Source organism: Chryseobacterium sp. WLY505 (genome assembly GCF_030846215.1).
Taxonomy (GTDB): Bacteria; Bacteroidota; Bacteroidia; order Flavobacteriales; family Weeksellaceae; genus Chryseobacterium.
Genome location: NZ_JAVCWI010000012.1, coordinates 1 through 115343 on the forward strand (window position 1 = coordinate 1; position 115343 = coordinate 115343).

At 37.1% G+C, this 115343-nt stretch carries 90 protein-coding genes and 1 riboswitch (1 of these 91 running past the window's edge); of the genes, 36 read left to right on the forward strand and 54 right to left on the reverse strand.

What is annotated here, in order from left to right; genetic code table 11:
* Positions 1–150: 150 nt before the first annotated feature.
* Positions 151–1335, reverse strand: coding sequence for a DUF1501 domain-containing protein (locus tag RAH34_RS19100; RefSeq protein WP_306597170.1), 1185 nt, complete (start codon positions 1333–1335; stop codon positions 151–153).
* A gap of 169 nt (positions 1336–1504) precedes the next feature.
* A complete protein-coding gene (locus tag RAH34_RS19105; protein ID WP_306597171.1) occupies positions 1505–2887 on the reverse strand; it encodes a DUF1800 family protein in 1383 nt (460 codons plus the stop codon).
* 386 nt (positions 2888–3273) lie between these two features.
* Here RAH34_RS19105 and RAH34_RS19110 point away from each other — a divergent pair, with 386 nt between their 5' ends.
* From RAH34_RS19110 to RAH34_RS19135, 6 genes are all read left to right on the forward strand, one after another.
* Positions 3274–3837, forward strand: a complete 564-nt coding sequence (locus RAH34_RS19110; protein ID WP_114821238.1) for a hypothetical protein — start codon at positions 3274–3276, stop codon at positions 3835–3837.
* A 116-nt stretch (positions 3838–3953) separates the two neighbouring features.
* Positions 3954–5003 (forward strand): glucokinase, encoded by a 1050-nt coding sequence (locus RAH34_RS19115; protein ID WP_306597172.1) that lies wholly within the window; start codon positions 3954–3956, stop codon positions 5001–5003.
* 143 nt (positions 5004–5146) lie between these two features.
* Positions 5147–5713, forward strand: coding sequence for a YceI family protein (locus RAH34_RS19120; RefSeq protein ID WP_306597173.1), 567 nt, complete (start codon positions 5147–5149; stop codon positions 5711–5713).
* Between the two features lie 78 nt (positions 5714–5791).
* Complete coding sequence (locus tag RAH34_RS19125) at positions 5792–6418, forward strand: YceI family protein (RefSeq protein WP_114821236.1); 627 nt, start codon at positions 5792–5794, stop codon at positions 6416–6418.
* 118 nt (positions 6419–6536) lie between these two features.
* Positions 6537–7184 (forward strand): alpha/beta hydrolase, encoded by a 648-nt coding sequence (locus RAH34_RS19130; RefSeq protein ID WP_306597174.1) that lies wholly within the window; start codon positions 6537–6539, stop codon positions 7182–7184.
* Between the two features lie 102 nt (positions 7185–7286).
* Positions 7287–8630, forward strand: a complete 1344-nt coding sequence (locus RAH34_RS19135) for an ammonium transporter (protein WP_306597175.1) — start codon at positions 7287–7289, stop codon at positions 8628–8630.
* 190 nt (positions 8631–8820) lie between these two features.
* On the opposite strand, the gene RAH34_RS19140 is transcribed toward RAH34_RS19135, so the two are convergent.
* Both RAH34_RS19140 and RAH34_RS19145 read right to left on the reverse strand, forming a co-directional pair.
* Entirely contained in the window at positions 8821–9444 is a 624-nt protein-coding gene (locus RAH34_RS19140; protein WP_306597176.1) for an FMN-dependent NADH-azoreductase, read from the reverse strand.
* Between the two features lie 60 nt (positions 9445–9504).
* Complete coding sequence (locus RAH34_RS19145) at positions 9505–10083, reverse strand: Crp/Fnr family transcriptional regulator (RefSeq protein ID WP_306597177.1); 579 nt, start codon at positions 10081–10083, stop codon at positions 9505–9507.
* A gap of 181 nt (positions 10084–10264) precedes the next feature.
* Between RAH34_RS19145 and RAH34_RS19150 the strand changes: the two genes are divergently transcribed.
* Positions 10265–11683 (forward strand): L-serine ammonia-lyase, encoded by a 1419-nt coding sequence (locus RAH34_RS19150; protein WP_114821232.1) that lies wholly within the window; start codon positions 10265–10267, stop codon positions 11681–11683.
* 109 nt (positions 11684–11792) lie between these two features.
* On the opposite strand, the gene RAH34_RS19155 is transcribed toward RAH34_RS19150, so the two are convergent.
* The 7 genes from RAH34_RS19155 to RAH34_RS19185 all read right to left on the reverse strand — a co-directional run bounded on the left by RAH34_RS19155 (position 11793) and on the right by RAH34_RS19185 (position 20185).
* Positions 11793–12635 (reverse strand): prephenate dehydrogenase, encoded by an 843-nt coding sequence (locus RAH34_RS19155; protein WP_306597178.1) that lies wholly within the window; start codon positions 12633–12635, stop codon positions 11793–11795.
* A gap of 239 nt (positions 12636–12874) precedes the next feature.
* On the reverse strand, positions 12875–13408 hold the full coding sequence (locus RAH34_RS19160) for a hypothetical protein (RefSeq protein WP_306597179.1): 534 nt from the start codon (positions 13406–13408) through the stop codon (positions 12875–12877).
* 13 nt (positions 13409–13421) lie between these two features.
* Positions 13422–14219 (reverse strand): SH3 domain-containing protein, encoded by a 798-nt coding sequence (locus RAH34_RS19165; protein WP_306597180.1) that lies wholly within the window; start codon positions 14217–14219, stop codon positions 13422–13424.
* Positions 14220–14281: 62 nt separating this feature from the next.
* Entirely contained in the window at positions 14282–15616 is a 1335-nt protein-coding gene (locus tag RAH34_RS19170; RefSeq protein WP_114821229.1) for a tol-pal system YbgF family protein, read from the reverse strand.
* On the reverse strand, positions 15613–18306 hold the full coding sequence (locus RAH34_RS19175) for a hypothetical protein (protein ID WP_306597181.1): 2694 nt from the start codon (positions 18304–18306) through the stop codon (positions 15613–15615). The genes RAH34_RS19170 and RAH34_RS19175 overlap by 4 nt, the downstream gene beginning before the upstream one ends.
* Positions 18307–18309: 3 nt before the next feature.
* Positions 18310–19161 (reverse strand): DUF4280 domain-containing protein, encoded by an 852-nt coding sequence (locus RAH34_RS19180; protein ID WP_306597182.1) that lies wholly within the window; start codon positions 19159–19161, stop codon positions 18310–18312.
* 1 nt (position 19162) lies between these two features.
* Positions 19163–20185 carry a LysM peptidoglycan-binding domain-containing protein gene (locus RAH34_RS19185; RefSeq protein ID WP_306597183.1) on the reverse strand — a complete coding sequence of 341 codons (1023 nt, stop codon included), beginning with the start codon at positions 20183–20185 and terminating at the stop codon, positions 19163–19165.
* A gap of 457 nt (positions 20186–20642) precedes the next feature.
* Here RAH34_RS19185 and RAH34_RS19190 point away from each other — a divergent pair, with 457 nt between their 5' ends.
* Positions 20643–21290, forward strand: coding sequence for a hypothetical protein (locus RAH34_RS19190; RefSeq protein ID WP_306597184.1), 648 nt, complete (start codon positions 20643–20645; stop codon positions 21288–21290).
* 6 nt (positions 21291–21296) lie between these two features.
* Here the strand turns inward: RAH34_RS19190 and RAH34_RS19195 are convergent, their stop codons facing one another.
* From RAH34_RS19195 to tsaE, 9 genes are all read right to left on the reverse strand, one after another.
* Positions 21297–21839, reverse strand: a complete 543-nt coding sequence (locus tag RAH34_RS19195; protein WP_306597185.1) for a hypothetical protein — start codon at positions 21837–21839, stop codon at positions 21297–21299.
* Positions 21840–21866: 27 nt separating this feature from the next.
* The gene (locus RAH34_RS19200) at positions 21867–22358 is read right to left on the reverse strand and encodes a hypothetical protein (RefSeq protein WP_306597186.1); all 492 of its coding nucleotides are present in this window, start codon (positions 22356–22358) and stop codon (positions 21867–21869) included.
* 102 nt (positions 22359–22460) lie between these two features.
* The gene (locus RAH34_RS19205; protein WP_228411993.1) at positions 22461–24740 is read right to left on the reverse strand and encodes a cation:proton antiporter; all 2280 of its coding nucleotides are present in this window, start codon (positions 24738–24740) and stop codon (positions 22461–22463) included.
* Between the two features lie 96 nt (positions 24741–24836).
* Positions 24837–25226 (reverse strand): hypothetical protein, encoded by a 390-nt coding sequence (locus tag RAH34_RS19210; protein ID WP_306597187.1) that lies wholly within the window; start codon positions 25224–25226, stop codon positions 24837–24839.
* A gap of 110 nt (positions 25227–25336) precedes the next feature.
* Positions 25337–26047 (reverse strand): LytTR family DNA-binding domain-containing protein, encoded by a 711-nt coding sequence (locus RAH34_RS19215; RefSeq protein ID WP_114821222.1) that lies wholly within the window; start codon positions 26045–26047, stop codon positions 25337–25339.
* Positions 26022–26795: a histidine kinase gene (locus RAH34_RS19220; RefSeq protein ID WP_306597188.1), complete on the reverse strand. Its 774-nt coding sequence runs from the start codon at positions 26793–26795 to the stop codon at positions 26022–26024. The genes RAH34_RS19215 and RAH34_RS19220 overlap by 26 nt, the downstream gene beginning before the upstream one ends.
* Before the next feature lie 16 nt (positions 26796–26811).
* Positions 26812–27183, reverse strand: coding sequence for a hypothetical protein (locus RAH34_RS19225; protein ID WP_306597189.1), 372 nt, complete (start codon positions 27181–27183; stop codon positions 26812–26814).
* Positions 27183–28373 (reverse strand): alanine dehydrogenase, encoded by a 1191-nt coding sequence (locus RAH34_RS19230; protein WP_114821220.1) that lies wholly within the window; start codon positions 28371–28373, stop codon positions 27183–27185. Before RAH34_RS19230 ends, RAH34_RS19225 begins: the two co-directional genes overlap by 1 nt.
* Positions 28374–28440: 67 nt before the next feature.
* Positions 28441–28848: a tRNA (adenosine(37)-N6)-threonylcarbamoyltransferase complex ATPase subunit type 1 TsaE gene (gene tsaE / locus RAH34_RS19235; protein WP_306597190.1), complete on the reverse strand. Its 408-nt coding sequence runs from the start codon at positions 28846–28848 to the stop codon at positions 28441–28443.
* A gap of 407 nt (positions 28849–29255) precedes the next feature.
* Between tsaE and dnaG the strand changes: the two genes are divergently transcribed.
* Positions 29256–31241 (forward strand): DNA primase, encoded by a 1986-nt coding sequence (gene dnaG / locus RAH34_RS19240; RefSeq protein WP_306597191.1) that lies wholly within the window; start codon positions 29256–29258, stop codon positions 31239–31241.
* 111 nt (positions 31242–31352) lie between these two features.
* On the forward strand, positions 31353–32039 hold the full coding sequence (gene clpP / locus RAH34_RS19245) for an ATP-dependent Clp endopeptidase proteolytic subunit ClpP (RefSeq protein WP_027373257.1): 687 nt from the start codon (positions 31353–31355) through the stop codon (positions 32037–32039).
* Positions 32040–32362: 323 nt separating this feature from the next.
* On the opposite strand, the gene RAH34_RS19250 is transcribed toward clpP, so the two are convergent.
* The gene (locus tag RAH34_RS19250; RefSeq protein ID WP_306597192.1) at positions 32363–33466 is read right to left on the reverse strand and encodes a T9SS type A sorting domain-containing protein; all 1104 of its coding nucleotides are present in this window, start codon (positions 33464–33466) and stop codon (positions 32363–32365) included.
* Between the two features lie 62 nt (positions 33467–33528).
* Positions 33529–33721: riboswitch (cobalamin riboswitch) on the reverse strand.
* A gap of 223 nt (positions 33722–33944) precedes the next feature.
* Here RAH34_RS19250 and RAH34_RS19255 point away from each other — a divergent pair.
* The gene (locus tag RAH34_RS19255; RefSeq protein WP_306597193.1) at positions 33945–35213 is read left to right on the forward strand and encodes an esterase-like activity of phytase family protein; all 1269 of its coding nucleotides are present in this window, start codon (positions 33945–33947) and stop codon (positions 35211–35213) included.
* A 77-nt stretch (positions 35214–35290) separates the two neighbouring features.
* Here RAH34_RS19255 and tpiA read toward each other — a convergent pair whose 3' ends face one another.
* The 6 genes from tpiA to RAH34_RS19285 all read right to left on the reverse strand — a co-directional run bounded on the left by tpiA (position 35291) and on the right by RAH34_RS19285 (position 40679).
* A complete protein-coding gene (gene tpiA, locus RAH34_RS19260) occupies positions 35291–36049 on the reverse strand; it encodes a triose-phosphate isomerase (protein WP_062671267.1) in 759 nt (252 codons plus the stop codon).
* 118 nt (positions 36050–36167) lie between these two features.
* Entirely contained in the window at positions 36168–36323 is a 156-nt protein-coding gene (locus RAH34_RS19265) for a GxxExxY protein (protein WP_306597194.1), read from the reverse strand.
* A 40-nt stretch (positions 36324–36363) separates the two neighbouring features.
* Positions 36364–38490 carry a S9 family peptidase gene (locus tag RAH34_RS19270; RefSeq protein ID WP_306597195.1) on the reverse strand — a complete coding sequence of 709 codons (2127 nt, stop codon included), beginning with the start codon at positions 38488–38490 and terminating at the stop codon, positions 36364–36366.
* A 30-nt stretch (positions 38491–38520) separates the two neighbouring features.
* Positions 38521–38868: a TerB family tellurite resistance protein gene (locus tag RAH34_RS19275; RefSeq protein WP_114821213.1), complete on the reverse strand. Its 348-nt coding sequence runs from the start codon at positions 38866–38868 to the stop codon at positions 38521–38523.
* 133 nt (positions 38869–39001) lie between these two features.
* Positions 39002–40111 (reverse strand): BT_3928 family protein, encoded by a 1110-nt coding sequence (locus tag RAH34_RS19280; RefSeq protein ID WP_306597196.1) that lies wholly within the window; start codon positions 40109–40111, stop codon positions 39002–39004.
* Between the two features lies 1 nt (position 40112).
* Positions 40113–40679, reverse strand: a complete 567-nt coding sequence (locus RAH34_RS19285; protein ID WP_110009240.1) for a DUF1599 domain-containing protein — start codon at positions 40677–40679, stop codon at positions 40113–40115.
* A gap of 484 nt (positions 40680–41163) precedes the next feature.
* Here RAH34_RS19285 and folP point away from each other — a divergent pair, with 484 nt between their 5' ends.
* The 7 genes from folP to ilvA all read left to right on the forward strand — a co-directional run bounded on the left by folP (position 41164) and on the right by ilvA (position 49424).
* The gene (gene folP / locus RAH34_RS19290) at positions 41164–41934 is read left to right on the forward strand and encodes a dihydropteroate synthase (RefSeq protein WP_306597197.1); all 771 of its coding nucleotides are present in this window, start codon (positions 41164–41166) and stop codon (positions 41932–41934) included.
* A gap of 370 nt (positions 41935–42304) precedes the next feature.
* Positions 42305–43177 carry a branched-chain-amino-acid transaminase gene (ilvE, locus tag RAH34_RS19295; RefSeq protein ID WP_306597198.1) on the forward strand — a complete coding sequence of 291 codons (873 nt, stop codon included), beginning with the start codon at positions 42305–42307 and terminating at the stop codon, positions 43175–43177.
* 180 nt (positions 43178–43357) lie between these two features.
* Positions 43358–45040, forward strand: coding sequence for a dihydroxy-acid dehydratase (gene ilvD, locus RAH34_RS19300; protein ID WP_306597199.1), 1683 nt, complete (start codon positions 43358–43360; stop codon positions 45038–45040).
* Between the two features lie 4 nt (positions 45041–45044).
* Positions 45045–46769, forward strand: a complete 1725-nt coding sequence (gene ilvB, locus RAH34_RS19305; RefSeq protein WP_306597200.1) for a biosynthetic-type acetolactate synthase large subunit — start codon at positions 45045–45047, stop codon at positions 46767–46769.
* A gap of 11 nt (positions 46770–46780) precedes the next feature.
* On the forward strand, positions 46781–47062 hold the full coding sequence (locus RAH34_RS19310; RefSeq protein WP_062671248.1) for a hypothetical protein: 282 nt from the start codon (positions 46781–46783) through the stop codon (positions 47060–47062).
* 41 nt (positions 47063–47103) lie between these two features.
* Positions 47104–48150 (forward strand): ketol-acid reductoisomerase, encoded by a 1047-nt coding sequence (ilvC, locus tag RAH34_RS19315; protein ID WP_114821206.1) that lies wholly within the window; start codon positions 47104–47106, stop codon positions 48148–48150.
* 11 nt (positions 48151–48161) lie between these two features.
* Positions 48162–49424 (forward strand): threonine ammonia-lyase, encoded by a 1263-nt coding sequence (gene ilvA / locus RAH34_RS19320; RefSeq protein WP_306597201.1) that lies wholly within the window; start codon positions 48162–48164, stop codon positions 49422–49424.
* A gap of 1051 nt (positions 49425–50475) precedes the next feature.
* Here the strand turns inward: ilvA and RAH34_RS19325 are convergent.
* The 6 genes from RAH34_RS19325 to alaS all read right to left on the reverse strand — a co-directional run bounded on the left by RAH34_RS19325 (position 50476) and on the right by alaS (position 62625).
* Entirely contained in the window at positions 50476–51945 is a 1470-nt protein-coding gene (locus RAH34_RS19325; protein WP_306597202.1) for a M20/M25/M40 family metallo-hydrolase, read from the reverse strand.
* Positions 51946–51953: 8 nt separating this feature from the next.
* On the reverse strand, positions 51954–52190 hold the full coding sequence (locus RAH34_RS19330) for a hypothetical protein (protein ID WP_034697514.1): 237 nt from the start codon (positions 52188–52190) through the stop codon (positions 51954–51956).
* A gap of 75 nt (positions 52191–52265) precedes the next feature.
* Positions 52266–54593 carry a hypothetical protein gene (locus RAH34_RS19335; protein WP_306597203.1) on the reverse strand — a complete coding sequence of 776 codons (2328 nt, stop codon included), beginning with the start codon at positions 54591–54593 and terminating at the stop codon, positions 52266–52268.
* 306 nt (positions 54594–54899) lie between these two features.
* Complete coding sequence (locus RAH34_RS19340; RefSeq protein WP_306597204.1) at positions 54900–56714, reverse strand: cytochrome-c peroxidase; 1815 nt, start codon at positions 56712–56714, stop codon at positions 54900–54902.
* A 65-nt stretch (positions 56715–56779) separates the two neighbouring features.
* The gene (locus tag RAH34_RS19345; RefSeq protein ID WP_306597205.1) at positions 56780–58258 is read right to left on the reverse strand and encodes an alkaline phosphatase PhoX; all 1479 of its coding nucleotides are present in this window, start codon (positions 58256–58258) and stop codon (positions 56780–56782) included.
* Between the two features lie 1763 nt (positions 58259–60021).
* Complete coding sequence (alaS, locus tag RAH34_RS19350) at positions 60022–62625, reverse strand: alanine--tRNA ligase (RefSeq protein ID WP_306597206.1); 2604 nt, start codon at positions 62623–62625, stop codon at positions 60022–60024.
* A 271-nt stretch (positions 62626–62896) separates the two neighbouring features.
* Here alaS and RAH34_RS19355 point away from each other — a divergent pair, with 271 nt between their 5' ends.
* The 4 genes from RAH34_RS19355 to msrB all read left to right on the forward strand — a co-directional run bounded on the left by RAH34_RS19355 (position 62897) and on the right by msrB (position 65365).
* Positions 62897–63451: a sigma-70 family RNA polymerase sigma factor gene (locus RAH34_RS19355; protein ID WP_306597207.1), complete on the forward strand. Its 555-nt coding sequence runs from the start codon at positions 62897–62899 to the stop codon at positions 63449–63451.
* Positions 63452–63456: 5 nt separating this feature from the next.
* Positions 63457–63726 carry a hypothetical protein gene (locus RAH34_RS19360; protein ID WP_306597208.1) on the forward strand — a complete coding sequence of 90 codons (270 nt, stop codon included), beginning with the start codon at positions 63457–63459 and terminating at the stop codon, positions 63724–63726.
* An 80-nt stretch (positions 63727–63806) separates the two neighbouring features.
* Complete coding sequence (locus tag RAH34_RS19365; RefSeq protein WP_114821198.1) at positions 63807–64250, forward strand: DUF417 family protein; 444 nt, start codon at positions 63807–63809, stop codon at positions 64248–64250.
* Between the two features lie 17 nt (positions 64251–64267).
* Positions 64268–65365, forward strand: coding sequence for a peptide-methionine (R)-S-oxide reductase MsrB (gene msrB / locus RAH34_RS19370; protein WP_306597209.1), 1098 nt, complete (start codon positions 64268–64270; stop codon positions 65363–65365).
* Between the two features lie 169 nt (positions 65366–65534).
* On the opposite strand, the gene RAH34_RS19375 is transcribed toward msrB, so the two are convergent.
* Positions 65535–66380, reverse strand: a complete 846-nt coding sequence (locus RAH34_RS19375; RefSeq protein WP_306597210.1) for an ABC transporter permease — start codon at positions 66378–66380, stop codon at positions 65535–65537.
* Between the two features lie 2 nt (positions 66381–66382).
* A complete protein-coding gene (locus RAH34_RS19380) occupies positions 66383–67285 on the reverse strand; it encodes an ABC transporter ATP-binding protein (RefSeq protein WP_306597211.1) in 903 nt (300 codons plus the stop codon).
* 116 nt (positions 67286–67401) lie between these two features.
* Here RAH34_RS19380 and RAH34_RS19385 point away from each other — a divergent pair, with 116 nt between their 5' ends.
* The 6 genes from RAH34_RS19385 (at position 67402) to RAH34_RS19410 (ending at position 72912) form a co-directional block, all read left to right on the forward strand.
* The gene (locus RAH34_RS19385; RefSeq protein WP_114821195.1) at positions 67402–68754 is read left to right on the forward strand and encodes an AAA family ATPase; all 1353 of its coding nucleotides are present in this window, start codon (positions 67402–67404) and stop codon (positions 68752–68754) included.
* Positions 68755–68838: 84 nt separating this feature from the next.
* Entirely contained in the window at positions 68839–69942 is a 1104-nt protein-coding gene (locus tag RAH34_RS19390) for an FAD-binding oxidoreductase (RefSeq protein WP_306597212.1), read from the forward strand.
* A gap of 17 nt (positions 69943–69959) precedes the next feature.
* Positions 69960–70451, forward strand: coding sequence for a hypothetical protein (locus RAH34_RS19395; protein WP_306597213.1), 492 nt, complete (start codon positions 69960–69962; stop codon positions 70449–70451).
* Positions 70452–70595: 144 nt separating this feature from the next.
* The gene (gene prfB, locus RAH34_RS19400) at positions 70596–71708 is read left to right on the forward strand and encodes a peptide chain release factor 2 (protein ID WP_114821192.1); all 1113 of its coding nucleotides are present in this window, start codon (positions 70596–70598) and stop codon (positions 71706–71708) included.
* An 87-nt stretch (positions 71709–71795) separates the two neighbouring features.
* The gene (locus RAH34_RS19405) at positions 71796–72491 is read left to right on the forward strand and encodes a DedA family protein (RefSeq protein WP_110009261.1); all 696 of its coding nucleotides are present in this window, start codon (positions 71796–71798) and stop codon (positions 72489–72491) included.
* A 184-nt stretch (positions 72492–72675) separates the two neighbouring features.
* Positions 72676–72912, forward strand: coding sequence for a hypothetical protein (locus RAH34_RS19410; protein WP_306597214.1), 237 nt, complete (start codon positions 72676–72678; stop codon positions 72910–72912).
* 330 nt (positions 72913–73242) lie between these two features.
* Here the strand turns inward: RAH34_RS19410 and RAH34_RS19415 are convergent, their stop codons facing one another.
* Genes RAH34_RS19415 through RAH34_RS19425 form a run of 3 tightly spaced genes read right to left on the reverse strand, consistent with a single transcriptional unit; the run spans position 73243 to position 76066 of the window.
* Positions 73243–74112, reverse strand: a complete 870-nt coding sequence (locus RAH34_RS19415) for an alpha/beta hydrolase (RefSeq protein WP_306597215.1) — start codon at positions 74110–74112, stop codon at positions 73243–73245.
* A 51-nt stretch (positions 74113–74163) separates the two neighbouring features.
* The gene (locus RAH34_RS19420; protein WP_306597216.1) at positions 74164–75555 is read right to left on the reverse strand and encodes a serine hydrolase; all 1392 of its coding nucleotides are present in this window, start codon (positions 75553–75555) and stop codon (positions 74164–74166) included.
* A 28-nt stretch (positions 75556–75583) separates the two neighbouring features.
* Positions 75584–76066: a tetratricopeptide repeat protein gene (locus RAH34_RS19425; RefSeq protein WP_306597217.1), complete on the reverse strand. Its 483-nt coding sequence runs from the start codon at positions 76064–76066 to the stop codon at positions 75584–75586.
* 155 nt (positions 76067–76221) lie between these two features.
* Here RAH34_RS19425 and RAH34_RS19430 point away from each other — a divergent pair, with 155 nt between their 5' ends.
* Positions 76222–77106, forward strand: a complete 885-nt coding sequence (locus tag RAH34_RS19430) for a DUF808 family protein (protein ID WP_306597218.1) — start codon at positions 76222–76224, stop codon at positions 77104–77106.
* Positions 77107–77243: 137 nt separating this feature from the next.
* Here RAH34_RS19430 and dnaJ read toward each other — a convergent pair whose 3' ends face one another.
* The 5 genes from dnaJ to proS all read right to left on the reverse strand — a co-directional run bounded on the left by dnaJ (position 77244) and on the right by proS (position 83592).
* Positions 77244–78362 carry a molecular chaperone DnaJ gene (dnaJ, locus tag RAH34_RS19435; RefSeq protein WP_306597219.1) on the reverse strand — a complete coding sequence of 373 codons (1119 nt, stop codon included), beginning with the start codon at positions 78360–78362 and terminating at the stop codon, positions 77244–77246.
* Between the two features lie 98 nt (positions 78363–78460).
* On the reverse strand, positions 78461–79000 hold the full coding sequence (locus tag RAH34_RS19440) for a nucleotide exchange factor GrpE (RefSeq protein WP_373427995.1): 540 nt from the start codon (positions 78998–79000) through the stop codon (positions 78461–78463).
* Positions 79001–79224: 224 nt separating this feature from the next.
* Positions 79225–80559: an Nramp family divalent metal transporter gene (locus RAH34_RS19445; RefSeq protein WP_114821186.1), complete on the reverse strand. Its 1335-nt coding sequence runs from the start codon at positions 80557–80559 to the stop codon at positions 79225–79227.
* Between the two features lie 113 nt (positions 80560–80672).
* Positions 80673–81998, reverse strand: coding sequence for an OmpA family protein (locus RAH34_RS19450; RefSeq protein WP_306597221.1), 1326 nt, complete (start codon positions 81996–81998; stop codon positions 80673–80675).
* 118 nt (positions 81999–82116) lie between these two features.
* Positions 82117–83592 carry a proline--tRNA ligase gene (proS, locus tag RAH34_RS19455; RefSeq protein ID WP_114821184.1) on the reverse strand — a complete coding sequence of 492 codons (1476 nt, stop codon included), beginning with the start codon at positions 83590–83592 and terminating at the stop codon, positions 82117–82119.
* Positions 83593–83736: 144 nt separating this feature from the next.
* On the opposite strand from proS, the gene RAH34_RS19460 reads away from it, so the two are divergent.
* Positions 83737–84837, forward strand: coding sequence for a prolyl-tRNA synthetase (locus RAH34_RS19460; RefSeq protein WP_185144347.1), 1101 nt, complete (start codon positions 83737–83739; stop codon positions 84835–84837).
* A 54-nt stretch (positions 84838–84891) separates the two neighbouring features.
* Positions 84892–86277, forward strand: coding sequence for an OmpP1/FadL family transporter (locus tag RAH34_RS19465; protein WP_228411990.1), 1386 nt, complete (start codon positions 84892–84894; stop codon positions 86275–86277).
* A 119-nt stretch (positions 86278–86396) separates the two neighbouring features.
* On the opposite strand, the gene RAH34_RS19470 is transcribed toward RAH34_RS19465, so the two are convergent.
* From RAH34_RS19470 to RAH34_RS19485, 4 genes are all read right to left on the reverse strand, one after another.
* Positions 86397–88049, reverse strand: a complete 1653-nt coding sequence (locus RAH34_RS19470) for a RagB/SusD family nutrient uptake outer membrane protein (protein WP_306597222.1) — start codon at positions 88047–88049, stop codon at positions 86397–86399.
* A gap of 10 nt (positions 88050–88059) precedes the next feature.
* Complete coding sequence (locus RAH34_RS19475) at positions 88060–90801, reverse strand: SusC/RagA family TonB-linked outer membrane protein (RefSeq protein ID WP_306597223.1); 2742 nt, start codon at positions 90799–90801, stop codon at positions 88060–88062.
* Positions 90802–91081: 280 nt separating this feature from the next.
* On the reverse strand, positions 91082–91810 hold the full coding sequence (locus RAH34_RS19480) for a ZIP family metal transporter (RefSeq protein WP_306597224.1): 729 nt from the start codon (positions 91808–91810) through the stop codon (positions 91082–91084).
* The gene (locus tag RAH34_RS19485; RefSeq protein ID WP_306597225.1) at positions 91810–92535 is read right to left on the reverse strand and encodes a class I SAM-dependent methyltransferase; all 726 of its coding nucleotides are present in this window, start codon (positions 92533–92535) and stop codon (positions 91810–91812) included. Before RAH34_RS19485 ends, RAH34_RS19480 begins: the two co-directional genes overlap by 1 nt.
* A 137-nt stretch (positions 92536–92672) precedes the next feature.
* Between RAH34_RS19485 and RAH34_RS19490 the strand changes: the two genes are divergently transcribed.
* A complete protein-coding gene (locus RAH34_RS19490) occupies positions 92673–93839 on the forward strand; it encodes a class I SAM-dependent RNA methyltransferase (RefSeq protein WP_306597226.1) in 1167 nt (388 codons plus the stop codon).
* A 769-nt stretch (positions 93840–94608) separates the two neighbouring features.
* Here the strand turns inward: RAH34_RS19490 and RAH34_RS19495 are convergent.
* Both RAH34_RS19495 and RAH34_RS19500 read right to left on the reverse strand, forming a co-directional pair.
* Complete coding sequence (locus RAH34_RS19495; RefSeq protein ID WP_306597227.1) at positions 94609–95415, reverse strand: AraC family transcriptional regulator; 807 nt, start codon at positions 95413–95415, stop codon at positions 94609–94611.
* Between the two features lie 193 nt (positions 95416–95608).
* Complete coding sequence (locus RAH34_RS19500) at positions 95609–96622, reverse strand: SDR family NAD(P)-dependent oxidoreductase (protein ID WP_306597228.1); 1014 nt, start codon at positions 96620–96622, stop codon at positions 95609–95611.
* 208 nt (positions 96623–96830) lie between these two features.
* Here RAH34_RS19500 and RAH34_RS19505 point away from each other — a divergent pair, with 208 nt between their 5' ends.
* Positions 96831–97835 carry a glycosyltransferase family 2 protein gene (locus tag RAH34_RS19505; RefSeq protein WP_306597229.1) on the forward strand — a complete coding sequence of 335 codons (1005 nt, stop codon included), beginning with the start codon at positions 96831–96833 and terminating at the stop codon, positions 97833–97835.
* Between the two features lie 185 nt (positions 97836–98020).
* On the opposite strand, the gene RAH34_RS19510 is transcribed toward RAH34_RS19505, so the two are convergent.
* Positions 98021–99250, reverse strand: coding sequence for an aminotransferase class I/II-fold pyridoxal phosphate-dependent enzyme (locus tag RAH34_RS19510; protein ID WP_306597230.1), 1230 nt, complete (start codon positions 99248–99250; stop codon positions 98021–98023).
* Positions 99251–99407: 157 nt separating this feature from the next.
* Between RAH34_RS19510 and RAH34_RS19515 the strand changes: the two genes are divergently transcribed.
* The gene (locus RAH34_RS19515; RefSeq protein ID WP_034695278.1) at positions 99408–99866 is read left to right on the forward strand and encodes an Lrp/AsnC family transcriptional regulator; all 459 of its coding nucleotides are present in this window, start codon (positions 99408–99410) and stop codon (positions 99864–99866) included.
* Positions 99867–99883: 17 nt separating this feature from the next.
* On the opposite strand, the gene RAH34_RS19520 is transcribed toward RAH34_RS19515, so the two are convergent.
* The 4 genes from RAH34_RS19520 to RAH34_RS19535 form a co-directional block, all read right to left on the reverse strand.
* Positions 99884–100969: a serine hydrolase gene (locus RAH34_RS19520; protein ID WP_306597231.1), complete on the reverse strand. Its 1086-nt coding sequence runs from the start codon at positions 100967–100969 to the stop codon at positions 99884–99886.
* A 187-nt stretch (positions 100970–101156) separates the two neighbouring features.
* A complete protein-coding gene (locus RAH34_RS19525; protein ID WP_114821171.1) occupies positions 101157–102188 on the reverse strand; it encodes a bestrophin family protein in 1032 nt (343 codons plus the stop codon).
* 207 nt (positions 102189–102395) lie between these two features.
* Complete coding sequence (locus RAH34_RS19530; RefSeq protein WP_306597232.1) at positions 102396–104468, reverse strand: thiamine pyrophosphate-dependent enzyme; 2073 nt, start codon at positions 104466–104468, stop codon at positions 102396–102398.
* A gap of 75 nt (positions 104469–104543) precedes the next feature.
* Positions 104544–106658 carry a S8 family peptidase gene (locus RAH34_RS19535; protein ID WP_306597233.1) on the reverse strand — a complete coding sequence of 705 codons (2115 nt, stop codon included), beginning with the start codon at positions 106656–106658 and terminating at the stop codon, positions 104544–104546.
* Between the two features lie 419 nt (positions 106659–107077).
* On the opposite strand from RAH34_RS19535, the gene dnaE reads away from it, so the two are divergent.
* Both dnaE and RAH34_RS19545 read left to right on the forward strand, forming a co-directional pair.
* Entirely contained in the window at positions 107078–111745 is a 4668-nt protein-coding gene (gene dnaE, locus RAH34_RS19540) for a DNA polymerase III subunit alpha (protein WP_114821168.1), read from the forward strand.
* A gap of 345 nt (positions 111746–112090) precedes the next feature.
* Positions 112091–115343, forward strand: the 5' portion of a protein-coding gene (locus RAH34_RS19545; protein WP_306597234.1) for a fibronectin type III domain-containing protein. Its footprint extends 29 nt past the window's final position; 3253 of the gene's 3282 nt are visible here — the first part of the coding sequence; its start codon is at positions 112091–112093; the stop codon falls past the right edge of the window.

The window sequence follows — 115343 nt, forward strand, 5'->3', positions numbered from 1 at the left end:
ATTTAAGTCTTTTGATGAAAAAGCATTTAGTTCTTTATCGGAATGTGAATCATATTCTAAGGAATCTATAGTGTAACTAAATGCTTTGCTATTTTATAAATCTACTCATTTATTTCATAGACAAATCTAAAGGTAGGAATCTCGGTTTCCCTACACAAAATCATAAACGCCATCTTTCCAGCCCAATACTTTGGAAGAATCCGCTTTAAGCCAGTTTTTCAGGATTGTTGCATATACTTTTCTGAAATCTTCCTTATAAATAAGATCGCCATCATTCAGATTCTGCAGATCAGGAAGTGCATTTAACAGTCCTTTTTTCTTAAGATTTCCGCTGATAAAGAACATCTGGTTGGCTGTTCCGTGATCGGTTCCGTTGCTGGCATTCTGTGCCACACGACGGCCAAACTCTGAGAATGTCATCAACAGTATATTTTTGAAAAGTCCACTGCTCTTCATGTCTGCTACAAATGATTGTACCGCGTCATTGATATCGTTGAATAACTTTTTCTGCCTTTCATTCTGGTTGACATGGGTATCGAAACTTCCCACAGAAAGGTAATACACCTGAGTGTTGATGTCAGACTTTATCAAAGAAGCTACCGTCTTGAAATCTTTTCCCAGCTGAGAATTGGGATAGATCTGCTCTGTCTTTTTAGCTTTACTTTTTTCAAAAATATAATCGGCATTGTTGATGGTAGAGCGTAAGGTCTGATAGAGATAAGACACCGTTTCATCATCGTGATGATGGTCGTAGAGAGATTTAAAATATTTTTCCTGGCTGGTTTGATAAAGCCTTTTAGGATCTTTAAAGGCAAAAGCTTTATTATTTTCCCCTTTTAAAGCAAGGCTTAGCATATCATCTACTTCTAGTGCCTGTGTGGGATGCTCACAACGATAGCATTCTTCATCCAGAAAACGCCCCAGCCAGCCTGTTTCCAGAAACTGATCACTTCTGCTTGCCGACTGCCAGATATCCATGCTTCGGAAATGAGATTTGTCCGGATTCGGATAACCTACATTATTCATTACAGACAGTTCGCCGTTATCAAAAAGTTCTTTAAAATAGGAGAGTGACGGATTGATTCCTGCCTCATCAGTAAGCGGTATAGAGTCATGAATAGCCAATGTTTTCCTTTCTCTGAAATAAATATCATTTTTAGCAGGAATAATGGTATTCAAACCATCATTTCCACCTGTAAACTGAAGAACTACCAGAATGTTCTGGTTAGGATTCAGTGCTTCATCCAGAGTCATAGCTTTAAGGAAATTAGGCATCAGCATAGAAGCGGTAGCCAAGGAACTTATTTTGAGGAATTCTCTTCTTTTGATTAGCATAATTTTGTTTTTAGGGGTTAAGGTGGCAGATGATAGGTAGCGGGTAGTAGGTTGTAAAGTTATAGCACCGGGCTGCATTTTATTTTTATAGCAGTAAAAAATAAATAAATGATAGTCAAGTTATACTGCGACAGCTATTACCTGCTGCCTGCAACCTAAAACCTCCTACCTAACATAACTGATATTCCGGAGTAGACATCAGATTGATGACATTCATTTTTATACTCTTGTCAGAAAAATTCCGTACAGAATTCATATCGAGACTTTGGGTATTCTGCAGAAGATAATCTTCACAGTTTTTATTAGCAAAAAGCTTTTCAATACGATCCCAGTCGATGGTGATATTTGGGTTTTTAAAGCTCTTGTTTAAAGTTGTTTCACGGGATTTCATTCCCATATCAATATCGTCATCCTGCCGCGGGCTGTATTCCAAAGGACGAAGTCCGGACCAGATCTGTGGAACCTGAAGTCTAAGCATCAGAGTAGAACTGTCAATCCATGATTTTCCATTCGGCCATCCCGCTACATTGGGAGGATAAAGGAGCATTTGTCCTAATAGTTTCTGGTACACGATGAGGTTTTCAGGATTCTGAATATGCATAGGAAGGATTCTCATCATTCCTGCCATCAGTTCTACAGGCGATTTTATACGGTTTCCGATATTCTTCTGATCATAAAACCATGTGCTTGAAAAGATTTCAGTCATTAGCTTTTTGATATCATATCCTGAGTGATAGAAATTGGCGCTGAGCTGATTAATAATCTCCTGATCTGGTTTTTCATTGACAAAGAATTTATAAATCTTTGTTGTGATAAACTGTGCCGTAGCTTTTTGTTCCAGAATAATATTGAGAACATCATTTCCGTCAAAGTTTCCGGTTTTTCCTAAAAAGGTTTTGCTGCCTTCATCATGAAGATTTTTCCTTTCTTTAAAATTGCCTTCCTTATCATAGCTCCATCCTGTAAAAGCTCTGGCTCCTTCTCTTATATCTTTTTCAGTGTAGTTGCCTCTTCCCATGGTAAATAGTTCCATCACTTCACGGGCAAAATTTTCATTAGGATGATCTTTTTTATTCTGCTGATTATTCAGAAAGTTAAGCATGGCAGGCGATTGGCTTACTTCAAAAAGCAGATCTTTGAAATTGCCCAGTGCATTTTTCCTGATCGTATTCAAAAGCTGTTTGTTGAACCTTGGATTTTGTACTCTTGATGCAAAATGTCCATGCCAGAAAAACGCCATTTTTTCTCTCATCTGTTCCTTGCTGTTAACGATGGAGTTCAGAAAACTCAGGTTCAGTTCGTTATTTTGTTCCCTGTTGATCCGCTGCATTTCTTTTTTCTTTTCTGCAGGAGCGGTACTGTTCATATAATCTGCCACAGAAACCGGATCAGGAGTGTCATAAGTGATTTCACTGAAGCTTTCTTCTTTAAATAATTCATTCATTAACGTTTTAATGTTTTTATTTTTCAAATCATCAATTTGATTAATACCAACACCAAAACCCGCTCGCCAAAGAAGATGCTTGTTTTTTAATAATGAATCAGCCATCATAGAGAATTTATTTTTTGATGTATTTTGAAGAAAAAGGTTAAAATAACAACGGTTAAGGATTGTTAATAGTATTGTATAAGGCTTGAATCTTGAGGCTAGAGGTATGAAGTTTGAGGTTGGAAGTTTTGGATATTCGAAATAGAGTTGAGTTGATTTAATGGAGCTATATTTCTTCCGGCATCCGGCTTCCTTTCTTTTATTCTTTAATTCACTTTTTAGGACCCCTTTTTTGATAAATTTTGTTAAACAATTATTTAAATTTTGTTAAAATTAATTTGTTGATAGTCATTATTTTATGAATTTAATCAATGTTAAAAGCAGAGGAAAATCCTTGCTTGGCATGATTTTTACATCTTCTTGTTTAGTAAAATTAAAAAATTAGAGTTATGAAAATGTTTAAACAAGCAATAGTACTGGCTGGTATTTTAACAGCAGGTATCGCAAGCGCCCAAAGTGCTCAAATGAACAATATGATCAAGGTAGGTGCAAATGTTGGTTTAGCAGTTCCCGCAGATAATCTTTCCGCTGCAGTAGGAGTGGATGTAGCATACCAGAATCTGATCACACCTGGATTCGGACTTGGTATCGCATCAGGATATACGCACTATTTTGGAAAAGAGAACAACGGATATAAAAACAATGATGTAGGAGTAGTTCCTGTAGCAGCTTTAATCCGAATTTATCCGAAACAAACCGGTTTTTATTTCGGAACTGACTTAGGATACGGATTCCTGGTTGGAGATAAAGCAGTGGCGTCAAACACTAATACTGAAAGAGCAAGCGGAGGTTTCTACCTTAAACCGGAGATTGGATATCACAACAGAGACTGGAATTTCTTCGTACAATACCAAAAGGTTTTCGTAGGAACTAAAGGAGATTTGCCAGGTCAGGACTATAATGTGGGGAATATCGGAGTAGGATTCGGTTACAATATTCCATTAGGAAAGTAGTTAGATTTAATATATAAACAATTATTAACCAAAACCTTTTCACGAAAGTGGAAAGGTTTTTTCGTTCTGTGCAGGATTTACAAAAACAATTATTATATTTGGTAAAATTTGAGGTTATGATTCTGAATCCAAAATTTCCACTTTATTTACCAGGAGTAGAGAACAGTAATAATGATAGTGTTTCTATCATTGGAGCAAGTCTCCGTGAAGATATAACAATCTTAGGCTATTTTGTATCCGGGAACGGAGGTCTTGAGATAAAAGTAGAAAATACATATGCAACCAAAGAATATTCTTCTTTTTCAGACATTTTAAAGAAGTTTATTCAGGATAATCAGCTTGAAAACGTAAAACGTCTGGGAATGGCAGTGCCAGGTCCCGTATTGGATGGTAAAAGCAGCCCTGCAAGATTGGGATGGCATCTGGATATTGCGGAATACGCACGTGATTTCGGGTTTGAAAAAGTAGAAATGCTGAACGACCTGGAAGCTTCAGCCTACGGGATGGCTCTTCTTGAAGATAATCACCTTGAAGCTATTTATACAAGCGGACATCTTGAAAAAGGAAATGTAGCGGTTCTTGCTCCCGGAAACGGATTAGGAGAAGCCGGATATTTCTTTGACGGAAAATACCTGAGACCTTTCGCCACAGAAGGAGGACACTCAGAGTTTTCACCAAGAACCAACGTAGAAGTTGAATTTTACCAGTTCTTAAATAATATCTATGGTATTGTAAGCTGGGAAAATGTACTTTCAAAGTCAGGTTTATTCAATATCTACAGATTCTTAAGAGACGTGAAAAGACACCCTGAACCTGAATGGTTAGGAGAACGTCTTGCGCAGGGGAATTTTGTGGAAGAACTTTATAAAGCGGCTATTGAGGAGAATGTACTGATCTGCAGAATCGCTTTGGATACTTTCCTTGAGTTTCTGGCAAGAGAGGCCAATAACTTAACATTGAAATTAAAGGCTACCGGAGGTTTACTGATTGCCGGAGATATTCCGCAGATGATTGCAGACTATATTGATAAGGCGAAATTCTACGAGAAATTCAAGATTAGTGATAAAATGGAGGAAATGCTGAAAAATACTCCCATCTATCTGGTTAAGCAAAACCACACTGCATTAAATGGTATAGCGCTTTACACCGCTTACTATCAGCTATAAAATAAAACTCCGAAGAAATTCGGAGTTTTTTTATGGGATGATATTATTCATGAAAATAATAATTTTTATTGATATACATCAATGAAATCTATTGAATAAGATACCTACCTTTGTACTGTTAAATAAGTAAATAACTCTATTCAATGAAAAAAATATTTTTATTAGCAGTTTTAGCTGGTGGTTTAGCTTTCGGACAGTCAAAAAAAGTAGTAGCGTCTGATGTACACTGGTGGGGATACAAAGTAGCAAAATCTGAGGCTAGCTCTCACGACGGTACTGTAAAAGTAAAGTCTGGAGATATGGTGATGAAAGGAAACCAATTGGTAGGCGGAAGCTTCGTATTGGATATGACTTCAATCAGCTCTACTGACCTTACAGGAGAATATCAGCAGAAATTAAACGGACACCTTAAAAACGGTGACTTCTTTGAAGTGGAAAAATTCCCAACTGCTAGCTTCAAAATTACAGGAGTAAAGAAAAACAACGATAAAATTTATAATTCTCTTGTAACCGGAAACCTTACTGTAAAAGGAAAAACAAGCCCAATCTCTTTCCCTGCAAAGATTTCTTACAGCAAAGGAGTAGTAAGTTTAGTATCAAACAAATTCTCTTTCGACAGACAAAAATTTGACGTAGCTTACAAGTCTACAATGCAGGATGTTTTTGTGAAGGATGATATTGATATGGTTGTAAAGGTAACTGCTCAATAAATTAATCAAAAAAAGATTATTAAAAGTGTAGAAGTTCTACACTTTTTTTTATTTTTGTTGAATTGTAAATAAAAAAGAATGAAAAGATTACTATTGTTTGCTATGGTGTGCGCAAGCATGTCATTTGTTTCTGCCCAGAAGAAATTTGATAAGGTTGCAAAAGTGACTTCATCAGAGATCAGATGGTGGGGGTATAAGGTGGTGAAAACTGAAGAAACTTCCCACTCAGGAACAATAAAGCTAAAAAGCGGAAAATTCAACTTTGACCATACGGTGCTTGTTGACGGAGAGTTTGTAATAGATATGAGAAGTATGATGGCAGGTGATGTTTCTGATGAAGATCAGATCAAGCTTACCAACGACCTGAAAAGTACAAACTTCTTTGAAGTGAAAAAATTCCCTATTGCAAAATTCCATTTGACTAAAATTATTCCTTTAGCAAACAGTGAATACAATTCTACAGTGTACGGTGATCTTACCCTTAAAGGAGTGAGAAAAACAATCTCTTTCCCTGCGAATGTTTATGTTACTCAGTTTACAACTTCGATTGAGTCTGCAAAGTTCTCTCTGAACAGAAGAGACTTTAAAGTATTCTATCAGTCTTCATTGAAAGATTATTTCATCAAGAACGAAATGGACATTCAGTTCAAAGTTTCTACAGAAATGCTGGATAACGAAAACAGAATTCCAAAGAAGAAAAAATAAGAGATATTTTATTAATACGGAAGAGCAGTTCGTGAGGACTGCTCTTTTTTTATTCTTCATCCCATAAAGATGGGGTGCTGCCTTTCACTTGTTTCTGTATTTTTCATAAATTAGTGGTATGAAAATTTATATCGTAAGCGGTCTGGGAGCAGACTTCAAGGTCCTTGAAAGAATAGAGTTTCCCAAACACTGTGAATTGATTTTTATAGACTGGCTTATTCCTGAAAAAAATGAGCCTTTCGATGCCTATGTTAAAAGAATGGCAGAGAAAGTAGATGATGCAGAACCATTTTATCTGCTAGGTTATTCTTTCGGTGGAATTATTGTGCAGGAGATCAATCAATTGAAACCTGCAGAAAAAGTTGTGATCCTGGGAAGTATAAAATCTGATAAGGAAAAATCCAGATTCATCAGGACAGGTGAGGTTACCAGGATTCCAAGAATTCTTCCTGTAGGATTGTTCAACGATAAAGCAGCCAACGTGTATGCAGTTATCCGAAAGCTTTTTGATCCTAAAAATCCTAAACTTCTTCAATATTTTAAAGTAAGAGACCCTTATTATCTGAAATGGTCTGTGGAAAAAGTTTCTGAATGGAAGTTTGATGAAAACCCGAATGTTATTCAGATATTAGGTGATAAAGACATTGTTTTTCCCATCCGTTATTCGAATCCGGATTACGTGATAAAAGGAGGAACCCATCTTTTTCCCGCTACAAAATCCAAAGAAGTTTCGAAAATACTAAAGGAAGTGTTTTGTGAAAATTAAAAATATTATTCGTGTAATGGTATTTTTATAGGGGTGTGCTATTCAAAATTATAGTTTTTATGAAAATTATGTTTAAATTTGATAGGGTTAAATATAAATTTTATGAAAGTTGGCTTAAAATGGATTGTTTCATTCTCTGTTATCGCGCTTGTAGCCATCGGAGGGTTATTCTGGAATCCGGCTGCAGATATTCCTGATACGGGAGCGTTTTTAAGTGAAGATAAAATTGTAGGTGCGGATGTAGCCTGGATTTTGGCTGCGGCAGGGCTTGTTCTTTTGATGACACCGGGACTTTCCTTCTTTTATGGTGGAATGGTTGGGAAGAAAAATGTCATTTCTACAATGCTGCAGAGCTTTATTGCTTTAGGAGTGATCTCTATGGTCTGGGTTGTTGTAGGTTTTTCTTTATCCTTCGGAGAATCTCTGGGCATTACGATTGCCGGAAAACATTATGGCATCATTGGAAATCCTTTAAGTTATTCCTTTTTTAATGGAGTCGGAAATTTGCCTCATAAACTGATGGCACCAACGATACCATTTATCCTGTTTGCTCTGTTTCAGATGAAGTTTGCGGTTATTACTCCGGCTATTATTACGGGATCATTCGCAGAAAGGGTTCGCTTTATTTCCTATTTATTATTCATCGTTCTTTTCAGTATCTTTATTTATACGCCTCTTTGTCATATGGTATGGCATCCGGAAGGCCTTTTGAATAAATACTTTGGAGTAAAGGATTTTGCTGGTGGAACCGTGGTGCATATGAGTGCAGGCTTTGCAGCCCTTGCCGGCGCTATGGTGGTAGGAAACCGAAAAAATCCGCATCATGAACCTTCGAATATCCCGTATGTACTTCTGGGAACAGGAATGCTGTGGTTCGGATGGTTTGGTTTCAATGCCGGATCTGCGCTGAGTGCTTCTGCGTCTGCGGCTACTGCTTTTGGAACAACTACCATTGCTTCTGCTTCAGCGATGATGACCTGGATCTTTTTTGACAGAATTAACGGGAGAAGTGTTTCTGCTTTGGGAGCCTGCATAGGAGCAGTGGTAGGTTTGGTGGCCATTACTCCGGGATGTGGTTTTGTAAGTATTCAGGAAAGCCTTTTTATAGGGTTTATTACAGCAATCGTTTCTAATATAATGGTCAACTGGAAAGGGTTAAAGAAAATAGATGATACACTGGATGTTTTTGCGTGCCATGGAGTAGGGGGAATTATGGGAATGATTCTTACAGCCATCTTTGCTCATGGTGAAAAAGCCAGTCTGCTTCATGGTGGGATTGAAGTATTTCTTCATCATATGGCCGCATTGGTGTTGGTTTCCGCTTTTACATTCTTCGGCTCACTGCTTTTATATAAGATTACCAATTCTATTATTACCCTCAGAGTTTCTGAAGAGTCCGAAAATAAAGGTCTTGATCTTTCTCAACATGAGGAAAGTTTTAACTGATAAAAATAGAGGACTTTCCCAAAAGTGTCATTCTGAAAGAAATGAAATGTAGTGAAGAATCTCATCCGTACGGTTATTTATAAGATTCTCCCTTCGTCAGAAATCAAAGATTCGACGTAGTCAATGACAAGTGCCCAATAATTGGGCTTTTGAGATAGCCTGCTGATTGTTATATTAAATCAAAAATAATTTATTGAATGGATTCAATGGCTTCGAAGATTTTATTTTTAGAATTTTCAAAGACCTCACCTCCGAATTCTTCATTATCTAAGGAATGAATGGTAACATCATGTACACCCATAATTCCGAAAATATGCTTCAGATAAGTCGTTTGGAAATTGATATGTCCGTTCTTTTCATTTTCTCCGTATCCGGTATCACCACGGGTTGAGAGGATAAAAAGCTTTTTGTTTTCAAGAAGTCCTACATAGTCACCATCCGGAACTCCGGATCGGAATTTCCATGTTTCATTGATTCGCATGACCTGATCAATATATGCTTTTAATCCGGACGGAATAGACCAGTTGTACATAGGTGTTCCGATGACATATACATCATGTTCTTTGAGTTCTTTGACGAGTTCATTACTCAGCTGTAAAGGTTTTTGGTTTTCTTCAGTTTTGTCTGAAGATCTTTTGAATGCGCCTGCAATCCATGATTCATCAATATTGGGAATAGTATCAGTTCCTGCTTCTCTGTAGGTGAACGTGTCAAGAGGGTATTTGCTTGTCCAGTTTTCAACGAAAAGCTGGGTCAGTTTTCGGCTGTAAGATCTTTCGTTTCTTACACTGGCATTAATAATCAATATTTTCATTTGTTAAGAATTTATACAAGCAAAATTCCTGATTATTGAGTTCTGAAAAATTGATCTAGTTCAAGAGGATTTATTTTTTTTCCTGATCCGGCTGATGAATTCGGGAGTTACACCGAGATAGGAAGCAATCAGATACTGAGGAACTCTGGAGGAAATATCAGGATAGGTTTCCAGGAAATCATAATACTTCTGTTCCGCTTTGTGCATATGATTGAACACGACTCTTTTTTCCAGCGTTCCGAGATAACTTTCCAGAATGATTCTGAAGTATCTTTCTAAGGAGGGAATTTCCTTCAGCATTTTTTGAAAAGACTGATGGCTGATCTGTAGGAGCTTTGTTTTTTCTACCGCCTGAATATTATAAATGGAAGGTTTCTGTTTTGAAAAACTGGTGATATCTGTAGCCCACCAGTGATCAATGGCTAAAAAGAGAATTTCTTCATTTCCGTTGTCTTCATTGATGCAGAAAGCTTTTAAAACACCTGAAATGATATAACTGTCATGGCGGCAGATTTCTCCGTTTCTCAATAGGAAATCACCTTTTTCCAATGTTTTTTCTGTCCAGAAACTTTTACAGGCCGTTATTTCTTCCGGACTTAATTGGACATGCTGCAAAATGCTTTTAATTAATGTTTCCATTTAAAAAAAATGATTAAAAAGAACAGTATAATGATAGATCAGATTGAAATTCATATAACCGGCTAATCTACAAAAATACTTGTTTTACGGACTGTCAAAACCAAATAAATCTAAGATTTTGCTATGCATATATTAGGATTTATCATGTATCTTTGTTTTTGAGGAAAATGACGAATCATTTATGGAATCAATATCGGTTTTTGAGATTATTAAAGTAGGGATAGGCCCATCCAGTTCGCATACAATGGGACCTTGGAATGCAGCAGCTGCGTTTATCAGGATTATAAAAAGAGAAAGATCAATCGAAGAAGTTAAAGAAGTTTTTCTTGAATTCTTTGGCTCACTCGCCAAAACGGGGATTGGGCACGGAACTGATATTGCCGGAATGCTTGGGTTGAACGGAGAAGATTTTAAGACGATCAACACTTCAAAAATTGATGAAAAGATAGATTACATCAAGAGTACTCAAACCATTAACCTTGGTGGTGAAAAGGTAATTCCGTTCATCTACGGACATCATTTGATTTTAAACATGAAAAAGAGCCTTGATTTTCATCCGAACGGAATGATCTTCAGAGCTGTTTTCGAAGACGGAACTGAACTTGTGCAGGATTTTTATTCTGTAGGAGGCGGTTTCATTGCCAGCCAGGAAAAAAACTCTATTCAGAAGCAGTGTGTACGTACGCTGTATCCTTGTCATAAAGCTTCAGATATTGCAAAATACTGTGAAAAGCTGGGATTTGACAAAATGTCAGATTTGATTTTCATGAATGAAGAAAGCTGGAGAACTCAGGACGAAACAAGACAGGAAGCGCTTTACATCTGGCAGCAGATCAAAGAATGTATTTATAAAGGAGTAAACAAGGAAGGAATTCTTCCGGGTGGACTGAATGTGACCCGAAGAGCAGCAGGAATCAACAGAAAGCTGCTGGGAGATAAGATTTATAAAAATAAAGATGAATGGTTCCAGCAGGTAGTAGACGCTGAAGAGAACTTTACTAATATCAACAAGTGGATTGCCTGTTTTGCACTGGCTGTGAATGAAGAGAATGCAAGTTTCGGAAGGATTATTACTGCACCTACCAATGGGGCAAGTGGGGTTATTCCGGCGGTATTGATGTACTCTCAGGCATTTACACCATTTACGAGTGAGGAGGATATTATAAGATTCTTGCTTGTAGCAGGAGAAATCGGGACCTTATTCAAGAAAAATGCAACTATTTCTGCGGCGATGGGAGGATGTCAGGCGGAAATCGGAGTATCATCTGCAATGGCAGCAGCCGGACTTACAGAAATCTTAGGAGGAAGCGTAGGGCAGGTATTGATGGCGGCAGAAATTGCGATGGAACATCACCTTGGATTAACCTGCGACCCAATCAAAGGACTGGTGCAGATTCCATGCATTGAAAGAAATACTATGGGCGCGATGAAAGCGATTACCGCAGCCAATATCGCATTAGAAAGTGATCCTACCAAGGCAAAGGTAACATTGGATGAGGTGATTCTTACCATGTGGGAAACGGCTCAGTCTATGAGTGACCGTTTTAAAGAAACTTCCGAAGGAGGACTTGCCATTGCCGTTAACGTTCCGGAGTGTTAATAGAAATACCATTATTTTACAACATAAAACCCTTAGACATTACTGACTAAGGGTTTCTTAATAAAATAAAAGTAAAAACCGTTGGGCTTTTAGTATCGTGTGGAATTGGTTACCTTAAAATTCCTCTGATTCTGTTAGCATTGGTGATCAGCTCTTCAAGGTATTCATAATTCTCTTTTTCAAGGGCAGATTTGAATTTTCTGAGTTGGGAGATATGTTCGTTCAGCACATCCAGCACATTTTCTTTGTTTTGTTTAAAGATGGGAACCCACATTTCAGGATGTGATTTGGCAAGACGTACCGTACTTGAAAAACCGGAGCTCGCAAGCTGAAAAATAGTTTCTTCCTCACGTTCTTTTTCCAATACCGTATTGGCAAGGGCATAAGATGTAATGTGGGAAATATGGGAAATATAGGCAGTATGAACGTCGTGATCTTGTGCATCCATGTAAATCATGTGCATATCAAGGGCATTAACCACTTGTTCAACAATGTTCAGCGCATCTTCTGCGGATTCTTCTTTGTTACAAATGACACCTGCTTTTCCGGAGAAACTTTCTGCAATAGCGGATTTCGGACCGTTATTTTCTGTTCCCCACATCGGGTGGAAAGCCACAAATCTTGAACGTTTCGGATGGTCTTTCACAGCATTTACGATGCCTGCTTTTGTAGAACCTGCATCCATTACCGTCTGATGGTCAGTTACTAAGTCAAGAACAGAAGGCAATAGTTTTCTTGCTGCATCTACAGGAATAGCAAGAATAACCAGATCCGAATTTTTAATTCCATGCTCAAGATCTACTCCGGCATCAATGATTTTAAGTTCTAATGCGTCACTGATATGCTGTGTATTGTTATCGATTCCGTAGATGAAGCTGGTAATGTTTTTCTCTCTTAATTTCAAGGCCATCGAACCACCGATTAATCCTACTCCAATAATACTTATTTTCATCTTTCTCTATATTTTTTAAAATAAAAAAACCTCGTCCCTAGGACGAGGTTTTAAATTATATTCATAAGAATCCCTATCCCAGAGCTGAGGTAAAAATTCTATAATAATATGTTCCGTTGTTAAAATTCACGTAGCAAAGGTAAAAATATTTTTTTAATGAAACGAAATTTTCTTTTCTAAATTATCTGGAGCTGGGATGAATTGTTTTTTTGATGATGTTTTTTAGGATCTGTAATTTTTTAAATTTCATTAATATTAAGATCAATTGCCTTTTTTATATCAAATGATATATTTTTAAGTTTTGTATTTAAAAATATATCTATTATAGTATCCCTTTTTTCAATTCTAAAACTATAATTTGGATTTTGATCTGTAGTGTTTGTAATTTCTTTCTTTCCTAAGAATTTTATACTGTTATTGTTAACATAATAAATAAGAAATAGGTGACCATTTTCTAAAAAATTGTCTATTAAAATTACTTTTTCATCATTGTTTTTAAATAAGAAAGTTTCATATCCTAGATCACTTGAACTATTTGATTTATCAATGTAATTTTTATTATTACTGGTAAATAGGATTGCATTTCTATTAAAAGAAATTGATAAATTATTGTCTCTATCAGAACATTGATTTGAGTCGTATTTTTCACCAGTACAGTTTAATTGTTCCTGTTTAAAATCAATAGGGAAATTTCCAAGTTTATTTGAATTCTCCTGTTTAAGATTACATGAAAAGAATATTGTTAACAATAGAATTGAAAAGATTTTCATCATTTAATTAAGTTATTTATTCAGATTTTATCCTGCTTTTATGAACATATCCCTTTTTACCTTCTTTAGAAACCACTAACCACCAATCTCCGTTTTGATCTAAAACTTCTACTTGTTCACCTGTATTGATTTTTTGCAGGATTCGGGAAGAAGAGTTTTTCTCCTTTCTTAGGTTGGTAAAACCATCACTATCCTGAATGTAAAAGGCTGTTTTACTGCGACTTTTCTCTACTCTACATTTTTTGGCTCTTACATTTTCCTCAGGAATGGGTATTATTTTATCAGTCCATCCGGATTTCTGGATATCAATATTTTGGGGAACATCGCAAATATATTTTACTGCATCCTGAGAAATATCTGACATTGTTTTATAGATAATATTTTTAAGAAGCCAGGTGTTATTATCCAGGATAATATGATATTCTTTTTCATAATATCCGCGGTCAGGGAAGGATGTTTTTATAGTGAGCCCTTTATTTCCGGATATTGGAAGGATATCCTTGATAACATTACCTCCATCCTCAGAGAAGTTTCTTGTTTCCAGTGCTAATGTATATTTACCTTCCTTATCCCCCAAAAAGATAAATAAATTTTCTCCTTGATAAGGTTTGTTACTTACAATTTTGTCAGAGATGCCATCCTTGTTGACGTCAAAGGTTGTTATGAAATAATATTCATTATTGATGTAGGTTTCGAATGAGCTTCTTTTAGTTTCAGCTGATGGCTGTCGGAGTTTTACAATACCTTTGTTTTTATGTTGGGAAGAGCAGGTGAAACCGAGTGTTAAAGCAGTAAACAGGAATATATTTTTCATTAAATTTACTTTGAAGGTTTTAAAAATCAGTAGGCTTAATTTCTTTACTCCATTTAGTACTTTTACTTCATCCTGTCTCTAACTCTTTGTGGTACTCTGGACATATCTTTCGATTGGCTATTCATAAGATTATAATATTTTATATAAGCTTCTTTTGACTCTTGTTTGTTATTAAGTCCCCATTTAGCATCTGCATAATTTAACCAGGCAACAACCCTGTCAGGATATTGAGACAGTATCTTATCAAGGATGCTAATGGAGCTTTTATAATCTTTATTTTGTTCCTGATAGTAAGCTATATTATTATAATCATTTACCGTTTTTTCATTGAGTGGATATTGTTTTAAAAGCTGATTGATTTCATTTTCAGTTAATGGTGGGGTACACTGATAGTCTTTATTAATCTTTGAGACAATATCCAGTGCTTGTTTTAAATCCAATTTCCTAATATACATATCCAGATCTTTTTCTGTAAATGTATTTATCTCGTCAGGGGAAAAAGTAGAATCGTTATTAGGTAAATAAGTATATGATAATTTACAGATATCATCATGTTCAACATAGGTTTCTTTAGAAAAGTTTATCTTACTTAACTGTAAAGTCTTAGAGGTTGAAATAAAATAATATTTGTAAGTAAGAAGATTATGAGGGGTATTTTCTTCGGCTGTTTTCTTTATGACCAGAAAATTGTTTTCAAAATAAACATCATCAGTTTTTGGAACAATTGACTTTGTTGTGAAGTTTATAGTATAATTATGATCTTTTAAAGAAAATGCAATATTGCTGTTTGTATTGTTATTTGAGCTTTTAATGATTTTTAATGTACTTAAGTCAATTTTAACTGTTTGATCAGATTTATTGATGGTATTTTCATTTGAAAAAAACTGGGGCTCTAAAAAGTTAAATATAATAAAGTTATTTTCTTGAGTAAAACTTAAAAATTTATTTAACGGTGAATCCTGGGTTGAAGAAATATCAATAAAACCAACTTCTTTTATTTCTTTTTCTTTGACTAAAAAAATACTATATCCCCAAATACCACTCTCATCTCCTTCTTCAATGAAAAGCAGACCAAGGTTTTTATTTTTATAATAATAAGGAGTACAGCTCCAAGAATTCTTTTGTAATTTGCCAATTAGAGAATTGTTTGAATAGACCTCATTGTAAAAGCCTCCATCATAGTTTTTGGCAGCTATCCTTATAATATTTTTGTCAAATTTATACTCATATTTATAACTTTTTCCTTGTAAATTAAAGTCTTTTCTTATTTCTGTAACAGGGGAAAATGTTAATTCTTCATGGATAATAGTCTTTTTGTTTTCTATCTTTTCTCTTTTGTAATCTTTACAATTATGTACAGCGAAAGTGAAAAATATTAATAATATTAAGGTTCTCATACTTTATCAGTGCTTCTATTTGCTTTATTATATTGTTTTTGTAATTGTAGATCTTCTTTTGAAAGGGATATATATAGTAAAGGATTGCATCTATACTTATAATTATCTCCTTTCTGTGGAAGCATTTTGCTTGAAAATTCAATGTGTAAATGTGGACCATGTGTTCCTTCAGCAACTCCAGTTACACCTGAAATTGCGATTACATCTCCAGGTTCTACATTTTTGCTTTTAAATTCAAAGCTATTCAAATGACCATATAAAATATATCGATCTTTTCCGGAGTCATATAAATCTCCTTTTGTTACTTCTTTATCATACTTTAATGTATAATTTTTTTTATGTTTCTCTAATAGTTCCTTGTCTACTTTTAATACAATAGTTTTACCATAACCAGGAATAACATCATTATATACAATTTCACCTTTTAAGCAAGCATATATTTTAGTTTTTTTATTAATTGCAAAAATATCCAGACCTGTATGTGGCCTACCCCTATGGCCACCAAAAGAACTAAAGTCAGGATCATAGCCACCGCTAAAATTGTGAAGTGTAATTTGTGGATTATCTATAGGATCATGCCATTCGTTAGATTTTTTTCGTGGTTCGCCTTTAGTTTTAAATGGACAATCAGATGCTTTTTCACTTAGCATAACATGTGCTGCTTTTACATAGTCATATCTAATGGCTTTTGTAGCGTCATCTTCTCCAGAGTTAATAACATTACTTATTTTTCTAACATTTTCCTTTTCAATACCTTTATCAGCAATATTACTTAAATTATTTTTCATCCAAAAATATATTGCAGATAATACAATGTATTCTGAATTAAATAATAAGTCTGGATTTTTCATAAAATCTTGTTGAGCTAATCCAACTTTAGTATAATTTTTATTATACCAGTCTTGAAATCCTTGATAATTTTTTCTTCCAGTTAATTGTATCAGTCCTCGTCCCCTAAACTTATAACCATCTTGTTCAGGGTTTTGTAAATCATTTTCTGGACATATATTATTTCCTAGATCTTTTGCTTTATCTCCTCTACTATATGCCCAGTTTGCAATTTTTATTTCTCTTTCTTTTGTAATTTCTGATTTGTCACTTCCATAACCCCATTCTTCTGCATGCTTTTTACCTATCTCTGTTTTGAAGTTACTAAATTTACTTTTTAATCTACTTGGTGGATATATAAAGTCTTCTTTATAACTCCAAAATTTAGTTTCTTTAGCAACCTGCCCTAGAAAATTTGCTCTCCTATAACAGTTATTATTAATTTCAAAATCAGTCATATATTTATTTAAATTATTAATATATGCCGGTATTCTTGTATTATATGGTGCCTTATTAAGTATTGAACCATGCCCTGCAGCTGTCATAAACTTATCCAAATCATTAGTGCTTAATGATATTTGACATGATCTGCATTTACCATCTTTCGGAACTGCAGGTTCAGGCTGCTTCTGCACCCCCGCCGCACTCTTCACCTTCTCCACCTGCATCAGGCCTTCCGAATTTACCCCAAATTTCTGAGATTCTGCAGAAAGATCTTTGGAGATAATTTCAATGAAATAATTTTGTGTACCGGAGTCAGGGTCACCGATAGGGGAGTCTATTCCTTTTTCAAAAATATCTTTGGAAATGACAAATCCTGAAGTATCACATACATCGGCAGGAATTTTAATATTTCCACTTCTGTAAACTTCATCATTGGAAGTGGTATCATATTCCCAGACTACATATTGGATGTGTTTTCCTACCATGTTTTTGGAGTGGATTCTTACCCTTACTTTATCTCCTACAGCAACTTTGGAAAGTTCTTTTCCTGTATCATCAATGAAAAGGGCTTCTATAATATTGCCTTTAGGATCCGGCTGTTTGGGACCACCTCCTTGTCCGGCCGGGAATTTTGGCGTGTGTTTCTCAGGCTGCAGCTTGGGTTTTGGCTGATTTTGAGGCTGTCCTTTATAATCCGGATTGGCCACATCTACATTCACCTGGCTGGCTCCCTGAATTTGGCCTGAATAAGTGGCGGTAACATAATATTCATGATTGGCACCTTCATTTTTATCACCTTTCATCAGAAACTGATTGGCCATCTGGCGAAGGATTTTTTCGTCAGACATCAAAGGTATTTGTACTTCTGCAATCCCTTTTTCATTAACCCGAGCCTTATAACTTCGAGTATGGCGGTTGTTTTTATTGATAACAGGGTCATGACCTTTTCCAGGCGCATCATCCTCCCAAAGATGGAATTCAATCTCTTTATTAAACATGGCGATGCAGTGAGCCTGTGCAATGAGAGTATCCCGATAACTGGCTTTATTAACGTTTGCTCCTCCTCTGTTGAAGAGCACTACTTTATCTATTTTTGAAACTTTGTTATTGGTAGGGATTAATATGATGCTGGCAACCAATTCTTTAGTTGTGGGAAGTCCAGGTAAAATTCCTTTCTTGGTCTCGTAGACTTTCATTTGAAATTCTATTCCCAGTGCTATTTCTCCAAATTTGTAGGTTACTTTTTCGCCCTTTTTAGGTTGGCTGGTAATGTCTTTCCAGCTTCCGTTCTTTTGTTTCTTAAAAAGATACCATTCATAATCACCTTTTATTCCAAAGGAGAGGATAGAAGGTTTTATTTCGTAGGAGTAGGTGGTTCCTACCAGAGGATTCTGATTCCCGATAATAGTTCCTGTCATGGCTTAGCTGTAATAAAGTTCGTCTGTCCCTTTTGTATCTTCCTTGAATTCATCAAAATCCACAACGGGATTATAAACCTGCTGTTCCTGGGTATTTGCTTTTCCCACATGGCTTTTGCCTGCCTCACTTTGCTGTCCGTGCTTGAGAATCGTTATTTTTCCTCCTGTGCTGCACATCAGTTCTGAGATTTCTGTAAGACAGCTTTTTCCCAGGACTTTTACTTTTTCATACGTTTTCTGCCATTTTCCAGCAGGAGCGTAAGCACAGGGAAGATATCCTCCGGAGGTTGGCTTCAGTTTACACTGTCCGAATGGTTGTGCCGCAGGATCTAGCTGAAGGTCATCCTCTGTTACGGCCAGATAATCAGCGTTTCCTTCTTCATCATTCCAGTAATGTTTCTGATGGCTGGTTACTTTAAATTTTGGAAATTTAAATCCCTGATTGCATTGCACGGTTCCTTTTTGCACAACGAAATATTTTCCTTCATGAGGACTGGATCCGCTGTCTTCTTTTTTATCTTTTTTTTCCTCTTTATCAGATTGTTGTTCTGTATTTTCAGATGTCTGTTCTCCGCCTTCTGGCTGCTCTTCTGTAGCGTTTTCTTCACTTGCGGAGATTTCCTCTGTAGCTTCTTCCTGTGATGACGTGGAGCTGTTTTGAGGTTCTTTTTCCTCAGCCATAAGCTGTGGATCTTCCGGAATTAAAATGGCTTTTCCTGGAACAGCTTCCTGCATAACATCTTCAGGAGGGCAGTGGAGATTATGATAGGTTTTCAAAATACCCTCATCTTTCAGCTTAAACTGCCGGGCCAGAGAACTGAACGTATCGCCTTTCTGTGTGACATAATTTTTCATATTATCCTTGTGTTATATTGATGTGATGTTGGTGAATAAATTGATCTTCATGACTGAGCAAAACAGATGTTTTCGCCTCAAGTAGATTCTTATTTTTGATGTGTGTGGTGTATTCCAGTACGATAGTTCCTGAAGCTGATTGGGAAGTCTTTTCATTAAGCTTGATACCGCGTATAATCTCCCGTGAAGTACATAATTCAGTGATTCTACCCTTTAAAATGGTCAGAATAGAGTTGTCATCTTCATTTTCATGTTCAATATCGAGTTCACATTGTACCGGAAAAGAATTCTGCACTAAATGGAAATATTCTTTCCACTTTGCCTTCTTCTGAAACCATTCGATTTTTGGAAACAGGGTCTGAAACAGGAGTGTGCTTTGAAACTGTTGTAATAAAAACATTTCATCATTGATACTTCTTTCAAACGTATTCAAATAATTTTGAAAAATTTCACCTATATAAAACTCCTCAAGTTCTTTGCGTTGTTCGGAAAAAGTGTCGATAATTTTCTTATGGTCTGCAAATCCGGTGATTTTACCCTGTTCATTGATCACAAATTCAAGAGGCATAATACTTTGCATACAGGCAATGGAAATACTGCTTATTTTATCATCAGGTGTATTTCCGTTGCATGTAAAATCCTTTTGGTTGTAGCTTAATATATGTTGTCCTGTATTTTTGTCTTTATTAAGATTAATATCAATCATATAATTAATATTAACTGATGATTCGAACGGAATTTCAAAAGTTTCATTAACATTATACTTTTGAGCGAAAAAAGAATCAGAAAGTTGGCTGGGAAGACTTTTTTTTCTCTCCTGCTCTTTTTGTTCTTTGGTTTTAAAATTTGTAGGAACAAAGATATTTTTAACTTCATTAAGGTTTTCAAACCAAACTTTATCCATCTTTTGACAATGGGAATTGTGAAACCACTTTAGCTCCTCACTGGTCATGCCCAGCCGGGAAGCGATAGAGGTCAGCGTGTCTCCATTCCGTACCTGATATTGTAAGAAATCAATTTCCATCCAAAGTGAATTATCTGATAAAGCTATTAAAAAACTCTATTGGAAATTCATTTTTGAGGTTAAATTTTAAAAATTGTCGTAGAATTACGACATGAGATTGATACCATATAGAAAACCACCCCGTCAAAAATTCTTTGAATTTTCGCCACCCTTCCGGAGGAGGGGAATTTTTACATCTTCATTTGTAATGCTAGTCAGGATTGGAATTTTTGTTGATTCTTTCTTGTTAGTTTAATGCGGATGGATTCTTACGGAATGACAAACTGTATGGGTAATACTATCATTCCAATTGTGTCATTCCGAAGGAATCTCAGCTGCTATAAGGGTTTTCAGCGTTTGTATACTTTTAAAATACTTCGCTGTAACTTACAATAAGCAAATAAGAAACTTTTGTGGTTTCATAATATACAATACAACCAAAAGTTATTATTAATTTTAAAGCTATAAAAAAGCCAATATGAAGAATAGATTCTTACACGGAGTTTTCATAATATTGATCAGTTGGGGTTCTGTATACGCTCAGAAGTCAGGCGATCAAGCATCTGTTTTTTTCACTACTAAAGTACAGGATACTGTAAAGATTGGGGAAACATTTAATGAGAAAGATACTACGGCCAGCAAGAATTTAAAAAATAGGATAAAACCTATTCAGGCTAATTTTAAAAGAATCAATTCCATGACAAAATGGACTTCTGTCAAAAAGAAGGATATTGAAGGAGAATCTGCAGAAGGAGGAGAGTCTGTATTTTATTATACCGATAAAGGGCTGGAAAAAGTTATTGCCAGACATTATGGAGAAATGGGACAAATGTTGATAGAATATTATCTTATGAACGGGCAGCTGTCTTTTGTTTTTGAGAAAGAGTACAGGTATAATCGTCCGCTTTTCTATGATACAAAAGCAATGAAAGATAATAATGATACGCAAGCATTTGATTTTAATAAGTCCGAGGTTATCACAACCAGGAATTACTTTGAAAATGGAAATATCATTATGATCAGTAATACTACAGGACGTGGATTTAATATCGGTGCTGATTATCCGTCCGAACAGGAGAAAAACTTAACAGAGCGTTTCAAAAAGCTTCTGAAACTGGCAGAATAATATCTGTTATTTCTTTTGATCAGCTTTGATAATATGGAGTCTTTCTTCCACTTCATTAATCCTTTTAAGCCAATAATTGATTCCTTCCTGATTGGACACCGTTTCTTTGAAAGCATTACGGTTGACGGCCCATAGGTGTGAGCTGTTTTTCTGATAGTCCAGCTCGCGTTCTTTTTTATTTTCGGGTTCTATGCGGTATCTCCAGAATACCAGTGCATGCATATATTCTGAGCGGATTTTTTCAAGATAAGCAATAATGGCTTTTCGATCCTGAGGGATATATCCGGGGCCAGAACATCCACAGGAATGAAAAGTGATCCCAACCGTATACAGATCCTTGATGTGCGCCCATTGTTTATCGTCATTCTTTGCCGGCGATTTAAAATCAAGTCCCATATTAGCCATCAGGCTTCCACATTCCGGGCACTTGGCTTCCACAGAGACCTGAGCATCCCGGTCCACATCTTTCAGGTGGCGGCGTTTGAAAGTTTTCTGGCAGTTGAAACAGGCATAATGTCCTTTGTAAACCATCATGGCATATCGGCACATAGTATTATCTTATTCTTTGGTTATAAGTTATTTTTTATTTGTTTTTTCCTCTTCATTACAACTGATTCCCATAAAGCTGCTGGCACTTCGTGGATCGTAGACCGACCATACATTTCCCCAGAGAAATTTGAAGGTGCAGCTGGGATAAGGGTTTTTCTTTTTTTGGGTGGGTGATATTCCAAGGACTTTGGTCAGGAAAGTATTATTCCGGCGGAAAACATTCATTTCTTTTTCCTCTGTCCATTCATTCCAGTCTTTGGCATCGGTCTTTTCAGAGGTATTCATATGGATGATATCCAATTGATCTCCAAAAAAACACAAACTGAAAGATACCTGGTAGCCTGCTATTTCTATACTCTTAAAATAATACCAATAATATCCGGTTTTTACATCCCGGAGCGTATGAAATTTTTCTTTATAAAAATCAGACTGTTTCAGCTGATCAAGACTCATTCCTTTATAAAGTGTGGTAGCAAGGGCTTCCAGCTCTATAACTCCATTTTCACTGTTAATCAGCATGTCCCAAAAAATTGAAGCTATAAATATACCCGTTTTTTCTTTACAGACAACGAATAATATTTACAGCTTCAATAGAAATAGAAATATCGGTGTGTTATTATGTTATGGATTTGATATGATTAATGTGGATGGGATGTCGGACAGCCATAGACTCTTTGTATCAATCAGATTTTTCCAGCTTTTGCTGCTGATCAGCATCAGATCCTGAGCATTCAGAAATTCTTTTTCAATCTTTTTCTCATTGTACAGGGTGATGTGGTTTGGAGCTACCTGCTCAATGCTTCTGATCAGTTCTTTCACTTCAATATTATTTCGGATCTGTCCTGCAGCATCCAGAATAATAATCTGTGAATTATTGTTATTGATCAGTCTTTTAGCATACTCAAGAAGGTAAAAATCACTCAGGTTAAAGATCGGAACAAACACTTTGTCTGCCGCTTTAAAATCTTTTTCTACCAAAATCCCCACCGGAATATTAGTTTTGTCAAGGATCTGAAGGGTAAAATCGTCAAATGGAGAATTATTGAATATGTTTCCTTTACCTTTTACCGTGTTCAGAAGTTTTTCAGGATTAATAATCTTGGTGGTAAAACCTAATAACCTTCCTAATAAACTACCTTCATACATAGATTTCCCTAGCATGATCAGCAGAAGGTCATAATGCCCTTTGTTGGTAATGCTGGTAAGATCGCTTTCGATATCCGTAGAAGCTTTGAAAAGGGTAGTCACCTCCAGATTAAGGTCATGAGAAGTCTCAATCACATTCTGGAATTGTGAATCTTCATACTCGTTGATATCATAAGCATGCATCTCATCTACCGGAGCAATATTCATGGCAGTAATGCTTTTATTGCCATTCATTTTATGAGTGAAATTGTGAGCCAGTTTTAAGAGAGTACTTCCGGATTCCGGTTTATCAAAAGAGAGGAGAACTCTGTATTTGGAATCGTTTTCGTGAAGGGGTTCGTCCTGATTTTTTTTGGATTTAAAAATAAAATTAATAAAGTCTAAGGCAGGACCTGTCATGAAAGTAGTGAAAAGTGCCATGATTACGAGCATTGCAAAGATTTCTGGGCTTAAAACTCCAAGATCATATCCGATGTTCAGGACAATAAGTTCCATAAGACCTCTGGTATTCATCAAAGCTCCTATCGTTAAACTTTCTTTCCAGTTAATGCCTACAAATCGTGCTGTCAACGCACTTCCTGCAAATTTTCCGAGAACAGCCGTCAGAATAATAAATCCGGCGGTCATCCACAGATGGCTGTCATTCAGAAGTCCGATCTGCGTACGAAGTCCTGTAAATACAAAGAACAACGGAAGCAAAAGTACCAAAGCCACATCTTCTACTTTATCAATAAAAAGTGTACGGAATTTTGTATTCTCAGGCATAATGGCACCCGCCATAAAAGCTCCGAATAAAGCATGAATACCGATTACTTCAGTAGCATATGCTGACAAAATAAGGGTCAGAAAGAAAATAGCCACCATGGGCTTGCTGATCGTGTTTTTTCCAGCCTGAAGGTCTCCGATTCTTTTCAGGAATGGTCGTACAATTTTAATCATTAAAAACACATAGGCGATTGCCATGATGATCACATAGATAGAACTGGCGAAAGAACCTGCCTTTACAATAGCAATTACAGCAGCAAGAATACACCATGCTGTAATATCATCGGCCGCAGCACAGGTAATAACAATCGTTCCCAGTTTGGTTTTCTGAAGATTTCTTTCCTGTACAATTCTCGCCAGTACCGGAAATGCGGTAATACTCATAGAAATGGCTATGAATAAAGCAAAAGAGGTAAACTGGATACCATCCGGTGCAAATTCCTGATATACAAAATAAGAAAGCCCGATTCCCAAAGCAAAAGGAATAATAATACTCGCATGGCTGATGACCACTGCATCATGAGCTTTTTTTCTCAATACGCTCAGATCCAGCTCCATTCCAACGATGTACATGAAAAGAATAAGGCCTATCTGACTTAGAAACTGAAGGTTGCCTAATGATTCTTTTGGGAAAAGAAAAGCTGAAAACTCAGGGAAGTACATTCCCACTAATGATGGTCCCAGCACAATACCTGCAATCATTTCTCCGATGACTGTTGGCTGCTTTATTTTCATACAAATCCACCCGAAAAGCCTTGCCGTCATGATGATGGTGACAATTTGCGCCAATAATAAGGCAAGCGGATGGTGAAGGTTGGTTTTGAAAGATTCCAGGAAATTTTCCCAGGTAGAACCGCTGCTGGTGTTAGCAACAATATTTTCTTTTACTTCCAGCGTCTGTCCTTCGATGATGAAATAATACATCAGACAAGAAAAAACAGCGATGGTAGTAATGTAGAAAATTAAATTTTTGTATTTCCCCAAATTCATGATTCCAATATTTTATGCAAAGTTGAAAAGAATATAGTTATGTTAAATACTCTTTTTTTTTAAATGTAATGAATGTTCTAAAAAATGTAATAAAATCTATTTGAATGAATAGCCGAGTCCGAAGCCTATTTTCCAGTTTCCATTCTGATCTGCTGTCTTAGTGTTATAGTAGGCAGGAATCTGGAAGGCTATTTTTTTATAGACCACAGTAAGACCTGCTCCCAGCGTAGGCATAATAGGACTGTTTTTAGTTCCGGAAGAATGGTCTTCTTTAATTCTCAGAGAAGGAAGCATTCCAACAATGAATTTTACGCTTTTATGGGTAAGATTTACATTAGGCCCTGTAAAGTTGAGGTAAGCACCATGATCTACATATCCGGCTACTGCTATTCCGTCAAAAAAAGAGACCTTCAGTTTTGAAGAGGTTTCCTGGGAAAAACAAAAGCCGGATATGAGAAGTCCTGCAGCATAGAAACAATTTTTCATTATAAAATCAATTAATTCTATGCAAAATTAACAGGATTTAATACTGAAAAAGGGGAGTTGTAATGAAGAACTTATATTCTGTAATGAAACCGGAAAGATTTGGAAAAGACTTATTTTCCGAAGAGCTCCATCAGTGAGCTTTTGTAGGCATCACCGATCTGAAGTTTCAGAAAAGAGTGATCTTCCGTAGGAATGGTTGTAATGATTTCGTTGGTTGAAAATACTTTAATGGAAGACAGGGCAATAATCTCTTTTTTGTTGACCTGAGCAAAATCTTTTGCGGGAAGCATTTCCAGAAGGTTTTTAAAATTCAGGTTTTTTAAGACGATGGTTGTTCCGTCACTTAGGATAATATCTTTGTCTCTGCTATCAATTTCAGAGGTTTTGATATAGGAAATCTGCTCTGTGAATATAACTGTTTTTCCAATATTGGTATTCCACTCGATAAAAGTCTTTTTAGGCGCATTTTCTACCAGTTCTTTAGCTTTTTCGAAGGCCTGGATCAGTCTTTCTTTTTTGATGGGTTTCCTTACATAATCTACCACATTCAAATCGAAAGCTTCGGCAGCATATTCTTTATAAGCTGTTGTAAAGATGATTTTTTTAGAACCTGAAATAATCTCAGCCACCTGAAGACCTGTCATTCCAGGCATTTCAATATCCAGAATACACAGATTACAGTCGAGGCTGTCTATTTCGTTCAGAAAGATTTTAGGATCATTGAATGCTTTTACCACTTCTACATTCTCGATCTGCTCGCATAGAAGTTTTAAATAACTGATGGCCAGTAATTCATCATCCAGAATAACGCATTTTATCATAGAATTCTCCTAAATTGATTTTTAATTCTGCAGTAAAGATTCCGTTTTTTGAACTTCTTTCCAGCTGGTAATACGTACTGTAGATCATTTTAAGCCTTTGATCAAAAGACTGGCTTCCGAAACCGCTTTTCTCTTTCTCCAGAATATTTTTCAGAGATGCTTTATTGCTGACTTTCATCGTGAAAATTCCACCTTCAAGCTCCATATAAATGGAAATAAAAGAATCCTGAGCCAGGAAATCCGTATGTTTGAAGGCATTTTCAATAAGATCCACAGAGATCAGCGGGGCAAATACCTTTTCCTCATACAAAGCATCCGATTTATTAATCTTTGATTTGATTCTGAAGTCAAAAAGTGGATTGATCTTTATTTTATTAATCTCAATAAGGCTTAAAGCAAAGCTAAGCTCTTCTTTCGGGCTTACATACTTATTGTTGCTTTCGTATAAAATATAATCCAGCACATTCGCCAGCTTATCCAGTGACATATAGGTCTGATAGGCATGAGACTGTACCGAATTCAGAATATTTTTAAACAAATGCGGATTCAGCTTTGTGCCGATATGTTCCAGACGAACTTCATTCAGCCGCTGTTCAATAAGCTTGTTGGTCTCTGATAATTTGGTATTTCTCTGTTTCAGCTTTTGGTTCTGGCTGAAGAGATAAATGCTTACTGTCAGAAACAGGAAAATGGCAAAAACTCCGATGAATATCAGATAATCATGAATCATGTAGTAATTGCCATCCATAGCTCGTTTTTGAAAACTATTTAAGTTTCTTAAGACCGTTTACTGTCACGGTTTCTTCACACTTTTCAAAAGTGATTTCGTAAGACGGATTTTTTTCAGGATAAGTGATTAGATAATCCGGACATGGTTTTTTCTGTGCATGGCTACGGTCAAAGTCTACTTTTCCGTTGGTAATGATGCTGTCTTTTACAAACTTTTCATCAATCTTGTAGGTCGTCATTGCATTTTTAGCTTCCTCAGAATATTTGAATTCTTTGGAAAGGCTTTCAGCAATCACACGGCTGTTCGGTAAATATCCGCTGCAGCTTGCCCCTTTTTTGTTTAAAATAAAAAATACGATCAAAAGCCCCGGAACGAAGCCTATTGCATAAAATTTCAGTTTCTTCATTAGAAAATTAAAAGATTGATATCGTGGTACGTAAGTCCGAAACGGTCGCAGATGATCTTTTTGGTATGTCTTCCTTTGTACATATATAAGCTCTGTTTCATTTCGTTTTTGCGGATCAGCATGTTTTCAAAGCCGCCCTCTTCGTCATAATTTAAAATATAGGAAAGGAAGAAATTCGAGATGGCCTTTGTGGTAGTTCTTGGCATTCTTGAGGTAAGGTTCGGAAGTCCGCAATGGATAACACCATGTTTAATGATATAAGGATCCTCCATAGTGGTCAGTTCTGAGGTTTCAATCACTTTACCATTGTCTATCGTGATATCAATGATGACACTGCCTTTTTTCATTTTCATGACCATATCTTCTGTAACGATAGGGGTCATGTTTAATCTTGGTAGCGCCCCGATTACTACATCAGCACGTCTTAAACTTTTACTGAGTTCTTTAGGATCAATAATAGAAGTCGGTACACGGCTGTCAACGATAGTATGAAGTCTTCTCAGTTTTGATAAAGAATTATCGAAAACCTTTACACTTGCTCCTAAACCAATAGCTGCCTTTGTAGCAAATTCACCTACAATTCCAGCGCCAAGAATTACAACTTCTGCAGGTCTTACGCCTGTAATTCCTCCAAGCATTAACCCATTTGATAAGGCTAATAATTCAGAGGCGTATAAAATAGAAACGGTTCCTGCAATTTCCCCGACTAATCTTACCAAAGCCAGTTGCTTGTATTCATCAACGATAAATTCAAAAGCGATAGCGTTTATTTTTTTCTCTGCAAGCTTTAAGAAATAATCCTTGTCTCTAAGGTTGATCTGAAGTGCCGAAACCAGATATGTATTAGGTTTCATGTACTCAATTTCATCTTCCGTAGGAGGATTCACCTTCAGGATAAGATCCTGCCCGAAAGCTTCTTTAGGATCATTGGTGATCTTCGCTCCAGATTCCGAATATTGTAAATCTGTAAAGAATGAACCTTCTCCGGCCCCTGCTTCAATAATGATCTCATGACCGTGCTCTACCAACACCTGTACGGCGTCAGGAGTAATGCAGGTTCTCCTTTCGTTGAGACAGGTTTCTTTAGGAATTCCAATACTGAACTGTTTTCCTTTCTTTATAACCTCCAATTTTTCCTCTTTCGGCATTAATTCTTCTTCTGTGAAAGGAGTAAAAATATTTGTACTCATCCTTAAATTAAATTATGTCTTACAGATTGTTTTTTACACTCAATTAATGAGCAAAGATACATAATATTTACTCGAATGAAACTTCTCTGTTTTCACCCGTATTCACAATGCTCATTGTATGGTAGTTAAGACCGTAAAGCTCCTCTTCATACACTTCCGGCCACTCGATAATGCATAAAAAAGAGTTGTCCAGGTATTCTTCAATACCGATATCATACACTTCTTCAATGTTTTTCAGGCGGTAAAGATCAAAATGATACACTTTTCCTTTTTCTGTATTGTATTCATTCACAATAGAATACGTGGGAGAGTTGACTTCATCATTGCTGCCCATATTTTTAAGCAGAAATTGAGTAAATGTTGTTTTCCCTGCTCCCAGATTTCCTTTTAATAAAAGAATATTATGTTGTAATTGAGGAATGATGTTGTCAACAACTTCCTGCCAGTCTTCGATTGTATGGATAGTGAACTGCATATACTAATTTGTTTTGCAAAAATAATGATTTATGAGTTTTAAATGAGAAACTAGAAGTTAGAAGTTAGAAGTTAGCAGTTGAAAGCTAGAAGCTGGAAGTTATTAATTATGAATGATGAATTATAAGTTATGAGTTAAACTCCTACACATTCAAACTCTACTACCAAAAATCTCCTTATCCCGAGCCCAAAATGTTCCCACTCTCTAACCCTAAAACCCTCTTACTCTAAAACTCTCAACCCTCGATAAATTGAATCTTGAAACTCTTTCCTCAAACACTCTCGCACCCTAAAACCCTCTAACTCTCAAACCCTCCAACCCAATACCTCGAAACCCGAACCCCATATCCTGTATCTGAAACTCTCCAACCCATCCAACTTTTCCATAAAAATACTTAATTTTACACCATGATTTCCAAACAGACCATTGATAAGATATTCTCCACAATCCGCGTTGAAGAGATTGTGGGCGAATATGTGCAGTTGAAAAGAGCAGGGTCTAACTACAAAGGACTCAGTCCTTTCCATGACGAAAAAACTCCCAGCTTTGTAGTTTCTGCCAGTAAGCAGATCTGGAAGGATTTCTCCACAGGAAAAGGGGGAACAGCGATCTCTTTCCTTATGGAAATTGAGAACTTTACGTATCCTGAAGCACTCCGCCACGCTGCAAAAAAATACGGAATTGAAATTGAAGAAGATCAGCGTGAAATTTCTGAAGAAGCAAAAAATGCCCAGACTGAAAAAGATCTCTTGTATAAGATCCATGAGGTTGCCAATACTTATTTTCAGGAGATCCTTTGGGATGATCAGGAGGGTAGAAGTATAGGTCTTTCTTATTTCAAAGAAAGGGAATTGAAGGATGATATCATTAAGAAATTCCAGCTTGGATATTCTCCGGAGAAGAAAAATGCTTTCACGGCTTATGCCCTGGAAAAAGGATATACTAAAGAGATTCTTGAAAAATCCGGACTTTCTATTTTTCCTGAAAATACTCCTGCAGGCGTAGACCGTTTCAGAGAAAGGGTTATTTTCCCTATTCACAGTTTTTCCGGCAGGGTTTTAGGTTTTGGAGCAAGGATTCTTAAGAACAATGTTAAAACTGCAAAATATCTTAATTCCCCGGAAACGGAGATCTATCATAAATCCAATGTTCTTTACGGATTAAATCAGAGTAAGCAGGCTATTTCAAGAAAGAATGCTTGTCTTTTGGTGGAAGGATATATGGACGTGATTTCCCTTCATATGTCCGGAATCGAAAACGTAGTGGCAAGTTCCGGAACGTCTTTGACGACAGAACAAATCAAACTTATTAAAAGGCTTACGGAAAACGTAACGATTCTTTTTGATGGTGATAATGCCGGTATCAAAGCCAGTTTCCGAAGTATTGATATGCTGCTGACTGAGGGAATGAACATCCGTGTCTTGCTTTTCCCGGATGGAGATGACCCGGATTCCTTTGCCAGAAAACACCCGCAGGATTACGTTGAAAAGTACATCGAAAATGAAGCGATGGACTTCATCGACTTCAAGGCGGAAATTCTCCTGAGAGATATCGGAAATGATCCGATTAAAAAGGCTGAAGCAATCAGAGATATTGTGAAATCTGTCTCTTTCGTACAAAATGCCCTGAAAAGAGAGGTTTATCTTAAAGAAGTTTCCAATAAATTCGGACTTTCTGAGCAGAGTCTTTTCAATGAACTGGATGTTCAGAAGCAGATCACACAGAATCAAACGCATCATGTTCAACAGCAGCAGAAAGAGAAAACAGCCGTTCCGAAAATGGAAGTTGTGCCTTTGGATCAGAAAAAAGAAGATCCTTTTCTGTATGATGTACTGTTCATGGAGAATAAACTTGTTGAACACATGTTGGCATTTGGAGATATTATTTTGAAACGTAGAAATGAACAGGGAGAAGAATATCAGATTACTGTAATTGAGGAGATTCTTCATCATTTTGAAGAAGAGCAGTATGCATTTTTAGTTAAAGGCAATGAAATCATTATTACTCAGGTAAGGGAAGGGATTCAAAAAGATGAGTTGAGAAGTGGAAACTTTTTTGTATCTTTTATGGACGAAGAAATTACCACAAAGGTTGTAGACGCACTGATCCCGTTGGATGAGCTTGAAAACTGGGCTTCCAGAAACATTTATCCTCCCAATTATGGTGATAAAGTGGCAGATCAGATCAAGGGAGATGTTTTGCTGCACAAATACAGATATATTGATTATTTAATTACAGAAACAGATAAAGAGCTGGATGTGTACAGGGATACTGATGAAGGAAAGTACTATGAGCTTATCAAGAAAATTACATTATTGAAACAGGCTTCCATGCGATTGAGTAATATCATCGAATATTCACCTATCAAAGGAATCTATGGTAGAAAAAGATAATTTTTAAGTCAGTTTTTTTATATTCTGTGACAAAAAGTCCTATAAAATTTTAGGAATAAATATTGTAATTTAAACTTCGAGAATATTTTAAAAATAATACATAATAGAAATATGGACATTAAAAAAGAATTCAGAGATTTCTCTGTAAAACATTTAGGAAACAACGGTTTAGTTACCGATCAGTATATGGGAATGTATGGCCCAACGAATCTTACTCCGTACATCATGGAAGAGAGAAGATTAAACGTTGCTCAGATGGACGTTTTCTCCCGTCTGATGATGGACAGAATTATCTTTCTTGGGACAGGTATTGATGATCAGGTAGCAAACATTGTTACGGCTCAGCTTTTATTCTTAGAAAGTGCTGATCCTTCGAAAGATATTCAGATCTATATCAACTCTCCTGGTGGTAGTGTATATGCAGGTTTAGGTATTTATGATACCATGCAGATCATTAAGCCCGATGTAGCAACAATCTGTACAGGTATGGCTGCTTCAATGGGAGCTGTATTATTGGTTGCAGGAGAAAAAGGAAAACGTTCTGCGCTTAAGCACTCAAGAGTTATGATTCACCAGCCTTCAGGAGGTGCTCAGGGAGTTGCTTCTGATATGGAAATCAACTTGAGAGAGATGTTGAAATTGAAGCAGGAGCTTTATGAAATCATCGGTCATCATTCAGGACAAACGTATGAGTGGGTAGAAAAATCTTCTGACAGAGATTACTGGATGACTTCTGAAGAAGCTAAAGGCTACGGAATGGTAGATGAGGTTTTACAAAGATCTACAGAGAAAAAATAATTGATGATAAAATCATGAGAACCGCACTTATCTGGTGCGGTTTTTTTGTTGGGTTATATTTTTAAATGTTTAGATTCCTGCAGAATGACAAACTGTATGGATAGACAACCATTTCAATTCTGTCATTCCGTGGAAATCCAGCCACAATGATCCAAGAACAGATGTGGGAGAAAAATTACAATCCCAATTAAAGTTTCAACTGAAGACGCAAGAATTCCCCTCCGCTGGAGGGGTGGCAAAAATTCAAAGAATTTTTGACGGGGTGGTTTTAACAGTCTATTTTACCTATATCCCCACAAAAAAAGCGTCTCAAGACGCTTTCTCTATTTCTTAACAATCTTATGTATTGTCGTATTTTCAGCTGTTTTAATCTCCACAAAATAAGCTCCCGTGTTTAAAGAATGAATATCAATCTTAGTAAACTGTGAAGTCATTACTTTCTGTCCTGTAGCAGAATAAATATTCACTTCTTTCAGTTTCTCAGCCGTTTCAATCTGAATAAAACCACTTGCCGGGTTTGGATAAACACTGAATTTTTTCTTTGTCACAGAAGAAACCCCTAAAGTAAGCTGTGCTTCGGTTGGAGTAAATGGTCTTCTTTGCCCGAAACTCAATCCAAACCAATCAGTGTTACTCAGTTGAATCTGAGAAAGATTGGCTTTTGCTTGCCAGCTTGATAGATCTTTTCCTTTATACAATTTCCAGCTGTCTGATCCGGAAGTATTCCCAGCAAAGGAATTCAATGCTAAATTAGCAATCTGATTATTTGCTGATGTGAAGTTAAAATAAGAAGCTTGAGATTGGATCAGTTGTAACGCCTGTTCAGCTGTTATACTTCCGTTATATTTAATTCCAAAAACAAAAGAATTGGCATTTCCGTTGGTATTATCAGTTCCGAAATCAATAACTACAAGACTTTTATTAGTTCCTGTTCCCACCCAGTTCGTAACCTGAGAAGGAGTAAACCAAGCAGAACTGTAGGCTGCAACTGGTGGGGAAGGTATTGTAGGAGGGGAAAAACTATAAGAAGCTCCATACCATCTTCCGTCCACTAAAAGATCATTGTTCACACCATTATTGAATGCCATAGTTGATGGAGTATTTCCTGACCAGGTAGACCAATAGTCGTCAAGACTAGGAGTATGATGATTGTAATTTAAACTGTACAGAAATCCGGATGGTATTTCAATTTCCATTTTAGGTTCTGCAGCGGCAATAGCAGTAATCATGTCTTCCATGGTTAAACCATTTCCGTCAAAACGATATCCCCATGCATAAGAATTTGGAGTGCTGTCATCATTAAAGTCTGCAATGAAATACGCTTTTTTAGAACCTGTTCCTACCCAAAATTTAATGTCGTTTTCTGTGAATTGGGCCGACAATAGCTGCATGCAAAGCAGTAAGAAAAAAAGATAGATTTTCCTCATGATATAATTAATTTAAAGTTTTATTCCCGAAACTTATCTTCAGAGGAGAAATAATTCTTTCTCTGAATCTAGTGTTTTACGGCAGGTCTCCTGGCTCACATCTTACAGCTTCCTTCCCGGATTTTCACGTCCAGTGGTTTTTCGTGCAGTAAGTTTAAACAGTTTACAGTTGCGGGTACAGCCCAAGATTTGAATATTATTCTCACTTGATTCCCTATTAATGAACATTGTTCAGCCTTAAAACGCTGCAAATATATCATATAAATTGATAAGTCTGTTTTGTGAATTATTTACCTTTAAAAAGTTGATTTTCAATTTGATTAATAATTTGGCGGGATTGTTGGTTTTTTATTTTTAAATAAGTTCGTTTCTTATTTATTTTCAATGCTTCTGTCTGTTCTATTGTTAAAAAACAATTATCATTATATTCAAGATCAGTTTACAATCAAGTTCTATTTTCGCAGCCATAAAATAGCATATGAAAAAATTACTATGGTCTGTGAGTATACTGGCTGTATTGGCTTCATGTAAAAGTGATGATGATACCACCATAATTAATCAGGATATTAATTATTCCAAATTCCCTCAGGAGTTTCCCTTTACAAAACTGGCTACAATAAACGGAGTGGATGTTATCAACGGAGGTTTTGGTTCCGGAGCAGCCGCTCATCCTACCAGAAAAGGCGAATTCTATGTCATTACAGACAGAGGGCCTAATACCGACTTCCAGAATGGGAAAAAGTTTCTTGCTCCTAATTTTACTCCAACCATTATGCATTTTAAAATCAATGCTGACGGAAATGTAGAGGTCATCAAATATATTAAACTTAAAAATCCATCCGGACAACCTATTACAGGACTTCCAAATCCTGCAGGAATGGGAAGTACGGGAGAAATTGCTTATGATGCTTCCGGAAATGTCTTAGGTACTGATCAATATGGTCTTGACAGCGAAAGTATTGTTGCTGCTGCTGATGGTACATTCTGGGTTTCTGATGAATATGGTCCACATATCGTACATTATAGTGCTGATGGAATCGAGATGGAAAGAATAAGCCCTGTTGGCGTAAATACAGGACCAAGAAAACTGCCTGCTGTTTTAGCCAAAAGAAGGGCCAACAGAGGAATGGAAGGACTTTGTATCACTCCGGACGGAAGAACATTGGTAGGTACCATACAATCCATGATGTTTGTTCCTAGTAAAGCATTGGCTACCAATACTACTTTAACGAGAATTGTCACTTTTGACATTATTACAGGGCAAACCAGGCAGTTTTTATACAAACAGGATGGCGGAGCTTCTGATTCGGTGTGTGATATTACAGCCATTAGCAATAATGAATTCCTGGTGATTGAAAGAGACGGAAATTTCGGATCTCAGGGAGGAATCAAAAAAGTATACAGAATCAATCTGAGCAGTGCTTCCGATGTGAATGGAACTGATATTAATGCGGTGGACGGAATGAAAATTAACGGAAAAGCTTTAGAGCAATGTTCATGGGATGAAATTACCAATGCCGGAATAAAAGCTGTTACCAAAACATTAGCCGTAGACCTGGTAGCAAAACTGGGCTATGAACATGATAAATTCGAGGGAATTGTTTATTTGGGAAATAATAAACTGGCTGTTTTCAATGATGATGACTTTGGAGTAGTGGATGATGGAAGCGGAAATCCAAAAGCTAAAATTTTGCCTAAAACGGGTAAAGTAGACAAAGGAACAATGTATGTAGTCGATATTCAATAATTAGATTTTTTTAACGGAAAAGCGGCGGAATCAAAGATTCCGCCGCTTTTTATTGGATGATATATAAATCCTTTATATTAATTAAAAGCTTCAATAATCTTAGAGAAATCCTCTAATTTCAAAGCTGCTCCTCCGATAAGACCACCATCGATATCCGGCTGAGAGAAAATTTCTTTAGCATTGTCTGGTTTTACAGAACCTCCGTAAAGGATAGAAACCTCGTCAGCAACTTCCTGTCCGTATTTTGAAGCGATAATATTTCTGATATGAGCGTGGATTTCCTGAGCCTGCTCCGGACTTGCTGTTTCTCCTGTTCCGATAGCCCAAACCGGTTCGTAAGCAATCACTACTTTTTTGATCTCTTCAGCAGAAAGTGTGAAAAGAGCTACTTCAGTCTGATTTTTTACTACCTCAAGGTGCTGTCCTGCTTTTCTCTGCTCAAGAGTTTCTCCATTACAGTAAACAGGAATAAGCCCTTTATCAAGAGCTAATTTGATTTTTCTGTTACAGTGAGAATCTGTTTCTCCGTGATATTGTCTTCTTTCAGAATGCCCGATTAGTGATCCGGTTGCATCAATAGATTCCAGCATGTCTGCAGAAATTTCACCCGTATAGGCGCCACTTTCATGCTCGCTCATATCCTGAGAAAATACTCCGATTTCATCCTTTTCAAAAACGTCTTTTGCCATCATCAAATACAATGCAGGGGGAGCAATCCAAACCTCACAGTTTGTAGCATTGTTGTTTTTATAGCTTAGTAACTGAATCATTAATTGTTGTGCATCAATTACATTTTTGTTCATTTTCCAGTTTCCTGCAACTATTTTTCTTCTCATAAGATTTAAATATAGATTTATTTATTTTTTAATTTTTCTTTTTTGGATAATCTGCGAGACTCTTTTTTGCTCTCGCGGATTTGTTTGATTTAGCAGATTAATGTAATCTAATTATTTATTATAAGTTATTTACCACTCTCTTTATATTGTCCAGAATATTGGAGGTATTAAAATTTATTTTTTGATATACAGATTCAAGTAAACCAGGTCCTAACTGATTATATACATTGAAAACACATTTACGAACGATGTATGAAATTTCATTTTCTGTCATTAATAGAAATCTGCATTATCTGCAAAATCTGCGAGATTCATTACTTAGTAATCCCTTCCAGTTTAAACATGAAAGCATATACCAAAGCCACATCCTTCAGATAATCAAACCTTCCGGAAGCACCACCATGGCCATAGTCCATATCTGTTTTCAATAACAGTACATTTTTGTCCGTTTTCATATCTCTTAGTTTGGCAACCCATTTTGCTGGTTCAAAATATTGTACCTGAGAATCATGTAATCCTGTTGTTACCAAAAGATTCGGATAGTTTTTCTTCTCTATATTTTCATACGGAGAATAAGATTTCATATAAAAATAAGCTTCCTTATTATTGGGATTTCCCCATTCGTCATACTCATTGGTCGTGAGTGGAATACTAGTGTCTAACATCGTATTCACTACGTCTACAAATGGAACCTGTGAAATAACCCCATTCCATAGATTAGGACTCATATTGGCTATAGCACCCATCAATAAACCACCTGCACTTCCTCCCTGAGCGTAAAGATGCTTAGGTGAAGTATATTTTTCTTTCACCAGATATTCCCCGCAATCGATGAAATCGGTAAATGTGTTTTTCTTTTTCATCATTTTTCCATCTTCATACCACTGTCTTCCCATTTCCTGACCTCCGCGGATATGGGCAATTGCAAATGCAAAACCCCGGTCCAAAAGACTCAGTCTGGTACTGCTGAAACTGGCATCCATAGAATTTCCGTAAGAACCGTAAGCGTAGAGTAGAAGTGGGTTGTTTCCATCTTTTTTGAACCCTTTTTTATAAACAATAGAGATTGGAATTTTTGTTCCGTCTTTTGCTGTGGCAAAAAGTCTTTCCGTTGTATAATTATCTTTATTATAACCTCCCAGAACTTCCTGTTGTTTTAAAAGAACTCGTTTTCCTGTTTTTAAATCCTGTTCATACTGAGAACTTGGTGTAATCATAGAAGTATACCCAAAACGGAAATTATCCGTGTTGTATTCAGGGTTATCCAGTGAATAAACAGTATAAGCAGGTTCATCAAATTTTAGAAACTCCTTTTTCCCTGTTTTTCTGTCATAAATTACCAGTTGGGAAAGTCCGTTTTGTCTTTCACTGAATATCAGATAATTTTTAAATGCAGTAACATCCTCCATCAGAACATCTTTTCTGTGCGGAATAAAATCCTTCCAGTTTTCAACTCCCGTTTTATCTAAAGGAGTTTCTACAATCTTAAAGTTTAGCGCATCTTTATTGGTTGTTACCAAAAATTTATCTTCAAGTGAAGTTACATCATAAAGTACATTATTGATCCTGGGCTGGAAAATTTTGAAATTTCCGTTAGGATCATTGGCATCCAGATACCTGGTTTCAGACGAAGTGGTAGCACGGGAATCGATTAGGATAAACTTATTGTTTTTTGTTTTTCCTACACTGATATAGTTGGTTTTATCTCTTTCTTCATATACCAGAATATCTTTACCGGAATCTGTTCCCAGAGTGTGTCTGAAAATTTTTTCTGTTAAAAGAGTCTCAGGATTTTTTGAAGTATAGAAAATTGTGGTGTTATCATTGGCCCATGTTGCAGAACCTGTTGTATTTTTAATACCAAGATCCGTGATTTCTCCTGTAGAAAGATCTTTTAAAAATAATTTGTACTGTCTTCTGGAAACATCATCTACTCCGTAGATCATTTTGGTATTATCTGGACTTATGCTGAAGCCAGCAGCAGAATAATATGGATGACCTTCTGCCATTTTATCTACATCCAGAAGAACTTCTTCAGGAGCAGTAAGACTGCCTTTCTTTCTGCAGTATTTAAAATACTGTTTTCCGGTCTCTGTGCGGCTGTAATAGTAATATCCGTTTCTAAAAACAGGTACAGATTCATCCTTCTCCTTGATTCTGGCCTTCATTTCCTGGAAAAGCTTTTCTCTGAAGGGTTCAGTATCCTTCATCATGCCTTTCCAATACGTGTTTTCAGCCTTTAAATAATCAACAACTTTGGTAGAATCTTTTCCTTTTTTAAAATAATCAATCATCCAGTAATAAGGATCATTAACCTTATCACCGTGGATTTCTCTGATATGTTCCTGCTTTTCTGCAACAGGAGTCTTCATATTGGGAAATGTCTGAGACTGAAATGTAGATGCACTCATTACTAATAGCCCTAGATAAATTTTTTTCATGGTATTTTTTGGCTTGGATCTGTTCTTAGATTATAGTCCCCAAAGATTTTTCAACAGTACGTAGAACGTATGTTCCTCTTCCGTTACTTTATTGTCAGCTTTGATCAGTGATTTTGCAAACTGAACAAATTTCACACGTTCTTCCTCTGTAGAATCTTCGTGGAAACATCTTGCATGGAATTCAAAATGATCTTTCCATTCCTCAGGCTGCAAAAGAGCCAGGGTTTCAAGTTCATTGTCAAGATTCATTCTGAAAGGAAATTCATCCGCCATGTATTGCTGCACCAGCATTCCTTCCTCAGGAGCAAATTCTCCGTCTACAGAAGAAAGGATCATGAGTAAATGATAACCGGCGATTGATTTATTTGATTTTTGCATGAGTTGTTGTATGTTTAAGTTTAGTGTTTAAATTTGATAATTGATAATTGATAATTGATAATTGATAATTACATACAAATATCTGTCGTCACATATCATTTATAATTCATCATTCATCATTCATCATTTATAATTAATCAACGTAGTCCTTTGCAGGCTGTTTGTCTACAATTTTTCCGTTTTCAAGAATCAGTACAAATGGGTTGCTTCTCGCTATTGTTTTGATAGCAGTTCCGTCCATCAGTACATTTTTGATGGTTTTAAAAGTATTAGGTTCCGTAGAAACTCCGTAGATAAGAGCACCTTTCTGTGCATTTACTTTTGCTTCTACTTTTTGAAGCAGGTCTGCAGGAACATCTTTTGGATGATATGAGAAAACAAGAACGGCTTTAGGCGCGTTAATGATTTCCTGCGTAACTTCCATTCCTGTAGGATCTTCAATCTTGAACTTTACAATTTCAGATTTATAGCCTTCTTTAATAAGGACAGATTCATTCTTTCCATCTTCAATTTTCCATGGAGAGCCTTCTGCCCAGTATTCTGTTTTTTTGATATAATCATCCTGATTTACTTTTACAACAGCTCCTGTCTTCTGATTTTTCAGCGTGTAGAAAGTTTTATATTCTGAAGGATTTTTATCAATTTTTGCTTTTTCAGCCTTAATGTCTGTTCCTATTTTATAATCACGGAAATCGATGATCGGTTCATGCATAATTCCTTGAGCCATAACATAAATCATTCCCAACGAAAAGACTGTTAAAAGGATATATTTGAATGTGTTGGAAGACTCTTTCGGAGTGACTCCATAGTCATCTTTTTTACGGAAATCTTTTCTGTACAGGATAAACAGGATAATCAATCCTACCAGCAGTACGACATCTTTTAAGAAGCTCTGCCAGGGAGTGAATTTGATAGCATCTCCAAAGCATCCACAATCTGTTACCACATTGAAATACGCTGAGTAAAAAGTAAGAAATCCGAAGAAAATACAAAGTGCAATTAATAGGGATAAGGTAAATTTAAGCTTTAATTTAAGCAGCAGCATAAATCCTAAGAAAAGCTCCAGTACCACTACAATAATGGAGAATAACAGGGCAAACTTTTCTAAAAATGGCATGTTGAAAACCGGAGGTGCAAAATATTCTTCCATTTTGAAAGAAAAACCTACCAGATCCACGGCTTTCACAAAGCCTGAAAGGATAAAAACAACAGCAATAATAAAGCGTAATAAACCTTTGAGCATATTAAATATTTTTGGGTTCGAATTGATTTTCTTTTTCTGAGAATTTGATCAGGCAGAAGACCGCATAATTCAGCATATCGAAATAATTGGCATCAAGACCTTCCGAAACGATAGTTTGTCCCTGGTTATCCTCAATTTGCTTGGTTCTCAGTACTTTCTGATAAATAAGATCTGTAATCGAAGAGATTCTCATATCTCTCCATGCCTCGCCATAATCATGGTTTTTTCTTTCCATCAAAGCCTTTGCTTCATTGGCATATTGGTCATAAAGACCTAAAATTTCTTCTTTGTTTTCATTGAAATCATTGGAAAGACCTTTCTCTAATTGAATAAGTCCAATGATAGAATAGTTCACAATGGCGATAAATTCATCTTCTTCACTCTCATCCACCATTTTTTTATCAGTCATCTGCAGCGTACGGATCCTGTTGACTTTGATATAAATCTGATCCGTAATGGAGCTCGGTCTTAAAACCCTCCACGCTGCACCATAATCCTGTAATTTTTTACCGAAAAGATCGCGGCACTGACTGATAACTTTCTCGAACTGTACTGATGTTTTTAGCATAAATTTTCTTAATCTTCCAAATATACGAATTCGGTTTTAGATTTTTGAATTTGATGAGCTGAGTTTGTGGGTCTGAGGTTTGAGGGAGGGAGAGTTTTAGAGTTTCGGGGTTTCGAGTTGTTGGGTTTTAGAGTTTTAGAGTAAGAGGGTTTTAGGGGGAGAGAGTGGGAGCATTTTGGGCTCGAGATAAGGAGATTTGAGGTAGTAGAGTTTGAAAGTGTAGGAATTAAACTCATAACTTACAATTCATCATTCATAATTAATATCTTCCAGCCTATAATTTCTAATTTCTTCTCATTAAAAACTCATAAATCACTAATTTTGCACTACAGAAGTCATTCATCAATTATTATTCATCAATTATCATTCATCAATCATCATCCAACTCATGCTCTCCAACTCTCCAACGCTCCCACACTCAAACCCTCCAACCTACTCAATCAATTGCAACGGCCGTTTAGTACAACTGGACACTCCAAAAATCATGGGAATCCTCAATATGACACCGGATTCTTTCTCTGACGGCGGAAAATTCAATAATGAAAAATCAGCGTTGAACCACGCCGAAAAACTTTTGAAGGAAGGAGCAGAAATACTGGATATTGGTCCTCAGTCTACCCGTCCCAATGCAGAATTTTTAAGTGCGAAAGAAGAAATAAAAAGAATTGGAAATCTCATTTCTCTGATCAAAAAAGAATTTCCGGAAGCTCTGATTTCCCTGGATACTTTTTATGCAGAAACAGTAAGATTCGGATGTAATGAAGGAATTGATCTGATCAATGATATTTCTGGAGGTCAGTATGATACAGAAATGTTTGATACCGCTGCTGAAACGAAGCTGCCTTACATTCTGATGCATGTAAATCCTTCCTACGAGACCATGCATCATAAAATAAAGTTTGAAGATATTACACTGGAAGTGAACCAGTATTTTGCAAAAAAAACAAAAGAACTTTTAGAAAAAGGAGTAAATGATATCATTCTTGATCCTGGTTTTGGCTTCGGAAAAACAGTAGAAGATCAGATGAAAATGATCCGTGAAGTTGAATATCTGGGATTTGGAAAATTTCCTCTTTTAATAGGTATTTCCAGAAAGTCATTTATCTACAAACCTCTTGGAAAATCACCGCTTGATATCAATGAGGAAACCCAAAAACTTCATAGGGAAGTGTTGGAACAGGGGGCAAAGATTTTAAGGGTTCATGATGTGGCTGAAGCAAAGGAAACACTGAGCCATTTTTTACGAAAAAAATAAAAAGTGCAAAAAAAACTTGTGAGTAATTAAAAAGTTTATACATTTGCAGTATGAATTTTACGAATCAGAAAAATATTATTGTCATTTCTATTATTGCTGTTGTCATTAACAACAGTAAGGAAACGGCATTTTAAATAGATTTTAATTTAAATTATATATAAAACCGTTTCATAATTTGAAACGGTTTTTTTGTTTTTAATTTTTTATAGTATAAGAATATGTATCAGTTATTATCATTAGTCATTATCGTCATTATTATTCCCTTGCGTCTGTGAGAAGGAAGGTGTATGACTGTACATATATTGAGCCCTCTCACACTGTGAGAGGGCTTTTTTTATTTCCATTTGTTAATTTTTTAAACCTCTATAACATGTATTACAACGACGACACGACGATCTATTTTGACGGAAAATTTATGAAAGCGAAAGATGCCGGAACAGATCTGTATGGACAATCTCTTCACTATGGTTACTCTGTTTTTGAAGGAATTAAATCCTACAGCACAGATCATGGAACTCAAATTTTTAAAGCAAAAGAACACTACGAAAGACTGAAAAGATCAGCAGAACTCATGCATATTCCTTTCGATTATTCCGTAAATCAGCTTACAGAACTTACCTATGAACTTCTGGATCGTAATGGGTTTACAGATGCTTATATCCGTCCGTTGGTCACATGTTCACCCAATATGTCACTCTCAAAAGGACAAAAATCTTACCTGTCATTGCTTGCCTGGGAATGGAATAACGGCTATCTGGCAGATAAAATGAAAATTATGACTTCCCCTTTTCAGCGTCCTAATCCTAAGGCTTTCAAGGTGGAAGCCAAAGTAGGAGGACATTATGTAAACTCCATATTGGCCTGCCAGGATGCCAAGGACAAAGGCTATGATGAAGCGCTGGTTCTGGATGAAAACGGAAATGTTGCTGAGAGTTCGGGAGCTAACGTGTTCTATGAAAAAGACGGCGTTTTATACACTCCGGCTAAAGGAAGTATCCTTCCGGGAATCACAAGACAAACCGTGATGGAGATCTGTGGCGAGCTTGACATTCCTGTAAAAGAAACCTTTTTTAAACCTGAGGAAATGCGGGGTGCAGATGCAGGCTTCTTCTGTGGTACGGCAGCAGAAATTGTTGCCCTGGATTCACTTGATGATGTTCCTTTTACCAAAGACTGGGAAAACACAGCAAGTGGGAGAGTACAACAGGCATATTTAAAATTAGTAAGAGTTCTGTCATTGTAAATATTGTGAATTTAAATATCTCATTATCAATTAAATGATTCTGTTTTCTTAATAATTGAATATTGTAGTTTTTAGAAAAAATGAAAATGAAAAGAATATTACAAAATGTAGTTTTGGATCAAAATTTAGTAAAGAACTCTATTTGAAGAAGAGAAAAAGAATAGAAAATGTAGAAAAAGTATGTTAAATAAATATTCAAAAACATTCACGCAAAATAGCGAACAACCCGCAGCCAAAGCCATGTTGTACGGGATAGGATTTACAGAAGAAGATATGCATAAGGCTCAGGTCGGAATTGCCAGCATGGGCTATGACGGGAACACTTGTAATATGCATTTGAATGATCTGGCTCAGGTAGTAAAAAAAGGAACATGGAACCACGGATTAGTCGGATTGATTTTTAACACCATCGGAGTAAGTGACGGGATGAGCAACGGAACAGATGGAATGCGCTATTCTCTGGTAAGCCGTGATGTAATTGCAGACAGTATCGAAGCCATCTGTGGAGCACAATATTACGACGGATTAATCGCATTGCCGGGCTGCGACAAAAATATGCCGGGAACCATCATCGCGATGGGAAGGCTGAACAGACCATCCATCATGGTGTACGGAGGAACGATTGCTCCCGGCTGCTATAAAGGTGAACAGCTTAACATTGTTTCTGCTTTTGAAGCATTGGGGAAAAAGATTGCAGGAGAAATTACAGAAGAAGATTTTGATGGGGTTGTGAAAAATTCCTGTCCCGGAGCTGGTGCATGTGGCGGAATGTATACTGCGAATACAATGGCTTCTGCCATAGAAGCACTAGGAATGAGCCTTCCGTATTCATCTTCCAATCCCGCTTTAAGCAAAGAAAAACAGGAAGAATGCCTTGAAGCAGGAAAATATCTGAAAGTATTACTGGAAAAAGATATTAAACCTTCGGATATCATGACCAGAAAAGCTTTTGAAAATGCGCTGCGAATGATTGTTATTCTTGGAGGAAGTACCAATGCCGTTCTACATTTTATAGCTATGGCAAAAAGTGTGGGAGTACCGCTTACTCAGGATGATTTCCAAAAAATGAGTGATAAAACTCCCGTGCTGGCAGATTTAAAACCAAGTGGGAAATACCTGATGCAGGATCTGTATGAGCACGGAGGAATACCATCAGTCATGAAATACCTTCTGAACCAGGGATTATTACACGGTGACTGCTTAACGGTAACCGGAAAGACATTAGCTGAAAATTTAGAAGATGTTCCAGATCTGGATTTTAATACACAAAAAATCATAAAGCCTCTTTCAGAACCTGTAAAAGAGACAGGGCATCTGAGAATATTATACGGAAATCTTGCTGAAAAAGGAAGTGTAGCCAAAATTACAGGAAAAGAAGGCGAACGCTTCGTAGGCAAAGCCCGTGTATTTGATGGCGAAAAAAATCTGATCAGAGGAATTCAGGATGGAACGGTGCAACATGGTGATGTCATTGTCATCCGTCATGAAGGTCCGAAGGGAGCTCCCGGAATGCCGGAAATGCTGAAACCCACCAGTGCACTGATCGGAGCTGGCCTTGGAAGTAGTGTTGCTTTGATTACAGACGGAAGATTCAGCGGAGGAACTCATGGTTTTGTAGTAGGACACATCACTCCCGAAGCTCACGAAGGAGGTCTGATCGCTTTTGTTAATGATGATGACCTGATTGAAATTGATGCTGTCAACAATACCATACAGCTTAAAGTTTCAGAAGAAGAAATAGAAAGAAGAAAGAAAGGATGGCAAAAGCCTTCTCTTAAAGTACAGAAAGGATTGCTTTATAAATATGCATTAACCGTATCGTCAGCCGCAGAAGGCTGTGTAACAGACGAAATCACTCAATAAAAATATGGAAAACCTGAATTTATCAACAGAAATACAACTGAGCGGAAGCCGGATCATTCTTGAAGCCTTTCTTCAGGAAGGAGTGAAAACCGTTTTCGGATATCCGGGAGGTGCCATTATTCCAATTTATGATGCCCTTTACGATTATAAAGAGAACCTGAAACATATCCTTGTACGTCACGAGCAGGCGGCAGTACATGCAGCGCAGGGCTTAGCAAGAGTTTCAGGAGAAGTCGGTGTTGTATTAGCTACAAGTGGCCCTGGAGCAACCAATCTTGTAACAGGTTTGGCAGATGCGTTATTGGATAATACTCCTTTGGTCTGTATTACCGGACAGGTTTTTGAACACCTTCTCGGAACCGATGCCTTTCAGGAAATAGATGTAATGAACATTACAAGCCCGGTTACCAAATGGAATTATCAGGTGACTGATGCCAATGAGCTTCCTGAAGTATTGGCAAAAGCATTCTATATCGCAAAATCAGGCCGTCCCGGTCCCGTATTGGTTGACGTGACCAAAAATGCCCAGTTACAGTCTGTTGATTATAAAGGATACTCGCCATGTTCTTCGCTAAGAAGCTATAAACCCGATCCTGACCCATGTTTTGACAGTATCAAAAAAGCAGCACATCTGATCAATAATGCAGTAAAACCATATATCATCGCGGGGCAGGGGATTATGTTGGGAAAGGCTGAGAAAGAGTTCTTAGAGTTTGCTGAAAAATCAGGAATTCCCGTTGCATGGACCGTATTAGGGATGGGTGCTATTCCTACTCATCATCGACAAGCGGTAGGAATGGTAGGAATGCACGGAAACTATGGCCCGAATATATTAACCAACGAATGTGATGTCTTAATTGCTGTCGGAATGAGGTTCGATGACCGCGTGACCGGAAGATTGGATCAGTACGCAAAACAGGCAAAGATTATTCATCTGGATATTGATAACGCAGAGATCAATAAAAATGTAAAAGTGGATGTTCCCGTTCTGGGAAACTGCAAACATACGCTTCCTCTTCTTACAGAAAAGATCGTAAAAAGAGAACATCATCACTGGCATAAAAGATTTAAAAAATGTCATGAAATTGAAAGCATCAATCTGATTCATACGGAGCTCTACCCTGAAGAAGGTGAGATCACAATGGGAGAGGTTATCCGCGAGTTGAATGAGATCACAGATGGAGAAGCAATTATTGTAACAGATGTAGGACAGCATCAGATGGCGACATGCCGATACTCTCATTTCAAGCATTCCCGAACCAACGTTACAAGCGGAGGGCTGGGAACAATGGGATTCTGTCTTCCCGCGGCGATTGGAGCCTTTTATGCAGAGACCGGCCGCCCTGTGATTGCCGTGATGGGTGATGGAGGAGCTCAGATGAATATTCAGGAACTGGGAACCATAATGCAGTATCATCCGGAAGTGAAGATTTTAATTCTTAACAATTGCTATCTGGGAATGGTAAGGCAGTGGCAGGAATTGTTTCATGAAGAAAGATATTCCTCAGTAGATATTCAGAGTCCTGATTTTGTTCAGGTGGCAAAGGGATACAATATTCCCGGAAAAAAAGTATCCGAGAGGGAAGACTTAAAATGGGCACTCCGTGAAATGCTCGATTACAACGGATCTTTCCTCCTTGAAGTAATGACAGGAAAAGAACACAACGTATTTCCGATGATTCCCCAGGGAAAAAGTGTTTCGGAGATTGTATTAAATAATAAAGTTTAAAAATATAAAAGATGAAAACAGATCATAAAGAATATACCATTACAGCGTATACAGAAGATTATTTAGGATTGATCAGCCGCATCAATGCTATTTTTTCAAGAAGAAGAATTTCTATGGTGACCTTCAATGTAGGGCCTTCAGAAATAGAAAAAGTAAAAAAGTTTGTCATTGTAATCAGAGAAACAGAAGATTCTGTTCAGAAGATCAGCAGACAAATGGAAAAACAGGTAGACGTTCTGGAAGTACATTACCACAGAAATCCATATCTGACCGCAGTAGAATATGCTAGTTAAGCACAAAAAAAATTAAACATCAATAAATAAAATCAAAAAAAATGGCAAAATTGAATTTTGGAGGAGTAGAGGAGAACGTAGTAACAAGAGAAGAATTTCCATTGGAAAAAGCTCAGGAAGTATTAAAAAATGAAGTCGTGGCAGTAATTGGGTATGGAGTACAGGGACCAGGACAGGCTTTGAACCAGAAAGATAACGGAATTAACGTAATTGTAGGACAGAGAAAAAACTCCAAATCATGGGATAAGGCGGTTGCAGACGGATTTGTACCGGGAGAGACTTTATTTGAAATCGAAGAAGCATTAGAAAAAGGAACTGTTATCTGCTATCTTCTGAGTGATGCCGCACAGATAGAATACTGGCCGAAAGTAAAACAGCATCTTACTCCGGGAAAAGCGTTGTACTTTTCTCATGGTTTCGGAATTACATTCAGCGAGCGTACAGGAATTGTTCCTCCAGCCGATGTAGATGTATTTCTGGTAGCACCGAAAGGTTCAGGAACATCATTGAGAAGAATGTTTTTACAGGACAGAGGTCTGAATAGCAGTTTTGCCGTTTATCAGGATGCTACAGGAAAAGCCAGAGAAAGAGTAACCGCATTAGGAATTGCCATAGGAAGCGGATATCTTTTTGAAACCGACTTTAAAAAAGAAGTATACAGCGACCTAGCCGGAGAACGTGGAACTTTGATGGGTGCTGTACAGGGAATATTTGCCGCTCAGTATGATGTATTGAGAAAAAATGGCCACAGTCCTTCCGAAGCTTTTAATGAAACGGTGGAAGAATTGACTCAGTCATTAATGCCTTTGGTAGCGGAAAACGGAATGGACTGGATGTATGCCAACTGCAGCACAACCGCTCAGAGAGGAGCTTTGGATTGGTGGAAACGTTTCAGAGATGCTACTTCGCCTTTGTTTGAAGAACTGTATGACAACGTAGCCAAAGGAAACGAAGCACAACGTTCGATTGATAGCAATAGCAAACCGGATTATCGTGAAAAATTGGAAGCCGAACTTGCAGAACTGAGAGAAAGCGAAATGTGGAAGGCAGGTAAGACGGTACGAAGCCTGAGACCCGAAAACAATTAATTACTAAACAGATGATGAAAGAGGAAGTAAGTTCCTCCGTTCTAGAGAATGTCTATAAAGCGGAGGAACGATTAAAAGATGTAGTGGTAAAAACACCTTTAGCTGTGAATAATAATTTGTCAGCTATTTATGAGTCGAATATTTGTTTTAAAAGAGAAGACCTTCAAAGGGTCAGATCCTATAAAATAAGAGGAGCCTATAATAAGATGGCCACCATGTCTGAGGAAGAACTTTCAAAAGGTGTTGTTTGTGCCAGTGCCGGAAATCATGCCCAGGGCGTTGCTTTTGCATGTCAGACCATGGAGGTCAAAGGAACGATTTTTATGCCTTTGCCAACTCCCGGACAAAAGCTTGAACAGGTGAAAATGTTTGGTGGAGAATACATAGACGTTATTCTTTTCGGAGATACTTTTGATGCCGCAAAAGATGCCGCGATGAGGTTTTGCAAGGATCATAACAGTGTATTTATTCATCCTTTTGATGATCCGGCGATTATTGAAGGACAGGCTACAACGGCTTTGGAAATTCTTGAACAGTCAGAAGGTCTGGTTGATTATCTTTTTGTTCCGATAGGCGGCGGCGGCCTGGCAGCAGGAGTCTGTACTGTATTTCAGCATCTGTCTCCACAAACAAAAATTATTGGTGTAGAACCCTCCGCAGCAGCAAGCATGAAAAAAGCCCTTGAAAAAGGGGAACCCGTTCTTCTAGAAAAGATAAGCCGTTTTGTAGACGGTGCAGCCGTACAGCAAGTGGGAGATCTTACTTTTGAACGCTGTAAAGATATCCTGTATGATATGGCAACAGTAGATGAAGGACTTGTCTGTGAAACCATATTGTCTTTGTATAATAAAGATGCTATTGTTGTAGAACCGGCAGGAGCACTTTCGGTAGCGGTATTGGAAAAGTACAAAGAAGAAATAAAAGGTAAAAATGTAGTGTGTATTATCAGCGGAAGCAATAATGACATTACCCGTATGGAAGAGATCAAGGAAAAAGCGTTGCTTCATGCAGGGTTAAAACATTATTTCCTGGTCAGATTTCCACAGCGTCCCGGAGCATTGAAAACCTTTGTAATGGATGTGCTGGGACCTGATGATGACATCACTTATTTTGAATACACTCAAAAAAATTCAAAAGAAAAAGGAATTGCAGTTGTAGGAATTGCCCTGAAGCAAAACAAAGATTTCACACCATTGATCGATAAGATGAAACAATATGATTTCTTTGTCAACTATCTGAACAATGATCCTTCGCTGATGAATTTGCTTATTTAAAATTTTTAAACCATTAAGAATAATAAAGTTTTTAAGAATAGTGAAGGAGAATATCTTGAGATATTTATTAAGTAAGCTGCTTCATTCAAATTTATTTGAAACTTAACTTTCCTTACACTCTAAATTCCTCTTAATGGTTTAAAATCATATTCAATATTAAATTATTTCGTACACAAATCAGATTCTAAAAACACAATGATGAAAAAAGCTTCACACTCTGTGAAGCTTTTTTGTTTTTGGTACTATCAAACGACATAAGAAACTGAAGCGTTAAGAAACTGAATTCTGTGAACGTTAAAAAAACTCTGGTGTTTGAGTGCGGGACAACATATGATTCTCAACATAGAGTGTTTCCGCACGAGTTTAGAGTTTTTAGAGAACAGATTTTTAGCTGAAGTTTCTAAGTCTTGAATTTTTGTTTCTTTTGTTTCAAGACAAAAGAAATATGATGAATTAAATTTTTTTTTTTAACCATTAAGAATAATAAAGTTTTTAAGAATAGTTAAGGAAATATCTTCGATATTGAGTAAGCAAGCTTCATTCAAATGAATTCCTCTTAATGGTTTAAAATCATATTCAATATTAAATTATTTCGTACACAAATCAGATTCTAAAAACACAATGATGAAAAAAAGCTTCACAATTTTAGTGAAGCTTTTATGTTTCTGGTAATTTCAAACGACATAAGAAAGTGAAGCGTTAAGAAAATGAATTCTGTGAACGTTAAGAAAACTCTGGTGTCTGAGTGCGGGAGAAGCTTTGATTCTAAACATAGATCGTTTCCGCACGAGTTCAGAGTTTTTAGAGAACAGATTTCATTTTTAGCTGAAGTTTCTGAGTCTTGAACTTTTGATTCTTTTGTTTCAAGACAAAAGAAATATGATGAATTAAAATCTTTTTTTAAACCATTAAGATTGATTAAGTTTTTAAGAAGAGTTAAGGAGAAATATTTTTCGATATTTATTAAGCAGACTGCTTCATTCAAATTAATTTGAATCTTAACTTTCCTTACTATCTAAATTTTTCTTAATGGTTTAATTCTTTTTATAGATTATCTTTCAAGCGAAAAATTAGAAATTACTTTCGGACGTTCAGCTTCATTAGCTACTTTCCAGGATGTTCTGTACATCCATTCAGTCATTTTATAGAGCTTTTTGTAATTGATATTTTCTGATTCATCCTGTGGAGTATGATACTGATCGTGTAATACACTTGTGAAGAATATGGCAGGAATTCCAATTTTAGCATAGGGAAGATGATCACTTCTGAAATAGAAATACTCAGCATGGCTTGGAGAATCCCAATCTTTCAGGTATTTGAATTTTGTACTTTCATTGTTGGCATCTTCGGCCATTTTTACAAGCTCTTCAGAATTTTTGTGAGGAGCATTTCCTCCTAATAGAGCAGCTTCATTATTGTCATTTCTTCCAATCATATCACCATTCAGAACGACTACAATTTTCTCTTTCGGAACAACAGGATGTGCTGCATGCCATCTTGAACCCAGCAATCCTCTTTCTTCAGCACCATGGAAAACAAACAGGATACTTCTTTTTCCCGGCTGTTTTTTATAAGCTCTGGCCATTGCTAACATGGCAACACAAGTACTGGCATTATCATCAGCACCATTGTAGATGGTATCGTTTTTTACAGGATGTCTGATCCCGTCATGATCCTGATGTCCGCTCAGCAAAACATATTCATTCTTAAGAACAGGATCTGTACCTTCTATTTTTCCGATAATATTAACTGATGGATATTTATAAGTTTCAGTGATCAGGTTCAGAGAAGCTTTAGGATTATTTTTTACCCAGCCAGCATTTTCTCTTTTGATCCACAGAACAGGAATATTATTCGTGACTTTCTCTCTTAATCCTTCCACTCCGTAGCTTCCTCTTGTCATTTGAGGCAGTACTTCTACCCAGCTTTGTTCAGAAATATCATCGGTGATGAAAATAATAGCTTTTGCTCCCAGCTGGAAAGCTTTATCGTAATATTTATTTCTTACAAATCCGGGATATCTTCTTACAAAAAGGGTCATATCTTTTGAAATGTTCTTGTCAGAAGCGTTTACAGCAAGAACTTTTCCTTTGATATTCAGTTTCGCAAGCTCTTCAGGCTCTGCGTTTCCGGCATACACTATGTCAGCATCTAATGAAGCGTTTACAGGTTCAGCGACAAGGAAATCTTTCCATAATTTCAAACTGGTATCTCCGATTTTCAGGCTGCTTTGTGGAATCACCTGATGTCTGTACATATCAAAAAACTGGAAAAAAGTTCCGTTATCTCCGGCGGGTTTCATTCCTGCGTCTTTGGCTTTGTCGGCCAACCACATAGAAACTTTCAGTTCATCCAGAGTTCCGGCTTCACGTCCCCAGAACTGGTTTGCAGCCAGCTGATACATATCGGTACGAAGGTCAGTTTCTTTGATGGCAGAAACCAGAGGTTTCTTATAATTCTGAGCATTTCCAAAGGCAAATAAAAAGAGCCCAAGGAGAGAGAAAATATAATTTCTATTCATAAGAACGCTTAATTGAAGTTAGCCAATTTCTCTGAAAACTGTTTTGAAAACTCTTTTCTGTCTTCTTCCAGTTTTTCCTGTGTAGAAGGTAAAATATAATTAAAAAGGATTTTGTCTTCATTGTCTAAAAAGATAATTTCCTTTTCATTTCCATCAATCATCTGTGAGAAAATCTCCCACATCGGAGTGTCTTTTAATTTTAATAATTCAAAAAACTGTTCTGCTTTGATTTCGATTTTCTGCATGTTCTTTTTTATATAGTATCGTTGAATATTTCTGAATTCTGATTCAAAAATAAAGATTTTGTATGGTAAAGTATATTAAAACTCGAGAAACTTCAGCTTAAACTGGATAGCGAAGTTTTCCTTGAAATGAGGTGTTGCATAATAACCCACTCTGTAAAATACACCAAGGTTGAAATAGCTGGACAGAAAATTGTTCCATTCTACACCGACTTCCTGATACAGGTGATCCAGTTTTCTGAATTTAAACTGGTGGTATTCCGGATGTTTCATATCTCCTATAGTTCCTCTTAAGACAAAATCAAAGCTGGAAATATTGTGTCCGAAACTTTTCAGATACCACGGAAGTTTATGCGTAAAGTAATAGGCAACGAATCTGTCATTATAGTATTTTCCTCCTTCCAGTGTTGCAAACCCAAGATAAGAAGTAAGGTTAAAATTAAAATCTTTGCCCGGAGACGCAAGTCCGTTCATCGTAAAATTTTTCCAGATAGGCGCTCCACCCAGAACCAGACCTCCATATAATCTGAAACCTGTAGTCCCGATCGGTGTTTTAAAATTATGAACAAATAAGGCATCAAAACGGGAATAATTAAAGTCTCCCTGCAGTATTTTGTAACTCTGTTCATAATTAAAATAGAGTTCAGGATATTTCTGATCAATCAGAGATTTTCCCTGCGGAGTCATAATATTGGTAGAATTCGGGGAATATTTTAAGGTGAAAAGAGTATTAAAATTCCGGTACGAAGTTCCTCTGTCTCTGAACTGATAATCGAATTCAGCCTCTTCCGTGTTTCTTCTTGCAGCAAGGGCCAGGGTAAGTCCGTTGGTAACATCGTTCAGATAAGATAATGACATTCCTTTAAAATGAAAATACCGGTCATTATTCAGATTATTCCCGAAGTTCATCATTCTCATCTTGAAATTCCAAAGTTTTCGGTTGAATTCTCCGGAGGCTGTTACATCATCATACACCTCAAATCTGAAAAATGAGTTTTTCTCCAGGGTGGTTTTCATGTCAAGACCCATTCCATACTTCCATTTTCTGTCCTTCATACCATATGCAAAATAGTAGTCTGGTGAAAAATAAGGGTTGAAATTTTCATTCAGCTTGGCTTTTAAACCTAATCTGAAACCTTCGTATGAGTTATAATTTACAATTTCATCTACGGCAAAGTCTACAGAACCGACTCTGATCTGTCCGTTCAGTAAACCTGATAAAATCTGTGCTTTGCTGTCGATTTTATATTTTTTACCTAAACTGTCGATGGTTTTATAGGTATTTTGTTCCCTTTCGGTAAGAGGATCGGTTCTGTATCGGTCCAGAGAATGCCCGTCAATATTCTTTACAGAGAAAGTATAGCCTTTGAAATCTTTTGGATTCTCTTCAATAGGAGCCTCGAAATCAAAATATTTTGAGGTAAGAAAAGCGTAGGTTCCAAAGCTTTTTTTGTCTTTCTTATCATCAGCATGCACTTTGTCATCCATAGCCATTTTACCCATTTTAAGCTTGGCCTTTTCGTGGGCAAGAAACCATTTGTTATTATAAAACACCCAGGTACTGGTGATAATTCCGTCGTTTTTGTTTTTACTGAAATTTTCAATCTTTTTGAGTCCGTACGTTTCGGTATCTATATAAATAGCACCGTTGTACTTTCGTTTTCTGTCCGGTTTTTTGTAATTCACCTCACGAAAACGGATCACAAAGTTTTTTCTCCCATCCAGAGTAACAGTATCTGAAAGGAAGAATCTGTACAATCCTCTGTTTTCCGGTTTTATCTGTTCCGGAACCACATCCCTGTTACTTTGCTGAAGAGCGATCATTTCATAGATAGGCTGCTTCAGACCAGAGATTCTGTTGTCCAGAATATTGATCTTTTCCCCATACTTTTTGGAGTATAAAAACTCCTGGGCTCTTTCCCAAAGGAAAAGCTTACTTTTTGAAAATATCTTTCTTGCAGTGATGTTATTCAGCGAGTCTTTTTCTCTTTTTTTCTTGAAAATATTGAGATCATTAAAATACTGATTAAACTGGGACAGGCTGTCTTCATCAATATCCAGAGAAATTTTTTCGTAGGATTTGTAGGAATAAGATCCTAAGCTTTTGGGTGAGTTTTCGTTAAATAGTTTATTGACTTTCTTAAGAATTTCCAACGCTCTGGGATCACTTTTATCTTCAATAACTACGGCTTCAATATTGGTGGTCTTTGATGTTTTTTTAAGCAGGGAGACCTCCATGCTGCTTTCCACGGTGATCGTTTCTTTCTGATAAGAATCAGCGTCAATATCAATGTTTTTACATCCTGTTTTAAATTCCAGAATACCTTGTTCATTGGTGTATCCAATAACGGTATTGTCACAGGATACCTTTGCTTTAGAGACAGGTTTTTGACTGGCGTCATCCACAACCTTAATTTTTGTTTGTGAATACCCCAAAAAGCAGATCATAAAAAATAATAACAGTAAACCCCTTTTCATGTAAAAAAACTACGTCAAAAATAATGATATTTATTCTTGTATAAAAGTTTTTAACAGAGTATAACATTGATTTAATCTAATGTTTTCATGGACTTTGCAAGGACAAGACCAAATGAAAAAATGATCAGATAGTCTTTCTGTATTTTAATGGATTTTTCAAATAAAAAAACTCCCTAGCAGTTAAGATTCAGGAGTTTTAATTGTTTTTCGTTGTTTTGTGTTTTAGAATCGTATTTATTGATCATTGAGCGCTTTCATGAATTCAATGATATCATCTACTTCTTTATCAGTAAGTTGTATTGGAACATCAGAAAGCGTCTGGTTTTCTACTTTAAATCCAAAAGCTTTTCCGCCCCCTTTGTTGTAAAAATTCATCACTTTTTTCAATGTTTTATACCCTCCGTTGTGCATATAAGGAGCTGTTTTGCTAATATTTCTAAGTGTGGGTGTTTTAAAGGAATGCTGCAGGGAAGGAACTGTTTCATGGAATTTTCCCCGTCCCGGATCCGTGTCAAATGCTTTATTTTCTCCGTTCATTGCTGCTCCCAGGACTTCCTGTTCAGTTTTTTTGAAATTCGGAGGAACGGTACCATTGAATAAAGGAAGAAAATGACAGATGGCACACTGAGCTTTTCCAACAAAAAGATTAAATCCTTGCTTTTGATTTTCTGTCATTGCTGATGTATTCCCTCTCATATATTCATCAAAAGCTGAATTGAATTTTGCCAGCGAACGGATATAGCTTGCCAGTACATTCTGCAGCTGCCAAACCTCTGTTTTTTGAGAGTGATAAATCTTTTTGAATGCTGCCTGATAGTTTTTATCCTGATTGATTTTGGCAAGAATGACATTCAGATCACCGTGCATTTCTTCTTTATTGGAGATCACATCCGAGCTCTGTCCTTCCAGGTCATCCTTTCTCATATCCCAAAACTGGCCATGCTGATAGCCTGCATAGTTGAGTGAAGGTGTATTTCTCGACAGTTCCGAATTTTCAAGGGATATGGCTTTGGCAAGACCGTCTGTAAATGCTTTCTCTGGAATATGACATGTTGCACAGCTACGGTTATTGCTGTTGGATAAAATTTTATCATTAAAAAGCTGATGTCCGAGAGCCGCCTTTTCTTCCGAATAGGAATATTCTTTTCCAGGAGTGAAAGCATTAGGATTAAAAGCATTTTTAGAAAAAAAAGTAGCTGCATTTTTGTTTAAAGCAGTAGTTACTTCAACATCCGGAATCTTCTCCTGATTTTTAAAATCAAGCATCAAAGCGGTGATTTTGTTCAAATGATCCGGAATGAAATTGACGTAATCGAATGTGTTTTTGTCTGTATTTTTCTTCAGTACGCTAATAGTTGAACCGATCTCTGCCACGATACTTTTTAAGGCTTTATTTTTCGAACGATCAGTGGAAATCTGTTCCAAAGTTTCTTTTATTCCTTGAAGAGAAGAGGGCATTTCCTGTAAAAATGTTCCCGAAACAGGAGTGTCAAAACCTGAAATTCCCAAGCTGGAAATTCTGAAAGCTTCCTGTCTTAAGGCATCAAAAACCTGATCTTTACTGATCGTAATGACCTGAAAGTTGGTTTCTATAGTATTGCTTTTATTGATAAGCTTATTGAGCATCCTGATCACTTCCTCTTTATTTCCTTTATCATATGGATAGAACATTTCTTCCAACACCTGAAGCCCTTCGGGTTCTATTTCCGTATGTTCGTCCATTTCTATTTCAGGAAGGGCAGGACCATTGATAAACCTTGCGGAGTGGGGAAGGAAGTATTCTACAGCCCATTCCATTGTTTTGTAGGTTTTTCGGATATCCTGAAATTTTTCCTGAAGGAGCTTTTCATCAGCATTTTTAGAAACCAGGTTTTTCAGTTCGTTAATTTGCTTTTCGAAATCAGCATTGGTTTTGATAATCCTGTTTTTTACAGAACCAAGATCTTCATACACAGGCTGCTGCTTATCATTTTTACAGTAGTATAAAGTAAAAAGTGCTGCTGCACAGTACAGGAAAAGGAGTATTGGATATTTTGAAAGCTTGTTCATAGGTATGAAAAAGTATCAACAGAAATATTCTATTGATACTTTGATTTGATATGAAGGAATTAAAACTATTTTTCTACGTTTCTGATGATTACAATCTGTCCACCTTCTTTGTTGGTGTTGATTCCTGAACCGTCAGGATTTTTGAATTTATCCAGCTGCCATGTATGAGAATGGATATTCACTGAGAAGGTATTCGGAATTCCGATAATGTCTGAAATATCAACCATTGCCCCGAATTCCCATGAACCGAATTTCTGAAGGTCTCCGGATTGGTTGTAAGCAGTCTGCCATGCAGAGTCACCTCTGTTGTGTCTCATGTTCAGCCATGGCTTGTATTGTTTTGTAGCAATATTCAGCTGCCAGATATAAGAATCGTGGTTGGCGTTTTTGTAATAAGAATCTCCGTCTTCCTGGATGTATACAAAGTTTTCAGTTACACATAAGTTATCAGGGTTGATAAGGTTATTTCCTGGGTTAGAATCTCCTTCAGCCACCACTTCCAGTTTCCCTGTCAACATATTATTGGCGTTCAGAACAAGTTTGTAAACTCTTCCCCACATCGTTAATCCTGCTTTTGGGTTCACACCATCAGAAGATTCACCTGTAGCGGTAAAGTAGATTTCTCTTCCTTTTCCTGCTCCTTTTCTGTAATCTACATCTTCCACTCTTGAAAAACGAATGGCGTTATTATCGATGTTTTTTTGGTTGATCTGAGCTCCGGTAAGGTTTTTAGCGTTCGGAATTTCCACGAATTCTACATCATAGCTGCTTCCTTTCGTCATATCTGTTTCCGTATAGTTGCTGTTGGTTCTTTTTAAAGAATACAACTTACCGTTATCAAGATCTCCCTGAGTATTGGCAACATACATGATCAATTGTCCTGCGGACTGATGAGAAGAAGAATAAGACTGGTCTTCACCAATGATGATATAAGTTTTTCCGTTAGAAACATCTTTAGGAAGCGGAACTGCATTTTCCATGGAAGCCTTTCCTAAAGCTGGTTTTACCCTTGTTTTATCTGATGCCTGAGAGGCTGGTGCCAAAGGATTCAAAGCGTGAACCATACTTTCTTCACCTGATTCCCCAGCAGTAAGAAATGCGCTGAAACCATGAATTTCAGGAGTGGCCAATGTAGCGGAGCATAATCTTGTCATTCCTCCGGTTCCATTTAAGATATATTCTCCTTTTACAGGCTTAAATGTTTTGTCTAAATACACTCTTGATACCGATTGTTTGATTTCATGATTGGTGATCATCAGATAGCCATCCGAGTTAGGATCTTTCATAAGACCCATTCCGTCTGGCTGACCTCCGAAAACGAAATCTGGAGAACCTGGAAGAACATCAGAACTGGAAATAAGAGTAGTAATATTTAAATTTTCAAAACCTTGCATTCCATAAACGAAAACGGGTTCTTTAGAAAAATTTTCAAGTTTGATTTTATCATTGACAGGAGTGTCAGAGTTACTGTTGTTGTCATCGTTACAGCTTTGAAAAACAATAGCAGCAAGGAATAGAGCTCCAATAGTTTTGTTAATTTTCATAATTACATTTTTTGAATTTCGATTATGGCAAAACTAAAGGTCTAGTGTTAATTATGTTTTAAGAAGACAAAACAAATAGTTTAATATTAAGTAATGGTTTGTTAAGACAAGATCAATAATTAGAACGGATATAAATAAAAAAAGACTTTGATGAAAATGTTCTTAATAAGAATAATATATTATAACGCAGAGTACGCAAAGTTTCTATTCATCTACTTTTTTCGATCGCAAAGGCATTCCATTCAGCAAAAAAGGCAATCATTTCATAGCTGAGTGTAACGCTTTTGCGAACGAAAATATTGATGATAGCATGAGCGTTTCTTGCGATCCTTAGCGTTAAATAAAACATATATATCCGGCTTGTGTAATCTTTTCCTAAATTATTTTATTTTAATCTCCCACGGATTTCACGGATCACACAGATGTTTGCGGAAGAATCTGCGTAATTTGTTTGATCAGCGAGAGGTATAATATTATATCTGCTTGATAAAAATCAATGAAAGAATGTTATGTTATGTTATGTTATGTTATGTTATAACGCAGAGACGCTAAGGTTTCTATTCATCTACTTTTCTCGTTCGCAAAGGCATTCCATTCAACAAAAAACGCAATCATTTTATCGCTGAGTGTAACGCCTTAGCGAACGAAAATACTTAAGATAAAATAAATGTTCCTTTGCGATCCTTCGCGTTAAATAAAACATATATCCAGCTTGTATAACCGTCTAAATTTATTTTAATCTCCCGCTGATTTCACAGATTATGCAGATGTTTGCGGAAGAATCTGCGTAATCCGTTTGATCTGCGAGAAGTACCAATATTAGATCTGCTTTTTCGATCGCAAAGGCATTCCATTCAACAAAAAACGCAATCATTTCATGGCTGAGTGTAACGCCTTAGCGAACGAAAATACTTAAGATAAAATAATGTTTCTTAGCGATCCTTCGCGTTAAATAAAACATATATCCGGGCTTGTATAACCGTCTAAATTTATTTTAATCTCCCGCTGATTTCACAGATTACGCAGATGTTTGCGGAAGAATCTGCGTAATTCGTTTGATCAGCGAGAGGTATAATATTTCATCTGCTTGATAAAAATCAATGAAAGAATGTTATGTTATGTTATGTTATGTTATGTTATGTTATAACGCAGAGACGCTAAGGTTTCTATTCATCTACTTTTCTCGTTCGCAAAGGCATTCCATTCAGCAAAAGACGCAATCATTTCATAGCTGAGTGTAACGCCTTAGCGAACGAAAATACTTAAGATAAATAAATGTTCCTTTGCGATCCTTCGCGTTAAATAAAACATATATCCGGCTTATATAACCGTCTGAATTTATTATAATCTCCCGCTGATTTCACAGATTACGCAGATGCTTGTGGAAGAATCTGCGTAATCCGTTTGATCTGCGAGAAGTACCAATATTTAAGATAAAATAATGTTTCTTTGCGATCCTTCGCGTTAGATAAAACATATATCCGGCTTGTGTAACCTTTTCCTAAATTATTTTATTTTAATCTCCCACGGATTTCACGGATGACACAGATGTTTATGGGAAATTTGCTTTATCTGATGTATAATTATTACTCACGCTTAGTCAGAATCAATGAAATTGATTTTCTTCTTTGCTCCCTTCCATACGACGTGCTATACGAAAAACTTTGCGTTAAGAGTATGATAGGAGAGATAGGGTAAAAGCAACTCCGGCTGTCTCAATTTTGAGACAGCCGGAGTTAAAATTTATAATAGAGTTTTCTATTTTAGATACTCAATGCTTTTTGGTAAGCGTTTTCTATACCTTCAAGGTTTTTACCACCAGCTGTTGCAAAGCCAGGGTTTCCACCACCGCCACCTTGAATTTCTTTAGCAAGGTCTTTTACGATAGCTCCAGCCTGGTAATCTGCAGCAAGATCATCAGAAACTCCAACGGTAATCATTGGTTTTCCGTCTGCGTCAGAAAGAATAATCGTTACTGAAGTCGGGATTTCTCTTTTTAACTGGAATACGATGTCCTTTACAGAACCTGCATCCAGAGAAGTTTTCTTTACTAAAAGCTGTTTGTTGCCTTTCTGCTCATAAGCATTCTTCCATTCTCCGATTTCTCCTTTTGCCTTTTCCTTCTTAAGAGCGTCTACTTCAGCCTTCAATGAAGTGTTTTCTTCGATCAGTTTTTCGATCGATCTTACCACATCTTTAGACTTTAATAATTGAGAAAGTTCAATGATCTGTTTTTCAAGATTGTTGAAATATTCTTCGGATTTGTCTCCAGAAATCGCCTCAATTCTTCTGATTCCCGCCGCAGCAGAACCTTCAGAAGTGATCTTGAAATGACCAATTTCGCTGGTGTTTTTTACGTGAGTTCCTCCGCAAAGTTCTTTTGAACTTCCGAACTGGATCATTCTCACACTGTCACCATATTTTTCACCAAATAAAGCCATTGCTCCTTTCTCCAGAGCTTCCTGAATCGGAATATTTCTGAATTCCTGTAAAGCAATACTTTCCTTGATCTTTTTGTTTACTTTTTCTTCGATTAATGCCAGTTCTTCTTCCGTCATTTTGTTGAAGTGAGAGAAGTCGAAACGAAGATAATCAGGGCCTACATAAGAACCTTTCTGTTCTACGTGAGTTCCTAATACCTCTCTTAAAGCTTCGTGCAGAAGGTGAGTCACAGAGTGGTTGGCCTGGGAATTTTTTCTTTCAGAAGCATTTACTTTAGCATAGAAAACAGCACCTGCATCTTTCGGAAGTCCGTTGATTAATGAAATAATCAATCCGTTCTCTTTTTTGGTTTCCAGTACTTCGAAGCTTTCAACAGCATTCTCAAGAACACCTTTGTCTCCAACCTGTCCACCACCTTCAGGATAGAAAGGAGAACTGCTTAATACCACCTGGTAAAATTCTCCGTCTTTGTTTTCTACCTTTCTGTATCTTGTGATATAGGTTTCGGATTCAATCTGATCGTATCCTACAAAGTTTTCATCTCTTTCTTCCAGGGTAACCCAGTCATAAACTTTCTGAGCAGAATCAGCTTTTGAACGGAGCTTCTGTTTCTCCATTTCAGCTTTGAAACCAGCTTCATCAATCGTTAATCCTTTTTCTTCCGCGATAATTCTTGTTAAATCATCAGGGAAACCATAAGTATCATACAGTTCAAAAACTTCTTCACTTGGTAATACTTCCTGATTATTGGCAATAGTCTGCTGGATCAGTTTTTCTACTCTGATCAGACCGTTTTCAATTGTTTTTAAGAATGAATCTTCTTCACTTTTGATCACTTCAGCAACCAGTTTTCCTTGTTTTTCAAGTTCTGGAAAGAAAGCTCCCATTTGTTCCTGCAGAACAGCCACCAGTTTGTAAAGGAAAGGCTCTTTCATATCCAGGAATCTGTAAGAATAAGAAATTCCTCTTCTTAAAATTCTTCTGATCACATAACCGGCTCCTCCGTTGGATGGCAATTGTCCGTCTGCAATAGCAAAAGAAACTGCTCTGATGTGGTCTACCACAACACGGATGGCAATATCTTTTTCGTCTTCTAAAATTCCGGTATATTTTTTACCTGAAAGTTCCTCAACTTTAGCAATAAGCGGAGTGAAAACATCCGTATCATAGTTGGAAGACTTCCCTTGAAGTGCCATACAAAGACGCTCAAAGCCCATTCCTGTATCTACGTGCTGAGCAGGAAGTTTCTCTAAAGATTTATCTGCCTTTCTGTTGAATTCCATGAAAACCAGATTCCAGACTTCCACAACCTGCGGGTGGTCCTGATTCACAAGGGAAATTCCCGGAACTGCTGCTTTTTCTTCAGGAGTTCTCAGGTCAATATGGATTTCCGAACACGGTCCGCATGGTCCGCTTTCACCCATTTCCCAGAAGTTATCTTTTTTATTTCCGTTGATGATTCTGTCCTCTGAAATGTGAGATTTCCAGAAGTCATAAGCATCCTGGTCTCTGTCCAGATTTTCTGAAGCATCCCCTTCAAAAATCGTTACGTATAAATTTTCTTTTGGAATTCCGTATACTTCAGTCAGTAATTCCCAGGCAAAAGCAATAGCCTCTTTTTTGAAGTAATCCCCGAAAGACCAGTTTCCTAACATTTCAAACATGGTGTGGTGGTAAGTATCTCTACCTACATCATCCAGATCATTGTGCTTCCCTGAAACTCTAAGACACTTTTGAGTATCGGCAATTCTAGGGGCGGTAGGGGTTTTGTAGCCAAGGAAGAAATCCTTGAACTGCGTCATTCCGGAGTTGGAAAACATAAGGGTAGGGTCGTCTTTCAGCACAATAGGAGCTGAAGGAACGATCAAGTGCTCCTTACTTTTAAAATAATCTAAAAATTTTTGACGTATCTCTTGTGATGTCATAGTATTGCTTTTGCTTTTTTAAATATCAAATTTTTGATAAGATGCAAATTTAAGATTTTTAAGCGATTTGTAATAATTTTATGCTATGTTTTGAATGATAACGAGTTTGGCTAATGGAGGTGTGGTAAACCTTACAGGTTTTCAAAATCTGTAAGGTTTGAGATGGCAAGTTTGTAATGGCTGTAATCAATAATAATCGATCTCATTTTGCAATTTTCCATTTAACTTCCTACCTTCGTTGCGATCTGAAAAAAGACAAAAAATCCTTCCAATGACAAAAGATGAAGAACTGAAAAGCTGGATAGAACAATATTCAGGGCCGCTTTTGAAGCGCGCACTGTACGTACTATCAAATAAAGAAGATGCACAGGATGTTGTTCAGGAAGTTTTTCTTGCTGCTTACTCAGCTTATGATTCTTTTGAAGGGAAAAGCAATGCGCTTACATGGCTGATGGCTATTCTGAACAGGAAAGTTGCAGATTTTTACCGTAAAAAGTATAAATCTGAACCCAATATCCGACTTGATCATTTTTTTGATGAAACCGGATCATGGAAAAATAATGATGTTTTGAATGACTGGAATGTCTCCGGTGAAGGCGATGAACTTTTAGACAGTGCAGATTTTAATAAAACATTGGAAGAGTGTATTGAAGAATTGCCCTCCAGATGGAAGATTCTGCTTAAAATGTATTATATCGAAGAAAAAAAAGCACCGGAAGTCAGTCAGGAATTAGAAGTTTCTACGACTAATCTTTGGAAGATTTTGCAAAGAAGCCGTATGCAGCTCAGAGAATGTCTGGAGTTTAACTGGTTTTCAAAATCATAAGAGAAATGATAAGAAGAATACTACATAAATTATTTTTACCATGCAGTGAAGCTACTTTACTGATGGAAAAAAGGAATGCCCAATCCATTTCTTCCAGAGAAAACAGGATGTTGAGCATGCACCTGATGATCTGCAAATGGTGCAGGATGTACAATGAAAAGCTGGCTCTTCTGGATAAAGTTTTTAAAAAGAAGTTTTCTGAACAAAAAACTGAAATTAATGATTCTGAAATTCAGGACTTTAAAAACAAAATGATCGATAAATTAAATTTCTAGGAAAATTTCTGTCAGGATTTTAAAATAGCACCGACTATACTTTCGAAAACAATAAAGTATTCATTTAAAATCTTAAAAATATGGTCGGAACAGTACAGGAATCTAAAAATCAATTAACCCGGATCGGGTATTATATCTCGCTTTTCGGAGCAGCACTTATTTTACTGTGGATTGGTATCTTCAAATTCACTCCCACAGAAGCTGCTGCAATAAAACCCTTGGTAGAAAACCATTTCTTAACTTTTTTCGTATATAAAATTATAAGCGTCCAGGCAGTGTCAAATCTTATCGGAGTGATAGAAATTATCATTGCCTTACTCCTGATATTTAGTGCGAAATTTGCTGTATTGAAAAAGTATGCAGGGATAGGAATGATCGTAACTTTTCTGGTGACATTAAGCTATTTGTTTACAACACCGGGAATATGGAAAATAGTGGACGGAGTGCCTGTGACGGATTTCTTTATTTTAAAAGACCTTATGCTTTTAGGATTTGGATTCATGATCGTTCAAAATAATAAGTAATGAATAAAAAAGTAAAAATGAAAAATATATTAATCGTACTTGGAGTCATTCTTGGTATAGCAGTCTTTGCTGCGGGATCCGGGCTTTTCAAAAAAAATAAGCCTAATGTAGTGGAAATAAAAAAAGAAAATGAGAAAATTATGGATAACAAAAACGTTAGAGAGATTTATTTTGCAGGTGGATGTTTCTGGGGAACAGAACATTTTTTTCAACAAATTCGTGGTGTTGTAGGAACAGAAGTGGGTTATGCCAACGGAAATACTCAAAATCCTACTTATGAAGAGGTGGTAAGTCATACAACAGGTTTTGCAGAAACCGTAAAAGTAAAATATGATCCGGAACAGGTAGATCTGAAACTGTTGATTGATTTATATTTTAAAACCATTGATCCTACAAGCAAAGATCAGCAGGGAAATGACAGAGGAAACCAGTACAGAACAGGAATTTATTTTACCAATAAAATAGATGAAGCTGTGGTAAAAGATGAAGTTCAGAAACTGGCAAAAAACTATAGCAAGCCTTTATTAGTAGAAACTATTCCACTGAAAAATTTCTACAAAGCGGAAGATTATCATCAGGATTATCTTGATAAAAATCCGGGCGGTTACTGCCATATTGAACCGGGACTTTTTGAAATGGCGAAAAAAGCCAATCCACTTCCAAAACCAACGTATCAAAAGCAGGATAAAAAAGTTTTAAAAGAAAAACTGACCGCAGAACAATATAATGTTACACAGGAAAACGGAACAGAAAGACCTTTCCAGAATGAATACTGGAACGAAACCCGTGAAGGAATTTATGTAGATATTACCACAGGAGAACCGTTGTTTGTCTCTACAGATAAATTTGAATCCGGGTGTGGATGGCCAAGTTTCTCAAAACCGATTACCAAAGGTTTGATTGATGAAAAGCTGGATCGTTCCCATGGTATGGATAGAGTAGAAGTAAGAAGTAAAACCGGTGATGCCCATTTAGGTCACGTTTTCACAGACGGACCGCAGGATAAGGGAGGACTTCGTTACTGTATCAACAGTGCTTCTCTGAAATTTATTCCAAAAGCGGAAATGGAAAGTAAAGGATACGGAAAATATCTTCCGTTGTTAGATAAAAAGTAATGTGAAAGGAAGGCTGCCTAAAAAATGTCATTCTGAACGAAATGAAATGAAGTGAAGAATCTCACAGGTCTACTGATTAATGAGATTCTTCCTTCGTCAGAATGACAAAAGCCAAATTATTGTGCTATCTGGCAGCCTTTTTATTTTGAATTCATAGTATAATTAAAATCTACCAATCTCTTTTTCTCAGAATCCAGTACGAACCGAAGATGAAAATAGCACACCACACCAGACAGGCGATAAGACTTTCCGTAGGGTAGTGGAACTCATATTTTAAGCCCATCATTTTAGCCATATTTAATCTCATCATCGGGTTAGGAATCAGGCTGGACATACTTTCCAGTGGTAAAAGATGCGAGATAAAAAAGTCATTCTGAAGAACCTCATTTCTTTGTGGTCCCTGCATTCCTTTTACTTTTGAATACGTTTCAAGAGCGGTTAAAATTCCTTCGCCAATCCAGAAAACGAAAAGGGCAAGAAAAACAAAAACAGATTTTCTCAGTAAAATAGAAAGGAACATTAAGAAGCAAAAGAAGGTAAATAGCTTCACAAAATAATTTCCAATAAAGAAGATCTCAGCAAAAGCCTTGGTAGATTCCGTTGTATTCGAATATTGATATCCCAGAAACAAAGTAATTCCCAACACAATGGCTGTCGAAACAATAGTAAAAATGCTTATCGTCAATAATTTTGAAGTGATGAATTCCTTTCTGCTCAATCCATCAATCGTATTCTGTTTGAACATCCGGTTGCTGAACTCCTGAGAAATGGAGAAAACAATGATCAGTCCCAGGAAAATTTTCAGCAATGCAACAATCCATGTGGTGAAATTCCAGATTTCGGGGAAATTATAAATCCCTTGTTCTTTTAAGTTAATGGTTCCTCCAAAAACATCAAAGTCGACCAATCCAATGAAAAGTAAAGCAATAAGAATGGCGAAATAAAGTATCGTGAAAACTCTGAACGGTTGGTAGTTCAGGTTTTTGTAATATTCAAGTTTTAATAATTTGATCATGATTAATTAGTGTTTTTTACAAGTTCAAGGAATTGAGATTCAAGAGATAGCTTTTTCCTGGTCAAGTGGGACAGATAGATTCCTTTCTCTGCCAGTTTCTGATTCATCGCTGAAGCCGAAATGGAAGCATCATCGCGGATCTGGGCTTTGATAAGATCACCTTCCTGATGGATGGAAGAGAACCACTGAAGCTCATTAAGAGCATTTAACAGCAATGTATTATTATCTGCTTTCAATTCAAAATATCCATTGTTGGAGGTCATTTCATCCACTCTTCCGCAGTAAATGGAATTTCCTTCTTTTAATACAATCACATGGCTGCAGATTTTCTCAATTTCATCCAGAAGATGGCTTGCAATGATAATGGTGATTCCCTGTTTGGCAATATTGCTGATGATTTCTCTGATCTGAATGATTCCTTCAGGATCCAATCCGTTGGTAGGTTCATCTAAAATCATCACTTCAGGATTGTTGAGCATCGCTGACGCTATAGCAAGACGCTGTTTCATTCCCAAAGAAAAAGTTTTGAAAGTATCTTTTTTTCTTTCGTACAGATTAACAGTCTTCAGGACTTCGTCAATCCTTGAATAGGGTGCTTGCTTAATTTCAGCAACAATCTTGAGGTTGGTTTCTGCACTTAAATAAGGATAAAAGTTAGGCTGCTCGATAATCGCCCCGATCTTTTTCAAGGTGTCCGGATCCGTTCCTTTTTTGCCAAACCAGAACCAGTCTCCGCTGGTAGGATTGATCGTTGAAAGCAGCATTCCGAAAGTAGTGGATTTTCCACTTCCGTTCGGACCTAAAAGGCCATAAACATTTCCTCTTTCGACATCAAAAGAAATATTGTTCACCACAACTCTCTTGAATTTCTTCGTCAAATTTTTTACTGATAAAATCTTTTCCATGTAATTTGTTTTACATAGTAGTAGTCTATATAAATTAGAGAATGTTACAGAATTATCATAAATCAATATTAATTTATGGACAAATACATTAAATTTGATAGAATTAATCAACAGTTATGAAGCTAATTGAACTGGCAGAAGAATTAAATGTATCTGCAGAAGCCATCAAACAGTTTATTCAGGATTTTGATCTTGAACTGGTAGACTGTGTCAGTACAAATTTTGACGTAAAAGAAGATTTTGAAAAATTTGCCCGTGAGAATGTAGATTTTTTAAGACTATATGAAAAAGATCTTGATAAAAATAAAACACTCGAGCAGATTGCCGAAGTCATTAAGCAGCCAAAAGATAAGGTGGAAAAGGTGATCAAAGACAATAATCTCAATATTTTCGATAATGGTTTTTTCAAATCTTCCATATCAAGCTATGGAATTGATAACAAACTTGGAGGGAATTATCAGTTTGTCTACGATTATTTTGGGCATAAAACCAGTCTTCAGCAAAGAGATTTTATTGGATACAGAGACCTTTTCTTTTATACCTCCACTGTTTTAGAACCCTTCCTGAATCCGCAGCAGATCAAAGACTGGGGTATCAATAAACCTGCAGGGATTATTCTGTACGGACCTCCGGGAAGCGGAAAGATATTCTGGGCCAATAAAATTGCTGAAATCATCGGATATCAGTTTAAAGAAGTTAAAAAACATTATTTGGGAACTTCGCTGATTGACGGAAATGAGATCAATTTCAGTGATTTCCTGCTGAGTATGATGAAGGAAAACAAAATGCTGCTTTTCATGGATGATTTCGATGAAATTATGATGCAGAGAAGGGCAGAGACAGATGTTGCTTCCTGTAATCTTGAAGCTCAGGAATTGATTCTTCACTACATCGGAAAATTTGAAAAAGAAGGCGTTCTGATGGTAGGTTCTGCCAATTCCGTTTCAGAAATTGACGAAGAAATTCTTGCTCCGGGAAGATTTGATGTGATGATTCCCATATTTCCACCCAATGCTTCAGAGCGTTCAGAAATTATACTTTATGCCATGACCAGAGGGCTGGAAGAAGATTCTTTACTCTACAAAATACTTAAAAATAACAAAGCCGATAAGGTTCCTTTCTGGCATGAAATCTCTTCAAAGATGAAAGCTTTCAGTAACACAATGCTGATAGACTTCACTCAAAGCTTAAAGAAAAGAATTAAAAACCTTTATCAGAGAACCAGAAACGAAAAGCTGAAAATTGATCAGAAACTCTTAGAGAGTGCGTTGAGGGATGCCGGGTCAAAACTTACCGAAGAATATCTGGATCAGGTAGCGAGATTTCTTGCAGATGCCATTATCAATAACTTTGATGACTTCAGGTTTAGGATTCAGGCTCTGAAAAATGAACTGGAAACCTACAGAGTTGTCGAAGAGCCGCAAAGAGCAATCGGATTTCAGCATAATGAAGAAGGAGATAAAGGATAAACTGTTTAACGTTCAAGGTTTAAAGTTCAAGGTTTAAAGTTTAAGGTTTTATAAAAATTACTCATTACCTATTACTCATTATTTATGAACAGTATTTGGGAATTGGATACATTCTACAGAAAAAGAGACATCATCATTATTGGTGCGGGGTTTTCCGGGCTTTGGACAGCCATATCCATAAAGGAGAAGTATCCTGAAAAATCTGTTCTCATTATCGAGCGGAATACAATTCCATTGGGTGCTTCCACAAGAAATGCCGGGTTTGCCTGCTTTGGAAGTCTTACCGAAGTGATTGCCGATTCTGAGAAAATGGGCTGGGAGAAAACATTGGATCTGGTTACAATGAGATTTGACGGGCTTCAGAGAATTCAGCATTATTTTAAAAATAGTGAAATCGATTTTGAATTGAATGGAGGTTACGAAATTGTAAATCATGAAGAACCTTTATCCCATATTGATGTTGTCAATGAAAAGCTGAAAGCAATAACCGGCTTGGATCAAACCTATACTTTAAAACAGAATAAAATAAAGGAATTCGGACTCGGAAAATCTGAATTCCTGATTGAAAATCCCTTTGAAGGAAGTCTGCATTCAGGAAAATTATTACAAAAGCTTTTAGAAAAGTGTCATGAACTTAAAATCGAATTTTTATTTGGTACGGAAGTTCAGCATATTGAAGAAAAAGACAACGTTGAGGTTCATGTTTCAACAGATCTTTCTGTAACAGCACACCAACTCATCTATTGCACCAATGCATTCACTTCAAAGTTCCTGAAAAAAGAAAATATCATTCCTGCCCGCGGACAGGTTCTCCTGACAGAACCTATAGAGGGATTGAAGCTTAAGGGAACATTTCATTATGATGAAGGCTACTATTATTTCAGGAATGTAGGAAACCGGATACTGCTGGGTGGCGGAAGAAATCAGGATTTTAAGACAGAAGAAACAACTGCTTTTGAAACAACAGAATTTCTGCAGAATCATTTAGAAAACTTTTTAAAAGAGGTTATACTTCCCAACGATGAGTTTAAAATTGCCCTTCGCTGGTCGGGAATAATGGCTATGGGAGACGAAAAATCGCCCATTGTAAAACAACTTTCAGAAAGACAGTTTTGCGCGGTAAGACTTTCAGGAATGGGGGTGGCCCTGGCTCCGAAGATAGGTGAAATGGTGGCAGAAATGATATAATTACAACGTTGAGAAACATGAAATACTTACCCTTTGAACGTATTACTTACAAAACAAATTTGTCTGAAAAGGAAGTTTTAACAAGACTTTCTGGTTTTGTAGAACCCAAAAAATTTGGTTTGGGGAAAAATTATATAAAAGAATATGAAGGAACTGTGAATAATAATAGCTTTGAAATAAGCAGAGTGATTCAGTACAGAAACTCATTTCTTCCTCAGATCAACGGTAAAATTCAAAATGAAAATAATGGAACCCAAATACAGGTGACCATGTCGCTACATGCATTTGTCTTCTTTTTCTTAATAGTCTGGTGTTCATTTGCCATGATTTTCTTCATAGGTGTTTCCATAAGAGCTATAAGAGAAAAAGAAATATCGGTAGAACTTTTTCTTCCTCTGGGTATGCTTCTGTTTGTCTACGCTTTAACTATAATGGGGTTCAAATCGGAAAGTAAACGAGCAAAAGAATATCTTAGAAGAAGCTTTGATGCCGAAATAGTAAAGGAATAGTTTCTCCTAAAGCAGATTTTGAGTCTCTGTTAAATTTCCAAAAAAATCCAATATCCCAAAAACTCGAATCCCGAACCCCGAAAACTAACAACCCGCACCTCTCCACTCTAAAAGAATTCCTTATTTTTGCAAAAAGAAACATTCGTGATTAACAACGACCAGATAAAAGAAGTTCAATCCAGAATTGAAGACTTACACAGATACCTTCAGATTGAAAAAAAGAAGATTGAAATTGCCAATGATGATGAAAAAACTGCGGCACCAGAATTTTGGGACAATCCAAAAACGGCTGAAGCATTTCTAAAACAGCTTCGTTCCAAGAAAAAATGGGTAGAAAGCTATGACGAAATTCAGACACAGTTTGAAGATTTACAGGTTTTGGCTGATTTCGCTAAAGAAGATCCGGATTCTGAAAAAGAACTGGATGAGACTTTCCCGCAATTGGTGGAAAAAATTGAAGACCTGGAATTCAAAAATATGCTTTCCAACGAAGGGGATGAGCTTTCCGCAGTGCTGCAGATTACAGCAGGAGCAGGTGGAACAGAAAGTTGCGACTGGGCAGCTATGCTGATGAGAATGTATACGATGTGGGCAGAAAAACAAGGCTATAAAATCCGTGAACTGAACTTCCAGGAAGGTGATGTAGCAGGTGTGAAGACTGTCACCCTTGAAATTGAAGGTGAATTCGCTTTTGGATATTTACGAGGCGAAAACGGAGTACACCGTTTGGTAAGGATCTCTCCTTTTGATAGTAATGCAAAACGTCATACAAGTTTTGTTTCCGTATATGTTTATCCATTAGTAGATGATACGATTGAAATCAATATCAATCCTGCCGATATCAGCTTTGAGACCATGAGAGCTTCCGGAGCTGGGGGACAGAACGTAAACAAGGTAGAAACGGCTGTACGTCTTCGTCACGCACCAACAGGAATTATCATTGAAAACTCAGAATCCCGTTCTCAGCTTCAGAATAAAGAAAAGGCAATGCAGCTCCTTCGTTCGAGACTTTACGAAATGGAACTGGAAGAACGTATGAAGGCAAGAAATGAGATTGAAGCCAACAAAATGAAGATCGAGTGGGGAAGCCAGATCAGAAACTACGTCATGCATCCTTACAAGCTGGTAAAAGATGTACGTTCCGGTCATGAAACTTCAGATGTAGATGCCGTAATGAACGGAAATATCACTCCATTCCTGAAAGCATTCTTAATGGCAGATGGAACGGCTGTTTCCGATGATGACATGGACTTATAAAAATCATATTTGAATTTTTAGTTAAAATCTTATAATTAATTTTTGTTTCAGACATTTTAGACTTATTTTTGTTGTTCATCGATATTTATGGAAGATTTCAATAGCTGGAAGGATTTATTAAACCCGGAGTTTTACATTAAAATGGGAGGGTTTTGGCTGATTTTGTTTATTGTTTTTGCTGAAACAGGTCTTTTTGTAGGATTTTTTCTACCTGGGGACTCACTACTGTTCGTTTCGGGAATTTATGCTGTTGAAATCATCAAAGAGACTTTTGGCTCTACAGGGAGCGATTTCTTAGATACTACACTTTTAGCTTCCGGAGTGGCTCTTGCTGCTATCATAGGAAATGAAGTTGGATATTATTTCGGGAGAAAAGCAGGTCCAGCTTTATATAAAAGACCAGATTCAATGCTTTTCAAGAAGAAATACCTTTATCAGGCACACGATTTCTTTGAAAAACATGGAGCATTAGCTGTTATTATGGCAAGATTCTTACCGGTTGTAAGAACTTTTACGCCTATTGTAGCAGGTATTGTAAAGATGGATAAAAAGGAGTTTTTAAGAGATAATATTATTGGAGCTGTATTATGGTCATTCATTTTGATCTTTGCAGGCCACTATCTGGATAAACTTTTCATGGAGCAGTTTGGAATCAACCTGAAAGAAAAACTGGAATACATCATTATCGTAATCGTATTGGTAACTACACTTCCGGTGATCATCAAATTTGTTTTCGGGAAAAAAGAAGACCTTTCCAAATATGAAGATCAGGACTTTGAATAGATAAAAGATTCAATCAAAGATATAGAGCCGTCTCAATTGTGAGATGGCTTTTTTATTGCTTATCAATAAATTTTTTAAACGCAAAGATTAATTTGTATTGAGTATTATTTTGAGAGAGCAAAGGTAGGAATCAATGAAATTGATTCTTTCTAAGCGTATGGATATATATTCGTAAACTTCATCAGTGACAAAGTCACGACTTCTTTGCTTTCTTACAATAAAGCGTTGTAATTATTTATCCTTTGCGTTTAATAATCAAAAAAATCTGTTAGACATCTTTACTTTTAACCTGAAAGAAAAACTGGAATACATCATTATTGTAATCGTATTGGTAACAACACTTCCTGTAATCATTAAATTTGTTTTCGGGAAAAAAGAAGACCTTTCAAAAAAATATGAAGATCAGACTTTGAATAAATAAGAAATTCAATCAAAGATATAGAGCCGTCTCAATTGTGAGATGGCTTTTTTGTGTATATAAGTATTTTTACCACGCAAAGCTCGCAAGGTTTATTATTATGATCTGTTACTTTTCGTTCGCAGGGGCGTTTCACTTAGCTAAGTAACTTACCTCGCTGAACGAAGTGCCTTTGAGACCGAGAGAATATAAGCCCTGCAATTTCTTTGCGGACATAGCGTTTTAAATATATCCACCAGACAAAAATTATTTTTTATGCTGGATATTAAAAAAAATTCTATGAACGGATTGTTTAAAATAGGAGTTTAATTATATGTCGAATTAAATAGGTAACTATTCTTTAATCCATTCCAGGATATTAGGATAAATAATACTGTCTCTTTTTCTTTTACTGAAAAATCTGGGTGCATGTCCGGCTCCTTTCATAAAGATGAATTTGTGTGGAACGTCCATTTTTGTAAGTGCTGAGTCCATTGCAATTCCCTGATGCTGATTGACCAATACGTCATTATTTCCCTGAAACAGAAGAGTAGGAACATTGGTAATATTCGCAATAGGGCTGGCTTCCTTAAAGGCATCAGAGATATTTTTCCGGTCAAACTTAGTTCCAACTACTTTTTGAAAAGTAGGAGAAGTGTATTTAGAATAAAAAGATTTAAGATATTGAGAGCTGTAAAAATCTGTAGGTCCGCTTAAAGAAATGATTTTTTTGATCTGCTCAGGATGCTGATATCCGTAAAGTAAGGCAAGATGCCCACCGGCACTTTCTCCCAGAAGAATATAATTGTTAGGTTGAAGTTCTGCTTTGTCCACTAAAGAATTGAATTTTTCGATGGCAAGTGCAATATCATCAAGCTGTTGTTTATAGGTGATTTTATCCTTGGCAGAAACCAATCTATAGTTCATATTGATACTTGGGATTCTGTTTTCAAAAAGCATTTTCTGAACCTGAATCATATGTTCTTTTTTACCTAGAGTCCACGCTCCGCCATGAACGATAAGTACTACAGGAGAATCTTCAGCGTAATCTTTGGGAAGAAAGACATCCATTTTCTGTCTTTTATGTTCTCCATATTTCAGATTGTAAATCTTCTGTTGTCCTCCGGGACCAACCCAAACTCTGAATTTCGTATTACAGGACTGCAGAAGGAAACCAATGCATCCCATGACGAAAAAATGATACCGGAGAATGAGCTTTTTCATTACTTAAATTTACGAAAAATTCTATTGAGTATGAAGCAAAAAAAGGTTTAATTAAAGCCTTTCCGCCGTTTTTGATGACAGTCCTTTTTTAATAGTAATGACACCTTTTTCACCTTCTTTGAAAATGAAAGAAATCTCAGTGTCATCATCCTGTAGGAAAAATGCATCTTCTTTTTCAGCTAAAATTCTGACCTTAGGATCTTTATTGTTCTGCATAAAAAGCTGTCCGTTTTCGTACAGAATATGAATAATACTATCATCGGGAAGCTGATAATCTCCCACATATTTTTTTAGTACATCTGCACTCAATACTGCTTCTTTCTTGGGTTCTGGGAGTGTGTATGGCTGTTCTAAGAGGGCTGCTAAAATAGTATTTCCTGCTTTCTCCAGTTTTTTACTCGTGATATTGTTCAGAAGGATAATACAGAGATCATCCTCCGGAAGCATCGCAAAATAACTTGTGGAACCCTCTATATTTCCACCATGGTTAATGAGTTTTTTTCCATAAAGATCATCAATGAACCAGCCATAACCGTAGCCGCTCAAAAAAGGAGTGGTTGCTTTTTTAAATGCTTCTTTGGAAACAATTTTATAATCTCTCAATCCGATATAGTAATTGTACAGATCTTCAACAGTACTGTAGATTTGTCCTGCAGGGCCGGTTAATGTAGAATTCCAAACCTGTGTTTTTTCCTGTTTTGTGTTTGAAATATAAGAATAGGGAACTGTTTTGTAAGGGCTTTTCAGAGCTAGGTAGTTAAAGCCGGTGTGAGTCATCTTCAGAGGATTTAGGATGAATTTTCTTACAGCATCTTCATAAGAAAGTCCTGTTATTTTTTCAATGATAACTCCCAATAAAATATACCCTGAATTGGTATAAGAAAACTGAGCTCCGGGTTCAAAATCCAGTGGTTCATTTTTAAAAAACGAAAGTTCCTGATCTTTGGTTATAGATTTTCCCGTGGGAAGCATGCTGAAGAACTCTTTATTGCGCAATACTTCATAAATTCCGGAAGTGTGGGTAAGGAGATGTTCGACCGTAATTTCATTTCCTCTGGGATAATCAGGAATAAACTTTGAGACGGGATCTTTAAAAGAAAGTTTTCCTTCTTCACTTAGCTTTACAATGACCAGGGCTGTGAAAGATTTGGTTAAAGAAGCAATCTGATATACACTTTTGTCCTGATTGGGAATCTTTTTTTCTGCATCCTGCCAGCCGTATGACCTTTCAAAAATGTTTTTGTTCTGATAATGGATCAAAGCAGTTCCATTAAATTTATTAATTGCTGCAAATGCTTTTATAATGCGGTCTATTTCTTCTTTCTTCTTATCCTTGTTAATCGTACTGAGATGATTTTCTGTCTGAGCTTTTAAAGCAGAGCAGAATGTGCCGACGAAAACAAACAAACATCCTAAAGCTAAAATATGAAATTGACGTTGCATAGGTATCAGATTTTAAAAACGGTTAAAATTAAAGGTTTTCAGCGTAGCGGCTCAAAGAAATATTGTATCTGGGCAAATGTTTGGAAAGGGCTTTCAATGCTAAAGATAGCGCTTCTTTGTATTCCCCTGCTGAAGAAAGGGACAACGCTAAAAAAGAATCTACAGCATCATTCAGTTCATCAGAATAATGGGCTTTTTCTTCCCTTAAAATATGAATGCTTTCTTCTATTTTTCCATTATTTCTTAAGGTGCTTGCCAGCTGAATTCTTGCTCTTCTTCTTCGTAAGCCAGTTAATCCTTTTTCTAATGCTGATCTGTACAGTGGTTCTGCTTCCTGCTCATGTCCAGTAGAGTCGAAAGCGCAGGCTCTTTCAAAATCGGCAATAGCCTGGGAATCCGTTTCTGTAAGTAATTCTACATGATTTTTAATTTGCTCAATAAACTCTTCACTGCTTATGGTTCCAAGTTTCAGCCATATATTTTGTAATTGGTTTTCCCAGTTTTTATCCATTCAATAGATTTTAAACAAAGATATAAAATATTGAAAGTGAAGGATTGTTGAAAGATTCTTATAATTTTCAAAATTATTGTTACATTATGAATCCAAAAACGGAATTAAATAATTATTTTTGCTGAACTTAACAAAGATTAAAAAATTATTAAAATATGGCATCAGGCTTTTTTGCAATTTTGGATGATATTGCAGCATTGATGGATGATGTAGCGGTTACCAGTAAGGTTGCTACCCAAAAGACAGCCGGAATTTTAGGAGACGACCTGGCTGTAAATGCAGAAAAAGCCACTGGCTTTCTTTCCTCAAGAGAAATTCCCGTTTTATGGGCAATTACCAAAGGATCATTTATCAATAAACTGATTATTCTTCCTATCGTTTTTTTACTTAATTGGTTGTATGCTCCGGCTATTAATTATGTGTTGATCCTTGGAGGATTCTATCTGGCTTTTGAAGGCGTTGAAAAAGTAATAGAGTTTCTTTTTCACCGTGACAAAAAGGGTCATGAAGTCATAGAACAAATTGAAGAAGATGAAAAAAGTTCTGAAGAAATTGAAAAAGAGAAAGTAAAATCGGCAATTACAACTGATTTTATTTTATCCATCGAGATCGTTATTATTGCTTTGGGAACCGTATTGGAAGAAAGTCATCCTTTCATTACGCAGATTTTAGTAACGAGCCTGGTTGCATTTATCGCTACTGTTGGAGTTTACGGAATTGTAGCTTTGATCGTAAGAATGGATGATGCTGGGTTTAAATTAATAAAGAAAAGTAAGGATAAAGGCTTTTTCGGGGGGCTTGGACATCTATTAGTGAAGGCTTTACCTATTGTTATTAAAATATTAGGAGTGGTAGGAACAATTGCTTTAATAATGGTTGCCGGTGGAATTTTTCTGCACAGAGTAGAATTTCTTCATGGTATACTTCCAACCTGGCCGGATGTTTTGAAAGAGCTTACGCTTGGAGTTACTGGCGGATTGGCAGCGGTTGCTGTCTTCACTTTAGGAAAAGGAATCTATTCCCTTGCAACAAAAAAATAAAACAGAATTAGAATTAAATAACCAAAAATCCTGTGCTCGAGAGAGTGCAGGATTTTTTATGATTAGGTTAAACATTGAATATAAAACTTTGAACGTTAAACAAAAAAAGAGACCTGTAAAAAGTCTCTTTTTCTATATTAATTGAATAAATCTTTTACTTTATCAAAAAAAGTTTTTTCCTTTCCGGATGGTTCTGCAACCATTTCTCCGCTGGACATCTGCTTTTCAAAGAATTCTTTCTGGTCTTTCGTAAGCTTCTGTGGAGTCCATACATTGATGTGGATAAACATGTCTCCTTTACCATAACTGTCGATGCTAGGAAGTCCTTTTCCAGCTAATCTCAGGATCTTTCCGGATTGTGTTCCCGGATCAACGGTAATTTTTACTTTTCCGCCTACGGTAGGAATTTCTTTCTTCGTTCCTAAAGCAGCTTCAGCAAATGAAACATATAATTCCTGGTGAAGATTATCGCCTTCTCTCTTGATCGTTTGATCTACTTCCTCTTCGATAATCACCAATAGATCTCCCGGAACACCTCCAAATGGAGCGTCATTTCCTTTTCCTCTTACATTAAGCTGAATACCGTCTCTTGCTCCTGCCGGAATATTGATCGTGATTTCCTCTTCATCTTTGATAAGACCCTGCGCATTGGCTCCTGCAGGAATTTTGTCGGCAACTTTCCCAATTCCCTGACAAGTACTACAAGTTGTCTGAGTCTGCATTTGACCAAACATGGTATTCATTACTTTTAACTGAACACCGGAACCATTACAGGTAGGACATGTTTTTGAAGTGGCACCTTCTGCCATCTTCATTTTCTTTACTTTAATGGTTTTCTGAGTACCGTTTACCATTTCTTCAAGGTTCAGCTTGATTCTGATTCTTAAATTAGAACCTTTCACCTGCTGACGGCCTCCGCCGCCACCACCGAATCCTCCGAAACCACCACCGAAAATATCTCCAAACTGGCTGAAAATATCTTCCATGTTCATTCCGCCTCCGAAGCCTCCGCCTCCGAAACCACCATTTCCACCCATTCCGGCATGTCCGAACTGGTCGTATCTCGCACGTTTCTGATCGTCGCTCAGAACTTCGTAAGCTTCAGCAGCTTCTTTAAATTTTTCTTCAGCCTCTTTATCCCCTGGATTTTTATCCGGGTGAAACTTGATGGCCATTTTACGGTATGCTTTCTTTATTTCGTCGGCAGATGCAGATTTGCTGATCTCAAGAACCTCGTAATAATCTCTTTTTGACATGACAATTTTATAATTGATTGTTGATAAATGATAAAAGATATTCTAAAGCTAATAAGTGAAACATTCAATTATCACTCACCATTTATCATTTATGAATTTTAATTTCCTGTTACTACTTTTGCAAAACGGATCACTTTATCATTTAAAGTATATCCTGTTTCAATAACGTCTACGATTTTTCCTTTCAAATCTTCCGATGGAGCTGGGATCTGAGTAATCGCTTCATGGAAATCAACATCAAAGCTGTCACCAGCCTTTACTTCCATTGTTTTTAGTCCTTTTTCGGTAAGTTTATTCTTGAATTTCTGATAGATAAGCTCTACACCTTGCAGATCAGCCGGATTTCCGTTTTTAGCGATTTCTTTTAAAGCTCTTTCAAAATCATCTAAAACTCCTAACATTGAAACCATCATTTCCTGATTGGCATACTGGAAGAATTCCATCTTCTCTTTGCTCGTTCTCTTTTTATAATTTTCGAATTCAGCATACAATCTGATGTAACGGTCTTTTTCTTCTGCCAAAAGTTCCTCCGGAGAAGGTGTAACTGCCACATTGTCCTGAGACGTTGCGTCATTCTGAACATTGTTTTCTTCCTGATTATTGATGCTTTCTTCGTTAATATCCTGGTTTTCCATAATTCAATATTTATTTACTGATTGTTTGACAAAGAGCCTGCCAAATCTAAAATCTGGACATTAAGGCAGAAAAAGCAGTAATGGTGAATCGTGAATACGTCAATCCGCTCCGCTTGTGAATTTGTTGTAGGAACGGATGAATAATTGACTTTGTGAAACAAAAATTGACTCTTGACCATTCACTAAAGAATGTCCAATAGTCAATTTTAAAACTATAGTTATATTTTCTATTCTCCTGTAAACGTCTGGTACAAAAGATACAGATTTAGAACAATGATGATGATGGAAATAATCCATACACAGACTTTCAGGAATGGTTTATTGACAAATTCACCCATTTTGGCTTTATCATTCGTAAACATTACCAGAGGAACAACGGCAAAACTTAGCTGCATGGAAAGAATAACCTGGCTTAAAACCAATAATTCAGTGGTTCCCTGTTCTCCATAAAGAATAGCAACAATAAGTGCCGGAATTACCGCAATAAGTCTGGTGATCAATCTTCTCAGCCATGGTTTTAATCTGATGTTCAGGAAGCCTTCCATGACGATCTGTCCGGCAAGAGTTCCTGTTAATGTCGAGTTTTGTCCGGATGCCAATAAAGCTATAGCAAATGCAATACTGGCCATAGAAGCTCCCAGAATAGGAGTCAACATTTTATAGGCATCATGAATATCCGCCACATGTTCGTTGCCTGTAGTATGGAATGTAGCAGCAGCCAGAATAAGGATTGCCGCATTGATGAAAAATGCCAGCATTAATGAAACGGTACTGTCTATGGTGGCAAACTTTATGGCTTCTTTTTTTCCTTCGGTATCGCGGGTATAATCCCGGGTCTGTACAATACTGCTGTGCAGATACAGATTGTGTGGCATTACGGTAGCTCCTAAAATCCCGATGGCAATATAAAGCATAGCAGGATTCTGAATGATTTCCTTTTGTGGAACCAAACCTCCCAGAATCTCATTAAAAGCAGGTTGCGAAATGATAATTTCATACACGAAACACGCCAGAATAATGAAGATAAGTCCTCCAACAATACTTTCAATCCAACGGAAGCCTTTTGCCTGAAGTAAAAGGATGATTAAAACATCTACTGTTGTGATGACAATTCCCCAGGTCAGCGGGATATGGAATAACAGGTTTAGTGCAATGGCCGAACCAATGACTTCAGCGAGGTCACATGCGGCAATGGCTATTTCACAGAATACCCAGAGCATAAAATTAGTGGTAGGACTGAAGTGGTCTCTGCAAGCCTGAGCAAGATCTCTTTCTGCAACAACACCAAGTTTTACAGACAAGTGCTGTAAAACCATTGCAAAAATATTGGAAATAAGGATAACCGAAAGGAGTGTATAACCGAATTGGGCTCCCCCGGCAATATCTGTAGCCCAGTTTCCTGGATCCATATACCCTACGGCAATCATCAGTCCTGGTCCTGCAAACGCAAGATACTTCCTCCAGAAAGTTGCATTTTTAGGGACTTTGATTGATGAATAAACCTCTGATAAGGAATGATTGGTTTTATCTTTTCGCCAGGCGCTTTTTATATTGAAATTCATAAATGTTAGAAATGACTAACAAATTTAATTAAATAAATGTAAACAGAAAAATGAACGCATAAAAAAATCCCGGAAATTGCTTTCCGGGATCTAATTTTTATTGAATCTAAAGATTATTTTGCAAATCTTACAGCCATTTTTCTGTCTGCAGCTCTTTCAGCATCAGAAGCTGTAGCATCAACTTTCGCAAATTTACTTCCATAGCCCTCAGCTTCTAAAACCTGAGCACCAACTCCTGCTTTTACTAAAGCAGCCTTGATGAATTCAGCTCTCGCTTTTGACAATTTTACGTTGTTAGCTTCATTTCCGGTTTTATCCGTATAGCCTCCGATTTTGATTTTCGCATCAGGGAAAGCCTTAAGGATCGCCACTAAGTTATCCAATTGACCTTGTGAACCGGCTTCTAGTTCAGTAGCACTTCCCATTTTGAAATTTACGTGATCGAAATCATACCACTTGTCTTTCAATGCTGCATCATCAGCCGCATTTTTGTAGTTTCCGGATTTCAGGAATGTAATCATCTGATCTTCCATTCCTCCTTTGTAACCTTTTAACATCACTCCATTAAGATCAATATCTTCATCTGTTTTAGCTGTTGCAGGAGCAGGTGTTACTGTTGTAGCAGCAGTATCCGTAGTTGTGCTGGTTGCTGTAGAATCAGATGTTGTGGTAGTGGTTGTGGTGGTTTGTTTTTTCTCACACTGCTTCCATAAGAAATAAGCCGCAGCGATCAATAATAAAAGCGGAAGCAACCATTTCCAGATTGAACCTCCGCCTTGATTATTATTGTTATTATTTTCAAATCTTTCTCTTACTTCTCTTGCTCCTTCTGAAACATTTTCTCTTGCTGTAGCAACACCTTCGGCGATGTTATCTTTTGCAGTAGAAGTTACGGAAGAAACTGTTTCTTTTGCCTGGCCAAACCAATTTTCAGCTCCTAATCCAAAGGAAGCCAAAGAAAGACCTGCCGGCAGTAAAGAAGAAATAATGCCTTTCTGATCATGCAGTAAGCTGGAAATACCTGAAGCACCCAAGTTATTGTCTGCTGCATATTTTCCAATAGTGCCTACTGTAGCTCCAGTCACCAGGTTTAACAAAGAACCTGCAGAGGTATTGCTGACTCCTGAAAAACTGGCAATCGAATTTACTAATGCACTTACTTTATCTCCAAAAATAGAAGACAACAAGTTTGAAATAATAGGACTGCTGGACGAACCACCCAATAAGTTTCCTAAAATTCCACTTGAAGAGGCTTGTGTAATAGCATCCACAACGCCAGGCTTATCTGCATTATTGGCTAATCCACCTACTACAGCAGGTAATAATCCGCCAATTGCTTTAGAAATACCGGATTCACTTTCTCCAAACTGTGATGCAGCCTGTGAAACCAATGCGGGACCTAATTGTCCTTTAATTAAATCAATGACATTTAAAGACATAATAATAAATTTTTTTGATTAATGTTGAGATAAATTTAAACAAAAATCCGTCCAAATGTCACTTTTTTTTGAATATTTCTTTAAAATTTAATGATTTTTTTCTAAATCATTAAAATTTTTAATAAGCTTTTGCAAATAATACACGTCTCTTAGATGGTTTTCCTGAAATTAAAGAAATTCCTTCTTCCACGTCATTATCCAAAGGAATACATCTGATCGTAGCTTTCGTTTCATCCTTGATTTGTTCCTCTTCTTCAGCTGTTCCATCCCAGTGTGCATAGATAAATCCACCTTTCTCTTCCAGAACTTTTTTGAATTCTTCATAAGTATCCACTTTTGTGATATTATTTTTTCTGAACTCAAATGCTTTGTTATAAATGTCCTGCTGAATCGTTTTCAATAGATCTTCGATATAAGAATCAAGTCCTTCAATAGAACGAACTTCTTTAGTCAGATTATCTCTTCTCGCAATTTCTACAGATTTATTTTCAAGGTCTCTTGGTCCCATAGCGATTCTTACAGGAACTCCTTTCAATTCATATTCCGCAAATTTCCATCCTGGTTTGTTCTGGGTATCATTGTCAAATTTCACAGAAATTCCTTTTGCTCTCAATTTAGCCTGAATATCTAAAGCCACTTCACTGATTTGTTCCAGTTGCTCTTCTCCTTTAAAGATAGGAACAATCACCACCTGAATTGGTGCAAGGGTAGGAGGCAATACCAACCCGAAATCATCAGAGTGGGTCATAATTAAAGCACCCATGAGACGGGTAGAAGTTCCCCATGATGTTGCCCATGCATGTTCAATTTTCCCTTCTTTGTTGGTGAATTTAACATCAAATGCTTTTGCAAAATTCTGACCTAAGAAGTGAGATGTTCCGGCTTGCAAAGCTTTTCCGTCCTGCATCAATGCTTCAATACAATATGTTTCATCAGCTCCTGCAAATCTTTCAGAAGGAGTTTTTAATCCTTGAATTACAGGAATAGCCATAAAGTTTTCAGCAAAATCTGCATATACTTTATTCATTTTTTCTGCTTCTTCTACAGCTTCATCTTTTGTAGCGTGAGCGGTGTGACCTTCCTGCCATAAGAATTCTGCTGTTCTCAGGAAAAGACGTGTTCTCATTTCCCAACGAACAACATTCGCCCATTGGTTGATCAGTATCGGTAAGTCTCTGTAAGACTGAATCCAGTTTTTGTAGGTATTCCAGATAATTGCTTCTGAAGTAGGACGAACAATAAGTTCTTCTTCCAGTTTCGCATCCGGGTCTACAATCAGCTTGGATGGATTATCCGGATCGGTTTTTAACCTGTAGTGAGTAACAACAGCGCATTCTTTTGCAAAACCTTCTGCATTTTTTTCCTCAGCCTCAAACAAGCTCTTGGGCACAAAAAGCGGGAAGTATGCGTTAACGTGACCTGTTTCTTTGAATTTTTTATCCATTTCATCACGCATTTTTTCCCAGATCGCATAGCCATACGGTTTGATCACCATACATCCACGCACGCCCGAGTTTTCAGCTAAATCAGCTTTTACAACCAGCTCATTATACCATTTGCTGTAATCTTCGCTTCTTGAGGTTAATTTTGCCATTATTTTTTAAAATTTTTTTAACTTTTGTACATTATTGTTATCTAAAAATAAAAATCTATTTTTGATAGATTTTTTTACCAGTATTTTGGTACATTTTTGGTACAGATTGCAAATATAATTTAAATTAAAAATTTTTACGTTATCATGAAAAGAAATATACATAAAAATTTGCTTGGTCTGCTAAGATCCAAAGGGATATTAGCTATATCGGGCGGATTATTACTTGTGTCTTGTGGTGCTCAGATGGGAGGGTATAGCGAGACAGATGGGGTGTATTACGACCCCAATAAGGATACGCTACCTGAAGGAGTTATCATTAATGATAGCGGAAACAGAGTAGGAGAATATTATGACTATTATCAGGATTCCAATGTAATTCAGAATGCACAGGCGAATTCCAGAGAGCAGCAAAACAGATATAATGACTGGAGTGGTACCAATACCAACTGGAATTCCAACGCTACAGACTCGGATTGGGGACTTTATGCAGGTTCTCAGACCAACTATTATGACAACTCATGGGGATGGGGATCTCCTTGGGGATGGTATGGTGGTTACAGCCCATATTGGGGCTGGGGTATGAACCGCGGCTGGGGCTGGGGTGCAAGTATGTCCTGGGGCTGGGGCGGATCGTTCGGATGGGGCTGGGGAGGCTCTTTCGGATGGGGAAGTCCATACTGGGGATACGGCTATGGCGGATATTATGATCCATTCTGGGGCGGATACTACGGAAATCCTTACTGGGGTTACGGAGGAGGCTACTGGGGTGGCGGCTACTACAACAGACCTGTTTACAGAAGAAGTGGTATCAGTGGAGGTGGATTCCAGAATACAGGGGTAGCCAACGCAGTGTACAGAACGAATACAAACAATTCGGGTTTCAGAAACACGAATAATAATGGTGGTTTCAGAGATACTAATTCAAACGGAGGTTTCAGAAATAGCAATGGCGGTTTCAGAGATGGCAATTCCGGAGGTTTTAGAAACGGTAATTCCGGAGGCTTCAGAAATACTCAATCTAATGGTGGATTCCGTAACTCTGCGCCACAAACAAGACCTAATTACAATTATCAGCAACCACAGCCAAGATATAACAACAATAATGGAGGCTTCAGATCTAATGATTCAGGAGGTTTCAGATCGAGTGGTGGCTTCAACTCCGGAGGAGGAGGCTTCAGAGGCGGTTCTTCAGGAGGCGGTGGCGGAATGAGATCCGGCGGCGGAGGCAGAGGAGGCTTCAGATAATTTTTCAAATTAATAAACTATTAAAAAATAATGTTAAAAAAATCTTTAGTATTAATGAGTATTTCTGCTGCATTTTATGCACAGGCTCAGGATGTTTCTGTCATAAGAAATACAGTAGAGGTTTATTCAAGTACTCCTATGGTGGGATCGGCTAAGTTTAATGCGATGGCTGGAGCTAATGGAGCGCTGGGTGGTGATGCAAACTCTTTGCTTACGAACCCTGCAGGTTTGGGAGTGGCTATTTCAGGAGAGGTTTCAGGAACTTTATCTATTTTAGGAAATAAAAACAGCACTTCTTTAGGAGGATCTACAATAGATTACAGCAAAACCAAAGGAGATCTTGGGAATGCGGGGGGAATAATTGCTTTTCCTTTGATGACAGAAACCGGATGGAAGTTTATCAATATTGGTATTAATTTTTCTAATCAGACTCTTGATAATGTAATTCAATCTCCGGGAAATAATAATGTGGTTTATGCTTTTGATAAGGATGATATTACCAAAGATGCGGCATTAGCAGGTCATATGTATGAAAGATACGGTAACTTGTCAAAGATGAGTTTCGGGGTAGGTGCCAACTATAATCATAATTTATATTTAGGAGCAGGTTTCAATTTTTTCAATGCTTCATTGGATCAGTATGATACTTTATTTTACCGGAACATTGCCAATGGCTCTACAGAAGCATTCAGTAAGCAGGATACTCCGTATTCAGAAAGATCTTCAGGTTTTTCTGCTTCATTGGGGGTAATCGGGAAGCTAAGTCCTAATTTCAGATTGGGAGCATCTCTTGAAACACCTACATTCTGGACGATAGACAGAAATTATTACTTCTATAATGATCCCGTTTACGGAGATGATATGGGAGCTGAAAACAGAAAGTTTACTTCACCGCTTAAAGCAACAGTAAGTGCTGCCTTTGTAGCGAGTAAAAACTTCTCGTTGAACGTAGACTATACTCTTGGACTTACAAAACCTGATTATAAAGTATATGGAGGTGCAGAAAGAGAGTTGAATGATTTCTTCAAAGACAACTACAAGAATCTTTCAGAAGTAAGAGTGGGAGCTGAGTACAGAGTACAGCAGTTCAGATTGAGAGGAGGATACTCTTACCAGTCAAGTCCTTTTGATGCACTTACAATCAGTAGATTTAATGATGCAGGAAGCGTTGGAGACCAGTCTTACAGCAACTTGATGCTAAGTGATAGAAATACACTTTCTTTCGGTATTGGATATGATTTCAAATCATTCTATATCGATGCGTCTTATCAGAATATTTCGTCTAAGTATACCAATCCTTTCATGAGAGGATATATGGGTGATAATTTTGATTCGTCCTATTATTCTGCTAAAAATACTTTCGAAAGCGATGCTTATGCTGTGAGTGATGTGAAGAACAATAGAAATAATTTCTTCCTTACTTTAGGATGGAAATTCTAATCTGATGCTTTAAGAAATATCAAAATATACAAAGGCTGCCCGAAAAATTCGGGCAGCCTCTTTTTTATTGATTTTTGTCTCCCATTTATATACAATGGAAAGTATACAATATCCATTTTTTAATCCGGATTCTGTACCAGATTAGGCTGTATCTGTATCTGCTGTTCCGGAATATATTCTACTACTCTGTTATGGGTATAAGGTACTGTGTAAAAGACGTTACTTCCACTTAAATGGGTGCCGGGATATTGCCTGTCGAGATCCAGTTTGTTTCTGAAAACATCATATCTTCTATGCCCTTCAAAAGCCATTTCCAACCTTCTTTCCTGTAGAACAACATCCAGAGCAGTTTGTCCTGCAGGAACTGAATTGTATACAGGTATTCCGGCTCTTGTTCTGATAGTATTTACGTCTGCCAGTGCTGAAGCAGTATTTCCTGTTTTTGCAGAAGCTTCAGCTCTGTTCAGATATATTTCTGCCAGTCTTATAATAACCGGAGACCATAATTGCGGAACACCTTCCTGTAATGAACATTTTAAAACATAAAATTTAGGATATCCGTTTCTTTTATCCATGTCATTATCCAGGTATACATAAGTTTTCCCACCGGTTGCGTTGATAAAATAATAGTTTGTTTTATTGGGTGCTGCCTCAGATTGTACCTGATAATTGATATTATTCATGGTGAAATAAGTATTTCCATTCTGCTGGAAAGTCTTTTGGAATTGATAACTGTAGGTGGCGGCACCGGATGAGTTGGTCCCTTTTTGTACCCAATAAGCTACCGGAACCGCCGGACTGCTATATTTTGGAGAAATAAACTTAATCCTTGCATCCTGAGGATTCTGGTTGATGAGATCCAGATAAGAGGAAGAAGCATACATTTCACCCCAGCCCACATTCTGTATGGTGGCATACATAGAGCCTATCGTATACCAGCCATCACTATAGTCTCCATCTTTATTATATTTAAATGCAAAAATGGTTTCTTTATTGGTTTCCGGAGTTTTGGTGGCATAAGCAGGTAGCTCTGCTTTGGACAGAAGCGTATATTTTCCGGAATTGATGACTTTATCTGCATATTCTATCGCTTTATCATTGTTTTCCATGTATAAATAGACTCTGGAAAGTAAAGCCTGTGCTGCTTCTCTGGATGCATATATATTATCTTTACCCATTGTCATCAGTTTTTCAGCCTTTAAAAGATCACTTAGCACCTGATTGTATATTTCTCCTACCGTGGCTCTTGCAGGCAAATCGTTGACATCGTCAGATAGCTTTAAAGGTACACCAGGATTGCCTGCCCCTTGACTATACGGTCGTCCAAATACATTAACCAGAGAAAAGTATACATAAGCTCTCAGGAAATAATTTTCACCGATCAGCTGATCTGTTTCTGTGTCTTTTCCTTCATTAATCTTTGATATAACTCTGTTGCAACCAATAATAGCTTTATATCCGGAATTCCAGATAATATTGGTGCGGGTATTGTTTTTAATACTTTTATAATTATAATAATAAAAGAATGAATCGGTGGTCGTTCCGCTGATATCAACATTATCACCACCGTATTCACTGATTCTGTACAGGTTGTTATAAAAGCCGCCGCCGTCAGCATCACCTTTAAGCAATGCATAATTTCCTAAGGTAATAGTCTGCAGCCCTGTTGCATCTGTCAGGACAACATCAGACTCCTTTGAATCATAGGGTGAGCGGTCTATATTACATGCCGTTAATGACAGTATGAGAATGGGAATAAGTATTTTTTTCATAATTAATTTTTTAAAAAGAAAAGTTTAAGCCTAAAGAAAATCTTCTTGGAATAGGATAGATAGCTCCTGCATTGCCAGAATATACGGTTTGATTATCATCTCTGAGACCTATTTCCGGATCAACTCCGGAGAATTTGGTAATGGTGAATAGATTTTCACCCATAATATAAATATTCGCCGATTTTATTTTCATCTTTTCCGTTAGGGATGCTGGTAAATTATATCCTATTCTCAGGGATCTTAATTTGATAAAGCTGGCATCTTCAAGATAACGTGAAGAAGGCTTATTTGTTAATGAATTATTGTTGTATACAGCAGCCGGATGGGTTGCGATATCTCCCGGCTTTTCCCATCTCGTCCATCCATCTTTCAAGACCATCTGGTTGTAATACGGATAGGCACCGTCCGAATCAAAATATTCCCTGTACGAGTTATACACTTGTCCACCCTGCGAAAAATAAAGATTTGCGGCAAGATAGAAATTTTTGATTGTCAGATTAGTGCTTACAGAGCCATAATAATCTGGCGTGGCAGCTCCTACTATCTGAACGGTAGCCAGGTTGTATTTTGAGGTTGCACTTTTGCTGCCGTCCGGATTAATGACCTCCCATTGTGCTTCACCATTGTCCGGATTTACCCCCAGCCACTTTCTCATATAGAAAGAAGTGACGTCATATCCTGGTATGGCAGCATGGTAATTATCTAATACCTGTGTACCATTATTTCGCGTTGAAAGGATACTGTTTTTATAAGTACTGATATTGAATCCAAGATCCCAGCTGATATCTTTTGATCGTATAATGGAATAATTTACATTGAACTCCCAGCCTTTGTTTTTGACATCACCAATATTCAGATACTGTCTTTCAACACCTGTCAGTGATGGCAGAAGGACCAGCATCAGTAAGTCTTTCGTTTTATTATTAAAATAATCAATATTTAAAGTCAGTCTGTTATTAAATGCCCTGATGTCTGTACCGATATTATTCTGATAGATAGATTCCCAAGTGAGTCCGGGGTTTCCAAGCTGGTACCATGTTGCTCCTATCTGTCCATTATATTTCTGTGTTAATGCATATAAGTCCTGCCATCCGTAGTCGGGATATGGTGTATTTCCCACTAGTCCACGGCTGGCTCTAAGTTTCCATTCGTTAACAGGTTTTACGTTGAAAAACTTTTCTTTATGAATATTCCATCCTACGCTGTAGGCATAGAATAAGCCATTTCTCTTGATGCCGCCGAATGCAGAGGATGATTCGCTTCTTAAGGATCCCTGGACAAAATATTTTTTGTCATATACATACTCTGCGTTAAACAGGAAGGCATTATAGGCACGGTCAATTTTTCTTCCTGATGGCTTTTGTCCTGTGGTTGCACCGGTATTAAAAATATCTGTATCCGGTACCACTCCATAAACCCCTGCCTTTGATTCTTTATAGTATTTATCTGTATATTCATATGCTGCTAAGGCATTGATGTTATGATTTCCAAAATCTTTGTCAAACCTCAGCATCTGGTTGAAAAATTTGTTGATGGTTTTCTGGTAAGACTCTGTAAGTTCACCTTTATTGCTTGTCCCTGCTATAGATCTGGGATCCACATATTCAGTTTTGTCAAAGTTCCTGTAGGTGATGTTGTTGGTGGTGATGAATTTCAGATAATCGGTAAACCGGATTTCAGCATCCATATTTCCTATGAGATCAAGCTGATTACTTTTGCTATAGTTCCATTGTAGGTCATAAAGATAGTTGCTTTTATCCCTTCCATACCAATCTGTGTAATCCTCATCCACCCGGATCAGATTTCCATTAGCATCTCTGGGATTGTCCCATGGCATATTAAGGTACATCTGATAGAGGGAAGCCTGAGTATCTTTTCCCGTGGTATATGATAAGCTGACTTTGGGTTTCAGTATCAACCAGGGCTTTATGGTTTGTTCATGATTAATTCTGAATGAAAGCCTGTTGTATTCATCTCCTTTTATTGTTCCGGTTTCATTATAATAATTTCCTGAAATATAAGTTTTTGAATGGTCTGACCCACCTTTGAAATCAATAGTATAACTTTGTACAACTCCTGTTTGTGTACCGCCTTTCAGCCAGTTGTAGCCATCGTTTCTAAGAGTTTTAGGGATTTCAGGTGCCCCTTTTAATGAGGTGAAATAGTCATACAGCTGCGTTCCGTTCATAAGTTTGAAACGTCCATTGTTAAATACATTAAACGAATTATTAAGAGATGCACTTAATGTCCCTTTTCCTGAATTCCCTGATTTGGTAAATACCTGTACAATACCATTGGCAGCTTTAGAACCATATAAGGCTGTTGAAGCTGCATCTTTTAAGATATTAATACTTTCAATCTGATTGGGATCCAGATTGGGCGCATAGGGCATTACTACACCATCCACTACCCAAAGGGCAGAACTGGGACCATTAATAGTAGAATTCCCCCTGATCTTTACAGTGGCTGAGGAACCGGCAGCCCCGCTATTGGGCATAACCTGAACTCCGGCAGCTTTTCCCTGCAGAAGGCCGGATACGCTTGGAGTGTTGGAATCCTGAAGTTTTTTGTCGGAAATAACAGAGACAGCGGCTGTAAGACTGGATTTTTTCTGTGCTTTGTAGCCAATAATTACAATGTCATCAATTTTTTTTTCTTCTAAAGAATCTGTTTTCTTTGTGGTCTGGGCTGCTATAAAACCTGTCATTAAAAAAAAACAGACTGATGTCGTTAAGTTTTTTTGTTTTTTCATACAATTTTTAGATGATGGTAATGTCGCTAATGTACAAAAAACAATGTATTAATGTTACGTGTATGTTAAAAAATGTTAAACAATGTATTTTTATTTAATTTAATATGTAAATATTTAATTTCTATTTAATTTTTCACGTAAAATATTTTTTAAAAAACAAATTTTAACTTATTTATCTAAAATGCTATGGGGTAAAGATCAACGGGTATGATGGGAAAAAAATGAATTATTAATACCGGCTAAAAATGAAAAAGCTCCGAAATCCGGAGCTTTGTTATGATTAATGAGAATGAGCAGTGGGATGTTGATGGAAAAGATGCATCATCAATGCAAGCGAAACTCCTAAAACAACCAATCCGATTTTTACCCAATCAATATTGTGATTTTTATTGCTTTCAAAAATGATCACGGATGAGATATGAAGGAAAATTCCTCCTACAATAGCCAGGAAATAAGGCTGAAGGTCCGGATTGAAATAATTTCCTAATAACATTCCCATGGGAGAAGCCAGTGCGAATAGGGCTACAATGAGAATAGAAGGATAAGATGAAGAACTTTTTGATTCCCCCTTTCTGTTAAATAAAAATGCTCCCAGAATAAATGAGATCGGAAGATTGTGAAACACAATTCCCCAAAGGTAGGGTGACATTTCGTGCTGCTCATTAGCCAAAGGAATCCCTTCAATAAAAGCATGAATGAATAGTCCTACCATTAAAGCAACGGGAAGAATATTATGTTCACTATGATGATGGAAGTGTCCATGCTCAAAACCTTTGGTAAGCGCTTCCAGAATCATCTGGAGAAGAACTCCTGCAATTACAAATATCCCTAGACTATTGCTTCCTGCAGAGGTATAGACCTGAGGGAAGACTTCGTTGAGACAGATTGTAATCAAAAAACCGGCACTTAATATCAGTAAATTTTTAGCCAGTTTTTCTTTTTTACCAAAGTGTTTTCCCAGGAATACTCCTGTTACGACACTTAAAATCAGTAAAAGTACTGTTGTCATTATTTTTTCTTAAATAAATTGATGCATCGCGGGGAATTTTCTTTCTTAAATGCATTCAGCTGATAATCTCCCCAGATTTTTATTCTTTCAAATCCACATTCCGAAGCATAGGCATGAATGGCTTCCAAGGTATGAAGTTTTACTTTTTCAAAGAAATGAAACGGCTTACCGTCAGCCTCAAAACGGATATCTTTGATGACATGTCTGCCCTCAATTTTCTTTAAAATTCTGAACTCAATATCGCCTCGGGTTATTGTGGTTTCAGGAACTAAGGTATTTCTTACAAATTCTTCATTCAGATAGTCCAGAACAAAATATCCTCCTGGTTTTAAAGCATTGTAAACCGATTGGAATACTTTCTTATCATCACTTTCATTGTCAAAATACCCAAAACTTGTAAATAAATTGAATACAGCATCCATCGGATCGGCATCAATAGGGTTTCTCATATCATGAACTTCAAAAAGCAGCGTTTGATTTTCGTACTGTTTGTCCGATTCAATACTTTGTCTTGAAAGATCAAGTCCCAGAACATCATATCCTAATTTGTTAAGAAAAACAGAGTGTCTTCCTTTACCACAGGCAAGATCTATGATTTTCGACTGAGGCGGAAGCTGAAGGTCCGCTGTGAGCTTTGTAATGAAGTTTTCTGCTTCTGTATAGTCTCTGTTGCTATAAAGCAAATGATAATAAGGGGTATCAAACCAAGATTCAAACCATTCCATAATGCAAAAATAACTAAATTTGTGCGGTTAAAAGCAAAGTATTTTACAACATTAAGAGATTGAAAAATTCAATTGGACAAGAAGTTGGATGGTTAATCTTTTAATTTTTAAAGCTTTAAATCTTTTAATTCAAACTTATGGATACAGAAAATATTAAAATACAGATAAAGACATTCTTCGGATTGGAGCAGATTCTGGCAGAAGAAATCAAAAAGTTGGGCGGAAGGAATGTTGAAATTAAAAACAGAGCAGTTAACTGTGAAGGGGATCTTGGTTTTCTTTATAAAATCAATTACTCTGCGAGAACAGCATTGAAAATCCTGGTACCGATTCATGAGTTCAAAGCTTTCAATCAGCACCAGTTCTATGACAGATTGTTCAAATTTGAATGGGAGAACTTTATGGACGTTGATCAGTCTTTTTCTATTGATGCTACGGTCAATTCTGAAACGTTCAAGCATTCTCAGTTTGTGACTTTAAAAATGAAGGATGCGATTGTGGATTATTTCCAGGAAAAATTCAAAAGACGGCCGAATGTAGAAACGAGAAACCCGGATATCAAATTCCATCTTCACATAGACAGAGAATTGGTAATGATTTCAATGGATTCTTCAGGAGATCCTTTGTTTAAAAGAGGGTACAGAAGAGAACAGGGGGAGGCACCTATCAATGAAGTACTGGCAAGTGGAATGCTTCAGCTGGCAGGCTGGGACGGAAAAGGAAATTTCCTTGATCCGATGTGCGGTTCCGGAACATTACTGATTGAAGCCGCAATGATTGCGATGGATCTTCCGGCTCAGATTTTCAGAAAGAGATTCGGGTTCCAGAACTGGAATAACTATGATGCAGATTTATTTGCAAAAATCAAAGAATTCAGAATTAACAGAGTGAGACAATTTGATGGAAAAATTGTTGGATATGACATTGATGCAAGAATGCTGAACGCTGCCAGAATGAATGTAGAAGCAGCAGAAATGGAAGATGTTATTGAAATTAAAAAACAGAACTTCTTTGATTCCAAAAAAGAGCTTTTCCCTTTATTAATGGTATTCAATCCTCCATACGACGAGAGAATTTCCATCAATGACGATGATTTTTACAAGAAAATAGGAGATACCTTTAAAACGCATTACCCGAATACATTAGCATGGCTAATCTCTTCTGATCTTGAAGCTGTGAAGAAAATCGGTTTACGTCCTTCAAGAAAGATCAAACTTTTCAACGGAAAGCTGGAAACAAGATTTTTACAGTATGAAATGTATGAAGGAACGAAGAAAATACATAAACTGGAGGAGAATAAGTAGGATTAAAATAATAAACTGATGTCCTGGAATTTTTTTGATCTGTTAGATACTCTATTTAGTGTATCCGGGCTGTTTCAGAGTGGTTCAACATCATCACGTTTAAGCTCCGATCGAAAGAGCCTGAATTATGATGAAAAACCTCAAAAGAAAGAATCTAAGAGATCAAAATACTTCACAGAGAAAGTAAGTGCCTTAGCTTTGGTATTGGCAACATTTTCTTTTTTTATTGTTTTTAAAGATCCTTTACCTGTACAAAATTATGCACAAACTTTAGTGGTAGCTTCTTTAATAGGAACTGGTATTTCACTTATAGTGTTTTTTATTTTGCACGTTTTGGAACTTTATTATTTTAAAACGCTGTTCAAGCTACTTCTTTTCAGTTGTTCCGTAATCGCTTTTTTTGTTTCGGCAGTATTATATATCTACTTTAGATCGGGATTTTTTATATAATAGGACAAAATAGTGTGAAGGAACGAAGAAAATTTATAAATTGGGAGATAATAAATAATAGCCTCTGAGATTAGAAATGTCCTGGAATTTTTTTGACATATTTGATGTAGTTTTTGATTTATTCGGTCTGTTGGCTTCTGAATCAAAATCGTCACGTTCAAAAGCACCTTCAAAACCTGAAAGAAAAGCTTTAAATCATAATATAATATCTCAAAAGAAGGAACCAAAAGATTTAGATACTTTAAAGAAAAAATAACTTCAGGAGTTATTAAGATCATAAAAAAATAGGTTGTACCAACGAGTGTACAACCTGTTTTGTTTATCGTGCCATGGACGGCGCAAAACCATACTGTTTTTTAAAGGCGTGTGAAAAATGGGAGAGGTCTTCAAAACCTACTTCCAGAAAAACATCAGAAGGCTTTTTGTTCTTTTCTGATAAATGATAATAGGCCAGTTCAAGACGCTTTTGCGTAAGCCATCGTTGCGGAGTCGTTTGAAAAATCTTTCTGAAATCTCTGTTGAAAGTAGATAAACTCCTTCCTGTCAGATATCCGAATCGTTCCAATGGCATATTGAACATATAATTCTTCTCCATAAAATTGATCAGATCTACTTTTCCCGGCTCATCAAAATCTGCAAGTAAAGTATCAATATCCGGATCAATCTCTCTTAAAATACTGATGGCTTCAGTGATTTTCAGATGGGCGATGTTTTCAGGAAACGGACCTTCTATATCAAAATAAGGAATGAGAGAAGCCAGGCAGCTGTTCAGGAGCGGATGGCTGCTAAAACTGTGAATGGTAGACTCTCTCTGTCCGTCTTTCCTTTTATAATTAATGGAGCTGTAAAAATTCTTCAGCCGTTCTGTGGTAAGATGCATTGCTACGGCTTTATGTGGAAGTCCGTCTTTGGGGTAATTGATAATTGTGGCAAGATGATTTCTCGGAATCAGAAAAATATCTCCTGCTTTGAACAGATAGGTTTTATCTGCCTGAATAATTTTCGTTTCTCCTGATATGAACCATACCAGCATATGATATTCAAAAACCGTTTCCGTTTTGAAGAGCTTGTCGTCATAACTGGAAATTTTGATATCCGGCGTGAGGTACTGTATCTGGAATTCCATTGTCAAAAGTTTTTCATTACAAATGTATTTAAAAACGGTGACTATATATAATTTTACGCTTTGTCATTCTGACGAAGGAAGAATCTCATATAAAGCTTAGATTCTTCATTTCACTGCGTTGCATTCAGAATGACAGCGTCATAATAATAAGAAAGCAGGAATTGTAAAATGGGATATAATTGCCTAAAAACAGTTATTGGGTTTTAAACTCAAATCCCAGCATTTCTTCGCTTAATTTCCATAAACGTTCAGCATTGTTTTTATCAACAGAGTAGGATTGTACTCCCCGAATGGTTGCCGGTTCATCAAATCTATGTTCAATTTGTCCTTTGTCTATTTCAGCAATATCACAGTTTTCGCAATAAACTCCTCCTATTTCGTTAAGTTGAGGGCTTACAGCGCACCAGATTGTTGTGGCAGCTCCTTGTGGAATGGTTTTTAATCGGGCTTCCACTTCAGGTTTTATATTTCCGTTTTCATCGTGGGTTCCCAACTGTTTAAAAAGTTCAATAGGTTCTTCTCTACCCAGATCTGTTCCATAGACAGAACCAGGGTGAAGGGAATACGCTCTGATATTGAATTCTTTTCCTCTCTTGTCAAGTTCTACGGCAAACAGATTACAGGCTGTTTTGGATTGTCCGTATCCGGAAAGGGTATCGTAATCTCTTTTTTCAAAATTGGGATCTTCAAAATCAAAAGGTGCCATTTGGTGGCCATATGAAGAAACATTGATAACTCTTGCACCATTTGCTTTTTTCAGAGCGGGCCATAATTTTGAGGTAAGATGAAACTGTCCAAGGTAGTTCGTTGCCAGTTGAGATTCAAAGCCTCTGCTGTCTCTACGAAGGGGAACCCACATTATTCCTGCGTTATTAATCAAAAGATCCAGACTTTTACCAGATGCAATAAATCTTTCTGCAAAAGCGTCAATAGATGCCGGATCCATCAGATCCATTTTTTCAAGTTCAAAATTTTCAATTCCGGTAAGGTTTTCCCTTGCTTTTTCGATATCTCTTGCGGGAATAATAACATGCGCTCCGGCTGAAACAAGAACTTTTGTGGTTTCAAGTCCAATTCCTGCATAACCACCGGTAATGATGACTGTTTTTCCGGTAAGATCTATTCCTTTAATAACTTCCTGAGCTGTTGAAGATGCATCAAAACCTGATTGAATAGGTTGTTGCAATGTGCTGATTGTTGTTTCCATGTTTTATTGGTTTAAATTTCTATAGCAAAATTAGGATGGATTTTTCGTGTTTATTTTGTTTAAAATGTCAAATGACTTGGCTCAGAATTTCATTTGTAATCTCCATGTAGTAAGGCAGGTAAAATTCCCGATCGTTAATTTATCTGAATAAGCTGTTAAACTGTTTGTAGGTTGTTCTGCGAATAAGTAATTTTGAAAAATTTTCAATTTGAAGCCTACTATTTCTATTGTCGTTGCCATTTACAACCGAAAAGATGAACTTTTTGAGTTGTTGACCTCTCTTACTCAGCAGACAGATAAGGAGTTTGAGATCATTATTGTGGATGATGGTTCTTTGATCGATCTGAAACCTACCATTGAAAATTTTCATGGAATCCTGGATATTAAATATTTCAGAAAGGATAATTCAGGTCCCGGACTGACAAGAAATTATGGAGCAGCAAGAGCAGCCAATGAATGGCTGGTATTTGTAGACAGTGATGTCATCGTTGAAAAAGATTATATCGAACATATTAAAAATGATATCCTTACCATTCCTTGTGATGCATTTGGAGGGGCAGATAAAGCGCATAAAGGATTTAATCTGATGCAGAAGGCTATTTCGTATTCTATGACTTCTGTTTTTACAACCGGGGGAATCAGAGGGAGCAAGAAAGCTGTTTCGAAATTTCAACCCAGAAGTTTTAATATGGGGGTGAAAAAGGCTGTTTTTGAAAAAGTAGGCGGATTTTCAGAGATGAGGATAGGTGAGGATCCGGATCTTTCCATGACGCTTTGGGAAAATGGTTTTACCACTGCTTTTTTTGATGATATTGCTGTATATCATAAACGTAGGGTTGATTTTGGGAAATTCTCCAAGCAGGTCTACCAATTTGGCTGTGCAAGACCGATTCTTAATCAGAGACACCCCAATTATGTGAAGATTTCCTTTGCATTTCCTACCTTATTTATGCTAGGATACCTGATGGGCTTTCTGGAGTATTTTATAATGGGAAGAGGAGTCATCCTTGCTTTCTACGGATTGTATACCTTTTTGGTGCTGTTTCACGCTTTATTGTTGACTAAAAATATCAGCATTGCCGGTATGGCGGTTATTTCCACCTATATTCAGATGTTTTCCTATGGATATGGTTTCCTGAAATCCTGGATTCTACTGAATGTTTTCAGAATGAAGCCTGAGGATGCTTTTCCGCATCATTATTATAAGAAATAACAAAATCGTTGTCCGCAAAAGAAAATTCAATAGGAATGGGCTTTAGCCCATTTATCAAATAAATAAAATCTTCCAATGGCTTTAGCCCAAGCCTATAAAAGATTATACGAAACGTTTGTAATTCAATATCTAGACAGATAGATAAAAAAGGCTGTTTCAAACGAAACAGCCTTTTTACAATAAAATTAGATGGTTGAAATGTTTTCATGGTGGTTAAGAACTCCTACTTTCAGCATACATTCCTTCATTTTATGATAAGTTCTTTTGATATCGTGGTCCAGACCAATGGAGAATCTGATCAGTCCGTCAGAAATCCCTATGGAAGCTCTTTCTCCTTCCGGGATTTCAGATGAGGTAGATTTTCCTGAGCAAGAGAATAAGGTTTTATAGAATCCTAAACTCACGGCAAGATACCCCAGATTTTCTGTCTGCATCAGCTCCATCAGTTCGTTTGCTTTTTCTGTTGTTCCGGCATCCAGAGTTAGTAATCCTCCGTATCCGTATTCTTCATGAATCATACTTTTCATTAATTCATGGTTTTTATGAGATGGTAAGCCGGGATAAGATACTTTTAAACCATCTTTTTCGAATCTCTCAGCCAGATACATAGCATTGTGGCTGTGTTGCTTGATTCTGATATGTAATGTTCTCAGATTTTTTAAGATACTTGAAGACCTTAAACTGTCCATCGTTGGACCAAGAAGCATACAGGCACCGGAATTTACATTTTTGGTGTCATCAATAAATGCCTGAGTTGCACAATATACTCCTCCTACCGTATCACTGCTTCCGTTGATGAACTTTGTTAAACTGTGAATCACTACATCCGCCCCAAATAATGTTGGAGAGATTGAAAGAGGAGAGAAGGTATTGTCTACAATCAGCTTCAGGTTGTGTTTTTTACAGATTTCGGAAAGTTTTCTAAGATCTGCTACTTCAAGAAGCGGATTGCTCACACTCTCACAATAAATAACTTTAGTATTGGGAGTGATTGCTTTTTCTATAGATTCAAAATTATTGATGTCAACAAAAGTAGTCGCTACATTGAATTGAGGGAAAAAGTTTTTAAGAAAAGCATAAGTTCCTCCGTAGATGGTTTGGCTGGAAATAATATGGTCTCCACTTTTGCACACCTGCATCAAAACGGAAGTAATAGCTCCCATTCCGGATGCTGTAACGTTGGCAGATTCTGTGTTTTCCATCTTGGCAAGAGCCTGGGCCAGATACAGATTCATCGGTGATGAGTGTCTGGAATACAGATAACATCCTTCCGCATTTCCTTCGAAAGTATCAAACATGGTCTTTGCAGAAAGGAATGTATAGGTAGAGCTATCAGAGATAGAAGGATTCACTCCTCCGAATTCACCAAAATACTGAAGATCCTGGATCTCATTGGCTGCGTTAAAGTTTTCCATAAATATTGTTTTTATTTTATAGTTCCAATTTGCATTAATTTCCTAATAATTACAATATAAAATTGAATTTATAGAATATAAAACTGTAAAATATTGCTTATTTAGAAAAAATATTTAGTATCTTCGGTATTATTAAATTTTTACCAAAAAAATATCTATGGAACTTGACGAAACGGATAAGAAACTGTTACTTTTTTTACAGGAAGATTGTAAGCAAACCACCAAAGAGCTGTCCGGTAAGCTTGGATTGTCGGTTACAGCAATTTATGAGCGTGTAAAAAAGCTTGAAAATGCTGGGGTTATTTCAAAATATGTAGCCTTACTGGACAAGAGTAAAGTTAAGAAAAATTTTATCGTTTTATGTCATGTGAAGCTAAGTCAGCATAAAAAGGAATTTGTACTACAGTTTGAAAAGGAGGTGATGGATCTTCAGGAAGTGACAGAATGCTTCCACGTAAGCGGAGACTATGATTATATCCTTAAAATTGGCGTGAAAGATATTGAAGACTACCGCAGTTTTATGCTGACGAAACTTACAACGCTTCAACACATCGCAAGTACGCACAGTTCTTTTATGATTTCCGAAGTGAAAAATACGACGGCAATCATATTATAGATAAATTTCCCAGTCAGTTATTGATCTGCTTTGGTTATTTTATCAATGAAATAATGAAGTCTTTTAATTTCTGCTCTGCCTTTATTTTTATCATTCAGAAAGCACGTGGTTACAATGACCATTTTTAAATCAGGAATGACGCATATGAGCTGGCCGCCATAACCGGTTGCTACGAAAGCCTGATGCCCGTTGGTTTTTCTTCGCCACCAGTAATAGCCGTATCCGTTGGCATCCGGCATGACATCCCAGGTATCCAGTTTTACCTGTTCAGAAGTAGATTCCTGAATCCATTTTGAAGAGACGATCTGTTTGCCACTAAATTTTCCGTTGTTGAGGATCATAGTACCGAATTTCAGCATGTCTTCAGGCTTCATAAACATTTCCGAACCTGCGATATTCCTGTTCATGGAATCTGTATCCCATCGTGGAGTATTCATCTTTAATGGCCTGAAAAGATTTTCTGTGGCGAACTGTTTCAGATTAGTCTTTACGATTTTGGCTAATGCTGCGCCGAAAAGATGGGTTTCACCACTGTTATAATTGAAGACTGTCCCCGGATATTCTTCAAAAGGAAGATCCAGTACAAATTTTACGGGATCACCGGAAAACAACATAGCTGTTGAAATTTTTGAATTTTCAACCCAGTCAAAACCACCCTGCATGGTCAGCAGATTTTTTAATGTTAATGTATTTCTGATAGAATCATGAGCTACCTTTCCTTCAATATTGGAAATGTTTTTGAAACTGCTTCTTGATATATTGTATTCCGGAAGAATTTTTAAAACCGGAGTGTTGAGGTTAGGAAGTATATTTTTATCCTGTGCAATGCCTGCCAGCACAGATACGATACTTTTGGTAACAGATTTTATACTGAAAATAGTCTCTTTATTGGCTCCATGGAAGTACTGCTCATAAATTACCTTATTGTTTTGTGAAACAATGAAAGATCCCAGGGAAGGAATGCTGTCATTAATTTCTTTGGTGAATGAGTCTGCAAATTCTTTAGGCAGTTCCTGGTGGTAGGCCGCCTGGGACTTCACTTTAGGGCAGAATAGGGTAAGACATAGTATTGTGATAGCCTGCAGAAGTTGCCTGGATTTCATTGTTTACAAAAGGAAGGATAAAATTATTAGTTGACGAAAAAAGTAAAAGCCAAATCAATTCGGGGGAATCAATATAGCTTATGCTTTCAATGCCTCTAAATTAAGAAAAACAATGAACTTTTTGAATACGTTTTAAAGTTTTTGCAATGATTTTGATAAAGTTTAAGCCTTTAAAGTAACTAAGAAATTAAACCAAAACTCCGTTTTTGGAAGAGATAGGATCAGGAAGCTCTGTTTCTCCGCTCATCTGAAGAAGATCTATTTCAATCGTTCTACAGATCGAAAGCATCGGAACGTCAAACATTAATCCTGCAAAAGGATTTTCAGAATAATCTCCTACCAGTTCCATAATGATATAAATCCACCCGATGATGATGCAGAAAGGAATGGAAGTCCAGATTCCCCAATCGCCAAGCTTTGCAAACTCATTCACTAATCCCAATGGGAGCAGCATAATAAAGAGAATATTGAAAACAAAGGCTGTGCTGGCAAACTGTCTTGGAGAAGGAAACTTTTTGATTCTTTCTGCCTGTCCCTGAAAATTGTAGAATTCATTCAGGCTGTTTTGAAGCTGGGTCTGGTTGAATTCTGTAATGGCGTTCATGTTTTTCAGCTCATTGATATCTTTTGCCTGTTGGGCAACCAGATAGGTAGCAAAGTTTTTATAATCGTTTTTAAGCTCATATTCTTCTTCAGAAAGATATTTGTGAAGGAAAATAGGAGCTCTTCCATAATCCGGAAAACCTGCCTTGATCAATCTGTTTCTTCTCAGGTTGATATTCCCGAATTTGTTATTTTCTGTGCTGATGTGCTCCCATTCTGTAGGTACCAGAAGTTGCTCACGGAAAGTATATAGCCATGCAATATGACGGTAAACGATTCTTCTCTTTCGGTCTTCAAGATCAAAAACTCCAATTTCTTCATTTTTAGTATCGAAAGCATACACCATAGAAGCAAAGGAACGGCTGGAATTCACAATTCCACCCCATATTTTTCTGGCTTCCCAAAGTCTGTCATAGGCCTGGTTGTTTTTAAAACCCACAAGGAATGCTTCTGCTGTACCAATTAATGCAACAGGAACCCATGGAATGGTCATCCAATGCCAGTTAAAGAAATAAAATAAAACAGCAATCAATGTACACCAGATAGAGATAAGGATAAGATGTACACCGGCAAGATTGAGAACCTGTTTATAATTGACGTATTTGGTTGTGATCATAAAGATGGATGTGTTTTACGTATAGAGACAAAATAAATACCAAACTGGGATTAATAGTATTTCGTAGTACCTCTCAGATAATGGATAATTGTGTTTTGTTGGTTGATAATCGACTAGAATTGAGATTGATAATCTTAAATAAAAGTAGTGAAAAAAATGCATAAAAAAACCTCTAAATATTTTTAGAGGTTTTAAGTTTATATGAAATTAATATTTCAGCATTTCTTCGATCTTATTGCTGAGCTTCTCAGCATTGGGAAGCATTTCTTTTTCCAGAACCAGATTGATCGGAACAGCAGGTACATCCAGTGATCCCATCGTTTCTACCGGAGCATCAAGATACTTGAAGCAGTTTTTAGAAATACGATGCGCAAATGCTTCTGCAAAAGAATTGTTGAGTTGCTCTTCTGTAAGAACGATACACTTTCCATGCGCTTTTACTCTTTCAAAAACAAGTTCTTCATCCAGAGGAATAAGCGTTCTTAAATCAATTACTTCAACTCTTCCATTGAAATTCTTGGCTGCTTCTTTAGCCCAGTAAACTCCCATACCGTAAGTAACCACTAATAAAGTTCTGCCTTTTTCAGTTTCATCCTGATCCGCTTCAATGATTACTTTACCTTTTCCGAATGGAAGAACATAGTCTTCAGCAGGTTCTATCGTTTTAGCATCTTCAGTTCCCGGAACTTTACTCCAGTATAATCCTTTATGCTCCAGCATTACAACTGGGTTTGGATCATAGTAAGCTGCTTTTAATAACCCTTTAAAATCGGCAGCGTTACTTGGATATGCTATTTTGATTCCTTTGATATTGGCTAAGATGCTTTCAACACTTCCGCTGTGGTAAGGACCACCACCTCCATAGGCTCCGATAGGAACACGAATGATGTTGCTTACAGGGAATTTTCCCCCGCTTAAATAACTGGATTTTGAAATTTCCGTAATTAACTGGTTGATTCCCGGATAAATATAATCTGCAAACTGAACCTCAACAATTGGTTTTAGTCCAACAGCACTCATTCCCGCTGTAGACCCAATGATATAAGCCTCCTGGATTGCGGTATTGAAAACTCTTTTACTTCCGAATTTTTTTCCTAATGTTACCGTTTCACGGAAAACTCCACCAATTCTTTCTCCTACATCCTGTCCGTAAAGAAGAGCTTCCGGATGTTTCCACATCAATTCCTGTATTGCGTGGATGGCAGCATCTACCATTACAATTTTTTCTCCGTTGGCAGGTTCACGTGTTCCTGTTTCCTCTGTAATGGGAGTAGGAGCGAAAACGTGCTGCATTACGGTTTCGGGCTTTGGATCTTCTGCATTTTTAGCCTTTTCGAAAGCTTCTTCTGCTTCAAGACGTGCCTTTTTAGTGATTTGCTTTAAAAGATCTTCGTCTACACCTGTTTCCAGTAAATATTTTCTAAGGATTTCTCCCGGATCTTTAGCTCTGTGTTTTGTTAAATCTTCTTCATCTCTATAGAACTCTCTTCTTACTCCTGAAGTGTGATGTCCAATTAATACCGTTTTTGCACATACAACCAACGGTTTTCTTTCTGTTCTTACAAAGTCTACGGCTTTTTTCATGGCTTCAAAGCTTTCCACGAAATCAGTTCCGTCTACTCTCATTCTGCTCAACCCGGTAAATCCGGCTACGAAATCATAAGCGTCACAGGTTCTTGCTTCGTCTTTTGTTACAGAAATTCCCCATTCGTTATCCTGAACCAGGAAAATAATAGGAAGCTGGTGTAAAGCAGCAAACTGTAAAGCTTCACTCACTTCACCTTCAGTAACAGAATTATCTCCAAGGCTACAAACCACAACAGGGTTGTTTTCAAATTGCTGAAGGTTGAAATCCTGAATGTATTTTATTCCCTGTGCCACTCCTGTCGTAGGAATAGTCTGCATTCCTGTCGCAGAACTCTGGTGAACAATTTTGGGTTTGTTTTCATCCCTGCTTGAAGGGTGTGAGTAATAAGATCTTCCGCCTGAAAAAGGATCATCAGCTTTAGCCAGTAATTGAAGCATCAATTGGTACGGTTCAAAACCTATTCCTAAAAGAATACTTTCGTCTCTGTAATAAGGAGAAACCCAGTCTTCCTTCTTTAGCTGATAGGCTGTTGCAAGCTGAATAGCTTCGTGACCTCTGGAAGTACTGTGAACGTATTTGCATACATTTCTGTTTTCTTCGTAAATGTCAGCCATGGCTTTGGCCAGCATCATATGATTATACGCTTTGAGTAATATATCCTGAGAAACTTTTTCGTGAAGTGCATTTTCCATAGGAAGCAAATATACACAAAAAAACAAAATACTAACAACTGTTAGTATTTTGTGAAGAATCTTTCTGTATATAGGTTATTCCTTGATCACTTTTTTAGAAATAACATCTTTGTCTGTTTTTATTTCAATGATGTAAATTCCCTTGGTGTAAGTGGATAAATCTATTGGTTCTTTGTCATTGTTAATGATTCCGGTCTGTAATTTTTTACCGGAAAGATCATAGATCGTAAAGGTAGACTTTCTAGGCGCTTTTAGTATATTGGTAAAGTCTTTTACAACAGTTGGAGCTACGGTTACAGCATCCGCTGCAGATCCTGTTCCTTTAACACCCAGTACTTCAGTAAATCCTGTTACGAGCACGGAGTAGTTTTGAGGAGAAGTAACACTCGGAGAAGCGTTATTTTTTAATGTTCCTTTATGAGAAATTTCAATTCTATAAACAGCTCCTGGTGTCGGGTTATCAATAACTACCTGTTCTACATTGTCTACGGTGTTGTCTCCTTTTGTAGCAGGACTCATTGGATCTAGTGCATTTAATTTCCAGGGCTGATAAATGATGCCGGTCCCGGTATCTATAATTCGTACATCTAAATCGTTTATCAATCTGGAAGTTCTGTTATTATAGGCTTCTGTCCATGTTATGCTGGCAGGGACCACATATTCCGGGTCAATCCAGGATAGGGTTACTTTTAAGGGCTCAGATCCGGATGCTTTTACTGTTTGGGTATTAACTGACCCGTTATTTAAGGTTTCATCATTAAATAGTACGGTATTATTGGATTTTCCTACAAGAAGTTCAGCTCCTTTTTTTGCATTGATGTATCCCCAGCCGTTCCATGGATCCGGGCCAACAGTTCCTGCTTCAGATGCGGAATGGACCATTAATGTTTTGGCAGATGCCGCGTTAAGTTCAAGAGCAGGATAAAGCTGCTTATAAATCTGCATCCATACTCCTATGATTCCTGTAACAATAGGTGCTGAAAAAGAGGTTCCACTGCCTGAGGCGGGTAAACTGCTGCCTGTTGTATTTTCGGCTGTGGATGCATATACTACATTCGTTCCTGTAGTGATGATATCCGGTTTTATGGCACCATCATCTCTTGGGCCGGCGCTGCTGTAGCTTGATCTTATCACATCAGAAGGGGAAGAGTATCTTTTATCACTGGCAGTCAGAATATCAGAAGCACCCACTACGATAATATTTTTTGCCAAAGAGCCAGTGCTGATACAGTCATATCCTAAAGCACAATTGTTTTGTGGTACTGTGTCTGTACTGGCAAATTGTACATAGCTTCCCGCACTGCTTATATAATACTTAGGAAAGATGCTTCCCGCGGGTCCCATTCCATATGAATTTCCGGCTGATTTAACGATAACATAGGTAGGATTATTATACACGATATTGTCGTAAGTCTGATCACTGGTAAGATAGGTTCCCTGTAGATCCATGCTGGTTCCGGGACTTGTAAATTGCCCTTTCCATATCCAAGAAAATCCTGACATATCCCAACCGAGGTTAGTGCCATATGAATGATTGGATATTTTGGGCTGTGCCAGAACTATTTTTTCGAACAATGTACTGGGAGCAGAAGCTCCGGCTAATGTTGTAGTGGCAAATGCGTAATTGTCAAAAGTTGAATTTTGTGCTATTCCTCTGAAATTCGTAACCCGGGTTGTGCCATTGGAAAAGGTATAAGTGTAAGGATAGTCTTTGGCTCCTATAAATCCGGTAACACCGGTGGAGTGCGAACTGTAGTTCATGGTGCTGGCTTCTTTATTGTTTATCCTGCCAGGGGCATTATTGAATAACATATGTCCTTCAAATGCTCTTCCGCCGTCGAAGATGGTGTATTTAATATTTTCGCCGTTAAATGAACCTGTTAGTCCTGTGATGTTGCCATCCTGTAAAAAGTCTGCATTGGAGTTTTTTATCTGATCCAGATCATGAGATTGATAGAAATACGGTTTTCCATCCGGATCAAATCCTGCCAGGTTTTTTCGCTGTTCCTCAAGTTCGTTAAGAGACTCGGGGTTTTTACCAGCCGCCAGGTATTTTGAGAGATAAAGATCAAATTTTTTGTTGTTTTCTATTCTTTGACGTTCTAAATTTCTTTTTAAAATTTCATTACTGTTTTGAGCATTTATGACAATAGTTGTCAGCATGCTGATCGAAATAAAGATTTTTTTCATTGTGATGTTTTTTTAGGTTTTGTGTTAATAAATATATAAACAAAATGCTTTTATTTTTAATTATAGTCATTGAAATTGCTTTTTTATTAATGTTTTTAATTTTTTTGTCTTGCTTTATGAATAATTTGATACTCCTGTTTATGGTTGTAGTTTTTATTTTATGTCATTTACAGGTGGAATGTCACTATTTTGTGAAAAAATAGCTGAAAAAAATCTCGACCCAGCCACCTGTCCCATCAAAGTTTTAATTTTTTCTTGGAAGAGTGTTTGATTAGAAAAGGAAAATCCTGGTGCAGTAAATGAAATGAAGACCTTATAATTAAAAAAAGCCGGATATTTATATAGTAAAACAAGAGTGCTGATTAGAAAAAAATGAAGTAACTTTACATTCTCTTTTTATAAAAAAGTTAGAACATTATATGTATTTAATTTTTGACACAGAAACAACCGGTTTACCAAAAAATTTCAACGCCCCGCTTTCAGACTCGGATAACTGGCCAAGAATGGTTCAGATTGCATGGCAGGTGCACGATGATGATGGGAACCTGATTGAAAATCAGGATTATATCATAAAACCTGAAGGGTATGATATTCCCTTTAATGCAGCACGTATTCACGGAATTACAACCAAAATTGCCAATGAAGAAGGACGGGATCTGCAGGAGATTCTTGAAGAGTTTTCTAAAGTTCTGGAAAGGGTAAGAGTGGTTTCCGGACATAATGTAGAATTCGACTATAATATTGTTGGAGCAGAATTTTACAGAAAAAATATGAAGGATAACCTTCAGGAAAAGCCCAAAGCAGATACCATGATTTTGGGAACGGATTTCTGCCAGCTTGGAGGAGGACGTGGAGGAAGATTCAAACCTCCGAAACTTGAAGAACTTTATGAAAAACTTTATGGGAATAAATTTGATGAAGCCCATAATGCCGCTGCCGATGTAAATGCTACTGCCAGAGCTTTCTTTGAAATGGTAAGAATTGGAGTAGTACCCGCAGATACCTTAAAGATTTCGGAAGATCAGCTCGCTTATTTCAGAAGTCTTTATCCGGATCCCATTAAGCCTTTCAATATTGTTATCAGAAGGCAGGTTGCTGATTTTCATAATAAGAAAAAGCAGCAGGATTTCGGAAGCATAGATGAAATTGATTTAGGTAAATATTTCAATTTTGACAATCACAGTGTTTTCTCTACACTTACCGCTACTTCAAGCATCAATGACTTGATTAAAAAAGCTTCCGATGAAAACTTCCCGGCTGTCGGTATGGTGGATCTCGGGAATATGATGGGAGCTTTCAAGTTCGTTTCAGCAGTGGAGGGTGCTAATGGTGACAGAGCAAAAAAGCACAAAGAATACCTGGCAAAAAAACAGGAGGCAGAAGAAAACGGAACAGAATTTACTGAAGCTGAGCCTGTTTCCGAACCGCTTATCCCAGTGGTCGGCTGCGAATTTTATATTTCAGAACGTTATGAACAAAAGCAGTTTACAAAAGATGATCCTGACAGGAGAACGCAGGTAGTACTTTTGGCGAAAGACTTTAATGGATATAAAAATCTGGCAAAACTCTCCAGTATCGGATTTCTGAAAGGATTCTATTTTGGAGTTCCAAGGGTGAGCAGAGAATTGATCGCCCAGTATAAAGAAGGGGTCATTGCTTTGACTTCCGGAATTATGGGAGATATACCTGATGCGATCTTGAATACCGGTGAACAGAAAGGGGAAGAGCTTTTCAAATGGTGGAAAGATACCTTTGAAGATGATTTTTATGTGCAGATTCAGAATCATAAACTGCCTGAAGAAGAGCATTTGAATGAAGTTCTATTGTATCTGGCTGATAAATATGATGTTAAAATTCTGGCTCAGAATGAGACTTTTTACACCAATAAGGATGATTCTAATATTCAGGATATTGTAAGCTGTATCAAAGATGGTGAAAAGCTGACAACACCTGTTGGAAAAGGTTTTGGTAAAAGAAGAGGGTTGGCTACAGGTGAATATTATATCAAAAATTCTGATGAAATAAAAGAAGCCTTTTTAGCCTATCCTGATGCTTTTGATGCCTATGAAGAATTTACGGCTAAATTTAAACCTTATACCTTAAAAAGAGACGTACTCCTTCCCAAGTTTGATATTCCGGAAGAGTTTATTCATGCTGAAGATGAGGTAGACGGAGGAAAAAGAGGGGAGATGGCTTATCTTACCTATCTTACTTATGAAGGAGCTAAGAAAAGATATGCAGAAACAGGGATAACGGATGATATTAAAGAACGTCTTGACTTTGAGCTTGAAGTAATTGCCAATACCGGTTATCCGGGTTACTTCCTTATTGTACAGGATTTCTGTAACGAAGCCCGTAATATGGGAGTTTGGGTAGGCCCGGGAAGGGGCTCGGCCGCAGGATCTGCTGTTGCTTATTGTATCGGAATTACCAATGTAGACCCGATTAAATATGATCTCCTTTTTGAGAGATTCCTGAATCCGGAAAGGATTTCCATGCCCGATATTGATATTGACTTTGATGATGAAGGAAGAGATAAGATTATCAAATGGGTCGTTGAAAAATACGGTAAAACTCAGGTAGCACAGATTATTACTTACTCGGTGTTGGGTGGAAAATCTGCTATTAAAGATGCCGGAAGGGTTCTTGATGTTCCGATTCCTGATACGAACAATATTGCTAAGCTGATTCCTCCAAGTCCGGGAATGAATATCGCAAAAGCTTTAGCAAAATATGATAAATTAAAACCGGAAGAACAGATGCTCGTTGATGAAATGAGATATGTTCTCGACAGTCCTGATGATGCACGACATGGAGTGCTGGCTAGTGCGAAAAAGATGGAAGGCTGTATCAGAAATACCGGAATTCATGCCTGTGGGGTTATCATCACACCGGAAGATGTGAGTAATCTGGTTCCGGTAACCATTGCAGCAAAAGATGCTGATATCCTGGTGTCACAGTTTGATAACTCCGTTGCGGAAAGTGCAGGACTTCTGAAAATGGACTTCCTTGGCCTGAGAACGCTTACCATCATTAAGGATGCATTAAAGCTGGTGAAAGCAAGGTATAATGTAGATATCGATCCGGATCTCATTCCGCTTGATGATGCTAAAACCTATCAGCTGTTTAAAGAAGGAAGAACGGTGGGGATTTTCCAGTATGAAAGTCCCGGAATGCAAAAATACATGAGGGAGCTTAAACCAACGGTTTTTGCCGATCTTATTGCCATGAACGCATTGTACCGTCCGGGTCCCATTAAATACATTCCAAACTTCATCAACAGAAAGCATGGAATTGAGGAAATTGTCTACGACTTACCGGAAACAGAAGAATATTTAAAGGAAACATACGGGATTACCGTTTATCAGGAGCAGGTAATGCTTTTGTCCCAGAAACTGGCCAATTTTACCAAAGGTGAAGCCGATACTTTGAGAAAAGCGATGGGTAAAAAGCAGATCGATGTTCTGAATAAAATGTATCCGAAATTCATTGAAGGAGGTAGAAAAAATAACCTGAATGAAGAGAGGTTAGAGAAAATCTGGAATGACTGGAAAGCCTTTGCGGAATATGCTTTTAACAAATCTCACTCAACGTGTTATGCATTCATTGCTTATCAGACTGCCTTTTTAAAAGCCAATTACCCGGCAGAATATATGGCGAGTGTAATGAGTAATAACATTAACAATACGGATTCGATTACCATGTTCATGGAAGATTGTAAAAGTATGGGGGTTGATGTATTAGGACCGGATGTTAATGAATCTCAATACAAATTCTCTGTAAATGAAAAGGGACAGATCCGTTTCGGATTGGGAGCAATCAAGGGAATTGGGGAAGGACCGAGTGAAGGGATTACCAGAGAAAGAGAAAACGGAAGATTTAAAAACATTTATGATTTCTTTGAAAGAATAATGCCTTCTCAGATGAACAAAAGGGTAGCAGAAAGTTTAGTGCTTGCCGGTGCTTTTGATGAACTGGATACTTTCCATAGAGGTCAGTATTTTGATATTGATATGGCGGGAAAGACAAACCTGGAAAGGTTAATCAGGTATGGGCAAAGTTTCCAGGAAAGCAAAAATGAGATGGAACATTCTTTATTTGCAGATTTTGCAGAAGAAGTACAGATTGAACAGCCGAAATTGGCACCTTGTCCGGAATGGCCCAATATGCACAAGCTTAATAAAGAAAAAGAGATCATTGGTTTCTATCTTTCTGCGCATCCTCTGGATGAATTTAAATACCAGTTCCAGTTTATGCAGGGACAGCTTTCTAAGAAATCTGTTCTTGAGAAAAATGATGAAGCTAAAGTGGTTACAGATGAAGCACCTGTTTTGGAACAGGATGCTCAGGACGATGCTGTAGATCTTACGGAAATTGTCTCAGATGATGTAGTGGCAGGTGAAGAGGAAGTAGTGGAAGAGGTGACTAAAAAAGCAGAGCCAAAAGGAAATTTCCTATTCCTGAATCTGGATGAGGTAGATGCGTACAAAGAGCAGGCTTTCTCCAATAAACAGGAAGAGTTATTTGAAGAAAAAAAGAAAGACTGGAAAACGCTTCAGAAAGAAAGAGAAAATGGCGGAGGCGGAAAAGAATATACGGTAGCTGGTCTTATTACTGAATATAGAGTTCAGGATGGTTTCAGAAGTGGAGAGAAAGTAGCTTTTGTTACGTTGGAAGATTATTCCGGGTCATACTCATTCAGATTGGGAGACAGGGATTATATGAGGCTGAAAGAGAAACTGGAAGTGCAGAGGTTTGTTATTTTTAAAATAAAATTTGCTCAGGTAAAAGATGGAAGAGTCTTCGTGAATGTAAATGATGTTATTGAACTTCAGGAAGCATTTGAACGGTTTGCAAAAAGCATATCTTTAGTAATGGATGTGATGGATGTAAGACCTGAAGATCTTGACTTTTTCAGAACGGTTCTCGATAGAAACAAAGGAAATCAAAAATTGAAATTCTTTATCAAAAACCTGGAGGATGACTCCCATATTGAAGTGCAGTCTATGAAGCATTCAGTAGATCTCAACGGAGATCTGATTAAAGAAATTCAACTTCTCAATAAATATGAGTTTTATTTAAATTAGAAAACTATATTATAAACTAAAGAGTGGCTCGAGCCACTCTTTTTTTTGTTTATATATGTTCAATATTAAAGAAAAATTTTAAATGGTTTTTTATGTTAAATAGAAAAATTTTCTAAAGTCTATTTTAATTATATACTAACTTAATTGCCTGTTAATCATTAGTTTGTAATTTTACAACGAATTGTGATATAATTGTTAAAATTAAATAAACGTTTGAATTTGTTGTATTTTAAGAGGGTTTTTAATTGTTTTTATTTAATATTTTATGATATTTTTCAATATTTCATTTAAAATTTAAATTAATATTTATACATTTACCGCCCAAACTATTATTATTACTATTTTATGAAGAAATTACTACTTTCGTGTTTAGCATCCCTGAGTATGGGAGTCTATGCACAAACCAATGTTGCCAACTATACTTTTTCAAAAAGTACTGGGGTAGCTTACACCTCGATTACAGGAGGTACAAAATTATTTCCTACCGGAACCAATACTACTTATGACAATGAAGTGTCCGCGGCAATTCCTCTGTCTTCTCCTTTTAATTTCGGCGGCGTTTCTATGACTACATGTTATATAAGTGCCAATGGATTTATAACTTTTGGAGCAGCGCCGTCAGGTACAAACTACACTCCAATGTCATCTTTGGGATCTACAACAGGAGCAATTTCTGCTTTTGGACAGGATGGAGGTTTCTCATCATCGGATGCAACACAGCCGCCTGGAAATCATGAAGTAAGATATGAGGATCTGGGGACTGAATTTGTTGTGCAGTGGCAGGATCATGCTAATTATAGTAACCGGTCTACCGAAAGATTGAACTTTCAGATCCGTCTGGTGTATGCTACAGGTGAAATCAAAATTATTTATGGAAACTGTACAGACCCGGGAACCAGTACCTCAAATAGTACTCCTCAGGTAGGAATAAGAGGAAACAGTACTACTTACGCATCCAATGTAAATTCTCTGATGATTGGAAATGTACCGAACGGAACTACCTGTGATTGGTCTAAAGCAGTTACTGGTAGTGCTAATAACAGTACTATGCTTTTCTCCAGTGCAACCAATGCAAACGTTAAAATTCCGGCAGGTTTACAATATAAATGGACTCCTGGTACGCAGGCACCTGTAAGAACTTTTGCTGCTGCAACCGGAATCACCAATAGTGCTGCAACTGTAAACTGGACCGCTCCAACCGGGGCAACCGGCTATAATGTTCAGTATAGAGCAGTTGGAAGCTGCGATTGGACGGATCTTGTGGGTAATCCTGTTTCTTCTTCTTCTGCTACAATTACAGGTCTTACTCAGAATACGGCCTACCAGGTTCAGGTACAGGCTTTAAATGGTGCGGTACAATCCGTGTATTCTCATATTCCAAATGCAGCCGGATCCGGAAGCGGATATGCGTCTGCAGGATCTTTTTCAACTACACCGAACTGCGCAAGTACAGTAACCGGCCTTTCTTCTGCTGCTCTGACTCCTGAATCTGCAACGATAAGCTGGACGGCTTCAACAACGCCTCCGGGTAATGGATATGAATATTATTATTCTACCAATTCAACTGCTCCGATTTCAACAGTTACTCCTTCGGGTTCTGTAGGTGCAGGGGTAACAACAGCTAACTTATCAGGTTTGACTCCTTCAACTCAGTATTACTATTGGGTGAGAGGAAACTGTAACGGAACAGATAAAGGGGTATGGTCAAGCTCGGCTAACTTTACAACATTAGGTCTTTGTCCTACAGTAACAGCTCCGGCTTCCAGCGCTACAGGAGTAAGTGTAACTCCTACCATTACATGGAATGCCATAAACGGAGCCGCAGGATACAAACTAAAAGTCGGAACCACTTCAGGAGGAAATGATGTTCTAGATATAGATATCGCGGGTGGAGCTAATAATTCTTATGCGATCACTACACCTCTCAACTTTGTTACTACATATTATTATTCTGTTACTGCATATACTGCCAATATTGCAGGTCCTGCGACAGCATGTACAGTAAGGTCATTCCAGACCGTGTGTAGCTCAACTGGCTTACCATATACTTTAGATTTTGAAAGTGTTACTACTCCGGCTTTACCGACTTGTACAACAGTTATTAATAGCGGTTCCGGGAATTTATGGAAAACAGCAACTGCTCCAACAGGATTTACAGGGAAAGTGCTTAATTATTCATACAACAGTAGTAATGCTGCCAATACATGGTTCTTTACCCAAGGTTTAAACCTTACAGCGGGCGTTAGCTATAGAATTAAATATAAATATGCAAACGCAACCGGTACAACACAATATCCTGAAAAAGTAAAAGTAGCGTACGGATCTTCTCCCGCAAGTTCGGCAATGACGAATACCATAGCAGATCATGGTAATATTACCGGTGGAACTGTTACAAATACTTTTACAGACTTTACGCCAAGCGCAACAGGAGTTTATTATATCGGATTCCAGGCATATTCTCTTGCAGATATGAATCAAATCTATGTAGATGATATTAATATAGATGTTACTCCTACCTGTTCAGAGCCATCAGCTGTTACAGTTTCAGCGATTACCACTAATAGCGCAAGTGTTTCATGGACAGCTCCAGCCACAGCACCTGGAAGTGGATATGAGTATTACTATTCTACAAGCAGTACAGCTCCTACCGCTTCTACAACAGCTTTGGGAACCAGTACTACAACTTCAGCTCCTCTATCCGGACTTTCTCCTTCTACTACCTATTATTTATGGGTGAGATCGGTTTGCAGTTCTTCTGATAAGAGTGCATGGAGTTCTACCGTTGCTGTTTTCAATACACTTTGTGGAACAGTTATGGCACCTTTTGTTCAAAACTTTGACAGCGGAGCAGCACCAAACTGCTGGAATAATATAAATCCTTCGGCAACTACTACTGATGCAACCCTTTTCTGGAAATTTACAGGAAGTGCAGATTATGGTGCAAGCCCGGCTAATAACCAAAAAGCGGCAGGTACATATGCGTGGGTAGATGCAAGTTCACCGTATTCAGGTGCGGGTTCAAATACTGTACAATTGGTTACTCCTTCCGTAAATTTAACAGGCTTAACTGCGCCTATCGTTTCTTTTGATTGGTTTAAAAACCATTCTATGTCAACGAGTACCACAGTTTCACCTTCTACTTATGATAATAATAAGCTTACTGTAGAGGTAAACGATGGAAATGGATGGATAGTTATCTTTAGTGATAATACCAACTTAAATCAATGGAGAACAGTTGCTGTTCCTTTAGCAGCTTCTTATATCGGAGCAACTATTCAGGTGAGGTTTACAGTAGATAAAAACGTGAGTGGTAACGGATACTTCTATGATGATGTTCTTTTAGATAATGTTGAAGTAAAACAAAATCCTAACCTGGCAACTGCTGAAACTGCAATAAAAGAGAATAAGATTAATGTATATCCTAATCCGTTTACTGACAAGCTAACAATCTCTGATGTATCGAAAGTACAATCTGTTTCAATTGTTGATGTTTCCGGAAGATTGATTAAGACCATCGAAAAACCTTCTTCTGAGCTTCAATTGAGAGATCTGAAAGAAGGATTGTATTTAGTAATCCTGAATATGAAAGACGGATCTA

Bases quoted from the DNA above. Each gene is read 5' to 3' on its own strand.
- RAH34_RS19100 (WP_306597170.1), bottom strand. From the start codon at position 1,335: ATGCTAATCAAAAGAAGAGAATTCCTCAAAATAAGTTCCTTGGCTACC.
- RAH34_RS19105 (WP_306597171.1), bottom strand. From the start codon at position 2,887: ATGATGGCTGATTCATTATTAAAAAACAAGCATCTTCTTTGGCGAGCG.
- RAH34_RS19110 (WP_114821238.1), top strand. From the start codon at position 3,274: ATGAAAATGTTTAAACAAGCAATAGTACTGGCTGGTATTTTAACAGCA.
- RAH34_RS19115 (WP_306597172.1), top strand. From the start codon at position 3,954: ATGATTCTGAATCCAAAATTTCCACTTTATTTACCAGGAGTAGAGAAC.
- RAH34_RS19120 (WP_306597173.1), top strand. From the start codon at position 5,147: ATGAAAAAAATATTTTTATTAGCAGTTTTAGCTGGTGGTTTAGCTTTC.
- RAH34_RS19125 (WP_114821236.1), top strand. From the start codon at position 5,792: ATGAAAAGATTACTATTGTTTGCTATGGTGTGCGCAAGCATGTCATTT.
- RAH34_RS19130 (WP_306597174.1), top strand. From the start codon at position 6,537: ATGAAAATTTATATCGTAAGCGGTCTGGGAGCAGACTTCAAGGTCCTT.
- RAH34_RS19135 (WP_306597175.1), top strand. From the start codon at position 7,287: ATGAAAGTTGGCTTAAAATGGATTGTTTCATTCTCTGTTATCGCGCTT.
- RAH34_RS19140 (WP_306597176.1), bottom strand. From the start codon at position 9,444: ATGAAAATATTGATTATTAATGCCAGTGTAAGAAACGAAAGATCTTAC.
- RAH34_RS19145 (WP_306597177.1), bottom strand. From the start codon at position 10,083: ATGGAAACATTAATTAAAAGCATTTTGCAGCATGTCCAATTAAGTCCG.
- RAH34_RS19150 (WP_114821232.1), top strand. From the start codon at position 10,265: ATGGAATCAATATCGGTTTTTGAGATTATTAAAGTAGGGATAGGCCCA.
- RAH34_RS19155 (WP_306597178.1), bottom strand. From the start codon at position 12,635: ATGAAAATAAGTATTATTGGAGTAGGATTAATCGGTGGTTCGATGGCC.
- RAH34_RS19160 (WP_306597179.1), bottom strand. From the start codon at position 13,408: ATGATGAAAATCTTTTCAATTCTATTGTTAACAATATTCTTTTCATGT.
- RAH34_RS19165 (WP_306597180.1), bottom strand. From the start codon at position 14,219: ATGAAAAATATATTCCTGTTTACTGCTTTAACACTCGGTTTCACCTGC.
- RAH34_RS19170 (WP_114821229.1), bottom strand. From the start codon at position 15,616: ATGAGAACCTTAATATTATTAATATTTTTCACTTTCGCTGTACATAAT.
- RAH34_RS19175 (WP_306597181.1), bottom strand. From the start codon at position 18,306: ATGACAGGAACTATTATCGGGAATCAGAATCCTCTGGTAGGAACCACC.
- RAH34_RS19180 (WP_306597182.1), bottom strand. From the start codon at position 19,161: ATGAAAAATTATGTCACACAGAAAGGCGATACGTTCAGTTCTCTGGCC.
- RAH34_RS19185 (WP_306597183.1), bottom strand. From the start codon at position 20,185: ATGGAAATTGATTTCTTACAATATCAGGTACGGAATGGAGACACGCTG.
- RAH34_RS19190 (WP_306597184.1), top strand. From the start codon at position 20,643: ATGAAGAATAGATTCTTACACGGAGTTTTCATAATATTGATCAGTTGG.
- RAH34_RS19195 (WP_306597185.1), bottom strand. From the start codon at position 21,839: ATGTGCCGATATGCCATGATGGTTTACAAAGGACATTATGCCTGTTTC.
- RAH34_RS19200 (WP_306597186.1), bottom strand. From the start codon at position 22,358: ATGCTGATTAACAGTGAAAATGGAGTTATAGAGCTGGAAGCCCTTGCT.
- RAH34_RS19205 (WP_228411993.1), bottom strand. From the start codon at position 24,740: ATGAATTTGGGGAAATACAAAAATTTAATTTTCTACATTACTACCATC.
- RAH34_RS19210 (WP_306597187.1), bottom strand. From the start codon at position 25,226: ATGAAAAATTGTTTCTATGCTGCAGGACTTCTCATATCCGGCTTTTGT.
- RAH34_RS19215 (WP_114821222.1), bottom strand. From the start codon at position 26,047: ATGATAAAATGCGTTATTCTGGATGATGAATTACTGGCCATCAGTTAT.
- RAH34_RS19220 (WP_306597188.1), bottom strand. From the start codon at position 26,795: ATGGATGGCAATTACTACATGATTCATGATTATCTGATATTCATCGGA.
- RAH34_RS19225 (WP_306597189.1), bottom strand. From the start codon at position 27,183: ATGAAGAAACTGAAATTTTATGCAATAGGCTTCGTTCCGGGGCTTTTG.
- RAH34_RS19230 (WP_114821220.1), bottom strand. From the start codon at position 28,373: ATGAGTACAAATATTTTTACTCCTTTCACAGAAGAAGAATTAATGCCG.
- tsaE (WP_306597190.1), bottom strand. From the start codon at position 28,848: ATGCAGTTCACTATCCATACAATCGAAGACTGGCAGGAAGTTGTTGAC.
- dnaG (WP_306597191.1), top strand. From the start codon at position 29,256: ATGATTTCCAAACAGACCATTGATAAGATATTCTCCACAATCCGCGTT.
- clpP (WP_027373257.1), top strand. From the start codon at position 31,353: ATGGACATTAAAAAAGAATTCAGAGATTTCTCTGTAAAACATTTAGGA.
- RAH34_RS19250 (WP_306597192.1), bottom strand. From the start codon at position 33,466: ATGAGGAAAATCTATCTTTTTTTCTTACTGCTTTGCATGCAGCTATTG.
- RAH34_RS19255 (WP_306597193.1), top strand. From the start codon at position 33,945: ATGAAAAAATTACTATGGTCTGTGAGTATACTGGCTGTATTGGCTTCA.
- tpiA (WP_062671267.1), bottom strand. From the start codon at position 36,049: ATGAGAAGAAAAATAGTTGCAGGAAACTGGAAAATGAACAAAAATGTA.
- RAH34_RS19265 (WP_306597194.1), bottom strand. From the start codon at position 36,323: ATGACAGAAAATGAAATTTCATACATCGTTCGTAAATGTGTTTTCAAT.
- RAH34_RS19270 (WP_306597195.1), bottom strand. From the start codon at position 38,490: ATGAAAAAAATTTATCTAGGGCTATTAGTAATGAGTGCATCTACATTT.
- RAH34_RS19275 (WP_114821213.1), bottom strand. From the start codon at position 38,868: ATGCAAAAATCAAATAAATCAATCGCCGGTTATCATTTACTCATGATC.
- RAH34_RS19280 (WP_306597196.1), bottom strand. From the start codon at position 40,111: ATGCTCAAAGGTTTATTACGCTTTATTATTGCTGTTGTTTTTATCCTT.
- RAH34_RS19285 (WP_110009240.1), bottom strand. From the start codon at position 40,679: ATGCTAAAAACATCAGTACAGTTCGAGAAAGTTATCAGTCAGTGCCGC.
- folP (WP_306597197.1), top strand. From the start codon at position 41,164: ATGGGAATCCTCAATATGACACCGGATTCTTTCTCTGACGGCGGAAAA.
- ilvE (WP_306597198.1), top strand. From the start codon at position 42,305: ATGTATTACAACGACGACACGACGATCTATTTTGACGGAAAATTTATG.
- ilvD (WP_306597199.1), top strand. From the start codon at position 43,358: ATGTTAAATAAATATTCAAAAACATTCACGCAAAATAGCGAACAACCC.
- ilvB (WP_306597200.1), top strand. From the start codon at position 45,045: ATGGAAAACCTGAATTTATCAACAGAAATACAACTGAGCGGAAGCCGG.
- RAH34_RS19310 (WP_062671248.1), top strand. From the start codon at position 46,781: ATGAAAACAGATCATAAAGAATATACCATTACAGCGTATACAGAAGAT.
- ilvC (WP_114821206.1), top strand. From the start codon at position 47,104: ATGGCAAAATTGAATTTTGGAGGAGTAGAGGAGAACGTAGTAACAAGA.
- ilvA (WP_306597201.1), top strand. From the start codon at position 48,162: ATGATGAAAGAGGAAGTAAGTTCCTCCGTTCTAGAGAATGTCTATAAA.
- RAH34_RS19325 (WP_306597202.1), bottom strand. From the start codon at position 51,945: ATGAATAGAAATTATATTTTCTCTCTCCTTGGGCTCTTTTTATTTGCC.
- RAH34_RS19330 (WP_034697514.1), bottom strand. From the start codon at position 52,190: ATGCAGAAAATCGAAATCAAAGCAGAACAGTTTTTTGAATTATTAAAA.
- RAH34_RS19340 (WP_306597204.1), bottom strand. From the start codon at position 56,714: ATGAACAAGCTTTCAAAATATCCAATACTCCTTTTCCTGTACTGTGCA.
- RAH34_RS19345 (WP_306597205.1), bottom strand. From the start codon at position 58,258: ATGAAAATTAACAAAACTATTGGAGCTCTATTCCTTGCTGCTATTGTT.
- alaS (WP_306597206.1), bottom strand. From the start codon at position 62,625: ATGACATCACAAGAGATACGTCAAAAATTTTTAGATTATTTTAAAAGT.
- RAH34_RS19355 (WP_306597207.1), top strand. From the start codon at position 62,897: ATGACAAAAGATGAAGAACTGAAAAGCTGGATAGAACAATATTCAGGG.
- RAH34_RS19360 (WP_306597208.1), top strand. From the start codon at position 63,457: ATGATAAGAAGAATACTACATAAATTATTTTTACCATGCAGTGAAGCT.
- RAH34_RS19365 (WP_114821198.1), top strand. From the start codon at position 63,807: ATGGTCGGAACAGTACAGGAATCTAAAAATCAATTAACCCGGATCGGG.
- msrB (WP_306597209.1), top strand. From the start codon at position 64,268: ATGAAAAATATATTAATCGTACTTGGAGTCATTCTTGGTATAGCAGTC.
- RAH34_RS19375 (WP_306597210.1), bottom strand. From the start codon at position 66,380: ATGATCAAATTATTAAAACTTGAATATTACAAAAACCTGAACTACCAA.
- RAH34_RS19380 (WP_306597211.1), bottom strand. From the start codon at position 67,285: ATGGAAAAGATTTTATCAGTAAAAAATTTGACGAAGAAATTCAAGAGA.
- RAH34_RS19385 (WP_114821195.1), top strand. From the start codon at position 67,402: ATGAAGCTAATTGAACTGGCAGAAGAATTAAATGTATCTGCAGAAGCC.
- RAH34_RS19390 (WP_306597212.1), top strand. From the start codon at position 68,839: ATGAACAGTATTTGGGAATTGGATACATTCTACAGAAAAAGAGACATC.
- RAH34_RS19395 (WP_306597213.1), top strand. From the start codon at position 69,960: ATGAAATACTTACCCTTTGAACGTATTACTTACAAAACAAATTTGTCT.
- RAH34_RS19405 (WP_110009261.1), top strand. From the start codon at position 71,796: ATGGAAGATTTCAATAGCTGGAAGGATTTATTAAACCCGGAGTTTTAC.
- RAH34_RS19415 (WP_306597215.1), bottom strand. From the start codon at position 74,112: ATGAAAAAGCTCATTCTCCGGTATCATTTTTTCGTCATGGGATGCATT.
- RAH34_RS19420 (WP_306597216.1), bottom strand. From the start codon at position 75,555: ATGCAACGTCAATTTCATATTTTAGCTTTAGGATGTTTGTTTGTTTTC.
- RAH34_RS19425 (WP_306597217.1), bottom strand. From the start codon at position 76,066: ATGGATAAAAACTGGGAAAACCAATTACAAAATATATGGCTGAAACTT.
- RAH34_RS19430 (WP_306597218.1), top strand. From the start codon at position 76,222: ATGGCATCAGGCTTTTTTGCAATTTTGGATGATATTGCAGCATTGATG.
- dnaJ (WP_306597219.1), bottom strand. From the start codon at position 78,362: ATGTCAAAAAGAGATTATTACGAGGTTCTTGAGATCAGCAAATCTGCA.
- RAH34_RS19445 (WP_114821186.1), bottom strand. From the start codon at position 80,559: ATGAATTTCAATATAAAAAGCGCCTGGCGAAAAGATAAAACCAATCAT.
- RAH34_RS19450 (WP_306597221.1), bottom strand. From the start codon at position 81,998: ATGTCTTTAAATGTCATTGATTTAATTAAAGGACAATTAGGTCCCGCA.
- proS (WP_114821184.1), bottom strand. From the start codon at position 83,592: ATGGCAAAATTAACCTCAAGAAGCGAAGATTACAGCAAATGGTATAAT.
- RAH34_RS19460 (WP_185144347.1), top strand. From the start codon at position 83,737: ATGAAAAGAAATATACATAAAAATTTGCTTGGTCTGCTAAGATCCAAA.
- RAH34_RS19465 (WP_228411990.1), top strand. From the start codon at position 84,892: ATGAGTATTTCTGCTGCATTTTATGCACAGGCTCAGGATGTTTCTGTC.
- RAH34_RS19470 (WP_306597222.1), bottom strand. From the start codon at position 88,049: ATGAAAAAAATACTTATTCCCATTCTCATACTGTCATTAACGGCATGT.
- RAH34_RS19475 (WP_306597223.1), bottom strand. From the start codon at position 90,801: ATGAAAAAACAAAAAAACTTAACGACATCAGTCTGTTTTTTTTTAATG.
- RAH34_RS19480 (WP_306597224.1), bottom strand. From the start codon at position 91,810: ATGACAACAGTACTTTTACTGATTTTAAGTGTCGTAACAGGAGTATTC.
- RAH34_RS19485 (WP_306597225.1), bottom strand. From the start codon at position 92,535: ATGGAATGGTTTGAATCTTGGTTTGATACCCCTTATTATCATTTGCTT.
- RAH34_RS19490 (WP_306597226.1), top strand. From the start codon at position 92,673: ATGGATACAGAAAATATTAAAATACAGATAAAGACATTCTTCGGATTG.
- RAH34_RS19495 (WP_306597227.1), bottom strand. From the start codon at position 95,415: ATGGAATTCCAGATACAGTACCTCACGCCGGATATCAAAATTTCCAGT.
- RAH34_RS19500 (WP_306597228.1), bottom strand. From the start codon at position 96,622: ATGGAAACAACAATCAGCACATTGCAACAACCTATTCAATCAGGTTTT.
- RAH34_RS19510 (WP_306597230.1), bottom strand. From the start codon at position 99,250: ATGGAAAACTTTAACGCAGCCAATGAGATCCAGGATCTTCAGTATTTT.
- RAH34_RS19515 (WP_034695278.1), top strand. From the start codon at position 99,408: ATGGAACTTGACGAAACGGATAAGAAACTGTTACTTTTTTTACAGGAA.
- RAH34_RS19520 (WP_306597231.1), bottom strand. From the start codon at position 100,969: ATGAAATCCAGGCAACTTCTGCAGGCTATCACAATACTATGTCTTACC.
- RAH34_RS19525 (WP_114821171.1), bottom strand. From the start codon at position 102,188: ATGATCACAACCAAATACGTCAATTATAAACAGGTTCTCAATCTTGCC.
- RAH34_RS19530 (WP_306597232.1), bottom strand. From the start codon at position 104,468: ATGGAAAATGCACTTCACGAAAAAGTTTCTCAGGATATATTACTCAAA.
- RAH34_RS19535 (WP_306597233.1), bottom strand. From the start codon at position 106,658: ATGAAAAAAATCTTTATTTCGATCAGCATGCTGACAACTATTGTCATA.
- dnaE (WP_114821168.1), top strand. From the start codon at position 107,078: ATGTATTTAATTTTTGACACAGAAACAACCGGTTTACCAAAAAATTTC.